General features: G+C 65.7%; 117 protein-coding genes and 2 tRNA genes (1 of these 119 running past the window's edge). 56 read left to right on the top strand and 63 right to left on the bottom strand.

The annotated features are described in order from the left end of the window. A protein-coding gene (locus tag QOL62_RS09975; RefSeq protein WP_103728014.1) for a sensor histidine kinase crosses the window boundary here: on the top strand, positions 1–1,327 show its 3' portion. The gene continues 122 nt to the left of window position 1, outside the view; 1,327 of the gene's 1,449 nt are visible here — the last part of the coding sequence; its start codon lies beyond the left edge, outside the window; the stop codon is at positions 1,325–1,327. A gap of 14 nt (positions 1,328–1,341) precedes the next feature. Here the strand turns inward: QOL62_RS09975 and QOL62_RS09970 are convergent, their stop codons facing one another. Next, positions 1,342–3,996 (bottom strand): M1 family metallopeptidase, encoded by a 2,655-nt coding sequence (locus tag QOL62_RS09970; protein WP_283406116.1) that lies wholly within the window; start codon positions 3,994–3,996, stop codon positions 1,342–1,344. Between the two features lie 262 nt (positions 3,997–4,258). Between QOL62_RS09970 and pabB the strand changes: the two genes are divergently transcribed. The 4 genes from pabB to arfB all read left to right on the top strand — a co-directional run bounded on the left by pabB (position 4,259) and on the right by arfB (position 8,423). Beyond that, complete coding sequence (gene pabB / locus QOL62_RS09965; protein WP_283406115.1) at positions 4,259–6,070, top strand: aminodeoxychorismate synthase component I; 1,812 nt, start codon at positions 4,259–4,261, stop codon at positions 6,068–6,070. A 48-nt stretch (positions 6,071–6,118) separates the two neighbouring features. Further along, on the top strand, positions 6,119–7,285 hold the full coding sequence (locus QOL62_RS09960; protein WP_283406114.1) for a pyridoxal phosphate-dependent aminotransferase: 1,167 nt from the start codon (positions 6,119–6,121) through the stop codon (positions 7,283–7,285). Between the two features lie 68 nt (positions 7,286–7,353). Beyond that, positions 7,354–8,010: an RluA family pseudouridine synthase gene (locus QOL62_RS09955; RefSeq protein ID WP_199183761.1), complete on the top strand. Its 657-nt coding sequence runs from the start codon at positions 7,354–7,356 to the stop codon at positions 8,008–8,010. Next, positions 8,007–8,423, top strand: coding sequence for an alternative ribosome rescue aminoacyl-tRNA hydrolase ArfB (arfB, locus tag QOL62_RS09950; protein ID WP_283406113.1), 417 nt, complete (start codon positions 8,007–8,009; stop codon positions 8,421–8,423). The genes QOL62_RS09955 and arfB overlap by 4 nt, the downstream gene beginning before the upstream one ends. Here arfB and QOL62_RS09945 read toward each other — a convergent pair whose 3' ends face one another. The 5 genes from QOL62_RS09945 to dksA all read right to left on the bottom strand — a co-directional run bounded on the left by QOL62_RS09945 (position 8,424) and on the right by dksA (position 11,660). Next, positions 8,424–8,636, bottom strand: coding sequence for a hypothetical protein (locus tag QOL62_RS09945; protein ID WP_103728010.1), 213 nt, complete (start codon positions 8,634–8,636; stop codon positions 8,424–8,426). Positions 8,637–8,660: 24 nt separating this feature from the next. Further along, on the bottom strand, positions 8,661–9,050 hold the full coding sequence (locus tag QOL62_RS09940) for a DUF4112 domain-containing protein (RefSeq protein ID WP_103728009.1): 390 nt from the start codon (positions 9,048–9,050) through the stop codon (positions 8,661–8,663). Positions 9,051–9,119: 69 nt separating this feature from the next. Beyond that, a complete protein-coding gene (locus tag QOL62_RS09935) occupies positions 9,120–10,604 on the bottom strand; it encodes an ABC transporter substrate-binding protein (protein ID WP_283406112.1) in 1,485 nt (494 codons plus the stop codon). A gap of 64 nt (positions 10,605–10,668) precedes the next feature. Then, the gene (locus QOL62_RS09930; protein WP_103728007.1) at positions 10,669–11,040 is read right to left on the bottom strand and encodes a PilZ domain-containing protein; all 372 of its coding nucleotides are present in this window, start codon (positions 11,038–11,040) and stop codon (positions 10,669–10,671) included. Between the two features lie 161 nt (positions 11,041–11,201). Continuing rightward, positions 11,202–11,660, bottom strand: coding sequence for an RNA polymerase-binding protein DksA (gene dksA, locus QOL62_RS09925; protein ID WP_103728006.1), 459 nt, complete (start codon positions 11,658–11,660; stop codon positions 11,202–11,204). Positions 11,661–11,973: 313 nt separating this feature from the next. On the opposite strand from dksA, the gene QOL62_RS09920 reads away from it, so the two are divergent. After that, positions 11,974–12,312, top strand: coding sequence for a hypothetical protein (locus QOL62_RS09920; protein WP_103728005.1), 339 nt, complete (start codon positions 11,974–11,976; stop codon positions 12,310–12,312). A 1-nt stretch (position 12,313) separates the two neighbouring features. Here QOL62_RS09920 and QOL62_RS09915 read toward each other — a convergent pair whose 3' ends face one another. The 5 genes from QOL62_RS09915 to QOL62_RS09895 are packed head-to-tail and all read right to left on the bottom strand — an operon-like array spanning position 12,314 to position 15,576. Continuing rightward, on the bottom strand, positions 12,314–13,480 hold the full coding sequence (locus QOL62_RS09915; RefSeq protein WP_283406111.1) for a GNAT family N-acetyltransferase: 1,167 nt from the start codon (positions 13,478–13,480) through the stop codon (positions 12,314–12,316). Then, on the bottom strand, positions 13,473–14,267 hold the full coding sequence (locus QOL62_RS09910) for a glycerophosphodiester phosphodiesterase family protein (protein WP_283406110.1): 795 nt from the start codon (positions 14,265–14,267) through the stop codon (positions 13,473–13,475). The genes QOL62_RS09915 and QOL62_RS09910 overlap by 8 nt, the downstream gene beginning before the upstream one ends. Continuing rightward, positions 14,248–14,712, bottom strand: a complete 465-nt coding sequence (locus QOL62_RS09905) for a RidA family protein (RefSeq protein ID WP_283406109.1) — start codon at positions 14,710–14,712, stop codon at positions 14,248–14,250. The genes QOL62_RS09910 and QOL62_RS09905 overlap by 20 nt, the downstream gene beginning before the upstream one ends. Continuing rightward, the gene (locus QOL62_RS09900) at positions 14,705–15,346 is read right to left on the bottom strand and encodes an HAD family hydrolase (protein ID WP_283406108.1); all 642 of its coding nucleotides are present in this window, start codon (positions 15,344–15,346) and stop codon (positions 14,705–14,707) included. The genes QOL62_RS09905 and QOL62_RS09900 overlap by 8 nt, the downstream gene beginning before the upstream one ends. Then, positions 15,343–15,576: a DUF3572 domain-containing protein gene (locus tag QOL62_RS09895; protein WP_103728000.1), complete on the bottom strand. Its 234-nt coding sequence runs from the start codon at positions 15,574–15,576 to the stop codon at positions 15,343–15,345. The genes QOL62_RS09900 and QOL62_RS09895 overlap by 4 nt, the downstream gene beginning before the upstream one ends. A gap of 103 nt (positions 15,577–15,679) precedes the next feature. On the opposite strand from QOL62_RS09895, the gene QOL62_RS09890 reads away from it, so the two are divergent. From QOL62_RS09890 to spt, 3 genes are all read left to right on the top strand, one after another. Next, positions 15,680–16,042, top strand: a complete 363-nt coding sequence (locus QOL62_RS09890; protein WP_103727999.1) for a response regulator — start codon at positions 15,680–15,682, stop codon at positions 16,040–16,042. A 177-nt stretch (positions 16,043–16,219) separates the two neighbouring features. Further along, positions 16,220–16,459: an acyl carrier protein gene (locus QOL62_RS09885; protein WP_283406107.1), complete on the top strand. Its 240-nt coding sequence runs from the start codon at positions 16,220–16,222 to the stop codon at positions 16,457–16,459. A 7-nt stretch (positions 16,460–16,466) separates the two neighbouring features. Next, positions 16,467–17,732, top strand: a complete 1,266-nt coding sequence (gene spt / locus QOL62_RS09880; protein ID WP_199183760.1) for a serine palmitoyltransferase — start codon at positions 16,467–16,469, stop codon at positions 17,730–17,732. Between the two features lie 39 nt (positions 17,733–17,771). On the opposite strand, the gene QOL62_RS09875 is transcribed toward spt, so the two are convergent. From QOL62_RS09875 to QOL62_RS09850, 6 genes are all read right to left on the bottom strand, one after another. Then, positions 17,772–18,320: an NADPH-dependent FMN reductase gene (locus QOL62_RS09875; protein WP_283406106.1), complete on the bottom strand. Its 549-nt coding sequence runs from the start codon at positions 18,318–18,320 to the stop codon at positions 17,772–17,774. Positions 18,321–18,397: 77 nt separating this feature from the next. Beyond that, on the bottom strand, positions 18,398–18,703 hold the full coding sequence (locus tag QOL62_RS09870) for an usg protein (protein ID WP_103727996.1): 306 nt from the start codon (positions 18,701–18,703) through the stop codon (positions 18,398–18,400). 121 nt (positions 18,704–18,824) lie between these two features. Beyond that, positions 18,825–19,340: a nuclear transport factor 2 family protein gene (locus tag QOL62_RS09865; protein ID WP_283406105.1), complete on the bottom strand. Its 516-nt coding sequence runs from the start codon at positions 19,338–19,340 to the stop codon at positions 18,825–18,827. Between the two features lie 3 nt (positions 19,341–19,343). Continuing rightward, positions 19,344–20,210 (bottom strand): alpha/beta fold hydrolase, encoded by an 867-nt coding sequence (locus QOL62_RS09860; protein WP_283406104.1) that lies wholly within the window; start codon positions 20,208–20,210, stop codon positions 19,344–19,346. 4 nt (positions 20,211–20,214) lie between these two features. Further along, positions 20,215–21,174, bottom strand: coding sequence for a TauD/TfdA dioxygenase family protein (locus tag QOL62_RS09855; protein WP_283406103.1), 960 nt, complete (start codon positions 21,172–21,174; stop codon positions 20,215–20,217). A 67-nt stretch (positions 21,175–21,241) separates the two neighbouring features. After that, positions 21,242–21,880 carry a YqaA family protein gene (locus QOL62_RS09850; RefSeq protein ID WP_103727992.1) on the bottom strand — a complete coding sequence of 213 codons (639 nt, stop codon included), beginning with the start codon at positions 21,878–21,880 and terminating at the stop codon, positions 21,242–21,244. Positions 21,881–22,004: 124 nt separating this feature from the next. Between QOL62_RS09850 and QOL62_RS09845 the strand changes: the two genes are divergently transcribed. The 19 genes from QOL62_RS09845 to QOL62_RS09755 all read left to right on the top strand — a co-directional run bounded on the left by QOL62_RS09845 (position 22,005) and on the right by QOL62_RS09755 (position 37,122). Continuing rightward, positions 22,005–22,556, top strand: coding sequence for a hypothetical protein (locus QOL62_RS09845; RefSeq protein WP_283406102.1), 552 nt, complete (start codon positions 22,005–22,007; stop codon positions 22,554–22,556). Beyond that, complete coding sequence (locus QOL62_RS09840; protein WP_283406101.1) at positions 22,543–23,868, top strand: DNA-packaging protein; 1,326 nt, start codon at positions 22,543–22,545, stop codon at positions 23,866–23,868. The genes QOL62_RS09845 and QOL62_RS09840 overlap by 14 nt, the downstream gene beginning before the upstream one ends. 72 nt (positions 23,869–23,940) lie before the next feature. Further along, positions 23,941–25,083 (top strand): phage portal protein, encoded by a 1,143-nt coding sequence (locus QOL62_RS09835; RefSeq protein ID WP_283406100.1) that lies wholly within the window; start codon positions 23,941–23,943, stop codon positions 25,081–25,083. Positions 25,084–25,098: 15 nt separating this feature from the next. After that, positions 25,099–25,407, top strand: coding sequence for a DUF6127 family protein (locus QOL62_RS09830; RefSeq protein WP_283406099.1), 309 nt, complete (start codon positions 25,099–25,101; stop codon positions 25,405–25,407). Continuing rightward, a complete protein-coding gene (locus QOL62_RS09825) occupies positions 25,407–25,796 on the top strand; it encodes an HK97 family phage prohead protease (RefSeq protein ID WP_103728568.1) in 390 nt (129 codons plus the stop codon). The genes QOL62_RS09830 and QOL62_RS09825 overlap by 1 nt, the downstream gene beginning before the upstream one ends. Positions 25,797–25,835: 39 nt before the next feature. Next, positions 25,836–26,966, top strand: coding sequence for a phage major capsid protein (locus tag QOL62_RS09820; protein ID WP_283406098.1), 1,131 nt, complete (start codon positions 25,836–25,838; stop codon positions 26,964–26,966). 70 nt (positions 26,967–27,036) lie between these two features. Beyond that, a complete protein-coding gene (locus tag QOL62_RS09815) occupies positions 27,037–27,585 on the top strand; it encodes a head-tail connector protein (RefSeq protein WP_283406097.1) in 549 nt (182 codons plus the stop codon). Beyond that, positions 27,582–27,743: a hypothetical protein gene (locus tag QOL62_RS09810; RefSeq protein ID WP_158250613.1), complete on the top strand. Its 162-nt coding sequence runs from the start codon at positions 27,582–27,584 to the stop codon at positions 27,741–27,743. The genes QOL62_RS09815 and QOL62_RS09810 overlap by 4 nt, the downstream gene beginning before the upstream one ends. Positions 27,744–27,746: 3 nt before the next feature. Then, the gene (locus QOL62_RS09805; protein WP_283406096.1) at positions 27,747–28,136 is read left to right on the top strand and encodes a DUF3168 domain-containing protein; all 390 of its coding nucleotides are present in this window, start codon (positions 27,747–27,749) and stop codon (positions 28,134–28,136) included. Between the two features lie 61 nt (positions 28,137–28,197). After that, positions 28,198–28,605 (top strand): phage major tail protein, TP901-1 family, encoded by a 408-nt coding sequence (locus QOL62_RS09800; RefSeq protein WP_283406095.1) that lies wholly within the window; start codon positions 28,198–28,200, stop codon positions 28,603–28,605. Next, positions 28,602–28,907, top strand: coding sequence for a gene transfer agent family protein (locus tag QOL62_RS09795; protein WP_103727983.1), 306 nt, complete (start codon positions 28,602–28,604; stop codon positions 28,905–28,907). The genes QOL62_RS09800 and QOL62_RS09795 overlap by 4 nt, the downstream gene beginning before the upstream one ends. Further along, positions 28,904–29,089 carry a phage tail assembly chaperone gene (locus tag QOL62_RS09790; protein ID WP_283406094.1) on the top strand — a complete coding sequence of 62 codons (186 nt, stop codon included), beginning with the start codon at positions 28,904–28,906 and terminating at the stop codon, positions 29,087–29,089. Before QOL62_RS09795 ends, QOL62_RS09790 begins: the two co-directional genes overlap by 4 nt. Then, positions 29,082–29,657: a tail tape measure protein gene (locus QOL62_RS09785; protein WP_283406093.1), complete on the top strand. Its 576-nt coding sequence runs from the start codon at positions 29,082–29,084 to the stop codon at positions 29,655–29,657. Before QOL62_RS09790 ends, QOL62_RS09785 begins: the two co-directional genes overlap by 8 nt. A gap of 10 nt (positions 29,658–29,667) precedes the next feature. Beyond that, entirely contained in the window at positions 29,668–32,016 is a 2,349-nt protein-coding gene (locus QOL62_RS09780; RefSeq protein ID WP_283406092.1) for a DUF2460 domain-containing protein, read from the top strand. Further along, positions 32,013–32,834 carry a DUF2163 domain-containing protein gene (locus QOL62_RS09775; RefSeq protein WP_283406091.1) on the top strand — a complete coding sequence of 274 codons (822 nt, stop codon included), beginning with the start codon at positions 32,013–32,015 and terminating at the stop codon, positions 32,832–32,834. Before QOL62_RS09780 ends, QOL62_RS09775 begins: the two co-directional genes overlap by 4 nt. Beyond that, positions 32,831–33,253 (top strand): hypothetical protein, encoded by a 423-nt coding sequence (locus tag QOL62_RS09770; RefSeq protein ID WP_283406090.1) that lies wholly within the window; start codon positions 32,831–32,833, stop codon positions 33,251–33,253. Before QOL62_RS09775 ends, QOL62_RS09770 begins: the two co-directional genes overlap by 4 nt. A gap of 1 nt (position 33,254) precedes the next feature. Continuing rightward, positions 33,255–35,438 (top strand): phage tail protein, encoded by a 2,184-nt coding sequence (locus QOL62_RS09765; protein ID WP_283406089.1) that lies wholly within the window; start codon positions 33,255–33,257, stop codon positions 35,436–35,438. Between the two features lie 20 nt (positions 35,439–35,458). Then, positions 35,459–35,914 carry a DUF2793 domain-containing protein gene (locus QOL62_RS09760; RefSeq protein ID WP_283406088.1) on the top strand — a complete coding sequence of 152 codons (456 nt, stop codon included), beginning with the start codon at positions 35,459–35,461 and terminating at the stop codon, positions 35,912–35,914. Between the two features lie 188 nt (positions 35,915–36,102). Beyond that, positions 36,103–37,122, top strand: a complete 1,020-nt coding sequence (locus QOL62_RS09755; RefSeq protein ID WP_283406087.1) for an OmpA family protein — start codon at positions 36,103–36,105, stop codon at positions 37,120–37,122. Between the two features lie 130 nt (positions 37,123–37,252). Here the strand turns inward: QOL62_RS09755 and queC are convergent, their stop codons facing one another. From queC to QOL62_RS09725, 6 genes are all read right to left on the bottom strand, one after another. Further along, positions 37,253–37,960 (bottom strand): 7-cyano-7-deazaguanine synthase QueC, encoded by a 708-nt coding sequence (gene queC / locus QOL62_RS09750; RefSeq protein ID WP_283406086.1) that lies wholly within the window; start codon positions 37,958–37,960, stop codon positions 37,253–37,255. Between the two features lie 39 nt (positions 37,961–37,999). Continuing rightward, on the bottom strand, positions 38,000–38,458 hold the full coding sequence (locus QOL62_RS09745; RefSeq protein WP_283406085.1) for a hypothetical protein: 459 nt from the start codon (positions 38,456–38,458) through the stop codon (positions 38,000–38,002). Beyond that, positions 38,458–39,366 carry an Hsp33 family molecular chaperone HslO gene (hslO, locus tag QOL62_RS09740; RefSeq protein ID WP_283406084.1) on the bottom strand — a complete coding sequence of 303 codons (909 nt, stop codon included), beginning with the start codon at positions 39,364–39,366 and terminating at the stop codon, positions 38,458–38,460. Before hslO ends, QOL62_RS09745 begins: the two co-directional genes overlap by 1 nt. Next, complete coding sequence (gene argF / locus QOL62_RS09735; protein WP_283406083.1) at positions 39,363–40,289, bottom strand: ornithine carbamoyltransferase; 927 nt, start codon at positions 40,287–40,289, stop codon at positions 39,363–39,365. Before argF ends, hslO begins: the two co-directional genes overlap by 4 nt. Then, entirely contained in the window at positions 40,289–41,479 is a 1,191-nt protein-coding gene (locus tag QOL62_RS09730) for an aspartate aminotransferase family protein (RefSeq protein WP_283406082.1), read from the bottom strand. The genes argF and QOL62_RS09730 overlap by 1 nt, the downstream gene beginning before the upstream one ends. A gap of 134 nt (positions 41,480–41,613) precedes the next feature. Further along, positions 41,614–42,366: a cold-shock protein gene (locus tag QOL62_RS09725; protein WP_103728565.1), complete on the bottom strand. Its 753-nt coding sequence runs from the start codon at positions 42,364–42,366 to the stop codon at positions 41,614–41,616. 285 nt (positions 42,367–42,651) lie between these two features. Here QOL62_RS09725 and QOL62_RS09720 point away from each other — a divergent pair, with 285 nt between their 5' ends. After that, the gene (locus QOL62_RS09720) at positions 42,652–43,077 is read left to right on the top strand and encodes a protein tyrosine phosphatase family protein (protein ID WP_283406245.1); all 426 of its coding nucleotides are present in this window, start codon (positions 42,652–42,654) and stop codon (positions 43,075–43,077) included. A 262-nt stretch (positions 43,078–43,339) separates the two neighbouring features. Here the strand turns inward: QOL62_RS09720 and QOL62_RS09715 are convergent, their stop codons facing one another. The 12 genes from QOL62_RS09715 to QOL62_RS09660 form a co-directional block, all read right to left on the bottom strand. Further along, the gene (locus QOL62_RS09715) at positions 43,340–44,656 is read right to left on the bottom strand and encodes an ammonium transporter (protein ID WP_283406244.1); all 1,317 of its coding nucleotides are present in this window, start codon (positions 44,654–44,656) and stop codon (positions 43,340–43,342) included. Between the two features lie 14 nt (positions 44,657–44,670). After that, positions 44,671–45,009, bottom strand: coding sequence for a P-II family nitrogen regulator (locus tag QOL62_RS09710; protein WP_007687500.1), 339 nt, complete (start codon positions 45,007–45,009; stop codon positions 44,671–44,673). 161 nt (positions 45,010–45,170) lie between these two features. Then, on the bottom strand, positions 45,171–45,875 hold the full coding sequence (locus QOL62_RS09705; RefSeq protein ID WP_103727970.1) for an endonuclease/exonuclease/phosphatase family protein: 705 nt from the start codon (positions 45,873–45,875) through the stop codon (positions 45,171–45,173). A 79-nt stretch (positions 45,876–45,954) separates the two neighbouring features. Next, positions 45,955–47,490: a peptide chain release factor 3 gene (locus QOL62_RS09700; RefSeq protein ID WP_283406081.1), complete on the bottom strand. Its 1,536-nt coding sequence runs from the start codon at positions 47,488–47,490 to the stop codon at positions 45,955–45,957. 66 nt (positions 47,491–47,556) lie between these two features. Continuing rightward, on the bottom strand, positions 47,557–48,306 hold the full coding sequence (locus QOL62_RS09695; protein ID WP_283406080.1) for an SDR family NAD(P)-dependent oxidoreductase: 750 nt from the start codon (positions 48,304–48,306) through the stop codon (positions 47,557–47,559). Between the two features lie 11 nt (positions 48,307–48,317). Continuing rightward, positions 48,318–49,208 carry an aldose 1-epimerase family protein gene (locus QOL62_RS09690; RefSeq protein ID WP_283406079.1) on the bottom strand — a complete coding sequence of 297 codons (891 nt, stop codon included), beginning with the start codon at positions 49,206–49,208 and terminating at the stop codon, positions 48,318–48,320. 19 nt (positions 49,209–49,227) lie between these two features. Further along, the gene (pheT, locus tag QOL62_RS09685; RefSeq protein WP_283406078.1) at positions 49,228–51,636 is read right to left on the bottom strand and encodes a phenylalanine--tRNA ligase subunit beta; all 2,409 of its coding nucleotides are present in this window, start codon (positions 51,634–51,636) and stop codon (positions 49,228–49,230) included. Between the two features lie 19 nt (positions 51,637–51,655). Further along, complete coding sequence (pheS, locus tag QOL62_RS09680; RefSeq protein ID WP_283406077.1) at positions 51,656–52,753, bottom strand: phenylalanine--tRNA ligase subunit alpha; 1,098 nt, start codon at positions 52,751–52,753, stop codon at positions 51,656–51,658. A 204-nt stretch (positions 52,754–52,957) separates the two neighbouring features. Further along, positions 52,958–53,320, bottom strand: coding sequence for a 50S ribosomal protein L20 (rplT, locus tag QOL62_RS09675; RefSeq protein ID WP_103727964.1), 363 nt, complete (start codon positions 53,318–53,320; stop codon positions 52,958–52,960). A gap of 13 nt (positions 53,321–53,333) precedes the next feature. After that, positions 53,334–53,537, bottom strand: coding sequence for a 50S ribosomal protein L35 (gene rpmI / locus QOL62_RS09670; protein ID WP_008829613.1), 204 nt, complete (start codon positions 53,535–53,537; stop codon positions 53,334–53,336). Positions 53,538–53,660: 123 nt separating this feature from the next. Next, positions 53,661–54,083, bottom strand: a complete 423-nt coding sequence (locus QOL62_RS09665) for a gamma-glutamylcyclotransferase family protein (protein ID WP_283406076.1) — start codon at positions 54,081–54,083, stop codon at positions 53,661–53,663. A 1-nt stretch (position 54,084) separates the two neighbouring features. After that, positions 54,085–54,873, bottom strand: coding sequence for an inositol monophosphatase family protein (locus QOL62_RS09660; RefSeq protein WP_283406243.1), 789 nt, complete (start codon positions 54,871–54,873; stop codon positions 54,085–54,087). Positions 54,874–55,037: 164 nt separating this feature from the next. On the opposite strand from QOL62_RS09660, the gene QOL62_RS09655 reads away from it, so the two are divergent. After that, positions 55,038–55,982, top strand: coding sequence for a helix-turn-helix domain-containing protein (locus QOL62_RS09655; RefSeq protein ID WP_283406075.1), 945 nt, complete (start codon positions 55,038–55,040; stop codon positions 55,980–55,982). A gap of 13 nt (positions 55,983–55,995) precedes the next feature. On the opposite strand, the gene QOL62_RS09650 is transcribed toward QOL62_RS09655, so the two are convergent. Beyond that, positions 55,996–56,931: a ribose-phosphate pyrophosphokinase gene (locus QOL62_RS09650; RefSeq protein ID WP_103727961.1), complete on the bottom strand. Its 936-nt coding sequence runs from the start codon at positions 56,929–56,931 to the stop codon at positions 55,996–55,998. A gap of 183 nt (positions 56,932–57,114) precedes the next feature. Continuing rightward, a complete protein-coding gene (gene glpX / locus QOL62_RS09645; RefSeq protein ID WP_103727960.1) occupies positions 57,115–58,095 on the bottom strand; it encodes a class II fructose-bisphosphatase in 981 nt (326 codons plus the stop codon). Positions 58,096–58,266: 171 nt separating this feature from the next. Between glpX and QOL62_RS09640 the strand changes: the two genes are divergently transcribed. After that, positions 58,267–58,614, top strand: coding sequence for a hypothetical protein (locus QOL62_RS09640; RefSeq protein ID WP_103727959.1), 348 nt, complete (start codon positions 58,267–58,269; stop codon positions 58,612–58,614). A 34-nt stretch (positions 58,615–58,648) separates the two neighbouring features. Here the strand turns inward: QOL62_RS09640 and QOL62_RS09635 are convergent, their stop codons facing one another. Beyond that, positions 58,649–59,956, bottom strand: coding sequence for a homoserine dehydrogenase (locus QOL62_RS09635; RefSeq protein WP_283406074.1), 1,308 nt, complete (start codon positions 59,954–59,956; stop codon positions 58,649–58,651). 89 nt (positions 59,957–60,045) lie between these two features. Next, positions 60,046–60,891 carry a hypothetical protein gene (locus QOL62_RS09630; protein ID WP_103727957.1) on the bottom strand — a complete coding sequence of 282 codons (846 nt, stop codon included), beginning with the start codon at positions 60,889–60,891 and terminating at the stop codon, positions 60,046–60,048. A 366-nt stretch (positions 60,892–61,257) separates the two neighbouring features. Between QOL62_RS09630 and QOL62_RS09625 the strand changes: the two genes are divergently transcribed. The 4 genes from QOL62_RS09625 (at position 61,258) to QOL62_RS09610 (ending at position 63,893) form a co-directional block, all read left to right on the top strand. Continuing rightward, positions 61,258–61,923, top strand: coding sequence for an energy transducer TonB (locus QOL62_RS09625; protein WP_103727956.1), 666 nt, complete (start codon positions 61,258–61,260; stop codon positions 61,921–61,923). A gap of 68 nt (positions 61,924–61,991) precedes the next feature. Then, entirely contained in the window at positions 61,992–62,759 is a 768-nt protein-coding gene (locus QOL62_RS09620) for a MotA/TolQ/ExbB proton channel family protein (RefSeq protein ID WP_283406073.1), read from the top strand. 141 nt (positions 62,760–62,900) lie between these two features. Continuing rightward, the gene (locus tag QOL62_RS09615; protein ID WP_199183758.1) at positions 62,901–63,434 is read left to right on the top strand and encodes an ExbD/TolR family protein; all 534 of its coding nucleotides are present in this window, start codon (positions 62,901–62,903) and stop codon (positions 63,432–63,434) included. A 24-nt stretch (positions 63,435–63,458) separates the two neighbouring features. Continuing rightward, positions 63,459–63,893 carry an ExbD/TolR family protein gene (locus QOL62_RS09610; protein WP_103727953.1) on the top strand — a complete coding sequence of 145 codons (435 nt, stop codon included), beginning with the start codon at positions 63,459–63,461 and terminating at the stop codon, positions 63,891–63,893. Between the two features lie 72 nt (positions 63,894–63,965). On the opposite strand, the gene QOL62_RS09605 is transcribed toward QOL62_RS09610, so the two are convergent. From QOL62_RS09605 to QOL62_RS09590, 4 genes are all read right to left on the bottom strand, one after another. Continuing rightward, positions 63,966–66,461, bottom strand: coding sequence for a ligase-associated DNA damage response DEXH box helicase (locus QOL62_RS09605; protein ID WP_283406072.1), 2,496 nt, complete (start codon positions 66,459–66,461; stop codon positions 63,966–63,968). A gap of 69 nt (positions 66,462–66,530) precedes the next feature. Next, entirely contained in the window at positions 66,531–67,922 is a 1,392-nt protein-coding gene (gene pgmG, locus QOL62_RS09600; RefSeq protein ID WP_283406071.1) for a phosphoglucomutase/phosphomannomutase PgmG, read from the bottom strand. An 83-nt stretch (positions 67,923–68,005) separates the two neighbouring features. Beyond that, positions 68,006–68,290, bottom strand: a complete 285-nt coding sequence (locus QOL62_RS09595) for a J domain-containing protein (protein WP_103727951.1) — start codon at positions 68,288–68,290, stop codon at positions 68,006–68,008. A 9-nt stretch (positions 68,291–68,299) separates the two neighbouring features. Beyond that, positions 68,300–69,112, bottom strand: a complete 813-nt coding sequence (locus tag QOL62_RS09590) for a division plane positioning ATPase MipZ (RefSeq protein WP_103728561.1) — start codon at positions 69,110–69,112, stop codon at positions 68,300–68,302. Positions 69,113–69,279: 167 nt separating this feature from the next. Between QOL62_RS09590 and panC the strand changes: the two genes are divergently transcribed. From panC to QOL62_RS09575, 3 genes are all read left to right on the top strand, one after another. After that, positions 69,280–70,143 carry a pantoate--beta-alanine ligase gene (gene panC, locus QOL62_RS09585; protein ID WP_103727950.1) on the top strand — a complete coding sequence of 288 codons (864 nt, stop codon included), beginning with the start codon at positions 69,280–69,282 and terminating at the stop codon, positions 70,141–70,143. A gap of 193 nt (positions 70,144–70,336) precedes the next feature. Continuing rightward, entirely contained in the window at positions 70,337–71,104 is a 768-nt protein-coding gene (locus tag QOL62_RS09580) for a LuxR C-terminal-related transcriptional regulator (protein WP_283406070.1), read from the top strand. Positions 71,105–71,322: 218 nt separating this feature from the next. Beyond that, complete coding sequence (locus QOL62_RS09575) at positions 71,323–71,556, top strand: response regulator transcription factor (protein WP_103727948.1); 234 nt, start codon at positions 71,323–71,325, stop codon at positions 71,554–71,556. Positions 71,557–71,810: 254 nt separating this feature from the next. Here QOL62_RS09575 and QOL62_RS09570 read toward each other — a convergent pair. Continuing rightward, positions 71,811–71,884: transfer RNA gene (locus tag QOL62_RS09570), tRNA-Gly, on the bottom strand. A 358-nt stretch (positions 71,885–72,242) separates the two neighbouring features. Between QOL62_RS09570 and QOL62_RS09565 the strand changes: the two genes are divergently transcribed. Then, positions 72,243–73,547, top strand: coding sequence for a malonyl-CoA decarboxylase (locus QOL62_RS09565; RefSeq protein ID WP_283406069.1), 1,305 nt, complete (start codon positions 72,243–72,245; stop codon positions 73,545–73,547). 18 nt (positions 73,548–73,565) lie between these two features. On the opposite strand, the gene QOL62_RS09560 is transcribed toward QOL62_RS09565, so the two are convergent. From QOL62_RS09560 to pepN, 6 genes are all read right to left on the bottom strand, one after another. Further along, positions 73,566–74,099, bottom strand: coding sequence for an adenine phosphoribosyltransferase (locus tag QOL62_RS09560; protein ID WP_283406068.1), 534 nt, complete (start codon positions 74,097–74,099; stop codon positions 73,566–73,568). Positions 74,100–74,187: 88 nt separating this feature from the next. Next, positions 74,188–75,027 (bottom strand): cytochrome c1, encoded by an 840-nt coding sequence (locus QOL62_RS09555; RefSeq protein ID WP_283406067.1) that lies wholly within the window; start codon positions 75,025–75,027, stop codon positions 74,188–74,190. Between the two features lie 28 nt (positions 75,028–75,055). After that, positions 75,056–76,384 (bottom strand): cytochrome b, encoded by a 1,329-nt coding sequence (locus QOL62_RS09550; protein ID WP_103727945.1) that lies wholly within the window; start codon positions 76,382–76,384, stop codon positions 75,056–75,058. Between the two features lie 23 nt (positions 76,385–76,407). Continuing rightward, positions 76,408–76,941 carry a ubiquinol-cytochrome c reductase iron-sulfur subunit gene (gene petA, locus QOL62_RS09545; protein ID WP_103727944.1) on the bottom strand — a complete coding sequence of 178 codons (534 nt, stop codon included), beginning with the start codon at positions 76,939–76,941 and terminating at the stop codon, positions 76,408–76,410. Between the two features lie 269 nt (positions 76,942–77,210). Further along, positions 77,211–77,987 carry a peptidoglycan editing factor PgeF gene (gene pgeF, locus QOL62_RS09540; RefSeq protein ID WP_283406066.1) on the bottom strand — a complete coding sequence of 259 codons (777 nt, stop codon included), beginning with the start codon at positions 77,985–77,987 and terminating at the stop codon, positions 77,211–77,213. Beyond that, positions 77,980–80,622, bottom strand: coding sequence for an aminopeptidase N (gene pepN, locus QOL62_RS09535; RefSeq protein ID WP_283406065.1), 2,643 nt, complete (start codon positions 80,620–80,622; stop codon positions 77,980–77,982). Before pepN ends, pgeF begins: the two co-directional genes overlap by 8 nt. Positions 80,623–80,723: 101 nt before the next feature. On the opposite strand from pepN, the gene QOL62_RS09530 reads away from it, so the two are divergent. Beyond that, complete coding sequence (locus tag QOL62_RS09530; RefSeq protein ID WP_283406064.1) at positions 80,724–81,569, top strand: Rossmann-fold NAD(P)-binding domain-containing protein; 846 nt, start codon at positions 80,724–80,726, stop codon at positions 81,567–81,569. Here the strand turns inward: QOL62_RS09530 and QOL62_RS09525 are convergent. Both QOL62_RS09525 and QOL62_RS09520 read right to left on the bottom strand, forming a co-directional pair. Beyond that, complete coding sequence (locus QOL62_RS09525; protein WP_283406063.1) at positions 81,479–82,396, bottom strand: DMT family transporter; 918 nt, start codon at positions 82,394–82,396, stop codon at positions 81,479–81,481. The genes QOL62_RS09530 and QOL62_RS09525 overlap by 91 nt on opposite strands. Then, positions 82,393–83,388, bottom strand: a complete 996-nt coding sequence (locus QOL62_RS09520) for a threonine aldolase family protein (RefSeq protein ID WP_283406062.1) — start codon at positions 83,386–83,388, stop codon at positions 82,393–82,395. Before QOL62_RS09520 ends, QOL62_RS09525 begins: the two co-directional genes overlap by 4 nt. A gap of 60 nt (positions 83,389–83,448) precedes the next feature. Here QOL62_RS09520 and QOL62_RS09515 point away from each other — a divergent pair, with 60 nt between their 5' ends. After that, entirely contained in the window at positions 83,449–83,739 is a 291-nt protein-coding gene (locus tag QOL62_RS09515; protein ID WP_103727940.1) for a GNAT family N-acetyltransferase, read from the top strand. A 30-nt stretch (positions 83,740–83,769) separates the two neighbouring features. On the opposite strand, the gene QOL62_RS09510 is transcribed toward QOL62_RS09515, so the two are convergent. Both QOL62_RS09510 and QOL62_RS09505 read right to left on the bottom strand, forming a co-directional pair. Continuing rightward, the gene (locus QOL62_RS09510; protein ID WP_283406061.1) at positions 83,770–84,984 is read right to left on the bottom strand and encodes a M20 metallopeptidase family protein; all 1,215 of its coding nucleotides are present in this window, start codon (positions 84,982–84,984) and stop codon (positions 83,770–83,772) included. Between the two features lie 40 nt (positions 84,985–85,024). After that, entirely contained in the window at positions 85,025–86,392 is a 1,368-nt protein-coding gene (locus QOL62_RS09505) for a lipopolysaccharide biosynthesis protein (protein ID WP_103727938.1), read from the bottom strand. A 166-nt stretch (positions 86,393–86,558) separates the two neighbouring features. Between QOL62_RS09505 and QOL62_RS09500 the strand changes: the two genes are divergently transcribed. Next, positions 86,559–87,314: a phosphocholine cytidylyltransferase family protein gene (locus tag QOL62_RS09500; protein WP_283406060.1), complete on the top strand. Its 756-nt coding sequence runs from the start codon at positions 86,559–86,561 to the stop codon at positions 87,312–87,314. A 30-nt stretch (positions 87,315–87,344) separates the two neighbouring features. Here the strand turns inward: QOL62_RS09500 and QOL62_RS09495 are convergent, their stop codons facing one another. Both QOL62_RS09495 and QOL62_RS09490 read right to left on the bottom strand, forming a co-directional pair. Further along, a complete protein-coding gene (locus QOL62_RS09495) occupies positions 87,345–87,773 on the bottom strand; it encodes an HIT family protein (RefSeq protein WP_283406059.1) in 429 nt (142 codons plus the stop codon). A gap of 4 nt (positions 87,774–87,777) precedes the next feature. Next, complete coding sequence (locus tag QOL62_RS09490; RefSeq protein WP_283406058.1) at positions 87,778–88,914, bottom strand: CDP-alcohol phosphatidyltransferase family protein; 1,137 nt, start codon at positions 88,912–88,914, stop codon at positions 87,778–87,780. A 157-nt stretch (positions 88,915–89,071) separates the two neighbouring features. Here QOL62_RS09490 and QOL62_RS09485 point away from each other — a divergent pair, with 157 nt between their 5' ends. From QOL62_RS09485 to QOL62_RS09475, 3 genes are read left to right on the top strand one after another with little or no spacing between them, the layout of a single operon-like run. Beyond that, the gene (locus QOL62_RS09485) at positions 89,072–90,115 is read left to right on the top strand and encodes a diacylglycerol/lipid kinase family protein (protein WP_283406057.1); all 1,044 of its coding nucleotides are present in this window, start codon (positions 89,072–89,074) and stop codon (positions 90,113–90,115) included. Positions 90,116–90,168: 53 nt separating this feature from the next. Continuing rightward, a complete protein-coding gene (locus QOL62_RS09480) occupies positions 90,169–91,074 on the top strand; it encodes a hypothetical protein (protein WP_283406056.1) in 906 nt (301 codons plus the stop codon). Then, a complete protein-coding gene (locus tag QOL62_RS09475; RefSeq protein ID WP_283406055.1) occupies positions 91,071–91,853 on the top strand; it encodes a nucleotidyltransferase family protein in 783 nt (260 codons plus the stop codon). The genes QOL62_RS09480 and QOL62_RS09475 overlap by 4 nt, the downstream gene beginning before the upstream one ends. 8 nt (positions 91,854–91,861) lie before the next feature. Here the strand turns inward: QOL62_RS09475 and QOL62_RS09470 are convergent, their stop codons facing one another. Beyond that, entirely contained in the window at positions 91,862–92,380 is a 519-nt protein-coding gene (locus tag QOL62_RS09470) for a DUF2141 domain-containing protein (protein WP_283406054.1), read from the bottom strand. A gap of 268 nt (positions 92,381–92,648) precedes the next feature. Between QOL62_RS09470 and rpe the strand changes: the two genes are divergently transcribed. From rpe to dxs, 7 genes are all read left to right on the top strand, one after another. Further along, positions 92,649–93,317 (top strand): ribulose-phosphate 3-epimerase, encoded by a 669-nt coding sequence (gene rpe / locus QOL62_RS09465; RefSeq protein WP_103727932.1) that lies wholly within the window; start codon positions 92,649–92,651, stop codon positions 93,315–93,317. Between the two features lie 92 nt (positions 93,318–93,409). Beyond that, positions 93,410–95,233, top strand: coding sequence for a heparinase II/III family protein (locus QOL62_RS09460; RefSeq protein WP_369825689.1), 1,824 nt, complete (start codon positions 93,410–93,412; stop codon positions 95,231–95,233). Between the two features lie 110 nt (positions 95,234–95,343). After that, complete coding sequence (gene purH / locus QOL62_RS09455) at positions 95,344–96,936, top strand: bifunctional phosphoribosylaminoimidazolecarboxamide formyltransferase/IMP cyclohydrolase (protein WP_283406053.1); 1,593 nt, start codon at positions 95,344–95,346, stop codon at positions 96,934–96,936. 34 nt (positions 96,937–96,970) lie between these two features. After that, a complete protein-coding gene (locus tag QOL62_RS09450) occupies positions 96,971–97,171 on the top strand; it encodes a hypothetical protein (RefSeq protein WP_103727929.1) in 201 nt (66 codons plus the stop codon). Positions 97,172–97,341: 170 nt separating this feature from the next. Then, positions 97,342–97,491, top strand: coding sequence for a hypothetical protein (locus QOL62_RS09445; RefSeq protein WP_199183757.1), 150 nt, complete (start codon positions 97,342–97,344; stop codon positions 97,489–97,491). A 47-nt stretch (positions 97,492–97,538) separates the two neighbouring features. Further along, a complete protein-coding gene (locus QOL62_RS09440) occupies positions 97,539–98,000 on the top strand; it encodes a Fur family transcriptional regulator (RefSeq protein ID WP_103727928.1) in 462 nt (153 codons plus the stop codon). Positions 98,001–98,184: 184 nt separating this feature from the next. Continuing rightward, positions 98,185–100,107, top strand: a complete 1,923-nt coding sequence (gene dxs, locus QOL62_RS09435) for a 1-deoxy-D-xylulose-5-phosphate synthase (RefSeq protein ID WP_283406052.1) — start codon at positions 98,185–98,187, stop codon at positions 100,105–100,107. Between the two features lie 97 nt (positions 100,108–100,204). Here dxs and QOL62_RS09430 read toward each other — a convergent pair whose 3' ends face one another. Genes QOL62_RS09430 through QOL62_RS09420 form a run of 3 tightly spaced genes read right to left on the bottom strand, consistent with a single transcriptional unit; the run spans position 100,205 to position 104,607 of the window. Further along, complete coding sequence (locus QOL62_RS09430) at positions 100,205–101,500, bottom strand: amidohydrolase family protein (RefSeq protein WP_283406051.1); 1,296 nt, start codon at positions 101,498–101,500, stop codon at positions 100,205–100,207. Next, positions 101,497–102,891: an amidohydrolase gene (locus QOL62_RS09425; RefSeq protein ID WP_379501963.1), complete on the bottom strand. Its 1,395-nt coding sequence runs from the start codon at positions 102,889–102,891 to the stop codon at positions 101,497–101,499. Before QOL62_RS09425 ends, QOL62_RS09430 begins: the two co-directional genes overlap by 4 nt. Positions 102,892–102,951: 60 nt before the next feature. Then, positions 102,952–104,607, bottom strand: coding sequence for a peptide MFS transporter (locus tag QOL62_RS09420; protein WP_103727924.1), 1,656 nt, complete (start codon positions 104,605–104,607; stop codon positions 102,952–102,954). A gap of 305 nt (positions 104,608–104,912) precedes the next feature. Here QOL62_RS09420 and QOL62_RS09415 point away from each other — a divergent pair, with 305 nt between their 5' ends. From QOL62_RS09415 to QOL62_RS09405, 3 genes are all read left to right on the top strand, one after another. After that, the gene (locus QOL62_RS09415) at positions 104,913–105,200 is read left to right on the top strand and encodes an integration host factor subunit beta (RefSeq protein WP_283406241.1); all 288 of its coding nucleotides are present in this window, start codon (positions 104,913–104,915) and stop codon (positions 105,198–105,200) included. Between the two features lie 67 nt (positions 105,201–105,267). Further along, positions 105,268–105,352 (top strand) — tRNA-Leu (locus QOL62_RS09410). Between the two features lie 151 nt (positions 105,353–105,503). Continuing rightward, the gene (locus QOL62_RS09405) at positions 105,504–106,118 is read left to right on the top strand and encodes a PilZ domain-containing protein (protein WP_283406050.1); all 615 of its coding nucleotides are present in this window, start codon (positions 105,504–105,506) and stop codon (positions 106,116–106,118) included. On the opposite strand, the gene QOL62_RS09400 is transcribed toward QOL62_RS09405, so the two are convergent. Together QOL62_RS09400 and QOL62_RS09395 are read right to left on the bottom strand one after the other, a co-directional pair. Next, complete coding sequence (locus tag QOL62_RS09400; protein WP_283406049.1) at positions 106,115–107,320, bottom strand: ABC transporter permease; 1,206 nt, start codon at positions 107,318–107,320, stop codon at positions 106,115–106,117. The genes QOL62_RS09405 and QOL62_RS09400 overlap by 4 nt on opposite strands. Further along, the gene (locus tag QOL62_RS09395) at positions 107,317–108,309 is read right to left on the bottom strand and encodes an ABC transporter ATP-binding protein (RefSeq protein WP_283406048.1); all 993 of its coding nucleotides are present in this window, start codon (positions 108,307–108,309) and stop codon (positions 107,317–107,319) included. Before QOL62_RS09395 ends, QOL62_RS09400 begins: the two co-directional genes overlap by 4 nt. Between QOL62_RS09395 and queG the strand changes: the two genes are divergently transcribed. Next, on the top strand, positions 108,308–109,468 hold the full coding sequence (queG, locus tag QOL62_RS09390; RefSeq protein WP_283406047.1) for a tRNA epoxyqueuosine(34) reductase QueG: 1,161 nt from the start codon (positions 108,308–108,310) through the stop codon (positions 109,466–109,468). The two genes, QOL62_RS09395 and queG, sit on opposite strands and share 2 nt — an antisense overlap. On the opposite strand, the gene QOL62_RS09385 is transcribed toward queG, so the two are convergent. Then, a partial coding sequence (locus tag QOL62_RS09385; RefSeq protein ID WP_283406046.1) for an oxidoreductase C-terminal domain-containing protein occupies positions 109,452–109,805 on the bottom strand: 354 nt, incomplete at its 5' end. The genes queG and QOL62_RS09385 overlap by 17 nt on opposite strands.

The raw sequence follows: 109,805 nt of genomic DNA, 5'->3' as shown, positions 1-109,805 counted from the left end.
GCGGGAGGGCTATCAGTCCGGGATGACGAACTCCGTCGCCTTCCGGCTGATCGCCGAGACGCGCGGCCGAGGAGCGCTTGGCCGGATGCTTCGCGAAGGAGGCGACCGCGACCGTACGCCTTTCGCCGGCCCACCGCTCAGGGGATTTCCGCTGGAGTTCAGCGCCCACTCCCCCTTGCGCCCAGGCGAGACGCAGGATGCGGACATCGCCAAGCGGCTTGAGCGCATCTTTGCCGAACAGGACTTTCCCGCATCCCAGATCGTTGCGGCCCACCGCGTGGTCGGACGGGACGCTTTTTCCCGCGCCCATATCGAGATGCGTGCGCAGAACGGCCGCATCTCTCCGTCCGAGGCGGACGAGATCATGGCGGGGCACCTTCTTGTCGTCGGAGTCAAGCAGCCCGGCAAGGCCAACTGGATGATCGCCCGCGTCCGCAGCCCTGAAGCTTTTGGAGGGATGATCCGCACGCTGGTGATCCAGACCCTGATCATCTACCTGGTCCTGGTTGGCGCGGTCGCCCTGATCCTGCGGCGGATGACGCGCCCGCTTGCGGCGCTCACCCGCCGGGTGGAGCAATTCGCCGTAGCGCCCGGTTCCGCCGGGCAGCTGGCGCCGGCCGGCCCCGAAGACATGCAACGCCTCATCGTCGCACACAACGCCATGGAAGCGCGGATCGTCGCGATGCTTGACGAGAAGGACGTGATGCTCGGCGCCATCGGCCATGATCTGAAGACACCGCTGGCAGCCCTGCGCGTGCGCATCGAATCGGTGGAGGACGACGCAGAGCGCGGGCGGATGGCGCACACGATCGAGGACATCGTACGCACGCTGGACGACATCCTCTCGCTCGCCCGGGTCGGACGCCCGAGCGATCCGCGCGAACGCACGGAACTCTCCGCCCTCGTCGCTTCCGTGGTGGAGGAGTACGAGGACATGGGTGAGCCGGTGGAACTGGCCGACACCCAGCGGATCGTGCTGGAGTTGCGGCCCACCTGGCTGCGTCGTGCGCTGCGCAACCTCATCGACAATGCCATCCGCTATGGAAGCCAGGCGCGCGTGCAGCTTGAGCGGCACGGCGAGCGCGCGGTGATCCGCATCGACGATGACGGGCCCGGCATCCCAGACGACGAGATCGACGCGATGACGAACCCGTTCACACGCGGCGATCCCTCCCGCAACAAGGCCACCGGCGGGGCCGGGCTGGGCCTCGCCCTCGCACGTGCCATCGCGGACCAGCACGGCGGTGCGCTGGTGCTGGCCAACCGCCTCTCGCCCGCCGGAGAGGTCGAGGGGCTGACGGTAAGGCTGGAACTTCCGCTGGCCTGAAGCGCCTCCTTGGTTTAGCGCAGGGCGGCGAACTCCTCGTCGATGCGGCTGCCCATCATGTCGTCCAGAAGGCCGCAGTTGCGAACGCGCTCCACTGCGCGCTCCAGTTCCAGTACGCCGGGCGTCCCCGCGAAGGCCGGGCCGAAGTCCCGGGCGATCCTTTCGGCCCACGGGACCGAGCAGAACCGCCCCAGCATCTGGGGAAGACGGGTCGAAAACGCTTGCGCATCCGCCGCGTCCAACAGCGGCTTCACATTCCGCAAAGCCCAGTCGTACCCATATTCGCGACTGGCGCTGCGGGCCATGACGCCATCCAGGATGTCGCGCCGTTCGCCTTCGCGCAGGCGCGGATCCTTCAGCTCCAGCAGCCAGGCCGCCATTTTCGGGAAGCCTGTCCTCGCCACCGCCGCCAGTGCAGCGGGACGGAACACCGGGTCTTCCGAGGCAAGCGCCTGATCGAGCAGCTTTCTCACCGCCTCAGCGTCCCGTTCGTAGAGGTAGAGGTCGAAAGCGTGATCGAACCAGGTCGGATCCAGCGCGGCGCGGTCTCCCGCCAGGTAAGCCACCGCCGCGTCTTCGAGCAAACGGCGCAAGGCGCGTCCCCCGCGTGCGCCGACAAGCGCGTTGACCACCTGCACCCGCCGCTGCGCTCGTGAGGCTGGCTCGCGCGCGTAGACGCCGAAGCGCGGATCGAAGCCATACTCCTTCAGGAAAGGGCCATAGAGCCGGTCCCGCAGTTGACGGAACCCCCGCCGCCCCTGCGCACCCACGATGTTCTCCCGCACCAGACGCGACATCGCCTTGTCGGGAGCATCCGCTGCATGAGGGTCGTCATGGCGGATAAGCTTTCGCTGCAATGCCGCCATTTCGTTGATGGTGCCCCGGCCTGCACGGATCGATGCATAGAGCGAATCCACCAGCGCCAGCGCTTCGCCTCCGGGCAGGCCATCAGCCGTCGCAATGAGGCTCTTCCAGTGCCCTGCGGTAAGTTCGAAACGGTAGTAGCCCGTCCCCCCGGCGTTCGGGAACACCTCGCCCTCTCCCGGAAGCTCGAAGGTTTGCGTACGCTGGTCCAGGATGAAACACCGGCGCACGGCACCGCGCCGGAGGCACAGCGGTATCGTCCAGAGCGTCTCCGGCGGCGCCACACCTGCAGTGGTATAGGGCAGCTGCGTCACCGTCACGCGCTGCCGGTCCCGCCGCAGGGCGAGCAGAGGCACCCCCTTCTGTTCGACGAAGCTGCGCAGGGCGGGAACGAGCTTCGGGTTGCCTGCCACTTGGGCGAGAGCGAAGAAGAAATCCTCGCTCGTCGCAGTTCCGCCGCGATGCGCCGCGAGGTAATGGCGCACGCCTTCACGGAACCTGTCCTCTCCCAGCCACGCGGCCACCATGCCCACGACGTGCCCGCCCTTGCCGTACGTCATGGCGTCGAAAGCCGTCTTGATGCGGCGGCTGTCGTCGATCGGCTGGCGAACCGGCCTGCCCGCGATCAGCGAATCGGTCTCCATCGCCTCATACCCCGCCGCGAGCGCGTCTCCCGCGATCCCCAGATCCGGCCGCCAGGCGTCCGCGATGCGGTAGCCGATCCAGTTGGCGAAGCTTTCATTCAGCCAGAGGTCGTCCCACCACTCGGGAGTGACGAGGTTCCCGAACCACTGGTGTCCCAGTTCATGCGCCACGACGCGGCCGAATGCGCGCTGCTGCGCGACCGGCGCTTCGTTGTCGAGCACCAGAAGATCGTCCCGGTAAAGCGCCGCCCCCGCGTTCTCCATGGCGCCGGAGTGAATTGGCGTCGTCACCTGGTCCATCTTCGCGAAGGGAAAGGCTTCGCCGAAGTAGTCCTCCAGCAGCGCCGTGATCGCCCTTGAGCCCTCCAGCGCGAAGGACAGGCGGTTCCGGTTCGGTGCGGTGGAAACGATCCGCAGCGGAAGGGCATCCGGGTGCCGCGCCCGCGGCGGCACCTCACCGCTGGCGGAGACGAAAGGTCCTGCCATCACGGCCACGAGGTACGTGGGCAGCGGCACTGTCGGCGCAAAGCGATGGACGAGCAGCCCGCCCTCGCGTGTCGGCTCTCCCTGCTCAGGCGCATTCCCGATTGCGGTGATGCCGTCGGGCGTACGGAGGGTGAGCGTGAAGGGCGTCTTGAACCCCGGCTGGTCGAAGCCGGGAAAGGCCGCACGCGCATCGACAGCCTGGAACTGGCTCCACGCATACCATGCCCCGTCCACCTGCACGCGGAACAGGCCCGCCGGTTCGTCCGCGAAGGGCGCGTCGTAATCGAAGACCAGCGTCACCGCGCCCGGCCCAAGAGCCCGGGCGAACTCAGCCCTGGCAAGGCCCACCGGATCAAGCTGCACCCAGCGGCCGTCCACCGCTTCCCCCGTGCTGTGGGCCGTCAGGCGGCTGACCCGAAGTCCCCGCCCGTGGAGATAGAGGGAAGCCGTTTCGCGGGCTAGGACGAGGTCGATCTCGACATGGCCGGAGAAGCGCGGGCGCGACGGATCAACCGTAAGGTCAAGCCGATAAGCAGTGGGCACGGCGGCATCATCCAGCCGCCCCAGCGGAAGGGTATCGGCCCGCGTGTGGGACGCCGCGCCGAACAGGGCCAGAACGGCTGCAAACAGCGCCGCGAAAGGCGCCCATCCACGTCGGCCTGCCTTTCCCCTCACCCGCGCATCCAGCCCCCGCTGCAATGAGTTGACGGCCCGCTAGCGTAGCCGGCGTGGGGGGCGCAGGCACTCGCCCCGGCTCGTGCCGGAGGGGTTCCGCGCAGCCGAAGGCATTCCTCGCTCATCCCGGTGTCTCGTTTGCTTGTTCTACCAGGGTGTACGGGCATCGCCCCCGATTGCAACATGGGGCGCATCTGGCGCACAAGGCGCTGCAGAGGAGTTTTGCCAGCCGCCATGACTGCGGCTAAGGGCCGCGCCTACCATGGTCCACCCTTTCGTCCTTCTTGATGACGCCCGTTCCGAGGGCGCGGTCGATGCGCGCCTGTACCGGGCCTTGCGCGAAACCGTCGTGGCGATGCGCGCCAGCGAGGTTCTGCCGGCGCTGGAGCGTCTTCAGGCACTCTCGAAAGCGGGCCTGCATCTGGCGGGGTACATGACGTACGAAGCGGGACTCGCGCTGGAACCACGGCTTGCCCCCCTGCTCGTCGAGACCGGCCGTCCGCTGCTGTGGTTCGGCGCTTTCGACGGCTACGAGACGATACCCGCGCCGGAGGTGCCCCATTGGCTTCGCGCCACCGCCGGCCCAACCCCGCCCGCCATAGGCCCGCTCGAGCCTCAGGTGAGCACCGGCGAGTATGCGCGGCGGTTTGCGGCCATTCGTGATGCGATCGAAGCGGGAGACATCTACCAGGCCAACCTCACATTCCCGCTCGAAGGGCCTTGGAGCGGCGACCCTCTTGCGCTTTATGCCGCCCTGCGTCCTCGCGCCGCCGCCGGCTATGGCGCCGTCATCCACGACGGCGCCCGGTGGCATCTCAGTTTCTCCCCGGAACTGTTCTTCACCCTCCACGGCCGCAATGTCGAGGTTCGCCCGATGAAGGGCACACGTCCGCGGGGGCGCAACGAGGCTGAGGATGCCGCGCTGCGTGCCGACCTTGCCGCCAGCGTGAAAGACCGGGCCGAGAACCTGATGATCCTTGACCTCATGCGCAACGATCTCTCGCGCCTTGCGGTCCCGGGAAGCGTACGCGTGGAAGCGCCCTTTGCCGTCGAGAGCTATCCGACGGTGCACCAGATGGTCTCCACCGTCCATGCCCGGCTTCCGCAGGATCATGGCGCCGTCGACCTCCTTCGCGCGCTTTTTCCCTGCGGATCCATCACCGGCGCGCCCAAGATCCGCGCGATGGAACTGATCGCGCAGGTGGAGAGCGCACCGCGCGAAGCCTACTGCGGCAGCATCGGTTATCTCGAACCCTCTGGCGATGCCGCCTTCAATGTGGCAATTCGCACCTTGCGTCTCGATTGCAGCGGCCGCGCGGTCCTAGGGGTTGGATCGGCCGTAGTCGCGGATTCGCAAGCGCTTCCCGAATGGCGGGAGTGTCTGGTCAAAGGGGGTTTCGTGCGAGAGTCGGAAGTGCGGGTTGCCGGAGCAGCGGCCTCTGTGGCCGCATCGCCCGCCAGCTTCGATCTGATCGAGACGATGCGATTCACGCCAGAGGACGGCATCGCGCTGCTGGAACTGCATCTGGAGCGAATCGCCGCAAGCGCGGCCGCGCTGGGCTTCGGCTTCGACCGTCATGGCGTGCGCAATGCCATCCAGGCGCTGTGCTTCGATGCGGACGCTGCCTCCAGGCTGCGGCTCGTGGTCGGCCGCAGCGGCGCGTTCTCGCTGGAACTGGCCGCCCTGCCCCCCGCTCTGCCTGTCCCCGCCATCGTCGCGGCCCTGCGCCTGCCGGTCGACAGCGGCGACTGGCGGCTGCGCCACAAGACGACCGACCGCGGCTTCTACGAAAAGGGTCTCGAAGTCGCGCGCGCCAACGGTGCCGACGAGGCCATCATGCTGCGGGACGATGGCCTCGTCACCGAAGGCTGCTTCACCAGCATCTTCGTCGAGCGAGGCGGCAAGCTGCTGACTCCTCCTGCCGCACTTGGCCTGCTGCCGGGCATCCTTCGGCGGTCGCTGCTGGACAGCGGCCGCGCCGAGGAAGCGAACCTCACGCTGGACGATCTGAGCGCCGGTTTCCTCATCGGCAATGCCGTGCGCGGCCTGTTGCCTGCGCGTCTGCTCGACTAAAGTGGCCGATCTCGCATTTTCAGCGATCCTGATCTAAGACTCCCGGCGATGCACATCTCAATCGCTCTCTCCCGCATCGCTCCATCGCAGACCACCGCGATGACCGATCGCGCCACGCAGCTTCGCGAAGCGGGGCGGGACATCATCTCGCTGTCGGTTGGGGAACCGGATTTCGCGACCCCGCCGCATGTCCTCGAAGCCGCCAAGGCTGCACTGGACAGCGGGGAGACGCGCTACACGCCGGTGGGTGGCACCTCGCGCCTCAAGCAGGCTGCCGCGCTGCACTTCGGCCGGGACCTCGGCATTGCGGTGTCGCCTTCGCAGGTCACCGTCAGCGCCGGCGGCAAGCAGGCGATCTTCCACGCAATGGCGGCCACCGTCAGCGAGGGGGACGAAGTGATCGTGCCCTCCCCCTGGTGGGTCAGCTATCCTGAAATCGTGCGCTTCGCCGGTGGCAAGGTGGTTCCGCTGCGCACCCACGCGAAGGATTCCTACCGGTTCACGCCGGCCGATCTCGAAGCGCAGATCGGTCCGCGCACGCTGTGGCTCATGCTCAACAGCCCCGGCAATCCGACAGGGGCCTGCCTGCCGGCGGAAACCTTGCTGGGCATTGGCGAAGTGCTGCGGCACCACCCGCGCGTCATGATCCTGTCGGACGACATCTACGCCCCGATCAATTATACCGGCGGCGCCCACGCGACGCTGGCCAACCTGTGCCCGGATCTTGCCGATCGCATCCTGACTATCTCCGGTGTCTCCAAGAGCCACGCAATGACCGGCTTTCGCATCGGAGTCGCGGCGGGGCCAGAATGGCTCATCACCGCAATGGAACGGCTGCAGTCGCACTCGTCAGGCAATCCCTGCTCGATCAGCCAGGCCGCCGCGGTCGCCGCCTTCGAAGGTCCGCAGGAATTCCTCGTGGACTGGTGCGAGCGCTTCCGCGCCCGGCGCGACCTCGTCGTTTCGTCGATCAACGCCATACCCGGCCTTTCCACCCCCTCTCCGGACGGCGCCTTCTACTGCATGGTCGATGCCACGCCCCTGATGGAGCGGTTCGAAGACGATACGAAGCTGGCGCTTCACCTCCTCGACCATGGCGTCGCGGTCGTCCCCGCCTCGGCATTCTGCGGCCGGGACGGCTTTCGCATCAGCTTCGCGGCGGACGAGGCGCGGCTTGTCGAGGCCTGCCGGCGGATCGCCGGGGCCGTGGCCTGATATTCCCGGCGGCATCGCGTCGACGGTGCCGCGACCTGCTCCCGAAGGGGGCAACGAAAGAAAGAATCATGGAACTCGAAATTCTCTTCGAAGACGGCGAAGCGCTCGTCATCGACAAGCCCGCCGGCCTGCCGCTCGATCAGCCGCGCGCCGGTGGACCAAGCCTCGAAGATCGGCTGGACGAGCTGAAGCTCGGCTTCCAACGTCAGCCTTTCCCCGTCCATCGCCTTGACCGCGACACGTCCGGATGCCTCCTTCTGGCCCGCAACCCAAAGGCGCTCAAGCGCTTCGCCGCCGCTTTCGAGGAGCGCACGGTCGAGAAGCGCTACCTCGGCATCGTCGCAGGTGAACTGAACGAAGAGGAGGGCACGATCGCCCTAAACCTCTCCAAAGTCAGCACGGCAAAGGACGGTTGGCGCATGATCCCTGCGCGCAAGGGCAAGCCGGCCGTCACGCACTGGCGAAAGCTGGACGCGCGCGGCGGACTGACGCTGGTGGAGTTCCGCCCCGAGACGGGCCGGACACATCAGATCCGCGTGCACGCCGCCTCCGGGCTCGGCTTTCCGCTCCTGGGCGATCCCGTCTACGGGTCCAGGAGCGGAGCCGGCCGCACGATGCTTCATGCGGCAGGTCTGACCGTTCCGCGCGGCGGCGAAAAGCCTCCGATCGTCGCCGTCAGCCCGATGCCTGCCGATTTCCGCGCCCTTGGCTTCACGGATGAATGAGCGCGGTCGATGACATAGTGGAGCGCGCCCAGGCTCTCGCAAGCGAGAGCTTCATCGCCTCCACCGGGCCGGGCGGGCAGAACGTCAACAAGGTGGCCACGGCCGTGCAGCTCCGTGTCGACATCTACGCTCTGCGTCTGGTGCCGCCGGTCTTCGCCCGGGTCAGGGAATTGGCCGGGAGCCGCATGACGGCGCGCGGCGAGCTGATTCTCACCGCCCGCCGCTTCCGGACTCAGGAAGCCAACCGGGCGGACGCGCGCGAACGGCTGGCAGAGCTTCTGGTGGAGGCGCACAAGCTTCCGGAAAAGCGAGCCAAGAGCCGTCTCAACCGTGTCGGCAAGGAGCAGCGGCTCAAGGGCAAGAAGCTGCGCGGCTCCGTCAAGGCCGGCCGCGGCAAAGTCAGCTTCGACTGATCAGTCCGCCGCCTCCGCCGGCGTGGGGGCAGAAAGCGTGGCATCTTCTGTCGGCGGCCGGCGTGCATCGAGGATAGCCGCCGCCTCGTCGAGTGCGCGGGCTTCTCCGACCGTGACGCCGCCGGGGCCGGGCGCCGTGTCCGACTGCGAACAGGCTCCCAGTGCAAGCAAGGGCAGGGCAAGCAGGGGAAGGGCAAGGCTGACTGGTCTCATGATCCTGCCGTAGCCCAGTCGCGATCAGGCGTCGATGACCCGGGTATGCGGGTGATGCTTGTCCAGATGCTTGCGGATGATCTTTAAGTTGCGGCTGTTGGACCGGAACACGAAGTCGAACAGATCGCCCGCGATCGGTATAGCACCCACCAGACTGTCGAACCCGACATTGGCGCTCATGCGTGCCAGTTGCCACTTCGACATGCCCAGATTGCGCGCCTCCCAAACCAGGTAGAGGCCCAGTGCCGCGGCAATCAGGTCGCCCGCCACGGGCACGAGGCCCACGACCGCGTCGAGCCCTACCTGCCGGCGGATGCCCGGCACGGTAAACGCCCGCTCCAGCACCCGCTCAAGCATCTCGATACGACGCCGCACCGATGCCGGGTCGTTCCCTATCGGAAGTTCATGCTCCATGCGCCGGGCAGGCTGCGGTCCTATCGCCACTCTCAGGCCTTTTCTTGACGCGGCTCGGCGCCGCATCTTCTACTTGGGGAGCCAGGCGAGCGGCATCAAGGGATGCCAGCCCCACTGGTTGGGAGAGAAGCCGGACACGGTGCCGCGAACCAGCGACCAGCGGATGGGCGTGCCGAACGGTATGAAGACATTCGCGCCCGCGAGCTCTGCTTCCGCTTCGGTCAGCATCGCGGCGCGTTCGGCCGAGGAGACGGCGACGGCAGCATCGGCCACGCGCGCATCGGCTTCGGGAGAGCAGATTCCCCGTCGCGCCCGGCAGGACAGGCGGTTCAGGAACCAGGCCGCGCGGGGGTAGCGTGCCACATCGTCGATGAGGAGCAGATCAGCCCCTTCCTGCGCCTCCGCTCTGTCGAGACCAACGCCGATCGCCGCGAAATTGCTGGAGAGGCGCTCGAACAGCACCGACGATCCGCCTCCGTCCGGAAGCCAGATCGTCAGGCGCGGGCGGCTGGCTTCGGCGCCATTGCTCGCGATCCAGTCGCGCACACGGGCCGCGGCCACGGCCCGGCGTTCCTCGATGGTCTGTCCTGACCACCGCTCCCCGATGGTGCCGAGGTCACCGTCCAGGCTCGGCGACACGATGCGCGTGGTCGGCACCCAGCCGCCAACCCCGAAGGGCGCGATGAGGGCGTCCCGGTCGACCGTCATGGCCAGCGCTTCCCGATTGGCGGCTTGCGAAAGGAAGCCCTGCTCGTTCATCACCCGCAGCCCGAACAGGCCGATCACGGGGTCAAGCTGGATAGTGCCGCGCAGGATGCCGACGGAGCGGGTCAGAAGGAAATCCTGAATCCGTCCACCCAGCACAAGATCGACACTGCCCTCGTTGAACGCGGCAACCGCATCCTCTCCGCGCAAGCGGCGCAGCTCGATGCGTCGGGTGCGCTCCGCCCAGCGGTCGATCGCCGGCATGCCCAGTTGTACAGGGTCAATGGCGGTCAGCAGCGTCCGGTCACCCGCGCGCGCAGCGATCATTGGCCCGGTGCCTTCCCCCTTGTGGCGCAGGCCCAGCTCCGGCTGGGCAAGCAGCTGGAGCAGGTAAGGCATGGGCCGGGCAAGCCGGATCTCGATCACGCGCCCGGCGGTGGCACGTACATCGTCCAGACCGGCAAGGTCCATCGCCAAAGGCGTTCCCTTGACCGCCTGAAGGGCGGCACGGAAGGCGCGCCGTGCGCTTTCGGCCGTGATTGGCTCACCGTTGGCCCAGGTGCCGTCGCGCAGCCGGAAGATATAGCTCTGGCCGTCGTCCGTCACGATCCAGCGGTCCGCCAGGGCCGGGATGACGCGGCCTGCGTCGTCGAATGCCACCAGCCCTTCGACGGTGGAGGCGTGGACCAGCAGCCCTCCAGTCGATGACAGGTCATCGCCGGATAGCACGCCCCTTTCGTCGCCGAGAACCGCCACGCCAAAGGCGGAATTGTCGGAGCCGCTGCAGGACGCGAGCATGAGACCGGCCATGACAGCCAGGACCCGGTAGACGGGGCGCTTGAACACCATGGCTAGGGACTAGTCGATTTCATCTGTCTCGCAAATGAAACCACAGCCTTTTGGTTGCAGATCCTCAGATCTTGCGCAGAGCCGATTTGTCTGTGGTGGGCTCAGGCGTGGAGATGCGCATGTAGTAATCCAGCGAGGATTCGGGCGTACGGGCGATGGGCTCACGTGCAAGGCGCGGATCGATGTCGTCGCGGAACGCCACGCCGAAGCGATTGTCCTGCACCCAGGCCACAGTGCCCTCGACCCAGCCGATATTGCGGATGTTGACTCGCACGACGGTTCCGCGCGCGACGCGCACGTTACCCTCGCCCATCATGCCTCCGGCCGAGAGATTCCGAACCTTGATACGGAACTCGCCCTCGATACCCTCGACACGCAGATCAGCCAGCAAAAACAGGCTGTCCCGTGCGATCTGCCGATTTTCAGCTTCGTTCATGCGCTTTGGTCCGGGCGTTCAGGGCAGCACCTCCATGTGCCGCCGATGCAGGCAAATTACCGTGCCTGGGCCAGGATTTCTAGCGAACATTGGCGAATAAAGGGTTAACGCGACGGCTTCGAGCATAGGCGAAGCCGCGCGTCCCTGAAACTTCCGCCGGTTCAGTCGTCCCGAGACACCTTCTCGCGGCGCTCATGCGCTTCCTGCGCCTCAACCGTCATGGTTGCGATCGGGCGAGCTTCGAGACGGCCCAGGCCGATCGGTTCGCCGGTCACTTCGCAGTACCCGTACTCGCCTTCCTCGATGCGGCGCAGGGCCGAATCGATCTTGGCGATCAGCTTGCGCTGACGGTCACGCGTACGAAGTTCGATGCCCCAGTCCGTCTCGCTGGAGGCACGGTCGTTCAGGTCAGGTTCGCGCAGAGGCCCGTCCTGCAACTGCTGCAGGGTTCCTGCAGAGGCGTCGAGGATGGAGCGCTTCCACGCAAGCAGCAGCTTACGGAAATACTCCTGCTGCGCCTCGTTCATGTATTCTTCGTTAGGTTCGGAAATATAGGCGCCGCCAATTGCGCGTTTCGCCTTTGCGAGTACATCAATTTCGTCAGCTAGGGCCGTTGCCATCCAGAGAACTCCGCAGTGCCTCCTCGGATCGCCAACGCCCTGCAGTCCCGGATTTTTCCGATAACCGTAACGATCCGCGGGTTGTGCCGCGCCTATAAGTCGACGTCACCTTGCGCACAAGCGGTTAAGCGAGGGAGAGGCAAGAAACTTGCCTGAGCACAGCAGTGGTGACTTGAAGTTAATACGACCACGTTCAGGTCAGCTAACGGCATTAACCATATCTTGACCCGCGCGACGCAGTTTCATCTGCAGAACGCAAACGGACTTCCTGTCCCCCGTTCCGGGACGAGGTCGCAGCCGGGGGAGAATTGGAATGGAAGCAACGAAGATAGACGGGCGGCTGGCTACATGCGCGACTGGGCAGGATCTGGACACGGCCGACATGATCATCGCGCAAGCGCTGGCCGCGGCAGCGGCAGGCGACGCCTCCGGCTATTTTGACCTCGGTGTCGCGTACTCCACCGGCAGCCCCGCCCTCGCCTGCGATTTCATCGAAGCGCACAAGTGGTTCAATCTTGCGGCCGTAGGCGGGCATGAGGACGCCGCGTCGTGCCGCGCGCAAGTGGCGGAGGACATGACCGCGCGCGAAATCGCCGAAGCGCAGCGCCGGGCCCGGCAGTGGCTCGGCGCGACGATCCGATGCGCCGCCTGACCTAGCGGTCGACCGGTCCGGGCGCAGGCGCCTCCGCCTTGCGAAAAGGCGTCCTGCCGTCGAGCCATATCTGATCCCGCGCGATGCCCGCGCGCTCCTGCGCGAGGTAATCGGCTATGGCGGCGCGCAGGCCATCGTGCACGATGTAGTGCGCGGAGACGGTGCGTACCGGCTCGTAGCCCCGGGCGAGCTTATGCCCGCCCTGGGCCCCCGCTTCCACGCGATTCAGCCCCAGACGAATGGCCGCATCGATGGCCTGATAATAGCACAGTTCGAAGTGCAGGAAGGGCTTGTCGATCCGGGCGCCCCAGTAGCGGCCGTAGAGCGCATCCCGCCCAATGAAGTTCAAAGCGCCCGCCACCGCCTCGCCCGCGCTGAAGGCGAGGACCATCAGCATGCGGTCCGCCATCGCCTCCCCCAGGAGGCTGAACGCCTGGCGGGTAAGATAGGGCCGGCCCCACTTGCGCGCGCCCGTGTCCTGATAGAATTCCCAGAAGGCGTCCCAATGTTCCTCGCGGATCTCCGTGCCAATCAGCGCGCGAATCTCCACGTCCTCCTGCGCCCTGGCGCGTTCCTTGCGCAGGTCCTTGCGCTTGCGGGAAGAAAGGACGCCGAGGAAATCGTCAAAGCTGGCGTAGCCGCGGTTCTCCCAATGGAACTGGATATCCTCGCGCAGGAGCCATCCCGCCCGCTCGAAGATCGGCACTTGTGCAGGCTCGATGAAAGTGGCGTGAGCGGAGGAAAGACCGTTGTCCCGGCAGAGCGTCTCGGCCGCACGCAGCAGGGGAACGGCAAGTTCTGGGTCCTGCGTCAGCACGCGCGGGCCGGTAGCGGGAGTGAAGGGAACCGCGATCTGCAGTTTGGGATAGTACGACCCACCCGCCCGGTGCCATGCATCGGCCCAGGCATGATCGAAGACATACTCGCCCTGAGAATGGTCCTTCAGGTAAGCCGGCAGCGCGGCTACCGGTCCTCCGCCGGGACGGTCGACGACGATCGGCAGGGGCGTCCAGCCACTGCGCCCGCCAACGCTTCCCGACCGTTCCAGAGCGCTGAGGAAGGCATGGCTGACAAAGGGATTGCCGCCATCGGTCAGCGCATCCCAATCTGCCGCCGGCAGATCGCCGACAGCGCCAAGGACACGGGCGGTGAAGCTGCCGTCATTCACGGTCGGCCGGTGCTCCCGTCCTTGCCTTCCCCACGGTGCCTTCGAAGATCGCGGCATCCGCGAAGGCTTCGACCCGCGCATCGTCCTCGGCATCGCGGACCGTCCAGGTGGCGACCGGCACACCACGGCGACGCTGCGCACCGGCGAAGCGGCTCGGCAGGTCACGCACGTCGTAAGCAAGGAAATCCGGCCGGCAATGCCATAGGGCGAGATGGCGGCGGATTGCTCCCGAAACGCCCCTGGCATCGCTTTCGGAAACGACCAGCCCACGCACCGTGTGCGGCGAGTGGCGCCAGTACCAGCGCGAGACGCGCGGGTCGAAGCTCATCACGGCGTGGGGTCCCATGTACCCTTCAAGGACTCGGCGGACCGCCAGGCACAGCGCGGCGACGCGTGAGCCACGCTCCGACTTGATCTCGATGAGAACGGGCACCTGCCCGGCGACTTGGGCAAGCACCTGCCGCAAAGTCGGGATCGTCTCGGCGCTGCCGGTAAGCGCGATCGCTCCAAGCTGGGCGGCGCTTCTCCGGGCGACCGGGCCGGTTTCGGCGGTCAGGCGCTCAAGCCCGTCATCGTGAAACACCACCGGCTGGCCGTCGCTGGAGCGTTGCACGTCCAGTTCGATCCCGTGCCCCGCCTGTATCGCGCGTGCAAATGCCGCGCGGGAATTCTCTGGCACCCCGGCCCCGTGCAGGCCGCGGTGCGCATAGTCCTGCGCACCGAGCCACGCGACCTTGCGCGGATCGGGCGCAGGCGAAAGCCAGCGATCAAGCAGGGCGAACGGCAACGATGGCGTCCACTTCCACCGCGGCACCCAGTGGCAGGACAGGCACGCCGACGGCGCTGCGCGCGTGCTTTCCGGCATCGCCGAACACCGCCACCATCAGCTCCGAAGCGCCGTTGATCACCTTGGGCTGGTCTGTGAAGGCTCCCGTCGAGTTGACGAAACCGCCCAGCTTCACGATCCGCTCGATCCGGTCGAGCGAGCCAAGGGCAGCCTTGAGCTGCGCCAGGATCATAAGCCCGCACGCCTGCGCCGCTTCAGTGCCCTGCTCCAGCGTAACGTCTTCGCCGAGGCGGCCGGTAACAAGCTGCCCGTCGACGAACGGCAACTGACCGGACACGTGAGCAAGGCCTGCGGCCTCCACCACGGGCACATAAGCCGCCACCGGGGCGGCGGCTTGCGGCAAAGTCAGGCCGAGTTCGGCAAGGCGGGCTTCGATCTTACTCATGAATGTCCTCTTCTTCGCGCATGAGGCTGTCGAGCAGCCAGGGAAGTGCGCTGTTCCAGTCGTCTATACGGGCGTGGGCATGGCCCAGTTGCAGGGCGCACGCGATGTTGGGGGCAATCTGGGGCTCACCGCAGAGATGTAGGCGCCGCACATGCGGCGAGACTTCGAACACCGAGCCATGATGCTGGGACAGGTCGTCGATGAACACGGCCCGGTTGGGCTTGTATTCGTCGAGGATTGCCTGAAGCGCGGGGCCTTTCGGCCCCTGATTGGTGAAAACCCGCAGGGGCATACCGTGGCCGAGGAGCTGCGCTTCCCGAGCTTCGCGCCGAAAGTCGAGCAGGTTGGTGAGCACCACAACGTCCGCATGCTCGCGAATGGCTGCAATCGCATCCACGGCTCCTTCGATCGGCGTCTGCCGGTGCATCTGGGTGTCGAAAAAGCGGTTGAGCAGCTGCCACATCTCCGCCTGCTCGAGCGGCTCATCACTGCCGACCCGGCGCATCGAGCGGAAGAACTCGCCGTTTGCTAGGTCGAACTGCACGCCCTCGTCTTCGGAGAGCCAGTCGCGGAAGTGCTTGATCATGTGCAGCAGCACTTCGTCGCAATCCGTGATGAGCAGCGGCCGCGTCATGCGCCGAGCCTTGCGCGCGCGGCCACCAGAGCCTCGGGCTTGATGCCCAGCGCATCCGCTGCGGCCAGCAGGTCCGGCTCGTGCGAAGCCAGGAAGTCCAGCACGGCGGTCAGCGTGCCGCGCTCCATGAGCGAGGCGCGCAGTTCATCGGGCGTCAGCCCGGTGAGCGAGAGGAAGCGGTCGGCGCGGCTCTGTTCCGCCAGCACCCAGCCCAGGGCGCTGAGCGCCAGGGCCTGCGGATCCGATGGGGATGACGTCTCTCGAAGAATTGTCAGTCTCTCTCATGTGGAATAGACGGGGGTTCAATACCCCAGATGGTCATCAGGGCGTCGAATGGCAAAGCGAATCCTCGTTGTCGAGGACAACGATCTTAACCGGAAGCTGTTTTGCGACGTGCTCCGCAGTCAAGGGTACGCGGTGGAGCCGTGCGCCGATGGTCTGGACGCCCTGGAACGGGCGCGCCAGTTCGTGCCCAATCTCATCATCATGGACATCCAGCTCCCCAACGTCTCGGGGCTGGACCTGATCGAGACGGCTAAGAAGGATCCCGTCCTGCGTGCCATTCCGGTGCTGGCCGTGACCGCCTACGCCGGCAAGGGCGACGAGGAGCGTATCCGGGAAGCTGGAGCGGAAGGCTATCTGGCGAAACCGGTTTCGATTGGTCCTTTCATGCAGGCGGTCCGGGCGCTGCTGTAAGCCGACGGCGGCGACAGCCGGCATCTCGCGTTCTGCCGCTCGGCGGCGACCGGAAAGACACAGGACGCAAACGTAGCGCATCTCAAGCCATTCCCGCCTTGACATGATACACCTGCGCCGCTTTTGCGCCGCAATTCGCGGCGAGAGAGCCGCCCGACGCTTTCGGAGTTAAGACCCATGGACCGCGCAGAGACCTCGGCCCGCATCGCCGCGCTGATCGAACCCTTCAACAAGAAGGGCATCGCCATCGACGACACCACCCGCTTCACCGACGACCTGGAATTCGACAGCCTGACCGTGATGGACTTCGTCGCCGCCATCGAGGACGAGTTCGACATCATCATCTCGATGAACGCGCAGGCCGAGATCGAGACCTACGGCCAGCTTGTCGACGCCGTGGTCAAGCTTCAGGGTTGAGCGCACGATGACCGAGGCCGTTAGCCAGCCCGACCAGCCGCAGACCGTAGAGGGCGGCGACATGACCGGGGACCGCGATCTGTTCAGCAAGTTCGACCCGCTCATCAAGATGCGCTCGGACCTGCTCTCCACCGGTGTGACCGATCCGTTCGGCCTCGTTATGGAGCGCGTGATCTCTCCGACCGTCGCCATGTGCAACGGGCGCGAGACGATCCTGCTGGGCACGTACAACTACATGGGCATGACCTTCGACCCCGACGTGATCGCGGCGGGCAAGCAGGCGCTCGACGATTTCGGCGCCGGCACCACCGGCAGCCGTGTGCTGAACGGCACGTACGCAGGCCACAAGGCGGTCGAGGAAGCGCTATGCGACTTCTACGGCATGAAGCACGCCATGGTGTTCTCGACCGGCTACCAGGCCAACCTCGGGATCATATCGACCATTGCCGGCAAGGGCGATTACATCGTCCTCGACATCGACAGCCACGCCTCGATCTGGGACGGCTGCAAGATGGGTGACGCCGAGGTCGTGCCGTTCAAGCACAACGACATAGAAGCGATGGAAAAGCGCCTGAAGCGCATTCCCGAAGGCGCGGGCAAGCTGGTCGTGCTCGAAGGCGTTTACTCGATGCTGGGCGACATCGCCCCGCTGAAGGAAATGATCGCCGTCGCAAAGAAGTACGGCGCCATGGTGCTGGTGGACGAGGCGCACTCCATGGGCTTCATCGGCCCCAACGGACGCGGCGTGGCCGAGGAGCAGGGCTGCCTCGACGATGTCGACTTCGTGATCGGCACGTTTTCGAAGTCAGTCGGCACCGTCGGCGGTTTCTGTGTCTCGAACCACCCCAAGTTCGAAATCATGCGTCTGGTCTGCCGTCCCTACGTTTTCACCGCCAGCCTGCCGCCGAGCGTCGTCGCCACCGCCACGACCTCGATTCGCAAGCTGATGACGGCCAGCGAGAAGCGCGCGCACCTCTGGGATAGCTCGCGCACGCTGCACAAGGGGCTGACGGACGCAGGTTTCCAGCTCGGCACGACCGAACCGCAGAGCGCGATCATCTCGGTCATCATGCCCGATCTGGAGCGCGGCGCGATGATGTGGGAAGCGCTGCTGCGGGAGGGCCTTTACGTGAATCTCGCCCGCCCGCCGGCAACGCCCGCGAACATGACCCTGCTGCGTTGCTCGCTCTGCGCCGAACATTCGGCCGAGCAGGTGCAGCAGATCATCGGCATGTTCACCCGCGCCGGCGAGGCCGTGGGTATCCTGGGCTGAGGACGAACCTTCCCCCGCCCCCGAGGCGGGGGAAACGGCTCAGACCGAATGAAGATCTACGTAGTCCAAAAAGGCCTGCATCCAGCCGTTCAGAAACTCGGACGACTGGGCGCCCACCGTGCCATCGTCATTGAGAAGGCCATCCTTCCACTGCAGGAACGCCTCGGGCGCACCGAGCGTCGGCATGTCGAGATAGGCCAGGATGTTGCGCAGGTGCTGCTGCGCCAGAGCCGTGCCGATGGCCCCGATCGACACGCCGGTGATACCCGCCGGTTTCCCGGCCCAGGCGCTCTGTCCATAGGGCCGCGAGGCATGGTCCAGCGCGTTCTTGAGCACGCCGGGAATTGACCGGTTGTACTCCGGCGTGACGAACAGGACACCGTCCGAGCCGGACACCAGCGCCTTCAGCGCCATGACGGGTTCCGCCTGATCGTCATCGTCATCCTGGTTGTAGAGCGGCAAAGCCCCGATTTGGGCGAAGGTGAAGTCGTGGCCCTGTGCAGCCGGCAGCCGTGTCAGGGCTTCGGCCAGTCGGCGGTTGTACGATCCTTCGCGCAGGCTGCCGATAATGATGGCGATCTTTGACATGGCTTCTCCTCGTCGCGGTGCCGTTCCGTCGCGGTCTCCGGGTACAGACCGCCGAGCACCGCGACGGTTCCTGTCCATCAGTGGATAGAGATGATCCCGTCCACCGCCTGCCACTCCTGCGGGCCGATCAGCTTCCTGTGCGCGACGCGGACGGAATGCAGCGGTCCTTCGATCTCTCGCGTCCAGTAGTCCAGGAAGTCGCGCAGCACCGGGAAACGTGGAGCCACATCGTACTGCTGGAAGGCGAAGAGCTGGAGGAAGCTGGGATGATCCGGCAGGAAGTAGTGGATTTCGACGGTCGTCAGACCGTACCCCTCCAACTGCCTCAGGAAATCTGCAGAAGCGCGGAAATCCGACGATGCTCGAACAGAACGACCAGCCATAGCCCTCCTTCCGGCGCCGCCACCTTGCGGCGCAGCGTGAGGAGGATGACACAGACCGAACGGCAGTCAAGTGACCGCAACAGCTACGGATTCACCGGGCGAACGGATGAAGCGATGGGGCCTAGCGTGGTCGACGGGGCAGCGGCGGGCGATGATAGCTGACATCGCTGCGGTCCCGTCGCGCCTGTGAAGGCTCGTCAGCGGAATACGGGCTGGCCGGTGCATGCGCCGCCTTCGGCACATCGTAGGTTCCCTCCACGATGGTAACGCGGTTGGCGATGCGCCATTCGCCGTCCCGCCTGCAGAAGTGATCGACATACCTGCCGGTGGACATGAAGTTCGGTCCCTCAGCCGTGACCCCTGAAAAATGATAGTAGGTCTCGCAGAAGGCCTCGTCGCCCTGAAGATCGCAGACGTGATTGAGGATGGCGTGCTGCGTCGTCTCGAACATCAGCGTCGTGCCATCGGCCCAGGCGATGAAATCGTCCGGTGAGCCGACGAAGTGCCCGTGATCCTCTATCGCATCGTCCCAGTAGCAGGAGCGGACCAGTTCGTTGTCGAGCCGGTCCAGCCCCCGGGCATAACGCAGCAGCACCTGATGGATGGTGTAACGGTCGGCAAGTTCGGCAAGGTCCATCGGTCAGGCCTTCAACCAGTCCAGCAGCAGGGGGGCCAGGAGCGGCCATCGTTCGAAACGTCCGCGACGGTTCGCGGGATCGACCGGGAAGGTCGAGACGCAGTTCCATTCCTGGTCGCCCCATGGCGGCTCCACCAGCGTGGAGTTTGGCAGGAGGCGATGGACCCATTCCGAGGTTTCGCGTGTGTGAGCCATGTCGCTCTTGCCCGAACGGAAGGTCAGGACCGGCATCGTCAGCCGCGCAAAGTCCTGCGCAGTCATCCCTGGCACGGGCGATTCGTCGGAATAGGCGAAAGCTTTGCCCCACCGCTGCATGGTCGCGATGTATGCGTCAGGGTCCTGAGCCATAAGGATGCTGCGAATCCGCGGATTGCGGGCGATCTGATCGGCCCAGCTCGGAAGCTGGACGACCGCCTCCATGCCGCCCTTGCTCGCCGCAGCGATCTGGTCCCCGCAGTAGAACCACGCCAGCCCCGCAAGACCGACGGGGCCGCCGCTAATCCACCAGATGGCGATCTGGCGCACGTTCGCAGGCTGGCGGGCAGCCGCCATGAGAGTGATGCGGGACCCTGCCGACCCTCCCACCAGTGTGACATTTCGAAAGCTCAGGGCGTCGATCAGCCCAACCAGCGCCTCGCAGTTCATCACCGACTCGCTCGGCGCCGTGAACGCGATATCCGAGGCCCCGCATCCCGGCCTGTCCCACAGGAGGACGCGGTAGCCGCCTTCCGCCAGTTTCGCCCCAAGTTCCGGGACACCTGCGGTGTCGCGCGGGTAGCGACCGCCCGGTGTCAACACCAGCGGCGGCCCACCTTCGTCTCCGATCAGTTCATAGTCGATCGCAAGGCCGTTCACATCGATCTTTGGCATCCGCTCAGACCATCGCGTCCGCCGCCATCGCCGCACCGGGTGCAGTCTCCCAACGGCCCAGCCGGTAGTCCCCGCTGATCGTTGTGCGGTACATCAGCCGCTCCTCCTCCGGGTTGTTCCCGGACACGCAGTGGAGCATGCGCAGGTTGTCCCAGATCACCATATCGGCGGGCCGCCACTTGTGGTGATAGGAACACAGGGTGCCGAGCCGGTTGATCTCCTGGCACACCTCCTCCAGCAGCGCATCCCCTTCCGGTGTCTCGTTGCCCAAGATGCCCTGCGCCATATACGGGGAAACGTGGAGGACCTTTTCCCCTGTCGACCGGGTCCAGACCGCAGGATGAATTGCGCGCGGCATGGCTGCGACCTGCTCGGCGAAACCGGCGGGCATCGGCTTGGGCTCGATCATGCGATACTGTTCGGGACGGCCGAACTTCAGCTGGTCGAACTGTGTTTCCAGACGATAGACGATCTGCGCCCTCTCGATCCGGTCCCGCAACCGGGCGGGGAAGGCTTCGTACAGGGCCACCCCGTCCAAAAAGCCGGTGATGCCGCCTTCCTCAACCCGTTCTACCGACCGCAGAACTCCCGCGCGGTTCAGTTCGTCGTTGTAGCAGTGATCGAAGTGCCACGGCAGCCAATGCGACACCTGCCGCCCGTCCACCTCCACGACGCCGCGGCCGCGCTGGCTTCGGATTTCTATGACACCGGGCATGCGGTTCGAATCGACGCGGCTGACGCCCTTGACCGGGTGTTCCTTCAACGGTCCGAAGCAGCTTGAGATGGCCAGCTGCATCTCGTCCGTCTGTTCGACGTCCTCAAAAACGATCATGCCGTGCTTGACGAAAAGCGCGTCGATGTCGTCCCGGACGGCCTTGTGCTGCAGTTGGCCAAGAGTCAGTCCGCCAATGCGCAGGCCGAACGGAAGATTGTCCTGCAACGGACGTGTGGTGAATGACGACACTGCCTCGACTCTCCCAATCGCTCTTCGGGAGAGAAGCTAGATCGAGCGCCCCGCCGGGGCCAAGCGCTCAAGCGGTTTTTGCCGCCACAGCCGAGGCGCACTTCTCGCTGGTCTCCTCCGCCCCGCCGCCGAGGAACGCCAGAGCGAGGAAACCGGCGACCACGGCAACCGCGAAGGCCGCCGTGACCTTGCCCAGATGCTTGTCGATCACCGCCTTGATCGGTGCGCCGAACAAACGGAACAGCACACCCACGATCATGAAGCTGATCGAGCGTGACACAAGCGAGGCCCCCAGGAACACCATGAGGTTCATGCCAATGAACCCGGCGGTGATCGTCAGGAGCTTGAACGGGATAGGGGTGGCGCCCTTCACGATGATGATCTCCGCGCCATAATCGCGCAGGTAGCACGCGGCCTTGGGGAAGCTGTCCGCCAGCCCCAGCGCGCGCAGCATGGCTTCACCGAACGCCTCGTAGGCGAAGTGGCCGATCGCGTAGCCCAGCAGCCCGCCGACGACGGACGCCAGCGTGGCGATCAGGCTGAAGCGCAGCGCCTTCTTCGGCTCGGCCAGGCACATGAGGCCCAGCAGCGGATGCGGCGGCACCGGGAAGAAGCTCGCCTCCATGAAGGCGAAGATCGCCAGCCACCACTCGGCGTGGCGGTGCGCCGCCTTGGCCATAGTCCATTCGTAGAGGCGGCGCAGCATCTTCAAGAATCCCCCGGGTGTGATCGCGCCCTGCCTAGAGGGGCGGCGGAAGACGGACAAGAGGCAGAGCCTAACCAATAAGGTTATTTTTGCTTGACAACAGCACGCCAGAACGGTACATATCGTGAACATTGCAGCACCGGCCGGGTTCCCCCGGCTGATCTCGCCTCCCCAATCTTCTGGAACGGAACAGCTCATGGCGGACAAGAGCCCTCCTCGCCGGCGTGCGCCTGCGGGCCATACCGACGCGCCTGCCCGAAGCTGGCGCCGCATCTTCCTCGCCGAACTGGCTGCAACCTCCAACGTGGCGGCTTCGGCTCGCACCGCCGGGATCAGCACCACCCGCGTCTACGAGGTGCGCCGCAGCGATCCCGTGTTCTACCGGGAATGGCAGGAGGCGCTCTGCGAAGGGTACGACCTTCTGGAGATGAACCTCCTCCACCGTCTCCGCGAGGGCGAGATCAAGCCGGCCGCCGGGGCGAAGCGGGGAACCCGCGTCTTCGACAACGCCACGGCCCTGCGCCTCCTCGTCGCGCATCGGGAAAGCGCCACTCGCCAGCGGGCGGTGATCGAAAACCGCAATTCAGAAGCGATCAACGCCAAGATCGAGAAGATCAAGCAACGCCGCCTCGCCGCGCCGGCGGAGACGGAGGCGCCCTCGCATGCAGATCAGTGATCAGCTCGCGACTCTGGAGGCGCTGCCGCTGGAAGAACGCCGGGCCGAACTGCGCAAGTTCAGCGACAAGGAGCAGGAGGAGCTTGAGACTCATTGGCGGCTCTGGGCGCGCGCGGAGCAGCTTGCCCCGGCAGGGGACTGGCGAACCTGGCTCATCATGGCGGGCCGGGGATTCGGCAAGACGCGAGCGGGCGCCGAATGGGTGCGCACCATTGCGGACGCCGATCCGGCGGCGCGCATCGCTCTTGTTGGGGCAACACTGCCCGAAGTGCGCGCCGTCATGGTGGAGGGCGAAAGCGGCCTTCTGTCGGTCTGCCCGCGCCGCCACCGCCCGCGTTTCGAGCCTTCGCTGCGCCGGCTGGTCTGGCCCAATGGCGCGCAGGCGGTGCTGTACTCCGCCCAGGAGCCCGAAGCCCTTCGCGGCCCGCAGCACAGCCACGCCTGGTGCGACGAGATCGCCAAGTGGGACAATGCCTCGGGAAGGGCCACGGGGGCCTGGGACAATCTGCTGCTTGGCCTGCGGCTTGGCGAACGCCAGCGCGCCCTTGCGACGACCACACCGCGCGCGGTGCCGCTCGTTCAGCGCCTGCTCGGAATGCCGCAGGAAGAAGTGGCGATCACACGCGGCCGGACGGAGGACAACCGCGCGAATCTGCCCGCGCAGTTCCTTACCGACATGCGCCGCAGCTTCGGCCGCTCGGTGCTCGGAAGACAGGAACTCGACGGCGAACTGATCGCCGATATCGAGGGTGCTCTGTGGACGCGGTCGCTGATTGAGGCCTGCCGGAACGAGCGCACACCGGATCTGGTGCGCGTCGTCGTCGGGGTCGATCCGCCGGCATCCTCTCACGGTGACGCTTGCGGCATCGTCGTGGCGGGGCTCTCGCAGGACGGCTCGGCCCATATCCTTGCCGATGCCTCGGTGAAGAAGGCGGGGCCGGAACGCTGGGCGCGCGCCGTCGCCGTCACGGCCGAAGCCTGGAACGCCGAGCGGGTGGTCGCCGAAGCCAACCAGGGCGGCGCCATGGTGGGCTCGGTCCTTCGCGCGGCGCAGCTTTCGCTGCCGCTGCGTCTGGTCCACGCCAGCCGCGGCAAGGCGGCCCGGGCCGAGCCTGTCGCTGCCTTGTACGAAGCCGGGCGCGTGCATCACGCCGGCACATTTCCCGCGCTGGAGGATGAGCTTTGCGGGCTCGTCGCCGGCGGCGCCTATCAAGGGCCGGGACGGTCCCCGGACAGGGCGGACGCACTGGTCTGGGCCTTGACCGAACTGCTGCTGGGCAGGGCGGCGGAGCCGCGTGTCCGGGTGACTTGACATAAAGACAGCGGAGCACCCGCGAAGCAGCGCCTTCTCCCCTGATAGTCCAGATCTCGAAAGGAACCTGCCGTGTCCTTCATCGCCTCTCTTGCCGCCGCCTTCAAGGGTGGGAGTTCCCGCGTGCCCCTTGCCCGTGGCGCCGCCTCGCCGTGGCTGTTTGCCCAGAACACGGGTTTTGCGCAAAGCGGCCGTGCGCCGTTCGACTACGGTCAGGCTGTACGCCGGGCCTATCTGGAAAACCCGGTGGCGCAGCGTGCGGTCCGCCTCGTCGCCGAAGGCATTGCGGGCGCTCCTCTGAAGCCGGTCGAGCCCCGGCTGGCGGCGCTCATCGCTGAGACCAGCGCGGGCCAGTCCCAACTGGAAACGCTCGCCTCTCACCTTCTGCTGCACGGCAACGCCTACGTGCAGGTCATGAAGGACGCGCGCGGCGTCCCTGTCGAGCTGTTCGCGCTGCGACCCGAGCGCGTGAGCGTGGTGGCCGGGGACGACGGCTGGCCCGCCGCTTATGCCTACGACGTCGCAGGGCGCCGCCTGTCGCTTCCGCTGCTGGATGAAGATGCATCCGCAAACGTGATCCACATCCGCCACTTCCACCCCGGCGATGACCACTACGGCGCCGGGTGCCTGTGCGCTGCGGACGAAGCGATCGCCACGCACAACGCCGCCTCGGCCTGGAACCGGCAGCTGCTGGAGAACGCGGCGCGTCCGTCCGGTGCGCTGGTCTACGACAGTGGAGACGGCGCGGCCCTCACGACCGATCAGTTCGATCGGCTCAAGGCGGAATTGTCCACGGCCTACGCCGGAACCGCCAACGCGGGACGGCCGATGCTGCTGGAAGGCGGCCTCTCCTGGCAGGCGATGGCGATGACCCCGGCGGACATGGACTTCGCGACGCTCAAGGCTGCGGCCGCCCGGGACATCGCGCTCGCCTTCGGTGTTCCGCCCATGCTGCTCGGCCTGCCGGGAGACGCCACCTACAACAACTACAGGGAAGCGAACCGCGCTCTCTGGCGTCTGACCCTGCTGCCTCTCGCCGGGAAGATCCTTTGCGCTCTGGGCGAGGCGCTCACCCCGTGGTTTCCCGAGGCGACCCTCGCCATTGACCTCGACCGCGTCCCTGCCCTTGCGGAAGACCGCGAGCGGCTCTGGGCGCAGGTCAGTGCCGCCGATTTCCTCGACAGCGCGGAAAAGCGTGCCCTTCTCGGCCTCTAGATCGGAGAACAAATCATGAACTCCAATGATATGCTTGCCGGGCTTCTTGCCCAGGCGACGGCGGAAGGCGGAACCCTCGTCACTTTGCGGGCCATCGTCGAGGAGGCGAGCGAACTCGGCGCGCGGCGCATGCTCGCTCGGATCGGGCTTGACGATGCAACAGCGCCGCAGGACGTGAGCGAGTTGCGCGAACTGCTCCAGGCCTGGCGCGACGCGAAGTCCACCGCACGCCGAACGGTGTTCAGCTGGATCGTGCGCGGCGCACTGGCTCTGCTGCTGCTTGGGCTGACCGTGCGGCTCGGCACGACGGAGCTGCTGCGATGATGCGCCTGGCCGGTTACGCCGCGCTGTTCGGCACGCCGGACGCCGGCCGCGACGTCATCCGCCCCGGCGCATTCGCCCGCTCGCTGGCGGAGCGGGGCGAGCCCCTGCCGCTGTTCTGGCAGCACCGCGCGGACCTTCGCATCGGCTGGATCGAGACCGCCGCTGAAGATGCACGCGGGCTGCGGGTCGTCGCCACCGTCGACAACCCGTCCGGCGCGGCGGGACTGGCGCTGAAGCGCGGCGCGGTGACCGGCCTCTCCTTCGGCTACCGCGCACGCGCCGCCCGGAAGTCCCCGCACGGACGCGAGTTGCTCGACCTCGACCTCTTCGAGGTCAGCCTCGTGACGCACCCGATGCAGCATGGCGCCCGCGTGCACCTGATCGCCTGATCCACTTCCTTTTCCCCACCAACGAAAGGTGAATGCTCCATGGAATCCCCATCTTCCGTAGAGGCTCTCGACGCGTCCTTCGACCTTGTCGCCCGCCAGGATGCCACCGACGCTGCCGTCACCGCCCTGCGCGGCGATGTCGACGACGTCAAAGCCCGGCTGGACCGCGTCTCGCGCGCAGCGGCCCGCCCGCTGATCGAAGGCGCGCCAAGCCTGGAGGTCAAGAGCTTCGTGCAGGGCTACCTGCGGGCCGGCCGCGAGACCGAACTCAAATCGCTTTCGGGCACGGTCGCCGCCGAGGGCGGGTACTGCGTTCCACGTGAAATCGACGCGCTCATCTCGGCACGGCTGAAGAATATCAGCCCCATCCGCGCGATCACACAGGTCGTGCAGACCGGTTCGGCCGGCTACCGCAAGCTGATCACGACCGGCGGCACCGCCTCGGGCTGGGTGAGCGAAACCGCTGTCCGCCCGGAAACGGCCACTCCGGTCTTCGCCGAAATCGCGCCGCCGTCCGGTGAGCTCTACGCCAACCCGGCGGCCAGCCAGGCGATGCTCGACGACGCTGCGTTCGACATCGAATCCTGGTTGGCGGATGAAATCGCCATGGAGTTCGCACGGGCCGAGGGTGCTGCGTTCGTCAGCGGCACCGGCACGAACCAGCCGCGCGGCTTCCTTACCGGCACCACCAGCGCCGCAGTGGATGGGACGCGCGCCTTCGGAACCCTGCAGCATGTCCTTTCGGGCAACGCCACCGGCTTTGATACCTCACCCGAACTGAAGCTGATCGACCTCGTGCATTCCTTGAAGGCCGGGCACCGTCAGGGGGCGAGCTGGGTGATGAACTCGAAAACCCTGGCTCAGGTCCGCAAGCTGAAGGCCGCGGACGGGTCGTTCCTGTGGCAGCCGGGGCTCATGGAAGGCCAGCCGAATCGCCTGCTCGGCTATCCGGTGGTCGAGGCCGAGGACATGCCGGACATCGCGGCCAACGCCCTGCCCATCGCCTTCGGCAACTTCCGCGCCGGGTATCTCATCGCGGAACGCACCGCGACGGCGATCCTGCGCGATCCGTTCACCAACAAGCCCTTCGTCCATTTCTACGCGACGAAGCGGATCGGCGGGCAGGTTCTCGATTCCGACGCCATCAAGCTGCTGCGCATCTCCGCCTGATCGGTCGACCGCCCGCGCCGCCACGGGCGCGGGCGCACCGTCCACCCCGTAGTTCAGATCGGAGACACTCATGAAGCGGGTCATCCTCACCCCGGCCGCGCTGCCATCCTCGGCGCTAGCCGAACTCAAGCAGTGGCTCGGCATCACCTCCGCAGTCGACGATGCGCCGCTCACCGCGCTGCTCACGGCCGCGCTTGACGTCTGCGAGGCCTTCACCGGCGCCCTGCCCCTGGAGGCTGAGTGCGAGGAGGCGCTTCCGGTCTGCGCAGGCTGGCATCACTTGGCCACGCCGCCCGTGCACGCCGTCGCATCGGTGATGAGCGTCGCTGCCGATGGCACGCGAACACCCCTTCTTCCGGGCGCGTGGGAAACCGACCTTCTTGCCGACGGTTCAGGCCGGATTCGCCTGTCCGCACCCGTGGAAGGCACGCGCGCGGTGGTCCGTTTCACAGCCGGTCTCGCCCCTGAGTGGGGCAGGCTTCCCGAAGGCCTGCGCCATGGCATCGTGCGCCTCGCCGCTCACCAGCATCGTGCGCGGGACGGTGACGGAGCGGCTCCGCTGCCGCCTGCATCTGTCGCGGCGCTGTGGCGCCCCTGGCGGCGGATGCGGCTCGCATGAAAGCCGCCACCGACTTCGAAGCCCTTGCCCGGCGCCTGACGGTGCGTGCCGCCGCCGCTGCGACCGCGCGCGTCACCGCCCTGCGCCTCGTGCGGCAGCAGGATGAACGTCACTGGCGCCGGGCGAACCTGCTCTGGCCGCTTTTCGGAAGAGGATAGCTCATGGAAATCGCCCTGCGCGCCGCCCTTGTCGCCTGGCTTGCCGCCGACCCCTTCCTTGCTGGAAACCTCAACGCCATCGTGGAGGAGGCGCCGTCCCGGACAAGCCTGCCCTGGCTTGCCCTTGCCTCCAGCGCGAGCGTGGACTGGAGCTGCACGTCCGCAAGGGGCCGGGAAGTGCGCCTCGCCCTCGAACTCCACTGCCGGGGCGACGCTCCGCCCGCCGCAGGCGATCTCGTCTCCCTGATCGAGGCGCGGATCGAGAGCCTTCCCCGGGACCAGACCTCCTTTCGGATCGTCACCATCCAGTTCCTGTGGGCCCGCGCCGAGCAGCGCCCGCAGAACCGCCGTGCGATGCTGCTCGAATACCGGTTTCGCCTTCTCGCCGCCTGAACGGGAACGGCGTCTCCATCCTCCTCGCCGCTTTCCTCTCTCACCCGAAAGGACTTGATCCATGCCTGCACAAAAAGGCAGCGCCTTCCTTCTCAAGATTTCCGATGGCGCATCGCCCGCCGGTTACCATACCGTTGCGGGGCTGCGGACCACTCAGATGTCCGTCACCGGCGATGCGGTCGTCGTCACCTCCAAGGAAAGCGGCGGCTGGCGCGAACTGCTGTCAGGCGCGGGCGTCCGCTCCGTGTCCGTCAGCGCGGCCGGCATCTTCCTTGGCAGCGCGGCCGAAGCGCAGGTGCGTGCCAACGCCCTTTCGGGACTTCTGGACGACTACGAACTCAGCTTCGAGGACGGTGAGCGGCTGCGCGGCCGGTTCCTGGTCCAGCGGCTCGACTACGCAGGTGATTTCAACGGGGAGCGCAACTACACGCTCCAGCTGGAAAGCTCCGGCAAGGTGGTGCCGGCATGACCGCCAACCCGCTGCGAGGCGAAGCCTGCCTCACCGTCGCCGGAGCGCAGCGGCAGTTGCGCCCAAGCTTCTCCGCACTGGTTGCCGCAGAGGAGGAACTTGGCCCGCTGTTCGCGCTGGTGGAGCGCGCCGGATCGGGCGAACTGCGCCTCAATGAGATGGCCGCCCTGTTCTGGCACTGCCTGGCGGAGCGCGGCATCACCCGCGAAGCCGTTGGCGACGCGGTCATTGCCCAGGGACTTGCCGCCTGCGCGGCGCCGCTGCGGGTGCTTCTCTCCCAGATCCTCAAGGGAACGCCGTGAACTTCGCGGCGCGCGCACTCGCCCTGTGCGGGCTTGCCGCCCGATCGCTCGGCTGGCGGCCACAGGAGTTCTGGTCCGCCACCCCCGCCGAATTGGCCGCGTCGCTCGGCCTGCTCGCACCTGAAACTCCCGGCATGAATCGGGATGCCCTGCACACGCTGATGGAGCGCGATCATGGATGACGAGATGGACAGCCTCCTTGTCGAGGTGCGCGCCGGAACCGAAGGCTTTGCGCGCGACATCGCGCAGATGCGCGGCGCCGTGGACCGCGATCTCGTCTCCGGTTTCGCCCGGGCGGGCGACGCGCTGGAGCGCGGCCTTGCCGGGGCGATCCGGAAAGGCAACCTCGGCTTCGACGATCTGAAGCGCACCGCCGTCTCCGTGCTCGATGCGATCGCGGCAGAGGCGGCGCGGACACTCGCGTCGGGACTGGCCGGCTCCGCGACCGGCAGCACCGGCACCGGCATCGACCTGGCCTCCATCCTTGCCGGCGCGCTGGACCTGCGTGGTCTTCCCGGCCGCGCCACCGGCGGCAATGTCTCGCCGGGCCGGGGTTACCTGGTCGGCGAAAGGGGGCCGGAGCTGTTCGTGCCCACGTCGGCAGGCCGGATCGAAGCGGGCGCCGCCCCCCGCCGAGACGTGCGCGTGGCGATCAACCTGTCCGCCCCGCGCGGGTCGGACACGCCGCAGTCCCTGCAGCGCTCGTCCCGCCAGATCGCGAGCGCCATCCGCCGCGCCCTTTCCAACTGAGGAGACTCCGATGGCATTCTGGCTTGCAGAGGCCCGGGAAGGGCAGGCTTCGAACTGGATCATGCGCTTCGATCCGCGCTTCTGGACGGTGAACTTTCCGCGCCCGATGGTGGCGACGGTGATCTCCACGGCGCCGGACGCCTTGCGGGTGGAAGCCTCTTTCCTGCGGCGGGCTGATCTTGGCGGCCTCGTCTGGGACAGCGTCGACAGGCTCGACCATCCCCTCCTCGCTTACAGGGCAGACCGGGACTATACCGACACCACCCTTACCTTCCGCTGGCGCTCGCAGGGGCTGATACCGCTTGACGGCATCAACGGACCTACCCTCACCATCGAGGGCCGCGCGGAGAACGGTGAGGCGCGCACTTGGTACGTACGCCTCTGGAACTACGCCGTCGGAACGAACGAGGACGCCTTCGTCTCGATCGACTTCTCGGCGCTGGACGGCGGCTACAGCCTTCCCTCCGATGCCGATCGCGTGTGGCCCGGCGCGATCGAGCGCATGTTCCTCTCCTTCGCGCCTCCCGATTACGACGGCGCCAGTCCCGACCCTCTGCCACAGGAGAGGGAAGGCTGGTTCGAGATGAGCGGGATTGTCGCGGACGGCGCACGCGCCATGCTTGACATCGGGGATGTCGTGATGCCCGCCAACGGCCTTGCCGTCGCCACGGGCTATGACGACCTGGGCGTGCAGACGCCTGCACGGCTCATTCGCGGCATCCGCCAGCTCGGGTATCGCGGGTCGGTCGTCCATTACGTGGGGATGAGCCACTTTTTCCGTCTCGCGGCCGTGGAAAACGCTTTTCTGGCCGGCGCCGATGGTGCCACGCTCAACCAGCCGACGATCGCCTGGCACCTCGCCTTCTTTGCCGAGTGCCAGGCGGCGGGGCTGAGGCCGATGGCGTCCCTGTCTTATGAATTGCTCGACCAGCATTGCCCCGAAGCATGGAAGCAGCGCGATCTTGACGGCAACCCGGCGCTCACCGGCTGGGAGCCGCCGTCCACGATCCTTTCCCCGGCCAATGGCCCGGCAATGGGCTGGCTGCAGGCTGTAGCCGCTGACTTCGCGCAGCTGATGGCCGAAGCACAGGCGCCGGTCCGCTTTCAGGTCGGCGAACCCTGGTGGTGGACCTTCGCCGACGGCCGGATCTGCCTTTACGACGCCGCAGCCAAAGCAGCCTTCGGCGGCAACCCGTCTGCCATACTGGACATGCGGGCGCCCCTCTCGCCGGCACAAACGGCGCTGCTGGATCAGGCAGGCGCGTTGCTTGCCGCTTCCACGGCGGATGTGATCCGCGCCGTCCGTGCCGCCGTTGCGCCTCGGCCGGTCGAAGCGCTGGCGCTGGTGTTCACGCCCACCCTGCTGGCGCCTGACATGCCGGAGCTGAAGCGGGCCAACCTGCCGCTTGGCTGGGCCGCGCCCGCGTTCGACCGCCTGCAGGTGGAGGATTACGACTGGCTCACCGCCGGGGCCGACGCCAGCCGACGGCGCGCTCATGCCGAGGTCGATGCAAGGCTGGGCTACCCGCCCGAGGAGCAGGATTACCTGGCCGGTTTCGTCCTCCGCCCCGAGCAGCGCGACCAATGGCGCCAGATCGATGCAGGCATCGACGAGGCGCTTGGTCGGGCGCACCACGAAGTCGTCGTCTGGGCGCTGCCTCAGATCACACGTGACGGCTACGTCCGCCTTCCTCAACCCCGATGCCAGGTCTCAGGAGCTGACCCGATGCAGGCCTTCGACGACGTGCCCTACCCGCTCGCGCTTGGACGCGACGCAGCAGTGGTGACCGAATTTTCCACGACCGTCGCCGTCACCGCCTCCGGCTTCGAGCGGCGCAACAGCCTGTGGTCGAACGCGCGGCTACGCTTCGATGTCGGCCCCGGCGTGCGGTCCGAAGCGGAATTGGGCGCTCTGATCGCCTTCTTCCGCGCCCGCAGGGGTCCGGCACGGGGCTTTCGCCTGCGCGACCCGAGCGATTTCAGCTCCAGCGGCATGACCGGAGCGCCCGGCCCCCACGATCAGGAGCTTGGCCGGGGCGACGGCCTGACAGGCCGTTTCGCTCTGGTGAAACGGTACGGTGGCGGCGCGTCGGCGCAGGTCCGGCGCATCACCCGCCCCGACGCGGCATCCCTCACCATCTCGGTCGATGGTGCGCCGCAGGTCGACAACTGGCGGCTGGAGGAGGGCGGCATCGTCCGGTTCGATGAAGCACCCCCGCCCGGAAGCGTTGTGCGCGCGGGCTTCCTCTTCGACGTGCCGGTCCGTTTCGCCGAAGACAGGCTGGAGATCTCCAGCGCCGCCTTTGCGGCCGGCGAAGCGCCCAGCGTCCCGCTGGTCGAAATTCGGGAGGCGCCGTGATGCGCACGTGGTTCGCCGAAGAGCTTGAAACCGCAGCGACCTTCTGGCGAGTGCTGCGCCGCGACGGTATCGCCGTCGGCTTCACTTCTCACGACCGCGACCTGTGGTTCGACGGCATCCTTCACCGCGCCTCGCCGGGCATGGTGCCGAGCTCCATCCGCAAGTGCGCCGACCTCGAACCCGACAGCGCGGAGGTTCGCGGTGCGCTGACGCACGAGACGATCGATGGCGCCGATCTCGTCGCCGGACGGTTCGACGGTGCGCAGGTGCGAATCGGCCTGGTGGATTGGGAAAGCCTTGAGCGGCTTACGCTTTACGAGGGAACACTCGGCACTATCACGCAGGAGGACGGCCTCTTCAGCGCCGATCTCGTTTCCCGCAAGGCCGAGCTCTGGCGCGACCTGACGCCCCGCACCAGCCCGTCCTGCCGCGCCTCCTTCTGCGGCCCCGGGTGCAATCTCAACCCACAGAAGCACACCCGCGAGCTTGCTGTTGCGGGAGTGGATGCAAGCTCAAACACCGTCCGCTTCAGCCCGCACCTGGATGGATCCTCCTACGCTGGCGGCACCCTGCGCTGGCTCGACGGACCGCAAGCAGGGCTGTCGGCCGGCGTCATGAACGCCGACGAGGCGAATGGCCTGGTGCTCGACCTGCCGGTCGATGACACTGTCACCAGCGGAACACGCGTGCTCCTGCAGGAAGGCTGCGACCGCACGCTCGACACCTGCGCCGTGCGCTTTCACAACGCAGTGAACTTCCGTGGCGAACCGTTTCTTCCCGGCAACGACATGCTCACACGATATCCGGTGCCGGCATGACGAGGGGCGAAGACCTGGCGACGGCGGCGCTTTCCCTGATCGGCATACCCTTCAGGCTTCACGGCCGGAACCCCGAGATCGGGCTGGACTGCCTCGGCGTAGTGGCAGCGGCGCTTGAGCGAACCGGCCGACCCGCCGCTCCACTGCTGCCCAACGGCTACACCCTGCGCAGCACCATCGATCCCGACTTCGACAGCCTGGCCCGGTCTCTGGGCGTGGCCGCATCCACCACCGTGACCGCGGCCGGGGACATTTTGGCGGCGCGCCCTTCCCCGTGCCAGCTGCACTTCGGCATCGCGGTGTCTGCGACCCAATGGGTCCATGCCCACAGCGGTCTGCGCAAGGTCGTGCTCTGCCCCGTTCCACCTGAATGGCCGTGCGCCGGACGATGGCGCTTCTCCCCTGAGCCAAGGAGCTGACATGGCGACACTTGTATTTGGAAGTCTCGGCTCGCTCATGGGCGGGCCGGTTGGCGGGACCATCGGCTCGCTCATGGGGCAGCAGGTGGATACCGCGCTGTTCGGCTCCACGCGCCGCCAGGGGCCGCGGCTCAAGGACACAGCCTTCACCACCTCAAGCTACGGCCAGCCCCTGCCCAGGCATTTTGGACGCGTGCGCACGGCGGGCTCGGTGATCTGGGCCACCGATCTGGTGGAGCGCAGCGAGGTGCAGGGTGGAGGAAAGGGAAGCCCCGCCGTCTCAACTTTCCGCTATTCAGCGAATTTCGCGATCGCGCTCGCCAGCCGACCTATCCAGGCAATCGGCCGGATCTGGGCAGACGGGCAACTCCTGCGCGGTGCCGGCGGTGACCTGAAGTGCGGTGGCACCATGCGCGTCCATACCGGAGCGGGGAACCAGCCGCCGGATCCGCTGATTGTCGCGGCGGAAGGTGCGGATCGATGCCCCGCCTATCGCGGGCTCGCCTATGTGGTGTTCGAGGAACTCGACTTGTCGGGCTTCTACAACCGGATCCCGGCCCTCACCTTTGAAGTCATCGCAGACGCGGACTTCACCCTACAGGATATGCTCGGAGGTGCGGAAAGCCCGATCGACGCCGCGATCCCGCTCCCCGGCGTGCTCGGCTACACCAGCGAGAGCTCTCCCGCCGACGATCTTCAGGCGTTCGGCCAGCTTATCCCACTGGAGATAGATGCGGGCAGCGCCCTCGTCATCGCGCGTCAGCGCACGCAGGCGAGCGTACTTCCTCTTCCCGAAGCGGCCATCGCAACCGGCGACGGAGACTTCGGAGCAACAAGCGGCTTCACCCGCCGCCGCGGGTTGCCTGCGGCCAACCGGCCCGGCATCCTGCGCTACTATGAGCTTGAGAGGGACTACCAGGCCAGCCTTCAGAGGGCGAGCGGACCGGCGTCGTCATCCGAACCGGCTGCCATCGAACTCCCAGCCACCCTCGAAGCCGCCACTGCCCGCACCCTGATCGAGAAGGCGTCCCGCAGGATCGACTGGACGCGTGACCGGGTGGCGTGGCGGAGTTGCGGACTGGATCCTGACCTGTCGCCGGGGGCATTGGTCGCAGTCCCGGGCGTTGCCGGCCACTGGCGGGTCAGGGAGTGGGAATGGCGTGACAGCGGCGTGGAACTGAGCCTTGAGCGCTCACTGCCCGCCGGGGCCGACGCCAGACCGAACCTTGCCTCGGACCCGGGGCGGAGCAATCCGGCTCCGGATCTGCCCGCCCCCGCGACGCGGCTTGTCGCCTTCGAGGTTCCTCTGGAACCCACGGCGAAGTTCGATGCGCCGCGTATCTTCGCTGCGGTGTCCGCCGCCGGTGAAGGCTGGTCAGGCGCAGCGCTCTACGCAGACACAGGGGACGGGGCCATGTTGCCGGTGGGACCCAGCGGGCGGAGACGGGCCGTCATCGGTGACACTCTCACGATCCTGCCGGCCGCCACTCCGCTCCTGCTGGACCGGGCCTCCGAACTCGACGTCCTGCTGCTCGATCCGACGATGCAACTGGTGAGCGTCGATCCGCTGCCCTTGGCGCAAGGCCACAACCGCGCGCTTGTCGGCGAGGAAATCGTGCAGTTCGCCAGCGCGCGTCCGCTCGGAGGCGGCCGCTGGCGCTTGTCCAATTTCGTGCGCGGCTGCGCGGGAACGGAGAGCGCATTGCACGCGCACCAGCCGGGTGAGCCCTTCGTCCTGCTGGGCCCGGGTCTCGTTCCAATCGCCTCCGAGACGGTCGGCACCGATCCGGAACGACGCATCCTTGCTCTGGGACGGGGCGATCACGAGCCTGTCTCCAGCCCCGTCCATCTGTCCGGCCTTTCATTGCGGCCGCTGGCGCCTGTCCATCCACGCCGGATGCAAGCGGACGACGGTGCCACGGTGTTCACCTGGACGCGGCGGGCGCGTGGCGAATGGTTCTGGCGTGACGGCGTCGATGTGCCCCTGACCGAACAGGCCGAACGCTATCTCGTCCTGCTGGGCTCTGTGGAAGCGCCTCTGGCGACCTGGGCCACGGCAGAGCCGCGCATCACCTTCGCTCCGGGAATGCTGACGACTTTCCCGTCGGACATGCCGCTTCATGTCCGCCAGTCGGGCACTCACGCCCTCTCGCCACCGCTCCTGCTGGGACGAGTGACGCCATAGATCGATCGGAGACCAGACCCGTGCCCGAACACACCTTTGACAGCATGACACCCCGGTTTGCCCTGCCTCTCCTTTATTCCGGGCAGGCGCAGAAGGAGATCTTCGTCAACGAATCCCTCTTGCTGGCCGACACCCTCCTGCATTGCACGGTGCGTGGCGAAATTGCCGCACCTCCGGAAAATTGCGAAGACGGGGAAACCTGGCTTGTGGCACCGGCAGCAACCGGGGCGTGGTCAGGGCGCGATGGCGCCATAGCCATGAAAAACGGCCATTCCTGGACCTTTATCACGCCCCGAGACGGCCTGCGCGTCCTGGACCTGACCCGGGGTGCAACGCTGTTGTATCTGGGGCACTGGAGAAAAGCTTCTGTGCCCGTGGAACCACTTGGAGGGACGAGTGTTGATGGGGAGGCCCGGACCGCGATCAATGATCTGGTCGCGGCGCTGCAGGCCTTGGGTATTCTGCCCTCGGCTTGATGGGTGCAAGACACAGGGGTTTTTGGGGTGTTGCAGTTTCAATTTCCAGAAGGCGCAACAACTTCTCGCCCGATAACGAGCGCGGCAATTATGCAACAGTCGCGTTTAATGTGCGCTTGCACACGCAAGGCCGAGGGGGTAGACACTCTCGAACTCGGTGGCTCCAAATCTCTTAGTAGGGGAAACGTATGAGGAAACTCGTCATTGGATTGGCCATGGCATCTGCTGCCATCGCCACTCCCGCGCTGGCGCGCGACAATTCGTGGTATCTTGAACTCGGCTTCGGCGGCATGATCGTCGAAGATGCGGACGTTGACGTCGGTCCCGTCGACAACGCCGCAACGGTCGACTTCAAGAAGGGCTTCGATGGCGGCGCCACTCTTGGTTACGACTTCGGCGCTTTCCGTCTGGAAACCGAAGCCAGCTACCGTCAGGCCGATATCAAGAACAGCGGCGGTGACGACGCGAGCAACCTGTCGTTCATGGTGAACGGTCTGCTCGACTTCGGTCCGGACGATGGCCTTCAGGGCTTCATCGGCGGTGGTGCGGGCGTGGGTCGCGTCCATGTCGACGGCATCGATGACTCCGACACCGGCTTCGCTTGGCAGGCAATCGCGGGCATCCGCGCGCCGCTCAGCGCCAACTGGGACGCTGGCCTGAAGTACCGCTTCATGAACGTGTCGAACGTTGACCTCGTCAGCGCTGCCGGCGAAGACATCAGCACCCGCTGGCGTTCGCACTCGCTGCTCGGCACCCTGACCTACAACTTCGGTGGTGAAGAAGCGGCTCCGCCGCCGCCCCCGCCGCCGCCGCCCCCGCCGCCCCCGCCGCCCCCGCCGCCCCCGCCGGCTCCGGTCTGCAACAAGGGCCCGTACATCGTGTTCTTCGACTGGGATAAGTCGGACATCACGCCGGAAGCGTCGACCATCCTCGACAGCGCCATCAGCGCCTACGCAAACTGCGATAGCGTGCCGATCATGCTGGCAGGCTACACCGACCGTTCGGGTACGGTCACGTACAACCTGGGCCTCTCGGAGCGTCGTAACGCTTCGGTCCGCGCGTACCTGACCGGCCGCGGCATCCCCGATGCCTCGATCTCGAGCCAGGCCTTCGGTGAAGCTAACCCGCGCGTCCCGACTGCGGACGGCGTGCGTGAGCTGCAGAACCGCCGCGTCGAAATCACTTACGGTCCGGGTTCGGGCATGTAAGCGAACCGGCAACGGTAAAGATTGGGGGTCGGAGCAATCCGGCCCCCTTTTCTTTTGCCCGCAGCGGCCAAGAAAAATGGCCCGGAAAGCCAATGCTTCCGGGCCCGATCGGCTAAGTACCTTGTCGTGTTTACGCCGCGTAAGGCGCGGAATCGATCAGGCCGGCGTCGGCAAACCCAGCCCTGCGCAAGCGGCAGCTATCGCAGAGCCCGCAGGCCTTGTTCCCGGGCTGGGGATCATAGCACGACCAGCTCATGCCCGGGTCAAGGCCCAGGCGGGCCGTCTCACGGGCGATGTCCGCCTTGCCCATGAACTGCAGGGGGGCATGTATCCGCAGCTTCTGCCCTTCCGCGCCGACCTTGGTCGCCAAGCCGGCGATGTTCTCAAACGCGGCGATGAATTCGGGACGGCAATCCGGATAACCGGAATAGTCGAGGGCGTTGACGCCGATAAAGATGTCGGCAGCCCCGATCGCCTCGGCCCAGGCCAGCGTGAGGGACAGAAACACGAGATTGCGGGCCGGCACGTAAGTGACCGGAACTTCGGCTCCCACGCCATCCTTGGGCACGGCGATGTCATCGGTAAGAGCCGAGCCGCCGAACCTTCGAAGATCCAGCGGTAAGACCACGTGGCGCTCCGCACCCACGAACCGTGCGATCTTGGCGGCAGCGTCCAGTTCGCACCTGTGGCGCTGGTTGTAGTCGATCGTCAGGGCGTTGACTGCGAAACCCTTCTCACGCGCGATGCCGGCGCAGACCATGGAATCGAGTCCGCCCGAAAGCAGCACTACGGCCGGCTTCGACCCGGCTGGCGGAGGGAAAGATGTGTGTTCCTGCATGACTGTCCCGCTACGCCTCCTGCAGCGGCACGACAATCCTCAACTGCGGCAGTTGCCTGTCTGGCGAGCCTCGGCCGAGAACGCGAACGGGACGCCGCGCGATATCCCCTGGCTGTCTATTTGAATCAGCCGGTTCGTTTCGCGCCGCACCTGCGTACGTCCATAGCCGTTGCCCCGGCAGGTGTACTGCACCGTCACCTGATCGGCCTTGTCTTCGATGACGACCCTTCTGCAGGCCATTCCCGGGTGGCGGAGCTGGATCAGGCCATGGCCGCCTTCAACGCACAAGTTGTGTACCCCGCCGCCACGTTCGCGCATCTCCCAGTTGCCGTCCTGCAACTCATCGAGCATGTGCAGGGCCGGGCGTTGGCCATGCGCCGCACCGGCGATGGCCGCGCACGCGCCAAGGCTCAGAGCCGAAAGAATGATCTTTGTTCTCATTCCACCGTTTCCTGCTTCACGCGGCTGCAATACCCGCCGGTGGCGGCGTTCGTTCATCAAACCCGTATGCGCAGAATCTTCGAACAGAACGCACAGTCCACCGGTATCGACCCGTCCTCGTCCCTCAGCTCGGCAAGCTGGTCCTCCGGGAAGCGGGACAGGATCGATAGATAGTGATCGACGGTGCAACGGCAACCGCGCTGAAGCAGCTGAAGTGGCTCGACACGCACTTCGTTTTCTTCATGGAAAAGGCGCCAGACCAGTTGTTCCAGACTGAGCACCGGGTCCACAAGTTCGGCCTCCTGAACCGTGCCGGCCAGTATGGCCACATGTTCCCAGTCCGGGTGCTGCTCCTTGGCGTGAAGCCGCTCGCGGCCTTCCTCTCCATCGGGAAGATGCTGGACGAGGATGCCGCCGGCGGTGCAACGCGGCCCGTTCGAACGCACGGCTACGCGGATCAGCGTCGGGATCTGCTCGGACTGGGCGAAGTACGCCTCGCAAGCCTGGGCGAACGAAGCGCCTTCCAGCGGCACAACGCCCTGGTAACGGTCGTTGGTGGCCGCGAGATCGAAGGTGATCGCAAGATACCCCTTGCCGAAGATCGTCTCCAGCGAGCAGCCCTCCTCCAGCGCGCCCACCTTGTCGGGATCGTGGCGCAGATAGCCGCGCACTTCGCCGTTGCGATAGTCGCAGACGAGCAGGTCCACCACGCCACCTTCCGCCTGCGCCTGTATGGTAAGCTGCGCCTGGTCGTCCTTCAGCAACGACCCCATGAGCGCTGTCAGGACGAGGGCTTCTGCCAGCACATGCTTGACCACCTTGGGATAGTCATGCGCCGACAGCACTGTTTCCAGCACGGGCCCAAGCCGCACGATGCGTCCGCGTGCATGCCGGTCAGGCACGCTGAAGGCCAGCACCCGGTCGAAACCGGTATCATCAGTGCGCAGAAGATCGTCCCCGTTCACAGCTTGCCCAATGCCCAAAGCAGAACCGACTTCTGGGCATGAATGCGATTCTCCGCCTCATCCCAGACAGCCGACTGCGGTCCATCCATCACCTCGTCGGTGACTTCCTCGTTGCGGTGCGCGGGAAGGCAGTGGAGGAACGTCGCCCCCGGGGCTGCCGCCGCCATCAGGGCCGCATTGACCTGGTAAGGCTGCATGGCGGCCACGTGCTGTTCCCCACCGGCCTGGCCCATAGACACCCACGTGTCGGTGACCACGACCTGCGCCCCGGAAACGGCCTCGGCCGGATCCTGGCTGAGGACCACCTCGCCGCCCGCAGCGCGCGCGCGTTCGATGAAGCCGGCGTCGGGCTCGTAACCCTTGGGCCCGCCGATGCGGATCGTGAACTTCATCAGACCGGCGGCTTCGATCAGCGAGTTGACGACGTTGTTGCCGTCACCCAGCCAGGCAAGCTGCAGCCCCGGCAGCGCATGCCCGCGCTCCACGACCGTCAGGAGGTCTGCCACGATCTGGCAGGGATGCGACAGGTCGGTCAGCCCATTGATGACCGGCACGTCCGCATAGCGGGCAAGTTCCTCGACCTTCGCATGGTCGTCGGTGCGGATCATGATCGCGTCGACCATGCGGCTGAGAACGCGTGCGGTGTCGGCAATACTTTCTCCACGGCCGATCTGCGTATTTCCCGCTTCCATGATCAGCGCCGAGCCGCCGAGCTGGCGCATGGCCATGTCGAAAGACACCCGCGTACGGGTGGAGTTCTTCTCGAAGATCATGGCAAGCACGTGCCCGGCAAGCGGAGCGTCCACATCCGGGCGCCCCTTGGGCCAGGCCGCGCGGGCCGCCTTGCGGTCGATCGCGTCGTTGATCATGGCTGCGATCGTGTCGCCGCCGGCATCGGAGAGGCTCAGGAAGTCCTTGGCCATCAGGCAGCCTCCTCGGGCTGGTAGCTTGCGGCCGCTGCCGACAGCTTCTGCATGAATTCGTCGATGTGGCTGTCGTCAATGACGAGCGGCGGCAAGATGCGCACCACGTTGTCTCCGGCCGAAACCGTCAGCAGACCGTGCTGGTCGCGCATGTGGGCGACGAACGCACGCGGCTCTACCTTCATCTTGAGACCGATGAACAGGCCTCGGCCGCGCACCAGTTCGAACAGGTCGGGATAGTTTCCGATGAACTGCTCCAGCCGCGCCTTCAGGCGCTCCCCCTTTGCCCGTACCTCGGCGAGGAAGGCGTCGTTCGGGATCACGTCCAGGACGGCGCCGACCGCCGCCATGGCGAACGGATTGCCCCCATAGGTCGACCCGTGCGTGCCGGCGGTCATGCCGCGCGCCGCTTTTTCGGTCGCAAGACAAGCGCCGACCGGGAAGCCGCCGCCAATGCCCTTCGCGGTCGCCATGATGTCCGGCGTGATGCCGTACTGCTCGTAGGCGTAGAACGTCCCAGCACGGCCCACGCCGCTCTGCACTTCGTCCAGGATCAGCATGAGGTCGAACTCGTCGCAGAGCGCGCGCAGGCCTTGCATAAACTCGTCCGTCGCGATCCGTATGCCGCCCTCTCCCTGGATCGGTTCCACCAGGAAGCCTGCCGTGTTAGGCCCGATCGCCGCCCGAGCCGCTTCAAGGTCATTGAAGTCCACGTACTTGAAGCCGGGAAGCAGCGGGAGGAAGCCCTTGTGCATCTTCTCCTGGCTGGAAGCACTGATCGTGGCGAGCGTGCGGCCGTGGAAAGCGTTATTGAACGTGATCAGTTCGAACTTCTGGTCGTTGCCTGCGGACTGGTGATAGGCCCGGGCGGTCTTGATCGCGCATTCCACCGCTTCTGCGCCGGAGTTCGTGAAGAACACCGTGTCTGCAAAGGTCAGGTCGACCAGGCGCTTGGCCACGGCTTCGCCTTGCGGGCTGCCGTAGAGGTTCGACACGTGCATCAGCGTGCCAGCCTGCTTCTGGATGGCTTCCACCAGCGCCGGGTGCGAATGACCGAGGGCATTCACGGCGATGCCACTGGCGAAGTCAAGGAATCGACGGCCGTCCTCGCTGATAAGATGGCAGTGCTCGCCGCGAACGGGCCGCACGCCGCACCGGGGATATACGGGCATCAGCGGGGTAATGGACATGTCGGTAATCCTTGAAGAAATCGTGGTCCTGAAGATCGCAAACGACAAATGGCGGCCCCATACGGACCGCCATCTGCGCGCATTTAGACTGTTGCAGCCCCCCGGTCAAACCGCCGGGGGTCGTGCTGGCAGGATCAATCCTGGCGCGGCACCAGATTGACCGCCGAGTACTTGCCTCGTCGATCGACCTCGATGTCGAATTCCACGCGATCGCCTTCGTTGAGGCCGGACATGCCCGAACGCTCAACCGCGCTGATGTGCACGAAAGCGTCCGGCTGGCCGTCATCACGCGTGATGAAGCCAAAGCCCTTCATGGAGTTGAAGAACTTGACCGTGCCGGTGGCCTTCTCGCCGGTGAGCTGGCGCTGCGGCGCCGGTTCACGCTTGGCGACGGGGATCACGTCACCCACGACCGAAAGGTCGGTAGCCGAGATCTTGCCGCCGCGATCGACGAGCTGGAATTCGAGCTGCTGCCCTTCAGCCAAGCCTTCGAGGCCGGCGCGTTCGACCGAGCTGATGTGCACGAACACATCGTCGCCACCTTCGTCGCGCTGGATGAAGCCGAAGCCCTTGGCTGCGTTGAAGAACTTCACGACGCCACGGCCTTGTCCGACAACCTGGGCAGGCATCCCGCCGCCGCGCTGGCCGCCGCCGAAGCCGCCACCACCGCCGCCGCCGAAGCCGCCGCCACGGGAACCGCCGCCGAAGCCGCCGCCGCCGCCGCCGCCACCGCCGAAGCGGTCACCGCCGCCGAAGCGATCGCCGCCACCGCCGAAGCGGTCACCGCCGCCGAAACGATCCTGTCCAGCGAAGAAAGGATCGAACTCGTCCTCTCCGAACCGCTGCTTGTCGCGTCCCCTTCCGCGACGACCTCTGTCAAAACCCATGTCTACGAACGTACCTTCGCTGCGCCCCTCAAGCATTCGCCAGGCGCGTGGACGATCCGCGCCAAACGTCAGGAGAACAGCCGAGCACAAGCCCGGCCCTTTCCTGCGATCATCACTCTTACACGAGTCTGAACGCTATGGCGAACGGAAATGCGCGTCGTTCCGGGGCAATTACGACGAATCTGGCTATTTTTGGGTACGAAACGGCTTGCCTGTTGAGGGCGAAGGGTCTTCATGCGGGCATCAGGCCGGCGATGCGCCGCAGTTACCGGGAGAATGCGCAAGATGTTCCGCCAGATTACCGAGACGGTCTATGCCAGCCCGCAGATCGATACTGACGCCGTGGCACAGGCGAAGGCGCTTGGTATCGTACGCATCATCAACAATCGGCCCGAAGGCGAAAGCGATGACCAGACGCCAGGCGACGTGATCGAGACGGCCGCCCGGGCCGCAGGTATCGACTATGTCGCCATTCCCGTGTCTCACGCCGGGTTCAGCCAGGCGCAGGTCGACGCGATGGGAGAGGCTCTCGACACGGACGGTCCGGTGCTGGCCTATTGCCGCTCCGGTACGCGCTCTACGCTGCTGTGGGCCCTCGCCCGCGCCAAGGCTGGCGATAATCCCGCCGTCATCGCCTCGAAGGCCGCTGGCGCGGGCTACGATGTCAGTCCGGTACGGCAACTGATCGACATGCTTTCCGCCGGGCGCTGACTCGAGGGGCGCGTGCCCTCACCTCTTCGCTGAAGACCTGAGGCCGGAGTGCTCTTTCCCGGGCGCTTCGTCGCGCGTCGCGCTGACCTGCCGGCCCGCCCTCCTCCGCTCTCCGCCTACGCGCCCGCCGGGACCGACGCACAAAAAAGGGCCGGAGCGCTTGGCCCCGGCCATCAAGGTTGTGTTCGCAGGAGGAACATCGGTTGGCGACGACGGGTGGGAGGAGAGGAGGAAGTACCCGCCGCCGCCAAACTGGAGAAACTTAGTTGTAAGCGCGCTCCCCGTGCTCGCCGATGTCGAGGCCGTCTGCCTCCACTTCGGGGCTGACACGAAGACCCGTCACTGCCTTGGCGATGAACATCGCGATGACCGTGCCGACGACCGAGAGGACGATGGTGGCAACGACGGCGGCGATCTGGGTTCCGACCTGAGAGCCGATCGAGAAGTCTGCGCCCCCGGGTCCGCCCAGCGAAGGAGCATAGACAATGCCGGTGCCGATGGCGCCGACGATGCCGCCGACACCATGGATGCCGAAGGCGTCGAGCGAGTCGTCATAGCCAAGGGCGGGCTTCACCTTGGAAACGAAGATGAAGCAGACGATCGAAGCCACAGCGCCAAGGACGATCGCACCGAAGGGGCCCGAGTTGCCGGCTGCGGGAGTGACGGCAACAAGGCCGGCAATGATGCCCGAGCAGTAACCCAGCGCCGAACCCTTGTGGCCCGAAAACTTCTCGGCAAGCATCCAGAACAGAGCAGCCGAAGCGGTTGCGGTAAAGGTGTTGATCATGGCCAGCGCCGCCGAACCATTCGCTTCCAGCGCCGAACCGGCGTTGAAACCGAACCAGCCCACCCACAGGAGACCGGTGCCCACGAACGTCAGCGTAAGCGAGTGCGGAGCCATCGGCTCGGCCGGGTAGCCTTTGCGCTTGCCGAGGATCAGGGCCGCGACGAGCGCCGAGACGCCGGCGTTGATGTGAACTACGGTGCCGCCGGCGAAGTCCAGGGCGCCCATCACGAAGAACACCCCGCGCGCTTCCCAGACCATGTGCGCGATCGGGTAGTAGACGATCAGAAGCCAGACGACGGCAAAGGTCATCACGGCTGAGAACTTCATGCGCTCGACCACCGAGCCGAGGACCAGTGCGATTGTGATCGCGGAGAAGGTCATCTGGAAGCAGACGAAAATCAGTTCCGAAATGACGACGCCGTCCGTGAAGGTGGCGGCAGTCGCGTCCGGCGTAACACCGGCGAGGAAGAACTTGCCCCAGCTGATGAACTGGTTGCCTTCAGGGCCAAAAGCGAGGCCATAGCCCACCATCACCCACATCAGCATGGCCAGCGCGGTGACGCCGCCGATCTGAGTCATCGTCGAGAGCATGTTCTTGGAGCGGGTGAGGCCGCCGTAGAACAGTGCCAGCCCCGGCAGGATCATCATCAGCACGAGCAGCGTGGAAACCATCATCCAGGCGTTGTTGCCCGGTTCGGGCACCGGCGCGGCAGCGCCCTGCGCCCAGGCTGCGGTGGAGGCGGCGAGCGACGAAAGCGTCGCTGCAATGCCGCCGAAAAACTTGCGGTTCATCATGAAAGCCCCCCTCAGAGCGCGGTATCGCCTGCCTCGCCGGTGCGGATGCGCACGGCGGAAGCGAGGTCCAGGACGAAGATCTTGCCATCACCGATGGCCTCTGTGCTTGCGACCTGCTGGATCGTTTCCACGATCTTGGGCGCAAGATCGTCAGGTGCTGCAACCTCGATCTTCACCTTTGGCAGCATGTTGGTCGAGTACTCGGCTCCGCGGTAGATTTCGGTCTGCCCCTTCTGGCGACCGAAGCCCTTTACTTCCGAGACGGTCATGCCGGCGACGCCGATGGCCCCCAGCGCCTCCCGCACTTCGTCCAGCTTGAAGGGCTTGATGATGGCGATGATGAACTTCATGCCGATCCCCTGTTAGCCACCGGCCCCAGCGCCGGCTAATCAGGATTAAGCAAGCACCGTGCCAAATGGGCATAGAGGAGGAACTGGCGAAGCCAGGTGCAGCCTTGGCTGCAAAAAGCCTTCGTCAGGCGATCAAAGCCGCCTGTTCTAGAGGCAGTTGCCTAATTTTTAGGCAGGCTGAGCGCGGCGACGACTGGAAGATGGTCTGAGCCGACGGCCGCCAGCGGACTGTGATGGACGTGCGTGTCCTCCACCGCCCAGTCGGGTGAGACGACGATCCTGTCCAGCATGGCAAGCGGGCGGCGCGACGGGAAGCTGCGGCCCGGCGCAAGGACACGCCACTGGCCGCCGAACTCCCGGAGCGAGCCGCCGCGCTGCGCCCACTCGTTGAGGTCGCCCATGATGACTGTGGGCACGCGCGCTTCGCAATGCTCGCAATGGGAGAGGATGGAACGGATCTGGAGGCGCCTGCGAAGCCCCGACAGATCAAGATGCATGCCGACGATGCGCAGCCGCCGGCCTTCCACCACCAGGTCGGCGCGAACGGCACCGCGCGGTTCGAGCACCGGCAGGGGCACCGGCGAGGCTTCCACCAGGTCGATGCCCCTGCGCACGAGGATGGCGTTGCCATGCCATCCCAGACTGTCCGGCTTCATCGACATCGGAACCGGCTCGTAGTCTGTCGCCCCGTGGATCGCGTCCAGCGGCAGCACCGCCATACGGCGACCGTAGCGCCGGTCCACTTCCTGCAAGGCCACGACGTCGGCGTCGATCTCCTTCAGCACTGTAAGGATACGTTCGGGATCCCGACGCCGGTCCAGCCCGACGGCCTTGTGGATGTTGTAACTGGCGAACTTGAGGAGCAATGCATGGTTCCGCTGATTTGGCCTTGAGTGACAAGCACCTGGGGAGCCGTCAGGTTCCGTGAGAGCGTCTGGCGATCCCTCAGCGCTCCTTTGTGGCGCTGAAGGTCAGGTCCGGGTTGCGCTCCTGCTGATAGCTGACGTCCCATGCCGAACGTGCCATGAACACCGGATCTCCGTCCCGGTCCCTTGCCAGGTTCATCTTGTTGAACTCCGCAAAGTCACGCAGTGCCTTATCATCGCCCTTGAGCCAGCGGGCGGTGTCGAACGGCGATCCCTCGAGCACGGCTTCCACCTTGTACTCGGCTTCGAGGCGGCTGATGAGCACGTCGAGCTGAAGCTGACCCACGACGCCGACGATCCACTGCGATCCGATCTCCGGATAGAACACCTGGATCACGCCTTCTTCTGACAGGTCGTCCAGCGCCTTCCTGAGCTGCTTGGTCTTGGTCGGGTCCTTCAGCGCCACGCGGCGCAGGATTTCCGGCGCGAAGTTCGGCAGGCCAACGAAGCGCACGTCGTTGCGCTCCGACAGCGTGTCACCCACGCGCAACGTGCCATGATTGGGAATACCGATGATATCGCCCGGCTCCGCGTTATCCGCGATCTCGCGATCCTGCGCGAAGAAGAGGATCGGCGAATGAACGGCGATCGGTTTGCCCAGCCCGGACGGCGTAAGCTTCATGCCGCGCCTGAACGTGCCGGACACCAGCCGCATGAAGGCGATGCGGTCCCGGTGCATGGGATCCATGTTCGCCTGCACCTTGAAGATGAAGCCGGTGACTTCCTTGTTCGAAGGCTCAATCGGGCCCTGATCGGACGGCTGCGGGCGGGGCGGGGGCGCATAACGCGCGATGGCGTCGATCAGCTCAGCAATGCCGAAATTCTTGAGTGCCGAGCCGAAGTAGACCGGCGTCAGGTCCCCGCCGCGATACGCCTCGACGTCGAACTCGGGATAGCCTGCCTGGGCCAGCTCCAATTCTTCCGCCACCGCTTCGGGCAGGGTTGCGCCCTCCTCCACCTTGCCGAGGAACTCCTTCGAGGGGCCTTCCGGCCGGCTGATGCGGCCGGAGGCGATGTCGAGGATACCCTCGAACTGGCCACCCATACCGACCGGCCAGGACATCGGGCACACGTCGAGCGCCAGCATGTCGGCCACTTCGTCCAGGAGGTCGAAGCAGGCGCGGCCTTCGCGGTCGACCTTGTTGATGAAGGTGATGATCGGCACCGAGCGGAGACGGCACACTTCGAACAGTTTGCGGGTCTGGGGCTCGATGCCCTTCGCCGCGTCGATCACCATGATCGCCGAATCGACGGCCGTCAGGGTCCGGTAGGTGTCCTCCGAGAAATCCTCGTGGCCCGGCGTGTCGAGCAGGTTGAAGGTGATACCGTCGCGCTCGAACGTCATGACCGAGCTGGTCACCGAGATGCCGCGCTGCTGCTCGATCTTCATCCAGTCCGAACGCGCGCGCCGCGCCGCCCCGCGTGCCTTTACCTGGCCGGCAAGATGAATCGCACCGCCCTGAAGCAGCAGCTTCTCCGTCAGCGTGGTCTTACCGGCGTCAGGGTGGGAAATGATCGCGAAAGTGCGCCGGGACGGGTGGGCAGAGGTTGTCATCCGCGCGCTTTAGTTTGCCGGCGGGCAGAAGGAAAGTCCGACGTCTGCCCCTTTCGGCAAGCCGGGTCAGCCTTCGCGCGCGACCTGGAAGCCCGCGAAAGACTGATTGACCGGCATCAGTTCCAGCGTGTTGATGTTGATGTGAGGCGGCAGCGAAGCGACCCAGAGCACGGTTTCAGCGATGTCATCGCCGGTCATCGGGTTTACGCCCGCGTAAAGCCGGTCCGATGCGTCCTGATCGCCGCCGTTGCGCACGACGGTGAATTCCGTTTCCACCATGCCGGGCTCGATCGAGGTGACCCGCACGCCGGTGCCGGACAGGTCGGATCGCAGGCCAAGGGCCAGCTGGCGCACGAAAGCCTTGGTGCCGCCGTACACGTTGCCGCCCGTGTAAGGATACGTCGCCGCCACGGACGACAGCATCACGATCGCTCCCTTGCGCTCTATCAGGCCAGGCAGAAGCCGGTGCGTGATCGAAGCCAGCGCAGTGACGTTGGTGTCGATCATCGTCTTCCAGTCCGCCAGTTCGGACTGCTGCGCGGGGGCCGCACCGCGCGCCAGTCCGGCGTTGTTGACCAAACAGTCGATCGCTGAGAATTCCGCCGGCAGAGCATCAAGCGCCGCGTCACGCGCCGCCTCGTCGCGAACATCGAAGACGGCGGCATGGAAGCGGTCGCCTCTCAACTCCGCACCAAGGGCGGCAAGCCTGTCAGCCCGGCGGCCGGTGCCGACGACGCGCCAGCCCGCCTTCACGAAAGCACGAGCGCAGGCTTCGCCGATGCCGGACGTGGCGCCGGTTACGAGAACGGTTTTCATGGCGGGCTCCTTCAATCGGCGGGCAGGACTTTAACGTCCATGCGAAAGCTGCGCACCTCGGACGGCGGCAGGATGACGATGCCGGGCTTTTCGCGGAAATCCTCGGCGAAGCCAAGAGGGTCCGCCATGCCCTGCCACGGCTCTATGCACAGGTAGGCCGCGCCCGGCTTCTGCCAGATGCCCAGCATCGGCGTGTCGGGGAAGGCGATCGCGAGCTGGCTTGATCCGGGAGCGCCGAATGTCAGGCTGCGGCTGGAAAGGCGATCCCAGATGAGGGCGTCGTCCTTGAAGTGCGCTTCGTCCGGCTGCAGCAGGTGGCCTTCGACCGGAGTGGCGAGAGGTTCCGGGAGAACCAGACCTGTTGCCCGATCCAGACGGCGGATCGGTTGAGGCTCGGGACAGTCGAACGCGATGGCATGGTCGCCCTTCGCGGCGCCTCCGGGAAGCGGCCAGGCGAAGGCCGGGTGAAAACCGAAGCTGAAGGGCATCGGCTCAAGCCCCGTGTTCGTGATGCGGGCTTCCATGCACAGGCTGGAGCCTTCGATCCGCAAGAGCATCTCCAGCGCAAAGGCAAACGGGTAAACCGCACGCGTCTCCTCCGTATCCGTCAGCCGGAACATGGCGTGGCCTAGGTCGGCCTCCACGACCGCAAAGGAGGAATGCCGTGCGAAGCCATGCTTGGGCAGCACGTACTCTCGCCCGTCCAGACGGTAGCGATTGTTGTTCACTGCGCCAACGATCGGGAACAGCAAGGGCGCGTGCCCGGTCCAGAACGCCGGGTCCGCATCCGTCATGTACTCACGGCCGAGCCTGTCCGTGAGCGACCACAGCTCCGCCCCGATCGGGTTGATCCGGGCGGTGAGATCGCCGGAGGTGATGGTTACGAAATTCCCGTCAGTCACCGGCGATCTCCCTTGTCCGTTACCCGCGCAGGACCGCACCCAGCTTTGCGGCAGCGGTCGTTACCTTCTCGCTGATCGCCTTCAGGTCATCGTCCTTGTAGCTCTTCTCGAGCGGCTGAAGGGTGACCTCCAGCGCGAGGGACTTCTGGCCTTCAGGAACGCCCTGCCCGCGGAAATCATCAAACAGGCGAACCGCGACGATGTTCGCCTTGTCCGCGCCCTGGACCACGCGGACCAGGTCGCCGGAGGGCAAGTGCGCGGGCACGAGGAAGGCATAGTCCCGCGTCACCGCCTGCAACGGCGGAGGCGCATAGGAGACGCGCGCGAAGCTGGCTGCGCCCTTGCGCGCCGGAATGGCGTCGAGGAACACTTCCGCCAGCGCAACCGGACCGTCCACGTCGAACTGCTTCGCAACCTTGGGGTGCAGCATGCCGAAGCGGGCGAGCACTGTCTTGGGGCCGAGACGCAGCGTAGCCGACTGGCCCGGGTGAAACTGCGGACCCGCCTCACCCATCACCTGAAGCTTCTCCACCGGCGCGCCGGCTTCCGCCAGCAGGGCGAGGACTTCAGCCTTTGCGTCGTAGGCGTCGAACGCCGTCGCCTTCCCGGTCGCCCAGCCGCGCGGGGCCTTCTCGCCCGCGAGCACAAGGCTTACCGTGAGGCGTTCGTCGCTGATGCCGGCGGCACCGCGAAGGTAGCGGCGACCGAGTTCGAAGAGGCGCAGCGATGCCGCACCGCGATCGAGGTTGCGCTTCGCCGCCATCAGCAGGCCCGGCAGCAGCGAGGGGCGCATGGCCTTCATGTCCTCGCTGATGGGATTGGCAAGAACCCAGAGCGGCCCCTCGGCAAAGGCCTGCGCTGCGGGTTCCGGCAGGAACGACCAGGTGACCGCTTCCTGCATCCCGCGGGCCGCCGCTGCCCGCCGCACGCGCCGCTCCAGCGTCTGGGCAGGCGTGGCGGTCGGCTTGGCGACACCATCGGCGCGCGGCAGCGGCACGCTGGCTACCTTGTCGAGGCCGTGGATGCGTACCACCTCCTCCACGATATCCGGGCCGCCGTCGATGTCGGGACGCCAGCCCGGAACTGTAACGGCCCAGCTCTGATCCCACTCCGCCTCCTCGCCCACGACCGCGAAGCCGAGGCTCTCCAGGATGCGCTTCTGTTCGGCCGGTGCGACCTTCACACCGCCGAGCTTCTCCACCAGCGAAGGCGTGAAGTTGACGATCTTCGGCGTGCCCGGCGCGGCACCGGCGCGAACGATCTCGGACGCCTCGCCACCGCAGAGGTGCTGGATGAGCTTCGTGAGGTGAGCGAGACCGGCTTCGAGGAAGTTGGGGTCGATGCCCCGTTCGAACCGGCCCCGCGCATCGGACGTCAGGTTCAGCTTGCGACCCGTCTTCGCGATACGCTCGGGGTCGAAGTACGCGATCTCAAGGAGAATGTCGGCGGTCGCGTCTCCGCAGCCCGAGTGCTCCCCGCCCATGATGCCCGCGATGTCGTGTACGCCGGACTGATCCGCGATCACGGTCATCTCGGCATCGAGCGTGTAGGTCTTCTCGTTCAGCGCCACGACCGTCTCGCCCTCAGCCGCGCGGCGTGCGACGACCGCGCCGTTCAGCTTGGCAAGATCGTAGGCGTGAGCCGGGCGCCCGTAGGCGAGCATGATGTAATTGGTGGCATCCACCAGCGCCGAGATCGGACGCTGGCCTGCTGCCTTCAGTCGATCCTGGAGCCACTGCGGAGACGGCCCGTTCTTCACGCCCTTGATGACGCGGCCATAGAAGGCGGGGCACCCTTCGGTGTCCTCGATGCGGATCTCGACCGGGCACGGGAAGCTGCCGGGGATATCCAATGCCTCGATCGGCTTCAGCGTCCCGACGCCGGCCGCAGCCAGATCGCGTGCGATGCCGTAGACGCCCATGCAGTCGGGACGGTTTGGCGTGATCGCGACGTCGATGACCGGATCGGCGCCGTGGTACTCCGCGAAGGACGTGCCGATAGGCGCGTCTTCGGGAAGTTCGATGATGCCATCGTGATCTTCACCCAGTTCCAGTTCGCGGGTGGAGCACATCATGCCATTGGATTCGACGCCGCGAATGGCCGACTTCTTGAGGACGAGGCCATTGGCGGGCACGGTCGCGCCCGGAAGGCCCAGGACGCCGACAAGGCCCGCCCGCGCGTTGGGGGCGCCGCAGACAACCTGCAGCGGGGCTCCTTCGCCGGTATCCACGGTGAGGACCTGCAGCTTGTCCGCGTCCGGATGCCGGGCGGCCGTCAGCACCTTGGCCACCCGGAAACCGGCGAGCTTCTCGGCCGGATCCTCGATGCCTTCGACTTCAAGCCCGATGGCGTTGAGCTTGGCTGCGATCTCCTCGATCGTCGCGTCCGTGTCCAGGTACTGCTTCAGCCAGGAAAGCGAAAATTTCATCGTGTAATATCCTTCCCGCTCAAGCCGGCGTGCCGACGCCGCCCGAAAGGGTCGGCACGTCGAGGGCGGAGAAACCGTAGTGGGAGAGCCAGCGCACGTCGCCGTCGAAGAAGGCGCGCAGATCGTCCATGCCGTACTTCAGCATGGCGAGGCGATCGACGCCGATGCCGAAGGCGAAACCCTGCCATTCGTCCGGGTCGATGCCACCCGCCGCGATGACGTGGCGATTGACCATGCCGGAACCCAGGACTTCCATCCAGGCGTGGCCCGGTGCGTCGCCCGATCCGCCGACCACGCGGCGGCCGCCCTGATTGGCGTAGCCGACATCGACCTCGACCGAAGGCTCGGTGAAGGGGAAGTAGCTCGGACGCAGGCGCAGAACGATGTCGTCCCGCTCGAAGAACGCCTTGAGGAAGGCCTCGAGCGTCCACTTCAGGTGGCCCAGGTGAATGCCCTTGTCGATGACCAGCCCTTCGATCTGATGGAACATCGGCGTGTGCGTCGCGTCGCTATCCGAGCGGTAGACGCGGCCCGGCGCAACGATGCGCAGCGGTGCGCCCTGGCTCAGCATCGTGCGGACCTGAACCGGCGAGGTGTGCGTGCGCAGCAGCATCTCTCGGCCGGCGTCGTTCCTGTCAGGGAAGTAGAAGGTGTCGTGCATCGCGCGCGCCGGATGGCTTTCCGGCATGTTGAGCGCGGTGAAGTTGTGCCAGTCGTCCTCGATTTCCGGCCCGGTCGCCACGGCAAAGCCGAGGTCGGCGAAGACTTCCGCCAATTCGTCCATCACTTGCGAGATCGGGTGCACCACCCCGCGAGGAGCGGGAGGAGCCGGGAGCGAAAGGTCGATCGTTTCCGAGGCAAGGCGCGCGTCCAGCGCGGCCGTTTCCAGCACGTCCTTGCGGCTGGCCAATGCCTCGGTCACGCTTTCGCGCAGGGCGTGGATCTTGGGTCCTTCCACCTTGCGCTCTTCCGGATCGAGCTTGCCCAGCGTCTTGAGAAGACCCGAAATCGAGCCTTGCTTGCCGAGAAATTCGACGCGCAGGGCTTCCAGCGTATCGAGATCATCGGCGCCCGCGATGCGGGATAGCGCCTCCTGGCCGGTTGCTGCGTAGTCCACTGGTCGTCTGCCTGCCTGATGGTTTGAGTTGGTCGTGCTGGCGCTCCTTAGGCAGAAGGGCCGTCGACCGCAATCTATGAGCCCCCTGCCGGAGGCGAGCGTTCCACGTGGAGCTTTCTGCTCTGAACGCAAAAGGGGCGTGGAAGCAACCGCTCCACGCCCCTCTCGAAATCGCTTGTGAAGCGTCCGCTTCGCAGCCGCGGATTACTCCGCCGGCAGCGCCGCCTTGGCCTGAGCGATGACAGCGCTGAACACGCCGCCTTCGTTCATGGCGAGGTCCGCCATCGCCTTGCGGTCCAGTTCGATCCCGGCGAGCTTCACGCCGTGGATGAACTGCGAGTAGGTCAGGCCTTCAGCGCGGACTGCCGCGTTGATGCGCTGGATCCACAGGGCGCGGAAGGTCCGCTTCTTGATCTTGCGGTCACGGTACGCGTACTGGCCGGCCTTTTCGACGGCCTGACGGGCAACGCGGATCGTGTTCTTGCGACGGCCACGGAAACCCTTGGCCTGTTCCAGAATACGCTTGTGCTTGGCGCGGGTGGTGACACCCCTCTTAATACGGCTCATCGGTCAGTACTCCTCAGTTGAGCCCGTAGGGCGCCCACTTCTTGATCACCTTGGCATCGGCGTCAGAAATGACTTCCGTGCCGCGGTTCTGGCGGATGTACTTGCCGTTGTGGCTCATGAGGCGGTGGCGCTTGCCGGCAACGCCGTGCTTCACCTTGCCGGTCGCGGTGAGCTTGAAGCGCTTCTTCACGCCGCTCTTGGTCTTCAGCTTGGGCATTTTCGTCTCCTTGGTCGGGACACGTCCCGCCGGCCATGGCAGCCCTTTTCGCCAGGCCGACCCGCGAATCTCCCGAAAGGCAGACTCGACCGTGTCGATTGAAGGACGCGCCCTTAGGGGCAGTTACGCCCGAAGGCAAGCAGTCTGCGAAAAGACCGGCAGGCGGTGCCGCCTCAACCAGTCGAGAAAGTCCCCGCATGGGATACGCAAGGCTCCCCTCGGCGGTGCGCCTCGCCATAGATAAGCCTGCGCGGCAACCAGCCGTCCGGCCGCCGTTCGTACCCGCACGGTTTCCCGCCGGTACTCCCGACCCTCGTAGCGGTCGAGCCGCGCCTGGTCTCCGGCACTCAAAGCGAGGTCGCACAGCCGCCCGGAGACCCGGCCCTGCCCCCGCACGAGGGCAGGAAACCAGCCGCCGTCGTGCGCGATACCATGGAGGCGCCCCGCCGCATACGCGGGTTCCGCAAGAGCCAGCCGCGCCCCGATCCATGCCGCCATCGGCGTGGCTGCATCGGGCTGAAGCGTGCCGTAGAGAAAGAGGCGCAAGTCAGTCGTGGTGATGGCAGGCCATAGCCTCGATCACATCTTCGAGACGAGCCGGATCTCCCATCGCCAGGACCTCTCCGGTCGAACCGGCGTTAAGCGGCTCCCCGTTCCAGTCGCACATGGTGCCGCCCGCCCCTTCGACGATCGGCACCAGCGCCGCCCAGTCGTGGAGCTTGAGCCCGGCCTCGCAGATGAGGTCAAGGTGACCGCTGGCGAGAAGGCCGTAATTGTAGCAGTCCCCCCCCATCATCATGCGCTTGTGGTCCGTTTTGGCCGCAAGCGTCATGAAATGGTCGCCCTGATGGTCGTCGAAATACTGCGGGCCGGTGGTCGCGAGCATGGCATCGGACAAGGTGCGGCAGGGGCGGGTACGCACCTCCCGTCCGTTGAAGGTCGTCGCACGCCCGCTCGCTCCGACCCACCGCTCCTTCAGAATGGGCTGGTCTATGATTCCCAGAACCGGCCAGCCGTCCACGAGCAGTGCGATCAGGGTGCCGAAGATCGGTCGCCCGGCGATGAAGGATACCGTGCCATCGATGGGATCAAGAACCCAGGTGCGGTTGGACGACCCCTCTTCGGTGCCGAACTCCTCACCGATGATCGTATCGCGACCGGCCTCGGCTTTGAGGATGCGGCGCATGGCTTCCTCCGCCGCACGATCCGCAACGGTCACCGGCGAGGCATCCATCTTCCTATCGGCGGAAATGCCGGAACGAAAATGCGGGCGAATCGCGTCACCCGCCGCGTCGGCAAGGCGCAGTGCGAGGGCGATATCCTGTTCGATCTTCATCGTCTCGCTCTGCCCTGTGGCGCGCGAAGCGGTCAAGTTCCTTGCGACAGCCGGGCCTGCAACCCCGATCATCCTGACATTTGTTAACACATCCGGATTTTCGTCCATTGCCGACCTTCTGAGCCCGGCGTATCGGCAATAAGGGGCATTAATTCAGGGTTAATATGCAGCGTAAATTTCGCCCTGCGGTCGATCCGATGGTCAAATCGCGCGAGGGCAAGACACGGGATGGGCAGCCCATGTCCTACAACCGCAGCCCGGCCGCCGACCTGGTTCCGTGGCTGGCGCGCTTCCACGTGTCGAGCATGTCCATGCCGGACGGCCATGTGCTTTCGTGCGGTCTGCTCAACGAAGCGGCCACGGTGCGCATTTTCCTGAGCGGAGAGTGGACGGTACACACCGCCGATGGCCCGGCCCTCCTCAGGAACGGCGCCTTCTACTTCGGACCGAACTCCCGTCATATGCCGGTGACGGTCAGCGGCAGCTTCGTCAGCGTAGGGTTCGCGCTCCGGCCGGGCACCGGCACGGCGCTGAAGCTCCCGCACGTCGGCGACTACGTCGACCGGGTGGTCCCCACGGACGTCCTGAATGCGCCCTCCGCCGACTTCGTCGCGGCGATCGATCCCGCCGCCCCGCCGGAGCAATGGCTTCAGGGAATAGAGGAAGTCACCCGCCGCCAGGTGAAGGACCGGGGTGGCGGCCGGCCCGATCCCGTCACCGCCGCCTTCGAAGCGATCAGCTTCAGCAATCCGGGTCTGTCGATCAAGGAGGCGGCGGCGGGCTGCGGGGTGGATCGCCGCAAGCTCGAACGCGTGATCAGCCGCGACTTCGGGATGCCGCCCAAACAGGTGCTGCGCCGGGCACGGGCGCTTGACATGGCCAGCTACCTGCGCGGCGTCGCCGACGCGGCCGAAGGCGAGGAGATGGCTCTTCGCTATTACGACGAGAGCCACCTGATACACGAATTCACGAACTTGTTCGGTATATCGCCGCGACAGTTCATAGCACGGCCCCAGCCCATCCTCACGCTGTCGCTCGAAGCGCGGCAGGCGCGGCGTCTGGAAATGCTGAACCGGCTGACCCCGGGCGGAATCCGCCCTTGGGAATAGCCGGTTCACGGCCTCAGTCGAACAGGCTCGACACCGAGCTTTCGTCGGCGATGCGGCGGATCGCTTCGCCGACCAGCGGGGCAATGGTGAGGATGCGGATCTTGTCGGAAGCCTTGGCGGCCTCGGTTGCCTGGATCGAATCGGTGATGACCAGTTCCTTGAGAGCCGAACTCGTCACGCGGCTCACCGCAGCACCCGAGAGGACGCCGTGCGTGATGTAGGCCGTCACGCTGACGGCGCCGGCATCCATCAGGGCCTGCGCCGCATTGCACAGGGTTCCGCCCGAATCGATGATATCGTCGATCAGAATGCAGGCGCGGCCCTTCACGTCGCCGATGATGTTCATAACCTCGGACTGGCCCGGACGGTCGCGACGCTTGTCGACGATCGACAGCGGCGCGTTGTCGAGGCGCTTCGCAAGAGCGCGGGCGCGCACCACGCCGCCGACGTCGGGCGATACCACCATCAGCGACTGGTCGCCGTATCGCGCCTGGATGTCCGCCGCCATGACCGGCGCGGCAAACAGGTTGTCGGTCGGGATATCGAAGAAGCCCTGGATCTGTCCCGCGTGCAGGTCGACCGAAAGAACGCGGTCGGCACCTGCCTCTGTGATCAGGTTGGAGACCAGCTTGGCCGAGATCGGCGTGCGCGGGCCGGGCTTGCGGTCCTGCCGGGCATAGCCGAAGTAGGGAACTACCGCCGTGATGCGCTTGGCCGAGGCGCGACGCAGCGCGTCGATGCAGATCAGCAGTTCCATCAGGTTGTCGTTCGCGGGATAGCTCGTCGGCTGAACGACGAAGACGTCCTCGCCACGCACGTTCTCGTGAATTTCGACGAAGATCTCCTCGTCAGCGAAGCGGCGGACGCTGGCGTCGGTCAGCGGCAGTTCGAGATACGCTGCGATCGCACGCGCGAGCGGCAGGTTGCTGTTGCCGGACATGATCTTCATTTTGGCGAATCCCCGTGACGTTTCCTGGCGGTCTGTCGTTGGGACCGGCCCTGTAGCCTGGAGAGCCGGGAATGCAAGAGAGCGGGCCCTCTTTTCGCTGGTCGAGACCCACGCCCCCAACGAAAAAGGCCGGCCTCGACATCGTCGAAACCGGCCTTTTCGGATCCTTCGGGGAGCCGCCGATCAGATGCGGTGTTCGCCCTTGATCCAGCGGACGGTGCCCGAGCTTGCGCGCATGACGACGCTTTCCGTCGTCATGACGCCGCCCTTGCGGCGCTTCACGCCATCCAGCAGCGAACCGCTCGTGACGCCGGTCGCCGCGAAGATGCAGTCGCCCTTGGCGAGATCTTCGAGCTTGTAGACCTTGTCGAGGTCGGTGATGCCCCACTTGTGCGCACGGGCGCGTTCGTCGTCGTTGCGGAAGAGCAGGCGGCCGTTGAACTGTCCACCCACGCAGCGCAGCGCAGCGGCGGCAAGCACGCCTTCGGGAGCGCCGCCCGATCCCATGTAGAGATCGATCGTCGTGTCCTCGTCCGTGACGGCGATGACACCCGCGACGTCGCCGTCACCGATCAGTACCACGCCGCAACCCAGCGAACGCAGTTCAGCGATGAGTGCCTCATGGCGCGGACGGTCCAGCACACAGACGTTGATGTCCGAGGGCTTCACGCCCTTGGCGGCCGCTACCGCCTCGACGTTCTGCGTAGGCGTCTTGTTGAGGTCGATGATGCCGTCCGGATAACCCGGGCCAACCGCGATCTTGTCCATGTAGACGTCGGGCGCATTCAGGAGCCCGCCTTCCTCCGCGGCGGCGAGCACCGCCAGGGAGTTGGGTCCGGCTTTCGCCGTGATCGTCGTGCCTTCCAGCGGATCGAGAGCGATGTCGATCTTCGGGCCCTTTCCAGGAGCACCGCCGACCTTCTCACCGATGAAGAGCATCGGCGCTTCGTCCCGCTCACCCTCGCCGATCACGACGGTGCCGTCGATGTAGAGGCCATCAAAGGCCTTGCGCATCGCTTCGACTGCGGCATGATCGGCTGCCTTCTCGTCGCCGCGGCCGATGAGATTGGACGCGGCGATGGCGGCGGCTTCGGTGACGCGCACCATCTCAAGAACCAGGACGCGATCGAGTACGTGACTTGCAGGGGTATTGTTTTCGGGCATGTTCACTCCGGATTAATCCAGGGAGGAAGGGTTTTAACCGCTTAGACAGAGGATTTTGAATTGTCGAGAAGCTGGATATACCTTTTCGCACTCGCAATAGCGGCCCCCGTCCCGGCGATTGCTCAACAAGCCCCGCCCGCTTCGGAAAGCGACCGGGCAATCGCTGAAAAGATGCTGGGGACCGGCGGACGAATTACGCGCGATACTTCGCGCAACGCCTGCCTGCGCACTGTCCGGCAGGGTGAGATCGTGGTCTGCGCGCCTGAAACGGACACGTACAGGGTCCCCTCCACAAGCGATGACGATCCCACCGGTGCCGGGGCCGACGACGGGCGCCTGCGCACACCGGACGTTTCCGGCAACGGCATCTTCAAGGGCAAGCCGACAATGGCCGGCCTTTGCGTGATCCCGCCATGTCCGCCAGAGCAGCCTTACATCATCGACCTGTCGACGATACCTGAGGCACCTGCCGGCTCCGACGCGGACCGGATCGCGAAAGGAGAGCTTCGCGCCCGCTGATCGTGCGGCGGGCCGCCGTCCGGAGGAGCCTGCCTCAGGCGCCGATTATTTGCATGACCAGCGGCTGCGCGGCCAGGCTTTCGGAGCCGTCGAGGATCCGCATGGCCTCGGTCACCGCACTTTCCGGCCCGGGGTGCGTGACAACGGCAAGGATCACTTCGCCATCCTGGTCGGGATCGCCCTTCTGGATCAGGCTTTCGATCGATACGCCCGCATCACGCATGGCAGCGGTGATATCGGCCAGCACGCCCGGGCGGTCGGGCACGGTGAAGCGGATGTACGAGCTGCCGACACGGTGGCCGGTCTCTGCCGGCTCCATGACTTCCAGTTCACGCGCCGGCATCGAGAACGCCGCGCTCTTTTCCCCGCGCGCGATGTCGATGATGTCCGCCACGACCGCGCTTGCGGTCGGCCCGTCGCCTGCGCCCGCACCCTGGAACAGCAGGCGTCCCATGAAGTTGCCCTCGGCCACGACGGCGTTGGTCGCGCCGTCGACATGGGCGAGCGGATGGTCGAAGGGAACGAGGTGCGGGCGGACGCGCTGGAAAAGGCGCGGAGATCCGCAGGTCATGTCCACCCCGGCCATGCCGAGCAGACGGATGACGTAGCCGAGCGACCGTGCCTGCTCGATATCGGCCGCCTTGACCCGGCTGATGCCCATCGTCTCGACCGCATCGAAGCGCAGCTCCGATCCGAACGCTATGGCCGCGAGGATGGACAGCTTGTGTGCCGCGTCGATGCCTTCGATATCGAAGGTGGGATCGGCTTCCGCATAGCCCAGGCGCTGCGCCTCGGCGAGAACGTCCGCGAAGTCAGCCCCTGTGTCCTCCATGGTGGAGAGGATGTAATTGCAGGTGCCGTTGAGAATGCCGTAGACCCGATCGATGGCATTGGCCGCCGCCCCTTCGCTCAGGCCCTTGATGACCGGGATACCGCCCGCCACCGCGGCTTCGAACTTCAAGGCCACACCCATCGCCTCGGCTGCGGAGGCAAGCTCCAGCCCGTGATGCGCGATCATCGCCTTGTTCGCGGTCACCAGGCTCTTGCCGCCGGCGATGGTGTTGCGCGCCAATGCCAGCGCCGGACCATCGGAACCGCCCACCATCTCCACGACGACGTCCACATCCCCGCGAGAGGCCAGCGCCGCCGTATCATCGACCCAGTCGTAGGCGGAAAGGTCGACCCCGCGATCCTTCGAACGGTCCCGCGCGCTGACCGCAGCGATGCGGATCGGCCGGCGGGCGCGGCGGGCGATCAGCTCCGCATTGGTCTCGATGAGACGGACGACGCCAGTGCCGACTGTACCCAGTCCGGCAAGCGCGATATTCAGCGGTTCGGCCATGCTAGCTCCTTGTTCGGAGCGGCCACTAAGGCAGGCGGATCGTAATTTCCAGCAAGAACCGGCCTGCCCAGGCTTCGATGCGTGGCTGTTTATTTCAAATTGCGCATGCAGGGCGCGAGCTGCGCCACGACCAGACGATAGTCGGAGAGCGCCTGCTGCCGTTCCGCGAAGGTGCCGGACTGAGTCACGTCAGCGGGAGGATTGCGAGGAAGGAAGCACGCGAGCCGGTACCATTCCAGCGTTTCGGGTGCGGGCGGCCGCCCCACCGCCGCAACCAGTTCGGAAAACGACGCGCCCCAGACGGGGGGCTGCCCCTGCTCATGGCTGACGGTGATGGATGCGGCGGAGTTGTCGTGCGTCTTCAGGAAGATCTGCGTCTCTCCCTGTCCCGCCAGCGTTCCCGGCACGAAGAGGAGTTCACGCACACCGGTGATCCTGGCGGGCGCGTCCGGCGCGACGAGCGCCTCAAGCACGGAGCGCAGCCGCGCCTCGCGCGCGGGCGTCCACAGGAGTTGCGCCCTGGGGCGGACAAGCTGCAGCTCTCCCGGCCTCCCCGGCACGGCACGCGCGAAAAGCAGCACATCCTCCTTCTTGAGCTTGGGCGCCTTCCCTTTGGCGTCCAGCGGAAGATCGACCAGGTAGCGGATGGACTCGCCAAGCGGGCTGCGGCCCATCAGGAGCGTCCGGGTCTGCGCCTCTACATAGAACCGGCCATGGCCCGGCGTAAGCCCGGGCGCCCGCTGGTCCTCGATGCGCGTCGTCGAAGCGACCTGCGCCCGCACGACCAGACCGGCCGATTCGGCAAGCCCCGCAATATCGGCATAAGCCAGTTCGTTCGTCGTCCCCGGGGTGGCCTGACCGCTCGCCGCAAGCGGCGCCAGCATCAGGCAGGCACCTGCGAAGGCTGCGGCAAGTGGGCGCAGTTTCAATGACATGACCGGTGATCTCCGTGGTAAAGGGCGCGGGTATAACCGCTTGGTGAAGCCATTTCAAAAAGGCACTGGATCAAATTCTCCCGAGGGGGCATGAATCGCGCGTTAACTCCGCGCAGGCTGATAAGGCGTTGCGCGGGGTCGGCTTCAGGGTTAAGACCCCGACAAATTTGGGGTGAAAATAACAAAAACCCCTCGGTTCGCCTCCCGTTTCTTGTTGTTCACGGACAGGTAGACTGTTAGCCGTCAGGGTGGGTAATTTGGAGTTTCGTCATGGGGTCCCCCTTCCGGGTGGGAAACCATGGGCGCCCTTGGGCATGTGTTTCAGGCACCTCTGTCCGGGGCTTGGTAATGGAGTGATGCGTCTGAATGGCTTACGCTGACCAGCAGATGAGCGGTAGCAAGGTTACCGCTCTTGTCATTGTCGCCTTGATCCATGTCTTCGTCGGCTATGCGCTCGTCACCGGCTTGGCCTATGAGGCGGCGAAGAAGGTCATCAACAAGGTGACCACCGTGGATATCAAGGAAGAGAAACCGAAGGAGGAAGAGCCACCGCCGCCTCCGCCGGAACAGCCCGATACGCCGCCGCCGCCCATCGTGGCGCCGCCGCCGCCGATCAATATCGCCCCGGCCCCGCCGCCGGTGCAAACCGTGATCACCCCGCCGCCGGCGCCGCCGGTGGTTATCCAGACCGCGGCTCCCCCGCCGCCGCCGCCGGCACCGCCGCCGGGACCGTCCAAGGCTCGTGGCGTCAAGCCGAAGGGCCAGGCGAGCTGGGCAGGTCGCATCCAGGCGAACTACCCGACCCGCGCCGCTCGCGAAGAACGTGAAGGCCGCGTCGGCGTTCGCGTCACCGTGGGTGCGGACGGAAGGGTCAGCGCGTGCTCGGTGTCGAGCTCGAGCGGCAGCCCCGATCTGGACGAGGCAGCGTGCGACGGTATGCAGCGCTATGCGCGCTTCGACCCCGCCCTGGACGACGGCGGGAACCCGGTTTCGTCCTCGTACTCGACCGCGATCGTCTACAAGCTCAACTAATCTCCAAGGGGTCGGCCCCGACAGCGGCTCCCGACCACAACCTGCATTCTTCTTGAGAGGTAACTCGCATGCTTATCGTTGACATCCTTGCCGCTGCCGGCGAAGCCGCGCCGCAGAACAAGTTCGGCTTCAAGGAAGCACTCGAACAGGGCGGTTTCATCGCTTACGCGACCGTCATCATCCTGGGCATCATGTCGTTCGGTTCGTTCTACATTCTGTTCACCAAGTGGTTCGAACAGTCGAAGATCCTGCGCCAGTTCAACGCCATCCGCACCAACTTCTGGCGCGCCCCTACCCTGCGCGAAGGCGCTGCCAAGCTCGAGAAGAACAGCGCATGGCGTCAGCTCGTCGAAGACGGCCTCGCCGCTGAAGACCAGCACGCCAAGATGACGGACTCGCTCGAGGCCCACGACTGGCTGCACGGGTCGCTCGCTCGCTCGGAGCAGACCATCAACGCACGCCTTGCTTCGGGCCTGCCGTTCCTCGCCACCGTCGGTGCGACCTCGCCGTTCATCGGTCTGTTCGGTACCGTCGTCGGCATCTACCGCGCTCTGATCGCCATCGGTCTCGCGGGTTCGGCTTCGATCGACAAGGTCGCCGGTCCGGTCGGTGAAGCTCTCATCATGACCGCGCTGGGTCTGCTCGTCGCCGTTCCGGCCGTGCTTGCCTACAACTACCTGCAGGCTCGCAACAAGCGTATCGCCGAACTGCTGACCGGCTTCTCGAACGACGTTCTCGCGAACATCAACTCGAAGGGTGCCGTGAAGCCCGCCATCGCTTCGGCGAAGGCTGCTCCGGCTCCGGCCAAGCCGGCTGCCGCTCCGGCCAAGCCGTAAGAGCACGGGGACCAATGCGGATCGGTTACTGCTCTTTCAGCGGATCGGTCCGCCCCCGTCGGGGTCAGGTAAAGGCGACGGCAGGAAGCATGCGAATGGCCGTCGCCGGCCCCCAGGCAACGCAAGGATTAGGATAAGACTATGGCGATATCCACGGGCGGAGGCGGTGCAGAGACACCGATGTCCGACATCAACACGACGCCGCTCGTCGACGTCATGCTGGTGCTGCTCATCATCTTCCTGATCGCGGTTCCCGTCGCGATCCAGACGATCGAGAAGCTGCGCATCCCCGTCATCGAAGCCGTCGAATCGAAGGACAAGGTCGAAAACCTGCTCCTCACCGTTTCGACAACGGATGCCTCCGGCAAGAGCGCCGGCGAGCCGGGCTTCCAGGGTGCGAACCGCGGCGGTGAATGCCGCATCTACATCAACAATGTGACGCCGGTGACTTCCGAGGAACTGCGCGACCAGGCCTTCAAGCGTCTTGACGCAATCGTGAAGCGCGAAGGTGGTCCGCAGGCTCTGATGACGAACCCGGATCTCATCCCGCAGGTCCACATCCGCGGTGACGTCGAAGCGCCCTGGCGCTGCGTGGCCGGTGCGATCTACAACGTCCAGATTTCGGGCTACCCGACGGTTGGCTTCATCACCAACCCGATCGACCCGAACGGCTGACGCGCGGAACAGGAGTAACATCTCATGGCAATGTCAGGCGGCAAGGACGATGGTTCGCCGATGATGGAGATGAACACGACGCCGTTGATCGACGTCATGCTCTGCCTCCTCATCATGTTCATCATGTCCATTCCGGTTGCGACGCACTCGATCGATATCGATCTGCCCGTAGCCACCCCTCCGACGGACACGCCTCCGCCGATCGATCCGGTCAAGAACAAGATCGTGCTGACTCAGGACAGCAAGATCATGTGGAACGGCACTCAGATCGACCAGGCAAGGCTGATCCAGACCCTGCAGGCGACCACCCGCATGAACCCCGAGCCGGAACTGCAGTTCCAGCCTGAGCCGGAAGCCAGCTATGAGCTGTCGGCGCAGGTGCTCCAGGTCATCAAGGGCTCCGCCGTTACGAAGTTCGGCTTCGTGGGCAACGAACAGTTCGCGACCTTCGGCAAGTAAGCCGAAGTTGGCAGACTGGTCCGAGAGGACACCTGAAAGGGGCGGAACTTTCCGCCCCTTTTTCTTTGCGCCTCAGTCTTCCCCGCGTTCCCGATCTTCCGGCAGCGCATCCACGCGCATCGCGACCGAGGCCAGGCTCTCCGCCTCCAGCAGCAGGTCATCGTCGGCCGCGCCCGATGGCAGGCGCTCGCGGCCCACCATCGAAAGCGCGGGAACGGCTAGCGGGCTGATGCGGTCCAGCCAGACATGATCCACTTCCCGTGCCGCGCGATCGAGCACGTCGCCCACTCGCCCGATGTCGGTCATGCGGGCGCGGGCATCGGCCCAGGCCGCCTGGATCAGAAGGTGATCCGGCTCGTATTTGCGCAGGACGTCGTAGATGAGGTCGGTCGAGAAGGTGACCTGCCGCCCCGACTTGCGCTTGCCCGGCTGCTGCCGCTCGACGAGGCCCGATATCACCGCCACCTCCCGGAAGGCGCGGCGCAGCAGGTACGACTGCTGGATCCAGTCGACGAATTCATGCGTGAGGATGTCCGGCGAGAGCAGCGAGGCTGGATCCCCCACCGGTTTCAGGCCCCATACGATGAGAGTGTAGTCCGTGGCCACGAATCCGAGTGGCCCCAGCCCCCGATCTTCCATCCGGCGGGTGATCAGCATGCCAAGCGACTGATTCGCGTTCCAGCCTTCGAAGGTGTAGTAGCTCGTGTAGCACAGGCCCTGGTGCGGAAAGCTTTCCACCAACAACCGTCCGGGCGCCGGCAGGTGTGAGCGCCAGCCCTGAACCTCCAGCCACTCCCGCACGTCGTCGGGAAACCGCGCCCATCCCGCCTGATCGCAGAGCATGGCCCGCACGCGATCGGCAAGGTGCGTTGAGATCGGCATGCGTTGCCCCATGTAGCTGGGTATCGTGGCCGAGCGGTTCGCGGCCCGCACGATGAGGTCGAGATCCTTGAGCGCCTCGACTTCAAGGTCCATGCCCGCAAAGCGAAACGTGTCGCCGGGACCGAGGCTGGCGCCGAAACCCTCCTCCACCCGGCCAAGCGACCGCCCGTTGCGGAACCGCACGTCGAGCATCTCGGCATCGACGATGATGCCCGCGTTCAGGCGATGGCGGGCCGCATGTTCGGGATGCGCCAGCCGCCAAGTCCCATCCCGTTCACGCACGATGCGACGAAACCGGTCGTAGGAGCGTAGCGCATATCCGCCGGTCGCCACGAACTCGAGCACGCGCGCGAAGACCGCCTCGTCCACCCAGGCATAGGACAGCGAGGAGCGGACCTCGGCCAGCAAGGCCTCTTCCCGAAACGGCCCGGCGCAAGCGGCTCCCATGACATGCTGCGCCAGCACGTCCAGGCCCCCCGGCCTGAAGGGATCGCCGTCCCGCTGCCCCTCGCGGACGGCCTGCTGCGCGGCGAACGCCTCCAGGAATTCGAAGCGGTTGCCCGGCACCAGGATCGCCTTGCTCGGCTGGTCCAGCCGGTGGTTGGCGCGACCGATCCTCTGCAGCAGGCGCGAAGAGCCCTTTGGGGCACCCATCTGCACCACAAGGTCGATATCGCCCCAGTCGATGCCAAGATCGAGGCTCGCCGTGCAGACGAGAGCCCGGAGTTTGCCGTCGGCCATGGCCGCTTCGACCTTCCGCCGCGCTTCCCGCGAAAGGGAACCATGATGGATCCCGATCGGAAGGTTTCCTTCGTTCGCGTCCCATAACTGCTGGAAAATGTACTCGGCGAGGAAGCGGGTGTTGGTGAAGACCAACGTTGTGCGATGCGCCCGGATCTGCTCGATCAGCTGCGGGATTGCCCATGTCGCCGCGTGCCCGCTCCAAGGAATGCGTTCCTCGCGCGGGAGCAGTATCTCCACCTGCGGGTCGGCGCCGGGCTCCCCCTCCACCAGTTCGACGCTGTCGATCTCCCCCCACGGAGCGAGCCATCCTCGGTACTCGTCCGGATCGGCAAGCGTAGCGGAGAGCGCCGCGCGCTGCAGGGTCGGGCTGATCGCCTGCAAGCGCGACAAGGACAGGGCGAGCAGATCGCCGCGCTTGCCCGTGGCGAAGGCGTGAACCTCGTCTATGACGACATGTCTCAGCCCTCTGAAGAGCTCGGGCGCTTCAGGGTAGCTGAGGAGCAGCGACAGCGACTCGGGCGTGGTCAGAAGTACGTGAGGCGGCCGCGCCCGCTGCCGCGCCTTGCGGTCGGACGGCGTATCCCCACTGCGTGTCTCCACGCGAATCGGCAGCTTCATCTCCTCGATGGGTGCGAGCAGGTTGCGCTGCACGTCCGTCGCCAGAGCCTTTAGCGGCGAGACGTAGAGCGTGTGCAGACCCTCAGGCAAAGCGCCCCCGGCCAGTCTCGACGGGCAGAACGCGGCAAGCGTGGGCAGGAAGCCGGACAGCGTCTTGCCGGCGCCCGTGTCGGCGACCAGCAGGGCGTGTCCGCCTCGGTCGGCCGCTTCCAGCATCTCGCGCTGGTGGCGCCGTATCCGCCACCCCCTCCGGTCGAACCAGTCGGCTATTTCAGGCGGCACCAGGCCGGGCGCGGTGTTCAGCGGAGGCATCGGGACGAGCATATCGGAACGGATAAGGAAAAGCACCGAAAGCCTTACGGTTTCCGGCCTCACACGCATCGCGCCGGGCGGCTACGTTCTTGAAACTCCCGACATGCGCAACTGCTCGTCGATTACCGCGACGAGGCGCCCTAGGCCCTCTTCGGTGGCACTTTCCGCGCGCGCAGTCAAAGCTGCCTGAGTGTTGGAGGCTCGCAGCAACCACCAGCCGTCCGGAGTGTCGACCCGCACGCCGTCAATGGCGTTCACCTGCGCGTTCGAAGCCGCGAGCCGGGCCCGCACCTCTTCCACGACCGGGAATTTCCGCTCCTCCGCTACGGGGAAGCGGAGCTCGGGCGTGTTCACCACGGCCGGCGCGGCATCGTGAATTTCGCTCGCCCGCGCCCCATCGCGCACGAGACCGGCGATCAGCCGGATCGCTGCATAGATGCCGTCGTCGAACCCGAACCAGTCGTCGGCAAAGAAGAAGTGGCCGCTTGTCTCGCCGCCAAGGACAGCCCCCGTGGCTTTCATCCGCGCCTTGATGTGGGAATGGCCCGAGGGCGCCATCTCCGCCTTCCCGCCGAGCCGGTGGACCGTATCGAACACCGATGACGATGCCTTCACATCAGCGACGACGCGCCCGCCCGGCTTGCGGCTCAGAACATCACGAGCGAAGGCTATGAGCAGGCGGTCGGCGTTGAGGATACGGCCACTGGCGTCGATCACGCCCAGCCGGTCCGCGTCGCCGTCGAAGGCGACGCCGAGGTCAAGGCCATTGCTCCTCACCCGCTGCCGCAGGTCCAGCAGGTTGGCTTCTATCGTCGGATCGGGGTGGTGGTTCGGAAACCGGCCATCCACCCCTGTATGGAGAAGATGATGCTCGCCAGGCAGCAGCGCCGCCAGACGCTCAATCACCGGTCCGGCTGCGCCGTTGCCCGTGTCCCAGGCCATGCGCAGAGACGACAGCCGCTCCGCGTCCACTCCTTCCAGTTCCTGCATCAGCCGCGAAACGTAGGCCGGCAGGATGTCGCGTTCTTCCACCTTCCCCGGCGCGGCCGGCATGTCCCAGTCCCCAGCAGCCGCCATGATGCCGAGGCGGGCGATGTCTCGGCCAAAGAAAGGAGCGCCGCCCACAACGAGCTTGAAGCCGTTGTGATCGCGGGGGTTGTGGCTGCCGGTGACTTGGATGCCGGCCTGCACCGTGCCGATCGTCGCCTCCGCGAAATAGAGCATGGGAGTGGCGGCGAGCCCGATGCGCACCACCTCGATGCCGGTGCGCACGAGACCGTCGACCAAGGCGGCTTCCAGGGCGGGGGAACTCAGCCGTCCGTCGCGCCCAACGACGACGCTGCATCCACCGCTGCGCCACAGATGCGTGCCGAAGGTACGCCCCAGAGCAAAGGCATCCGCCTCGACCAGCGTTTCGCCGAACACACCACGGATGTCGTAAGCGCGCAGCACTTCGGCGCTGAACTCATGCATCGCGCGCTCCCGCGCGTTTGCCAGGCTCCACTTTGTGCCTGCCGCCGATCACCCTCCCCTGCAGCCCCGGCGCAGGCAGCGGCTCAGCCATCCGATGGCAGCTGGGAGAGCAGCAGGTCCCGCGCCGCGTTGGCTTCGTGAACCTGCTCGGATGAACCGCCCCTGTCGGGATGGACCTGCGCTACCCGGCGGCGGTGCGCTTCCAGAATGCGGCGCCTGTCCACATCGCCGTCGATGCCGAGAAGGGCGCGCGCGCGGGCCGCTTCGAACGAGGGCGGCGCAGCCTTGCGCATCTGCCAGGGCCAGCGTCCCGCGACCATGCGCCAGACCACGCAACCCAGCGCCAGAAGCCACAGCAGCTTGATCATCGCCGCGCGTCAGCCTGCATCCGCCAGCGCCGGCTCAGACCCGGGCCGGCTGGGCATCGGCAGGTTCAGGCCGGCCACCAGCCCGCGCAGTTCCTGCCGCGCAACCAGGTGGCTCGTACCCAGATCCCCCAGGTGTCCCTTGTCGAGGAGGGTGAGGCCGGAGGGAAACAGCTCACGGAAAATGACGCGTTCGGAAAGGCCCGCCGCCACCCGGAAGCCGGCCCGCTTCGACAACTCCTTCAGCGCTCCGTCGATACGCCGCATGTTGCGTGCTTCAACGTGCTGCACGCGGTTGCGCACCACCACCCAATCCAGTTCCCGCCGTCCTTCGTTGATGGTCTTTAGGCCCCGCTTCTTGCGAGCCTCCCACATGACCTCCGCATAGAAGGACAGGCGCTTCACCTTGAAGGTTTCGCTTTCCACCTGGCCGAGAAGATCGAAATCAACGAAGCTGTCGTTCAGCGGAGTCACGAGCGTATCAGCCGTGGTCGCAACATGGCGGGCGAACGGATCGTCGCGGCCCGGCGTGTCGAATACAAGAAAATCGTACCCTTCCGCGATCTGCTCGGCCAGTTCGTCCAGCTCATTCACGTCATCGCCGTCGTATACGGCGAAGCGCGCACCCGGCAGCGCGATGTCGCGGCTGCGTTCCGTCTCGATGCGGTTTTCGAGATAGCGGAACAAGGTACGCTGGCGGTGGTCAAGGTCGATGCACGCCACATTGGCGCCCTGGTACGCCAGCGCGATGGCGACGTGGACGGCCGTGGTGGACTTGCCGGTGCCACCCTTTTCGTTGGCGAAGACGATGCGATGCGCTGTCACGTGACCGTATTCCTGCTCGCGGACCGGTAACCCGGCCGACTGTTCCCTGTCCACCGGACAGCCGAGCCGCACCGGTAGGTTCAAATCCATTGCCCCCGTAGGCGCGCCGGGGCTATGGGCCCGTGCGACTTTCGGTCGCGCGCATCATACCGGAGCAGCGAAGCCCAATGCAAATCCTCCATGCCCTTGATCCACTGCGCAATGCTGTCAACGCTCTTCGCGGCAGGGGGACGGTCGCTCTCGTCCCGACCATGGGCGCTTTGCATGAAGGGCACCTGACTCTCGTTCGACAAGCGCGTCAGCAGGCCGAAAGCGTGGTGGTATCGATCTTCGTGAACCCGCTGCAGTTCGGCGCGAACGAGGATCTCGACGCCTACCCCCGGCAGTTGGCGCGCGATTCAGCCCTGCTTGAAGCCGAAGGCGTCGACATCCTCTGGGCCCCCACGGTCGACGCCATGTACCCGGCGGGCTTCGCCACCAGCGTTTCGGTGGCGGGTGTCAGCGAAGGCCTCTGCGGCGCGGCCCGGCCCGGTCACTTCGACGGCGTGGCGACCGTGGTATGCAAGCTGTTCAACCAGGTCCTGCCGGACGTTGCCCTCTTCGGTGAGAAGGACTGGCAGCAGCTTGCCGTCATCCGACGCATGGCGCGCGACCTCGATCTCAGCCGCCCTTGCGCGAGCGCCATCCTCGGCGTGCCCACGGTGCGCGAAAGTGACGGGCTGGCGATGTCGTCACGGAACGCGTACCTTTCAGCCGAGGACCGCGCGCGCGCCGTAGCCTTGCCGCGCGCCATGAAGACGGCCGTCGCGGCGATCGAACAGGGTGCCGTCGTGGCCGAAGTGCTGGCGCAACTGAGGGAGGACATAGTGGCGGGCGGGTTCCTGTCCATCGACTATGCGGAACTGCGCGATGCCGATGATCTGACCGCGCTTTCCGCTCCTGGCGGTAATCCGATGCGCCTGATCGTGGCTGCGCGGATCGGCTCCACCCGACTGATCGACAACATGCCGGTTTCACCGCCGGCGCACTGACGAAGCTCCATCAAAAGGGCTCCTCCGCGCGGGTGAAACCGCGGGGTCTCCTATCCGGAATAGATCGGCCTGTGTCTTGAAGGGCGATTGGCGGGTGCCCGGCATCCTGCCAGATTGCGGGAATGATAGAGCAAGAACAACCTCTTAGTGCCGTCTTGGCGACAGCCTGCCTCCATAGCTGGCTCTAGACGCGATGCACGGCTCCCTGTCCCTCGCAATCCACAATTCCATCCTTAGGGAGGGTCTTCGGCGAATCTTCATCGACGCGGGTTTCGAAGTGCTTCACTCCACCGCCCGGATGGACGATCTGGAGCCTCGGCACCTGGGACAAGGCAGACAGCACACCCTGGTCATCGAACGCGACCTCCTGCCCGAAGAAGCCCGCGCCGCTGTCGCCCGGCTTCAGCGCGCCCACCCTTCCCTGCGCATTGTCGTCCTGACGCAGGCGTTCGACTTCGACGAGATGATCACGCTCTACTCGGCCGGTGCCTACGCCTACTTCCCGCAGGATGTGCCTTACCTCTCCCTTGTCGCGGTGCTGCAGATGGTCGCCAACGGCCAGAAGGTCGCCCCGCCGCAGGTGATCGACTTCCTTGTCAGCATGCCCGCTGCCGCGCGCCCCGAGAAGGCCGCATCGCAATTGGCCCGGCTGAACCTCAGGGATCGCGAACGGCTCGTCCTCCTTCATCTTGCCAACGGATTGTCGAACAAGGCGATTTCGCGGGAGATCAGAATCAGCGAGGCCGCGGTAAAGGCGGGGGTGAAAGCCATACTGCGCAAGCTCGGCGTTTCGAATCGAACGCAGGCTGCTGTCATCGCACGGGAGCTCGCCGCCGCCTCTGGGCTGGGCTCTTCTGAAGAAAGCGAATCACCCAGGGCCGATTCGCAGCCCCCCACACCCGAAACGCCAATGGCCTCGATGGAGAGGCGTCGCACCATGCTGGACCTCGGTCGGCCTTGATGTGAGGGGCGCGACGGGTCCCTCTGCTCGTTTTTGCCGCTGTTTCATCCAATTGGATGCGTCTGCCTAATTTTTGCAATCCCATTTTAGCACTATGGCAATGGCCTTCGGGCTGAAGAGCTAAGTATAACTCCGAAATATTGCGTGACTCTCCTGAGAGTCGATGCGACACATGGTTTATGGGGTTAACTTACTTCATTTGTGTCTAGGGGGTTTCTATGGAACGAATGTCTGGAAGTGAAAACGTCCAACTTACTTCGCGTGAATTGGACGTTTTGCAGTACGTAGCGATGGGCAGATCGGCTAAGGAAACTGCAATTGAACTCAACATCGCGCCCTGTACAGTAGAACGGCACGTGGAGAACGTGCGGCTGAAGACCCGGACACGCAATCGCGCACACATGATCGCCTACGTCATTCGCGAAGGCCTTCTGACGGAAAGAAGCAACTGATCCAGCGCCAGCGCTGACGAAGGACATACGTCGTCCCGCACGACGCAAAAGGGACAGAGCAAAGCCCACTCCCCTTCGGGTCGATTACCTAAACAAAGACGCCGTTCGCGGCGCTGCATCTGCCAGCGAGCAGAACGCCCGGCCATAGTGGCAGATATGGCTGCCGCTCTCACCCGCAGTCTGGTCACCCCGACCGGGGATCGCGAACCGACTCTGTCGAAAGCCGCAATCCGTGCGGAGATCTGTGCAAGGGCTGGAGCGGGTAGCGGGAATCGAACCCGCATAACTAGCTTGGAAGGCTAGGGCTTTACCACTAAGCTATACCCGCTCATTGAGCCTGGAGACGCAGCGGGTGGCAACCGTCATGCCGCGTCGTGACGTGCGCTTGCCACGGTCTGGGCGGTTTCGTCAACGCCTCTCTTGCACGAGCCGTGGGAAATATGCCGTGACAGGGATCGCTGCGGCGAATACTCCTGTGCAACTGATTGATTCATGGGATTTATCCTGAAGTCATGACCACCTTGCTGCAACTCTCCACCGACCTTGGTTGTTCTCCGGATGCCGGAGCGATGATAGCCTCGGGCTCCCAAGGCAGCGCACGAAGCGAGGTGACGATGAACACGGCACGGCAACAGGCTCCTGGCGAAGCAGCCGCAGCACGGCGGCGCACCCCCCTGGATATCCTGATGAACTCCGGCCTCGGCAAGCTGCTGCGGGGCATCGGCATAGCTCCGCGCCAGGACAGCGGCGAAAGCCTGCTCGACCTCGCCGACGCCCTGCTCTCCTTGCGAGGTCGCGCCTCGGGGCCGGCGCTGGCTTCGGCCTTCTTCGACCTGTACGAAGCCAGCGATGTGGCCGCGCGGCAGGAGTTCCTCGCCAAGATCCATGATCGTCATCCGGCCGACGGCAAGGCGATCGACAAGGCCATAGCCAAGTGGCAGGAAAAGCGGGACGACGCATCCGCGCTTGCTCTCAATCAGGCAAGTGAGTCTGTCAGCCGCAGGCTCATCAACCAACTCAACCTGGCGCCCCAAGGCACGCGCCGCCTGATCGACATGCGGGAGGACCTGCTGGCCGTTCCCAAAGGCGCTGCGACGGAAGGTCTCGCCGCCCTGGACCGAGAGTTGGAATGTGCCTTCATCGCCTGGTTCAACGCCGGGTTTCTCGAACTCCGGCGCATCGGCTGGGACAGTTCCGCTGAACTGCTGGAACGGATCATCCAATACGAGGCCGTTCACCAGATCCAGGGTTGGGAGGACCTGCGGCGCCGTGTGGAGCCGGCGGATCGGCGCTGCTACGGGTTCTTTCATCCGCAGATGCCCGAGGACCCGCTCATCTTCGTCGAAGTTGCGTTGACGGCAGAAGTGCCCGGTTCGATCCACGCCATCATCTCCGAGGAACGCGAAGGCATCCGTCCGAGCGAGGCGAACTGCGCCATCTTCTACTCGATCAGCAACTGTCAGGTCGGCCTCAAGGGTATTCCCTTCGGCAACCACCTCATCAAGCGGGTCGTAGGGCTCCTCAAGAAGGAATTGCCTCACCTCAGGACCTTCGCCACGCTCTCACCCGTCCCCGGGTTCGCGAAGTGGCTGGCCAAGGAACAAGGGAAGGATGCCGATGGCAGCGCCACGGCGCCGGGCGCGTCAGACCTTCGCCGGCTGGCGGCGCGTTACCTGTGCGAGGCGAAGGGCAAGGGTAACCAGCCTCTCGACCCGGTGGCGCGTTTCCACCTCGGGAACGGGGCGCGGCTGGAAGCTATTCACGCCAACGCTGACCTGTCCGCAAACGGCCAGAAGCAGTCCCATGGCGTCATGGTAAACTATCTCTACGAACTGTCTGACATCGAGGCCAACTTCTTCGCCCTGACGGAACTGGGTACCGTCGCCGCCTCCAAGGGCGTCCAGAGCCTGCTGGACGAGCCAGAGGGAGGAAACCGCAAGGCGAATGGAAAGAAGGCGAAGAGCAAGAGCAAGGACGCTCTGGCTGCATGAGCCCCGCTTCAGCGGGCATCAGTCCTCAAATTTCAGCAATGCGGCCGCAGGAACACCGATTTGCCGCAGTCGGTCCGCACCGCCGAGCGCCGGAAGATCGATGGCGAACAGCGAGAGCACCACGTTGCCGCCGGCACGACGCAGCAGTTCCACGGCCGCGAGGGCGGTGCCGCCGGTCGCTATGAGATCGTCAACCAGCACGAGCCTGCTGCCGTCCTCAACGGCGCCGGGGTCGACCTCAAGCGTGTCGGTGCCATATTCCAGTGCGTAGTCGATCGCGAGCACCGGCACGGGCAGCTTCCCGGGCTTACGAACGGGGATGAAAGGCAGCTCCAGCCGCGCGGCGAGTGCCGCACCGAAGATGAACCCCCGCGCTTCGATGCCGGCAATCGCCTGCCCGCCGGCTTCCTTGGTATAGGCCGCCAGGTGATCGATCGCAGCTGAAAAGCCGGCGCCATGGCCAATCAGCGTCGTGATGTCCCGGAACAGGATCCCCGGCTTCGGAAAATCGGGAATGGAGCGTACCAGTTGGCGCAGTTCATCCAGCGTCACGTGCTTTTCTCCGATAAGGAAACGCAAGGTGCCCCGCCATCGCAGGATGGCGGGGCACCAGAGATATCACAGGGCTGACTGAATGCGCTCAGTGCTTCTTGCTGGCCCAGACATTGCGGTAGGACATATAACCCAGCACCGTCGCGAAGAGCAGGAAAAGCACGACGACGAGGCCGGTCTGGTTGCGCTTCTCGAGCTTTGGTTCGGCCGTCCAGACGAGGAAGGCGGCTACGTCCTTGGCCATCTGGTTGACCGTTGGCTTGGGGTTGCCGGGGCCGTACTCGACCTGCCCGTCTCCCGTCAGCGGCGGGGCCATCGCCAGATTGAGGTTGGCGAAGTACGGGTTGTAATGAAGGCCGTTCGGGGTCTTGGAATCCGGGAACCTCTTCAGGAGCTCCGCCGGCTGCGCCTGATATCCCGTCAGCAGCGAGTAGACGTAGGCGCTGCCATTGTGGCGGGCCTTGGTCATGAGCGAGAGATCCGGCGGGATCGCGTTGTTGTTCGCGGCCCGTGCGGCAATGTCGTTCGCGAAGGGCTTGGGGAAGTAGTCCGTCGGCATGCCGGGGCGGGTGTTTGCCTCACCCGTGTTCGGATCCGTGCCCGGAACCTGGAAGCCGGCCGCGATGGCCTTCACCTGACCTTCGGAGTAGCCGAGCTGGCCGAGATCGCGGAACGCGACGTGGCTCAGCGAGTGGCAGGCCGAACAGACTTCCTTGTAGATCTGGAAGCCACGCTGGAGCTGCTGCTTGTCGAACTTGCCGAAGGGCCCGTCGCTGGCGAGGTGCAGCGCCTTGGGGTGCTCGTGGAACTCGTGCTCGGCCGTCGGGACCGCGGGCTCGGTGATCGCCGTGTAGGCGCCCTTTCCGAAGGACCACGCGAGGGCGACCGTGAAGAACAGCCCGACGAGGATCGAGAGAATGCGTGCCATGTCTTTCGTCTTTCGCTCTAGCTGTTGATCACGCGCCGTTCACGGCGGCATCGCCATGTACGGCTTCCGTCGCGCCGTGGGCGGGGCGGAGCTGCGATCCCTCATCTGCGCCCAGCACGGATTCCGTGATGGAATACGGCAGCGGCAGCGGCTTCTCGATTGCCGAGACAATCGGGATGATGATGAGGAAGTGGGCGAAGTAGTACAGCGAGGCCAGCTGGCTGAGCATCACGTAGGGCTCTTCGGCAGGAGCGCCGCCGCAGTAGAACAGCACTGCCATCGCCGGGATGAGGCCGAACAGGAAGAACTTCTTGTAGAGCGGACGGTAATTGCCCGATCGTACCGGCGACTTGTCGAGCCAGGGGAGGAAGAACCACACCAGGATGGCGCCGAACATGGCGAGGACGCCCATCAGCTTGGCCGGAATGAAGAAGAAGTCCTGCGTGAAGGCGCGAAGGATCGCGTAGAACGGCCAGAAGTACCATTCGGGCACGATGTGCGCCGGCGTGCTCATGGGGTTGGCCGGAATGTAGTTGTCCGGGTGACCCAGGGTGTTCGGAAGGTAGAACACCATGATCGAGAACAGGATCGCGAACACGCCGATGAACCAGCCGTCCTTCGCCACGAAGTACGGGTAGAACGGCACCGTGTCGCTGCTGCTTTTCACCTCAACGCCGGTCGGGTTGGAAGACCCCGGGATGTGAAGCGCCCAGATGTGCAGGATCACGACGCCCAGGATCACGAAAGGCAGCAGGTAGTGCAGCGAGAAGAAGCGGTTGAGTGCCGCGTTGTCCGGTGCGAAGCCACCCAGCAGCCACTGCTGCAGCGGCTCGCCCACGAAGGGGATGGCGCCGAACAGGCCGGTGATCACCTTCGCGCCCCAGAAGCTCATCTGGCCCCAGGGAAGAACGTAGCCCATGAAAGCGGTGGCCATCATCAGCAGGAAGATGACGACGCCCAGCAGCCACACCATTTCACGCGGCGCCTTGTACGAACCGTAGAAGAAGCCGCGGAAGATGTGGATGTAGATGACGACGAAGAAGGCCGAGGCGCCGTTTGCGTGCGCATAGCGCATCAGCCAGCCCCAGTTCACATCACGTACGGTCTGTTCGATCGTGTCGAACGCCACGGCTGTGTTGGCTGCATAGTGCATGGCCATGACAATGCCGGTGACGATCTGGATGATGAGGCAGAGCCCCGCAAGGAACCCGAAGTTCCACATGTAGTTGAGGTTGCGCGGCACCTCGTAGCCGCCGCCCACCGCGTTGTACACGAGGCGGGGGATAGGCAGCTTTTCGTCCACCCACTTCATGAAGGGATGGCTGGGGGTATATTCCTGTGCCCAGGGAAAGCTCATGTCAGTGATCCTCTCTCTAGGGCTCAGCCGATCTTGACGACAGTGTCGGAAGTGAACGCGTACTCCGGAACCTCGAGGTTCGTGGGCGCGGGTCCCTTGCGGATGCGGGCGGCGGTATCATAGGACGAGCCGTGGCAGGGGCAGAAATAGCCGCCGAACTCGCCCTTGACCTCACCCTCGCCGGCGCCGAGCGGCACGCAGCCGAGGTGAGTGCAGACGCCCATGGTGATGAGCCAGTTCTCCTTGCCCTCCTTGGTCCGCTCCGCCAGCGTCTGGGGATCACGAAGGGACGAGGCGTCGACCGCGTTGGCTTCCTCGATCTCCTTGGGCGTCAGGTTGCGCACAAAGACGGGCTGCTTGCGGAAGATCGCCTTGATGGCCTGGCCGGGCTGGATCGCGGAAATGTCGACTTCGGTGGAGGAAGCCGCCAGAACGTCCGCCGATGCCGACATCTGGCTTACGAGCGGGATGACGATCCCGACGCCAGCGACACCCGCGGCGCTAACTGCGGCGATGTTGATGAAATCGCGCCGCCTTACGCCCTCTGTTTCTGCCATGTTTGCCCTTGCCTTGCTTTCGACAACCCACACTGCCGGGGGACCGACAGGAGGCCATCAGACCAACGGTATCCTGGTATCCCCCTTGACGGTTCGAAGCCCGGGCAAAGCCCGCTCCTCTCCCGACTTTGCGGGCCTGATATACGTGAAACCCGGCCGTGCCAACCGTGTTTTTGGTGAAGGCAAGCCACTGTAATGGCACTGATCAACTTGGACTCTACTGTCGCAGTACGACGCCGACTTGCCCGCGACTTCCCGTTCTGGCGTTCCTAAAGGTCAGGAAGACCGATCAGCGAGATCTGCCTGCCATAGGCTTCCTCCCCCCGATGCGTGGCGCGGCGGAACGAATAGAACCGGTCCGGCTGGCTGTACGTGTCAAGCCCCAGCCCTTCACAGTGGCCGAGACCGGCCGCATGCAGCCGCGCCAGAACATAACCCTGCAAATCGAACAGGTAATGCTCCGTTCGTCCCGCCTTGAAAAAGGCTGCATTCCCCAGGTCAGCTTCAAGAAACCGCTGGCAAAAAGCCTCATCCACTTCGTAGGACGACTGGGCTATACAAGGCCCTACCGCCGCGACGATACCTTTACGGGCGGCGCCCAGTGCTTCCATTGCGGCGATCGTCGCGTCGGTCACGCCCTCTACCGCACCCCGCCAGCCTGCGTGGGCGGCGCCGATGACGCCGGCCTCGCGGTCGGCGAGGAGGACAGGAGCGCAGTCGGCCGTGAGGATGCCGAGCACGGCACCGGGCTGGTTCGTGACGATGGCATCGGCCCTCGGCCTCTCGTCCTCCGGCCAGGGCGCGCCCGCCAGGGTCACGCAGTCTGCCGAATGGACCTGGTAGACAGTCGAGAGGCGCCCACCGGGGAGAACGGCCTCGACCGCGATCGCACGGTTGCGCTCGACCACGGCAGGATCCTCCCCCGAGCCGCGGCCGACGTTCAGCCCGGCCACCATGCCTTTGCTCACCCCTCCGCGGCGACCGAGGAAGCCGTGCGGCAGCCCTTCGAGAAGGTGCGCGCGGTTGACTTCGACTGCCTCAGCCAAGGGACTTGGATACCTGTTCACGCACATCGCGCGAAAGGCCCGGAAGAGCCGCGATGCGTTCCAGTTCCTCGCGCATGATCCCGGCCCGCCCGGGCTCGACGCGGCGCCACCGGCCAAGCGCCGGCACGAAGCGTGCCGCCGTCTGCGCATTGATCGGGTCCAGACGGCGGATGAGATCGCCGATCATCCGATACCCGGCGCCGCTCTCGTGATGGAAGGCGTTGGGGTTGGTCGTGGCGGTCATGTAGAGCGCCCGCACGCGATTGGGATTGGTGATCGTGAAATCGGGCCGTTGGGCAAGGACAGCGATATGATCGAGGACGTTGGGCACGAGAGCACCGGCCTGGAGCGAGAACCACTTGTCTACAACCAGCGCGTTCTGCCCGTAGCGCGCGCGGAAGTCCGCCAAGGCCTGCTCGCGCTCCGGCCCTTCGAGATCGACGAGCACCTTCAGGGCGCCCTGGCGGTCCGTCATGTTGTCGGCCGCGTTGTACTGGGCAAAGGCGCGCCGCCCGCCTTCGGCCGGATCTCCCGCGGCGATGAGCACGAGCGCCTGCGTCTTGATCTTGCGCTTGCCCCGCGCGGCGGCATCGCGTGAGTAGGGCACCGCCAGGGCGCGATCGTGCAGGGCCTTGAGGGGTTCCGCGAGGTGAGCGCCCAGCCACCGCTTGAGCGCCTGCCGCTCCTTGTGGACGGCGCCCGGATCGGAGACCGGGAACTGCTCGGCCAGATAGGCCTCGGACGGCAGGATCATCAGCTCGCCCCGCATGAGGTCATCGAGGGCGGGGTCCTCGATAACCGAACCGAGCGCCTGGCTGATGGCCGCACGTCCCGCTTCGCGCGCACGTTCGTCAAGAGTGCCGCTGATGGCCGCAACGAGGTGCTGCACCACAAGCTGCTGAAGCGCCTCGTAACGGGCGAATGGGTCGTCGTCATGTGCGGCCAGGAACACGAGGTCATCCGTCGCGCGCGGGTACTGAATGGCGACCGGAGCGGAAAAGCCGCGGTTTATCGACAGCACGGGCGGGGCCGGGAAGCCGTCGAACGTGAAGGTGTCACGCTCCTTGTCCAACACGATGAGCTTTTCGCCCCCATGCCTGCCGGTGTGGCGATCGAACAGGGCAAGGCGCAGCGGGATCGGCATCGGCTGCTTGTCGGGCTGGCCCGGGGTTGGCGGCACGGTCTGCGAGAGCGCCAGCACCGCCTGCTCCCCTTGCTGTGTCAGCTCCACCGCGACCTGCGGCGTGCCAGCCTGCGAATACCACAGCCGGAACTGCGTGAGATCGAGCCCGGTGCCGTCCTCCATCGCCTTGATGAAGTCCTCGCAGGTGGCCGCCTCGCCGTCATGCCGTTCGAAGTAGAGATCGGTACCCTTCCGGAAACGCTCCTCACCGGCCATGGTCCGCATCATGCGGATCACCTCGGCGCCCTTGTTGTAGATCGTCGTGGTGTAGAAGTTGCTGATCTCCTGGTAGGTGTCCGGTCTGATGGGGTGTGCCAGAGGCCCGGAATCCTCGGAGAACTGGGCGCCGCGAAGGACACGCACATCCTCGATGCGCTTGACGGCGGCGCTGCCCATGTCCGCGCTGAACATCTGGTCGCGCAGAACCGTGAAGCCTTCCTTGAGACTGAGCTGGAACCAGTCCCGGCATGTCACGCGGTTGCCCGACCAGTTGTGGAAGTACTCGTGCCCGATCACGCCCTCCACCGCATCGTAATCGGCGTCGGTGGCGGTTTCGGGGTCTGCAAGGACGTAGCGGGTATTGAAGACGTTGAGGCCCTTGTTCTCCATCGCGCCCATGTTGAAGTCGGAGACGGCGACGATGTTGAACAGGTCGAGGTCGTACTCGCGGCCGAAGACCTTCTCGTCCCACTTCATCGAGTTGATGAGCGATTGCATTGCATGTTCGGTACGGGCTTCGTCACCGGGCCGGACCCAGATGTTGAGATCCACCTTGCGCCCACTCATGGTCTCGAACGTCGCGTGGTTAGCCACCAGGTCTCCGGCCACCAGTGCGAAGAGGTAGCCGGGCTTGGGCCAGGGATCGTGCCATTCGGCCCAGTGCATGCCGTTCTCGCCAGGTCCGCTCGCCATGCAGTTGCCGTTGGCGAGGAGGATCGGGAACTCCGCTTTGTTCCCGCTCATGCGCACCGTGTAGGTGGAGAGCACGTCGGGCCGGTCCGGGAAGAAGGTGATGCGGCGGAAACCTTCCGCCTCGCACTGGGTGCAGAGCATGCCGTTCGACGCGTAAAGGCCCATCAGCTGGCTATTGGCGGCGGGGTTGAGAGCGGTTTCGATCTCCACCACATGCCGTTCCCCGCTCAGTTCCACCAGCAGGTCAGGCCCGTCCAGCCGCCAGTCGTTGACGTCGTGCCCGTCCACCCGGACGGCGAGGGGCGCGATCTGGTCGCCGTTGAGGCGCAACGTCGTCCCGCCCTTCCCGGCGGTGTTGCGCATGACCGAAAGACGCGCGGTGACATGCGTCGCATCAAGGCCCAGCTTGAAGTCGAGAGCGACTTCGGGGATCAGCCAGGCTGGCGGCACGTAATCCTCACGGCGGATCACAGGTGGTGGGGCGATCCCTGCGAGAGCGGCGTCATCGGTGGGTTCGGCGGGTCTGCTGGCGATGTCCATCCCCGTTACTTAGAGGCTCGACGGACGATTGCCAGCGGGAGCCGCTCAGGTTTTCCCTGTTCCGGCTCGACGTCCGTCAGCCGAAGAGCTACCGCTGAGGCATGCCTCGCCTGTTCATCTTCGGTCTCGGCTATGCCGCCGGCTTCGTCGCACGGCTGTTCGAAGCCCAGGGCTGGGAAGTTATCTCCACCGGCAAGGACGGCACCCTGTCGTTCGATGATGAAAGCAGCGTACGCCTCGCGCTCGCCGATACGGACCACGTCCTGTCCTCCGTTCCACCGGGCCGGGAGGGGCGCGGTGAGCCGCTTGATCCCGTGCTCGAGGCTTATGGGGCGCAGCTGGACGGCAAGCCGCTTTCCTATCTCTCGTCGACCGGCGTCTATGGCGACACGGGCGGCGCGTGGGTCGACGAGAGCGCGCCTGTCGGCACCGGCCGCCGCGCGGCGCGTGCTGAAGCGGACGCCATGTGGCTCGCGCGCGAAGCAAGGGTGTACCGGCTTCCCGGCATCTACGGCCCCGGTCGATCGGTACTGGACCGGGTGAAGGAGGGCCGCGCGCACAGGATCGCGCTTCCCGGGCAAGTCTTCAGCCGCGTCCATGTCGATGACATCGCAGCCGGTGTCTGGCGTGGCATCGGCGCACCGGGCGACGCGTACAATCTTGCCGACGATCTCCCCTGCTCACAGAACCGTGTGGTGGAGGAAGCATGCCGGCTGCTGCGAATCGCTCCGCCACCGCTGCAATCCGTCGACGCCGCCGGCCTCTCACCGATGGCCCGCGCGTTCTACTCCGAGAACCGACGCGTGGCCAACGGCAGGGCGCGGCGGGTGCTGGGATGGCGCCCCGTGTTCCCCACTTACGTCGAGGGCTTGCGGGCGCTCAACGCCACGACCAGCCCGGCCATCGCCAGCAGCGCGCCGCCGATGGCGAGTGGGGACCAGCGGTAACCCTCGACGAGAGTGGAGATGACCATCGCCACCACGACGACCACCACCCCGTTGTAGGCCGCCCGTCCGGCGCCGAGCTGGCGGATGAGGTTGTAGTAGAGCGGGAAGGTTACGACCGAACCGAAGATCGCGAGATAGGCGGTGCCCAGCCAGTACGCTGCGCTTGTCGGCAACACGGGCGGACCGGAGGTGACGAGGCCAAGGGCGGCGTTGCACAGCGTGCCGTAGAGCATCGACCAGGCGAGAAGGCTCACCATGGGCACACGGCGCCCCACCTCGTTGGCCTGTATGACGTTCGAAATCGACGCGCACAGCATCGCGATCAGGGCAAAGGCCACGCCCAGTACGACCTTGCCGCCCGCCGGTGCGACACGCGATTCGTGCAGCAGCAGAAGGCCGATGCCGAGGATCGCAATGGTGCTGCCCAGTGCGAAGCGCGGCTGGATGGGCTGCTTGAGCAGCAGCCGCGCCAGCACGGCATTGGGCACCAGCAGGAGCGCGATCATCAGCGCGACGATGCCCGATGTCAGGTGCAGCTCTGCCCGGTAGACGAAGTTGTAATTGCCGCAGAACTGCGTCAGGCCGACAAGGAAGGCCAGCCCGTGCCCGCTGCGGCCAAGGCTGAGCGGCTTGCGCATGGCCATGGCCACGACGAACATCGCGGGCGTGGCCAGCGCAAAGCGCCAGGTCACGGACCAGCTTGCCGGAACATCCCCGATCTGCCCGGTGATTACCCACCAGGTCGAGCCCCAGATCAGGGCGACCAGCAGGAACGGCAGGGCCACGGCCGGGCGCAGCATCGACGGCGAATCCGTGTGCGTGCTCATAGTCCGGCAAGTGCCCGCGACAGGGCGCTGACATGCTCGTCCCGCGCGTCCCACGCGGTGACGAGCCGTGCCGCATCGGCTCCCCAGTCGTAGAAGGCGAAGCCTTGCGCCCGCAGCGCCTCGCGCTCGGCGGCCGTGCAGGCGAAGAAGACCTCGTTTGCCTCTACGGGATGCAGCAGGCGCTCGGGCGCGGCGGCGGCCAGCACAGCGGCGGCTGCATTGGCGACGCGCGCGTTTTCCAGCCACAGGTCGCCTTCGATCATGGCGAGGATCTGCGCGGCGAGAAAACGGCCTTTCGACTGCAGGTGCCCGGCCCGTTTGCGGCGATAGCGGACGGCCTTCGCCGCCTCGCCATCGAAGAACACGATCGCTTCAGCGCCGAGGCCGCCGTTCTTGACGAAGCCGAAGCTCAGCGCATCGATATCACCGGCCGCTTCCGAGGCAGAGCAGCCGAGATGAGCCACGGCGTTGGCGAACCGTGCACCGTCCATGTGAAAACCGAGACCTCGGCCCCGGGCGAAGGCGGCGATGGCGGCGACTTCCTCCGGTCGATAGACGCAGCCATATTCGCTCGCCTGGGTAATCGAGATGGCGTGCGGCTGGACCTGGTGAACATCGTCGCGAATCGGATCGACCACGGCAGCGAGCGTCCGCGGCGTGACCTTGGCGTCGTCACCGTCGGCCAGCAGCAGCTTCGCACCATGGAGATAGAACCCCGGAGCCCCCGCCTCATCCATCTCGATGTGCGCTTCCCGGTGGCAGACCACCGCACCGTGCGGCGCCACCAGCGCCGAAAGCGCAAGGCAATTGGCTGCGGTGCCCGTGGCGACCCAGAGCACGGCGCATTCGCGCCCGAACAGGGCGGAGAAGGTCTCGTCCAGATGCCGGCTCAGACGGTCGCCATCGTAAGGCGCGTCGGCGGCATCAGCGGCCATCATGGCTTTCCACACGGCCGGATGAACGGCGGCGGCATTGTCGGAGGTGAACTGCATGTCCATATGCCCTGAAAGCCCGCGCGAACCGCGTCAAGCATCAACGAGGAGAACCGCATCATGGTCGGCGTAACCATCACCAGGCATGAGACCGGCGCAACCGGCGAGTACCACGCGCACATCGCCGACAGCGATCATATCGGGCGGCTCACCTGGTCCGAACGCAACGGAGTGCGCTATGCCGAGCATACCCTCGTACCGCCGCCGATCGGGGGCCGGGGCGTGGCGATGCGGCTGGTCGAGGCGATGGTGGCCGATGCGCGGGAGAACGACTTCCGGATCGCTCCCGTGTGCAGCTACGTGGAGGTGGCGTTCCGGCGTCATCCCGAATGGTCCGACGTCCGCGCCTGAAAGGGCGCTGACGGGCGCCCGAACGCCTCGTCAGTTCCATCCGCTCTGCAGGAAGCGGCTCGCCAGTCCTGCAAGGAATGCGGAGCCGCGCGGCAGGACGCGCTCGTCGATCATCATCTTCGTCGAGTGGATGCCGCAGCACTGGCGCCAGTCCGCGCCTTCCTGGCTCGCCCCGAGGAAGAACATGGCGCCCGGCACTTTCTCAAGCACATAGGCGAAATCCTCCGCCCCCATGATGGGATCGGCGAGACGCAGGAACGCCTCGCCTTCCAGGACCTCGCCGGCAACCTGCTCACCGAAGTCCACCGCCCGGGGATCGCACAGGGTGACGGGAAAGCCCTGCATGATCTCCGTTTCGGCCGTCAGCCCGTGAGCACCTGCGATACCGGCGGCCAGAAGCTGCAGTTCGTCCCGGAGACGTGAGCGGTTGAGCGGCGACAGGGTGCGCATGGTGCCAGTGAGATGCGCGCTGTCGGGTATCACGTTGTGCGCGGTGCCCGCCTCGATCTTCGCGATGGTGACGACAACGGGATCGAATACGCTGAAGCGTCTGGCCACCATCGTCTGGATGGCGCCCACGATCTCGCACGCGACCGGCACGGGATCGCGCGTGTCATGCGGCATCGATGCATGCCCTCCGCGGCCGGTAACCGTGATCCGGATCTGGTCCGCAGCGGCCATCAATGGCCCCGCCCGGCCGGTGACCACGCCATGCGGCGCGTTCGGCATGATGTGCAGCGCGAAAGCGGCGTCAGGCAGCGGCCGCGCGGCACTCTCGCCGCCCAGCAGACCATCTTCCAGCATGAACCGGGCGCCGTGGTAACCTTCCTCGCCCGGTTGGAACATGAAGCGGACCTCGCCGGCGATGTCCGGCGCCCGCGCCGCCAGAAGCTCCGCGGCGCCCACCAGCATGGCAACGTGCGTGTCGTGCCCGCAGGCGTGCATCAGGCCCGGCACCTTGGATGCGAAATCGAGCCCCGTCTCCTCCGGCATCGGCAGCGCATCCATGTCGCCGCGCAGGAGGACGCAGCGACCGCTTCCCCGACCGCCCTTCAGCGTGGCGACAAGGCCTGTCGTGGAGGGGCCCTCCGCCCATTCGAGGGGAAGATGGTCAAGTGCGGCCCGGATCTTGTCCCGCGTTCGGGGGGTATGCAGCCCGATCTCGGGCTCGGCATGAATCGCCCGCCGGAGCGCGACGATACGGTCGGACAGGGCGGCGGCATCAGCTGCAAGGGAGACGGTCATTCCGTCATGATAGCCATGGCCGTCCCCCTGTCGAGCCGGGTCACTCGGCCGGAGGCAAATCCCCCTCGTCGGCGAGGCCGACCGAAATCCTGCCTGCCTCCACCTGCTTGAGCGTGCGCCAGGCCATGATGCCCATCGCAAGGTAGGACACGGCCCCGGCCACGGCCACGGCCCAGGCCGCGCCGCTCGGCCCGATGGGGATGAACTGCCACAGGCCCACGCCCAGCGCCGCGAGCGCGATGAGCCGCGCGACGAGCGAATGGCGTGCCCGCCCGGTTGAATGCAGCACCGGCTCGAAGGCGACGCTTGCGAGATCGAAGCTTGCGGCGATGGCCAGCGGGATCAGGATCGAGCTACCGCTTTCGAAGTCATCGCCGCCGATCATGGCGAGCAGCGTCTCGCCTGCAAGCATGGCGATCACCACCACCACGACCCCCGCAGCCCCTGCGATCATGCTGGTCTGCATGGCCAGCTTGCGGAACTCTTCGGCCTTGGAAGCAACGCGCACGCGGGCGACTTCAGCATAAACGGAGCGGGTGAGCAGAGTGGAAAGCTTGCTGAGCGCCTGCGAGATCTGGGAGGCGAGGCGGTAAAGGCCCGCAGCCCGCGTCCCCACCCAGCCGCCGACAACCAGCAACGGCCCGTTCTTCATCGCGGCATCGATGGTCGACCCGCCGTAGGTGATGAGGAAGAAGCGCGTCACGCCCGGGTTCTCGTGGATCGCCTGGCGCCATTTCGCGAGGTTGGAGAACCGCAGCGCATCGGGGGCCAGCCGCCGGGCCATGATCCAGTAGAGGATGGCCTCGAGAATATCGATCAGCGCCCAGGCTGCGAGGAACCGCCCGACGCTCGGTCCAGTCAGCCAGATCACCAGCGCGGCAAGAAGCCGGCCACTCGGCACGATCGCCTCTACGTAGACGGCCATGTCGAAGCGGTTGAGCGCCCGCACCAGCCCGGTAGGCGCCGAAACCAGCGCCCATAGCGAACCGACGCAGTACCAGAAGGCGATGTCCACGAAGTCGGGGTTGAGATCGAGGACATGGGCGAAGCCATAGATCAGCACTGCCGCAAGGACGCTGCCCAGCACGGCGCCCAGCGCGTCCAGCATGCCGCACAGCATGCCCAGCCGGCCGAACTTGCCCCATTCCCCATTGTGAACGTGCTCCGACCCGTAGCGCACCACGACGCGCCAGGTCTGAAAGCTCGCAAGCGCGGTCAGCGCCTGCGCGGTGCCGAAGATGAGCGAAAAGTGGCCGAAATCCTTCAGGCCCAGCGTTCGCGTCAGGATGGCAAGATATGCGAGACCACAGATTGCACCGAAGCCCTTGCCGCCGAGCAGCCAGGCCGTGTTCTGGAGAATCCGCCTCAACGGAGATGCGTTCTCCTGGCGGTTACGTTTGGCGGACATTGGCTCGCATTTGAACGAGGGTGCTCTCAGTTGCAAGTGTGTCCCTTGCCGTTTGTGCCTGTGCTCTTGTGCCTAACGCGCGCACGCTCACCCGCAGCGCGCTTTCCCTTTCGGCGCGCAGAGGGTAAGCGCGCGCTTCCCTATCTCTCCACAACGAAGCCGGATCATGATCGAACACGCCATACTTCTCAGCGCCGGGCAGGGCTCGCGCCTTCTGCCCCTGACGGCCGAGCGTCCCAAGTGCATGATCGACTTTTCCGGCCGATCGCTGATCGAATGGCAGATCGAGATGCTGGCCCGCGGCGGCGTGAAGCGGATCGACGTCGTCACCGGCTTCATGACCGACATGCTCGAAGAGCACCTCAACGCCATTCACGATCCGCGCGTGGAGATCACCGTCAGGTTCAACCCGTTCTTCAAGGTCGCGGACAATCTCGGTTCATGCTGGATCGCGCGTGAAGCCATGCGCGGGGATTTCCTGATCCTCAACGGCGACACGCTGGTGTCCGAAGACATCGTGCAGGTCGTCCAGCAGGGCGCCACCGGTCCTGACGGCAAGCCCTGGCCGATCACCGTGACGGTGGACGTGAAGGCGGAGGGCTACGACAGCGACGACATGAAGGTGGAACGCACGTCCGCCGGCCGCCTCATTCATATCGGCAAGACGCTGACCGCCGCGCAGTCGAATGCCGAATCAATCGGCTTTCTCGCCTTCCGGGGCGAAGGGGCAGACCTGTTCCGGGAGACCGTCCGCCAGGCGATGCGCACGCCCGAGGGCGTACAGCACTGGTACCTGAAGGTGATCGATTCCATTGCGCCCTCCGAAAAGGTGGGCACGGTTTCGATCGAGGGGCTGGACTGGGCCGAAGTCGACTTTCTCAACGACATCGAAATCGCCACCAGACTGACCGACACGTGGTGATCGGACGCCCCGGCAAAGCCGGGGCGCTTCTCAAGCGAAGTGGCCTTTCAGCCAGGCGACCAGCGCTTCGAGATCCGCATCGTCGGGCGTAACCGCCTGCCCCAGGTCCGGGACTTTCGGCCAGCCATGGTCGGTGAAGGTACGCCCGTTCCACTCCCGTGTGCCCTCGTAACGGGGAATGACGTGGAAATGGACGTGCGGGTCCACCATCATCAGCATCAGGTAATTGAGCCTGGCGTAACCCACCGCAAGGCCGAGAGCGCGCTCGATGGCGGTCGTGGCAGCCTTCAACTCGGCGTGCGCTTCAGCCGGCAGATCACCGAACGCCGTTGCCTCGCTGCGCGCCGCGAGCACGAGGGAGCCCAGCGTCGGCTGCGCCGGGCGGGCCAGAACCACCCAATGCGGGAATTCGGCAACCGCCGTTTGCGGCCAGCCGAACTTTTCCCAGGTTGCGTTCATCGCCTCAGCCCTCCGCCAGCCAGGAGCGGATCATACCGCCCCGGGCGCGCACGATCCAGGCCTGGACCAGCCGTACTGCATGGATGAGGCAGGAGATGACGGTCCACCACGCGACGGCGATCAGCCCCAGGTCCGGGCGCGAGAACACCATCGCGATGAACAGGATCACCATGTTCGGGTTACGCCGTGCCGTGATGAGGCGGAAGCGGCTGTCGAATCGGCGCCAGACGTGGATGTGCATCGCACCGTTCTGACGCATGAAAATGCCCTCGATCAGGCGCTGCACGACATAACCGCCCTGGATTGCGCCCTGCACCCACCAGAACGTCGCGGTGTCGTAGGCCAGCCCCCAGGCGCCGAGGCCGGTGGCCCAGAACCACCACCAGAACGGAGGGTGGACAAGATCCATGCCGTGATCGAACACGTTGCCCCAGGCCGAAGACGTGATGGTACAGCGCGCCAGCTTGCCGTCCACCGTGTCCAGAACCATGAACACCAGCCCCGTCGCCATGCCGGCCCAGTAGTGGCCGTAAGCGAACAGCACGGTCGCCACCACGCAGAACACGGCCCCTACGGTCGTCACCATGTTGGGCGTCACGCCAAGCCTTGCGCAGATGCGCGTCAGCACCAGCGCCCATTCCGGCCAGAGGTATTTGGTCAGGAGGTCAGTGACGCCTTTATAGGCGCCGAAGTAGCTGGCTCGCTCGATCGGCCGCAGCGTATCGGGCGTCAGCGCCATGAGAAAGGGCGTCTCGCGCTTCCTGAGCTGCTTGTTCTCGATCGTCGGCCCGTCCTCGAAGGCGATGAGCTCCATGCCCGCGCGGTCCTCCAGCGGAACATCGCGGGCCATGGCCTCGGCGATGCGTGCGGTCTGACCGCCATCCGCCGTATGGGCGAGAGCAGGCACGCCGCCCAGGGTCAACACCGTCCCGGGCCGCTCCACGATGTTAGCGAACCAGGCCGGATCCCAGGCGAACCTGGCGTTCGACAGCACCGCCGCGCCCGAAGGGACATCTTCTGTCGGCCTCATGCCGGCCGCGCGGGCTATCCGGCCGACCCGCTGCGCGGGCGAAAGGCCCCAGAGTTTCACAGGATTAGCGCCGATCGTGACGACCGGCAGCACGTTCATATCTTGCTTCATGAATGGGGATTAGAAGCAAGCAGGCGCGCTGACAATCGCCCTGCGCCGGTGCGGGTCTGCACTCGGGCAAGACCCGTCCCGGACCGCAACATAAGTGTAACTTAAATGTGTCACGCCCTATTTGAGGGTGATTTTCCGGACGAGCGACACTAAATGAGTGACCGTGCACGGACACATTCACTCCTTCGAAACGCTGCCGATCTTCGGTGAGCTTGGTAGCCGGGATAATTCCCGCCCTTCCCGCCCTTCCCGTCGCGCCGTTCCGCTGGTGGGTATCGTCCGCAATCCGCGCAGTCATCGCAACAAGGGCGTCTCCCCGGAGATGGCGGACTGTTCCAACATCCTTACCCAGACGCCCCGCACGCGGCAGGAACTGCACTATACCCTGGCCGAGTTCGCGCGGCGTGGCATAGACTATCTCGTGGTGGACGGCGGCGACGGCACCGTGCGCGACGTGCTGTCCGCCGGCGCCGACATCTTCCGCGATGACTGGCCCACCTTCATCGTCCTCCCCAAGGGAAAGACGAACGCGCTGGCCGTTGATCTCGGCCTGCCGAATCACTGGTCCCTGAGCGAAGCCCTTCACGCGGCCAATGGAGGCAAGACCATCTGGCGCCGCCCTTTGCGTATCTCCCCCGCCGATGGATCAACCCAGTGCGTGCAGGGATTCATCCTTGGCACCGGCGCGTTCACCATCGCGACCGAAGCCGGCCAGGAAGCGCACAGGCGCGGCGCATTCAACAGCTTCGCGGTCGGCCTCACCATCCTGTGGGGTGTGATCCAGACGCTGTTCGGCGGCGCCCGCAACGCCTGGCGTGCCTGCGTCCCCACGCGCATCAGCGATCCACACAGCGGCGCCCGCCTGCCCTACCACGGGGACGGCAGTGCGGACGAACGCTACCTCACGATCGCGACCACTTTCGAACGGTTTCCCTTGGGCGCAAGGCCGTTCGGACGTTCGCCCGCGCCGGGCCTGAAGCTTGCCGTCATTGATTCGCCGATCCGCTGGCTGGTGGCGCTGCTGCCTGCCATGATGTTCGGCTTCAATCTGCCCGTCCTGAGCCGCAAGGGCGCGCAGCGCTTCAGCGCAAGAATGGTGGAGATGGACATCGGCGGCCCCTTCATCCTCGATGGCGAGGCGTTCCCGGCCGGTCGCTACATCGTCGAGGAAGGCCCGCAGCTTAGCTTCGTGGTTCCCTGACACGCTCGCCAGAAGGCTTGTAAATGGCCCGGGCCTGTTCGACTTACGCGCGCATGACTGACACGCCTCTTCTCGAAGATCGGATAGCGGCCGCCCTCACCCGTGAGGTCATGCCTGAAGTTCACGCCTTCGCCGAGCGGCTCGGCAACCATGCCGGGGCTCTCGGCGTGGTGTTCTACGGCTCGAACCTGCGTACGGGCTCCCTCGAGGGCGTGCTCGACTTCTATGTGCTGCTTCCCGGTGCGCAGGTAGAGCGGGTGTGGCCGCGGGTCAGCTACCACGAATGGTCCTGCAACGGCGTCCCCCTTCGCGCCAAGGTGGCGACGATGGCGCTGGAGACCTTCCGCTCGGCTGCTGCCGGCGAACGTCTCGACACGACCATCTGGGCCCGGTTCGTGCAGCCAAGCGCCCTTGCCTGGCAGCGCGACGCAGCCGCGGCAGAAGGGATCGCCGCAGCGGTTGCGGGCGCGGCACGCACGGCGGCGCGGCTGGCGGTTGCGCTGGGCCCCGCCTCCGGAACCGCAGAGGATTACTGGCGCGCCTTGTTCCGGGCCACTTACGCCGCCGAGTTCCGTGTCGAGAAAGCCGGCCGGGAGGATTCGATCCTGGCCGTGAACCGCGCGCACTTCGACGGGCTGCTGCCGCTGGCCCTGGAGAGCGCGGGGATACCCTTCACAACCTCGGGACCGACGCTCCATCCGCAGCTTTCAACCGGCCAGCGCGCCCGCACTCTTGCATGGTGGGCCCGGCGCCGGCGTCTCGGGAAGCCTTACAACGTGCTGCGGCTCCTCAAGGCTTCCACCACCTTCGAAGGCGCAGCCCGTTATGCCGCCTGGAAGATCGAGCGGCATACCGGCGTGCCCGTCACCATCACTCCCTGGCGGGAACGGCATCCCGTCCTTGCCGCGCCCGGCGTGCTCTGGCACGTCTGGCGGCGCAAAAAGGCAGGTGCACCATGAACCTTTCTCCCGCTGCAGCCGCTCTGGTGCTGGCCGGCTCCCGGCCCGGCGCTCCCGATCCGGTCGCACAGGCCGAAGGCGTCTCGCACAAGGCGCTTGTCGAGATCGCCGGGCGCCCCATGCTCGCCCACGTGGTAGCTGCCCTGCGCGGTGCCGGTATCGAAAGGGTGGCCGTTTCGGCCAGTGACAGGGAGGTGCGCGATCTGGCGCTGCGGCTCGGTTGCGAGGTTCTTGCCACGGGCTCGGGCCCAAGCGCGAGCGTCGCCATCGCCCTCGATGCGCTGGGAGCGCCGCTCCTGGTGACGACCAGCGACCATGCGCTACTGAAGGCCGAGTGGGTCCGCGACTTCATCGCCGATGCGCCGCAGGAAGCGGATGTGGCGGTCCTTCTTGCCGACAGGGCCGCGATCGAGGCCGCCATGCCGGGCAGCCGGCGCACCTATCTGCGCTTAGCGGATGGTCACTGGTCCGGCTGCAACCTCTTCCTGCTCGCTACGGCGCGGGCCGGTCTTGCCATCGACACGTGGAAGACGGTGGAGGCGGACCGGAAACGCCCGTGGCGCATCGCCGCGCGGCTGGGGCCGGGCATGCTGCTCGGCTACGCGCTTGGCCGGCTTCCGCTGTCGGGAGCCATCGGACGCCTGGGCCGCAGGATCGGCGTGTCTGCAAGCCTTGTCGCGGCCCGGGAGGGGCTTGCCGCCGTCGACGTCGACAAACCGGCAGACCTTGCGGACGCCCGCACCATCCTCGAACGACGGCGGGCAACCGCGAAGGCCTGAACGGCTGCTTACATGTACTTCATCTGGATGCGGATGGACTTGACGCCGTTTCCGACCGGAACGCCCACCTTGGTGTAGCTGGGCTTCCCGAGATTGAAGATGCTGATCGAGGGGTTGTTGGACATGGCACCGCCATCGGTCCGGATATCCGTGCTGCCGTTGCCGTTGACGTCATGGCGGACGGCAATGCCATAAGTGCCGGCAGCGGGGACAGGCACGCAGAAGGTCATCGTGCCGGCACGGGCGGGAGCCTCGACACGGGCAAGCCACTTGCCCTTGGCTAGCCACTCCCCTGCCGTCGCGCGATAGGACTGCACGCGAATCTTTCCGGTCGACGCCTTGATCCCGTCCACCGTGACTAAAAGGGCGGAGCCCCGGTCGGAATGGCAACGCTGCAGGTCATTGCGAATCTCGTTGCGGTACTGCGCCAGCGCAGGCGTCGGACCCAAGAGGCCGGCTATGGCTACCAGGGCAAGCGCCGAAGGTAGCCGCCGCAGCGGAGTAGTCCTGAAATCAGTCTTCGTCATCTCTATCCTGTTCGCGTGGATCCCGGCCGCCCAGCAGACGGTCACGACATGTGCAACCTTTGTCTTGGCTTCTAGTGCCCGAGTTGCCGTGAACACGCTCTGAACCCACTGTTTCGTCGAAGGAAAGCCTCGGCTCGGCGCATCATGGTCGCTTTTGCCCTTCCGTCCGCGATCGTGCAGGATCGCGTGTGGAAAAGGCGTGCAGACGGCTTGTCGGCCCGAGACGGGGTGGCGTATCCCGGGGAAAAGGAGCGTTGGTCACACAGCCATGACAGTCCCCCTGATATCCCCCTCCATCCTCTCCGCCGACTTCGCCCGGCTCGGTGAAGAAGTCCGCGCCATCGACGAGGCCGGAGCCGACTGGATTCACATCGACGTCATGGACGGCCATTTCGTGCCAAACATCACGATCGGACCGGCTGTCGTGAAGGCCCTGCGGCCGCACAGCACCAAGCCCTTCGACGTCCACCTCATGATCTCCCCTGTGGACGCCTACCTGGAAGCTTTCGCGGATGCCGGCGCGGACTACATCACGGTCCACCCTGAAGCAGGGCCGCACGTGCACCGCACGGTGCAGACCATCCGCAACCTCGGCAAGAAGGCCGGCATTTCGCTGAACCCTGCAACCCCGGCCAAGATGCTCGACTACCTGATCGACGAGATCGACCTCGTCCTCATCATGAGCGTCAATCCGGGCTTCGGCGGGCAGAGCTTCATCACCAGCCAGCTGCGCAAGATCGAAGCCGTGCGCAAGATGATCGAGAAGTCGGGTCGGGACATCCGCCTCGAAGTCGATGGCGGCGTCGATGCGCGCACGGCCCCGCTATGCGTGGACGCCGGTGCCGACGTGCTGGTGGCCGGTTCGGCAACCTTCAAGGGCGGCCCGGCGCACTATGCCGCCAACATTCGCACCCTGAAGGGCCTCGACCAGCCGTGACGCTCCGCACCCACCCGCAGCCTGCGACATGGAACCCGGATGCAGCCGGAGCAATTCCTCCGTCACAGGCTGGAGGGGAGGGTGCGACGGACATGGCAGAGATGGCGCTAGGCGAGCGCGGAGCACGTGTTCCTGCTTCACAGGGCTTCGTTCCCGCGATGGAGCGTGTCCAACCCGGTCATGTGGAACCGGGCCGGGCCCTGGCGCTGGTGGATTTCTCCTCTCCCGACGTCGGCATGGGTGATCGCCTGCTGCGCATGGCCTATCGCCTGGGCGTGCCAGGCGCGATGCTGTCCGGATCCATGGGTGCGAAGGGGCGAACGCGGCTCCTGGCCACGGTCAATAACACCCTCCCCGGCAACCGCTTGGCCGGCACCGCCGTTCGCGCCGGGCATTTCCTCGTCCACGGCGCCAAGACGCCGATCGCGCAGATCGACTTTGCCGGCATCGCCCGCATGACGCCCCCGCTCGAGAAGGTGGTTCACTCCTTCTCATGGCTTACGGATCTCGAGGCCTGCGCTCCACGGGAACAGGGCGCTCCTGTCGCAGAGCGCATCCTGGGCGCGTGGCTGCAGGCAAATCCAAAACCTGCCCCAAAACCCGGAAAAGCCCCGGCGTGGAGCGTCGGCAACACCGGCACACGCCTGGCGAACTGGCTTGCTCATGCTCCGCTGATCCTTTCCGGCGAGAAGGCGCTGCGCCTGCGGACGCTGGCACACATCTCCGCGACCGCCCGCTGGCTGGACCGCCATGTGACGAACGCGGAGGATGGGCTGGCCGAGGTGGCCGGCTGGGTGGGCATTGTCGCGGCCGGACTGCTCCTGCCCGATGGACGGGCGCGGCGCCTCTATGGAGAAGCCGGGCTGATCCGGGCTCTGGGCGAACTGATGGGCGACGATGGCGGCGTGCTTTCGCGTAGCCCGCTGGCCCAGATGGAAGCGATTGCGCTGCTGATCCGCCTGCGCAACTGCTATCACGCCACGCGCCGCGACGCTCCACCGGCGGTGGAGCGCGTGCTGGAACTGCTGGTCCCCCCTCTCCTCGCCCTCACGCACGGGGATGGCGGGCTGGGCTCGTGGCAGGGTGGCTGGGCGGTCGACAGCGTGGACGTCGAAGCCCTCATCCACGCGAGCGGAGTACGCGCTCGCCCGCTGCGCGACGTGCGGCAGTGGGGATATCAGCGGGTGTCGGCGAACAAGTCGATCCTGCAGTTCGACACCGCGCCGCCGCCGATGCCTTCGCAGGCGCGTTTCGGCTGCGCTTCGACGCTCGCGTTCGAATTGTCGCACGGCCCGCACCGGCTGGTGGTGAACTGCGGCGGTGCAGCGAGCGGCGGGGGCCTGGTGCCCGTGCGCCTCGAACAGGGGCTGCGCGCTACCGCGGCCCACTCGACGCTGATCCTGGACGATGCGAATTCCACCGCCGTCCTCATCAACGGCATGATCGGCTCGGGCGTTACCGAAGTCGCCGTCGATCGCAAGACGCTGCGACAGGAAACCGGCGCCAACGCCACGCGGCTCGAAGCCAGCCATAACGGCTATGCCTCGCGGTATGGCCTCACGCACCAGCGAATCCTTCTGCTGCGCGACGACGGCACGGAGCTGCGCGGCGAGGATCTCCTGCTGCCCACCGGGAAAAAGGCGAAGCGTGGCAAGGTCGGCTTCGCCATCCGCTTCCACCTGGGTCCGGAGGTCGATGTGAATCTCAGCGCCGATGGACGCGGCGCAGGGCTGTCGCTCCCCGATGGGAGCCACTGGCAGTTCCGTTCGACGAGCGAGGACGGCGAAATCACTGTCGAAGACTCGCTGTGGGTCGATGGGCAAGGCCGACCGCAGGCCACACAGCAGATCGTGATGCAGGGCATGGTCTCGCGCGGCGGCGGAACCTTCGGCTGGCTCATCAAGAAAATGAACTGAGCCGCACACGGCGTCCCGCCATTCGGACAAAGCGCCGCCCGGCCCTTGCCCCCTTCTCCCGCCCGTCCTAATGGCCCGCCCAACGAGACATGCTCCAAGGAAGCCCGCTCATGACCGACGCCGTCCAGATCCGCCGTGCCCTCCTCTCGGTATCAGACAAGACGGGGCTCGCCGAACTCGGCAAGGTCCTGAGCGCGCGGGGCGTCGAACTCGTATCCACCGGCGGCACGGCCAAGGCCCTGCGCGATGCGGGACTGACGGTTAAGGATATCTCCGAGATCACCGGCTTTCCCGAGATGATGGACGGCCGCGTGAAGACGCTGCACCCGATGGTCCACGGCGGCCTGCTCGCTGTCCGCGACAATCCCGAACACGCCGCCGCCATGGCAGAGCACGCGATCGGCGGCATCGATCTCGTGGTGGTCAATCTCTACCCCTTCGAAGCGACCGTCGCGAAGGGCGCCGAGCGGGACGAGATCATCGAGAACATCGACATCGGCGGCCCGTCCATGGTTCGCTCGGCCGCCAAGAACCACGCCTACGTCACCATCGTCACGGACCCGAAGGACTATCCGGGCCTTCTCTCCGAACTGGAAACGACGAACGGCTGCACCACGCCGGGCTTTCGCAAGCTGATGGCGGCGCGCGCCTTCGCCCAGACGGCGGCATACGATTCGATGATCTCGCAGTGGTTCGCCTTCTCCGACCAGGGCCTCGAGTTCCCCGAAATGCTCAGCATCAACGGCCGCCTCGCCACGGAACTGCGCTACGGCGAGAACCCGCACCAGAAGGCCGCGCTCTATACGCCCGTCGGGCCTTTCACCGAGGGCCTGGCACAGGCGGAGCAGGTGCAGGGCAAGGAGTTGTCCTACAACAACTACAACGACGCCGACGCCGCCTTTGAACTCGCGGCCGAGTTCAAGGGCCAGAAGCCGGCCGTCGTGATCGTCAAGCATGCCAATCCCTGCGGCGTCGCACAGGCCGATTCGCTCCTCGACGCCTGGAACGGCGCGCTGGCCTGCGACGACGTCTCCGCCTTCGGCGGCATCGTCGCGGTCAACCAGACGCTCGACGGCCCGACCGCCGAGGCGATCTGCAAGATCTTCACCGAAGTGGTCGTCGCGCCGGACGCCGATGAGGACGCCCGTGAATTCTTCGCCCGCAAGAAGAATCTGCGCCTGCTGCTCACCGGCGAACTGCCCGACCCGCGTCGCGGTGGCCTCACCGTACGTCCGATCACCGGCGGCCTGCTCGTACAGGGCCGCGACAATGGCGCCATCGGCTTTGACGACCTCACGGTCGTGACCAAGCGCGCGCCGACGGATCGCGAACTTGCCGACTGCCTCTTCGCCTGGACCGTCGCCCGCCACGTGAAGTCGAACGCGATCGTCTACGCGAAGGATGGCGTGACGGCAGGCATCGGCGCCGGCCAGATGAACCGGCGCGATTCCTCGCGCATCGCCGCGATGAAGGCTGCCGAAGCCGCCGAGAAGTTCGGTTGGGATGCCCCTCGAACAGTGGGCTCCGCCGTCGCCTCCGACGCCTTCTTCCCGTTCGCGGACGGCCTCCTTGCCGCCGCCGAGGCAGGCGCCACCGCCGTTATCCAGCCAGGCGGCTCAATCCGCGACGACGAGGTCATCGCAGCCGCCGATGAGGCGGGCCTCGCGATGGTCTTCACGGGAATGCGGCACTTCAAGCACTGATGGTCGCAGGTCCGCCAGACGTGTTGCCGCGGCCATGAGTGTCACCGAAATCGGACCTCTCGTTGTCGCCGGCTTCATGGTGGGCCTCATGCTTGCCGCCGTGCTCCTGCGGCTCGGCAAGCTGCGGAGCCCCGGCAGCGCCCTTTCCGCAGCGGCCCTGCCCTTTGGATGCGCCGCTCTGCCGGTCCTGCTCCTCGTTGCCTTCTCCGTGCTGGCGACGGCGTCCTTCGGGTAAGGTTGCCTCAAAGAACTGCCGTTCATCGCAAAAGGGGCGCGTTTCGTCGACGATGGAGGGGTGGGAGGCCGCCGTTCACTGGACGGCAAGCCGTCCCCCCCCAAAGGGGCTCTCGCGCAAACCACCGGCATGGTGCCGGTTCGCACAGGACACATCGAAAGCCGAGCATCATGGGACTCTTCAAGGCCGACTTCTACCGCTACTTCGCTTTCGGCTTTGCCGGTGGCGCGCTACTGGTGCTCGGCACGCTGGGTCTGGGCAACATGTCGCCGCTTTCGAACGATCTGCTTCCGCCGGCGCAGGCCGCCCAGGCGGAGTAATCGCGCCGCCGATTGCGCAGGTGCGCCGAAAGGCCCATATCGGCCCCATGTCGGGTCATCATACACATCATGAACACTCAGGGGACAACCTCGTAGAGGCGGCCCGCCGTGCGCTCGTCGATGCGGGCGAGCAATGGACGGACATGCGTTCCGACGTCTTTTCCGCCCTGATGGAGATGGACCGCCCCGCCTCCGCCTATGACCTGGCGGAGAAGGTGTCGGCCCTTCGGGGCAAGCGCGTGGCGCCGAACAGCGTCTACCGCATCCTTGATCTCTTCGTGCGCACCAATCTTGCTCGCCGCGTGGAAAGCGCGAACGCCTATGTGGCGAACAGCCATCCGGGGTGCCAGCACGACTGCATCTTCCTGATCTGCGACAGCTGCGGCCAAGCCGTGCATATCGACGACGACAAGCTCACCGGCGCTCTCATCGCCGCAGCCCGGACCGCCGGGTTTGCCGACGTGAGGCCGGTGGTTGAGCTGCGGGGCATCTGCGCGCAGTGCAGCTGACACCCCTTCGCTCCCTGGGGAACAACGCCCCCTGACAACGGAGCGATCCTGCCGAGGATCGCACCGCAAGGGGAACGATCGTTGCAGTCCGACCGTTCCTGCTGCACACAGGTCCCCAAGGCGGCGGCGATATTCTCCAAGCCGTCAATCGACACGTACAGCTCAAGGGTGTAAGGGCCCGACGATGAACGCCAACCCGGCCACGCCTTTGCTCGACACGGTTTCGACCCCCGACGATCTGCGCAAGCTCAAGCCTTCGCAGCTCCGCCAGCTGGCGGATGAACTACGCAGCGAAATGATCTCGGCTGTGGGCCAGACAGGCGGTCACCTGGGCTCCGGCCTTGGTGTGGTCGAACTGACGGTGGCGATCCATTACGTCTTCGATACGCCGGTCGACCGGTTGATCTGGGACGTGGGGCATCAGGCCTATCCGCACAAGATCCTTACGGGACGGCGCGACCGGATCCGCACGTTGCGTCAGGGCGGTGGGCTGTCCGGCTTCACCAAGCGTTCGGAAAGCGAATACGACCCGTTCGGAACGGCGCACAGTTCGACCTCGATCTCCGCCGCGCTGGGCTTTGCGATCGGCAGCAAGATCAAGCGTGAGCCGGGGCGCGGCATCGCCGTGATCGGCGATGGCGCGATGAGCGCGGGCATGGCCTACGAAGCCATGAACAATGCTCGCGAGGCAGGCAACCGCCTGATCGTGATCCTCAACGACAACGACATGTCGATCGCCCCGCCCGTCGGTGGCCTTTCGGCCTATCTCGCCCGTCTCGTCTCCTCCGGCCGTTTCCTCGGCCTGCGCGAGCTCGCCCGCAAGTTCGCCCGCCGCCTCCCGCGCCCGCTTCACCAGGCCGCCAAGAAGACGGATGAGTTCGCCCGGGGCATGGCGATGGGGGGCACGTTGTTCGAGGAACTGGGCTTCTACTACGTCGGCCCGATCGACGGTCACGATCTGGAGGCGCTCGTTCCCGTTCTGGAAAACGTGCGCGACGCCGGCGAGGGGCCGATCCTCGTCCATGTCGTGACCCAGAAGGGCAAGGGCTACGCACCGGCCGAGAACGCGGCCGACAAGTACCACGGCGTCCAGAAGTTCGACGTGATTACCGGCGAGCAGGCCAAGGCACCGGCAGGACCGCCGAGCTACACCGGCGTCTTTGCCAAGGCACTTGTCGCCGAGGCCGAACGGGATCCCGCCATCTGCGCGATCACGGCGGCCATGCCCACGGGCACCGGCCTCGACAAGTTCGCCCAGATGTTCCCCGAACGCAGCTTCGACGTCGGCATCGCCGAACAGCACGCGGTAACCTTTGCGGCCGGTCTCGCGGCGCAGGGCATGCGCCCTTTCTGCGCGATCTACTCCACGTTCCTCCAGCGCGCCTTCGACCAGGTCGTTCACGACGTGGCGATCCAGAACCTTCCCGTTCGCTTCGCCATCGACCGCGCCGGCCTTGTCGGCGCGGACGGAGCGACGCACGCGGGTTCGTTCGACATCACTTATCTCGCCACTCTGCCGAACCTTGTGGTCATGGCGGCGGCGGACGAGGCCGAACTCGTCCATATGGTCCACACGGCAGCCAAGTATGACGCCGGGCCGATCGCCTTCCGCTACCCACGCGGCAATGGCGTGGGCGTGGACATGCCGAAGACGCCCCAGCTGCTGGAGATTGGCAAGGGCCGCATCGTGCGCGAAGGCACGAAGGTTGCGCTGCTCTCGCTCGGCACCCGCCTTGGCGAAGCGCTCAAGGCGGCGGATCATCTCGAAGCCAAGGGCCTTTCCACCACGGTGGCGGATCTTCGATTCGCCAAACCGCTCGATACGGATCTCATCCGCAAGCTCATGCTGAGCCACGAAGTGGTGGTCACCATCGAGGAAGGGGCGATCGGCGGTCTCGGCGCGCACGTGCTCACCATGGCCAGCGACGAGGGATTGACGGATGCGGGCCTCAAGATCCGCACGATGCGCCTGCCCGACATCTTCCAGGATCAGGACAAGCCCGAAGCGCAGTACGACGAGGCAGGCCTCAATGCGCCTCAGATCGTTGACACGGTGCTGAAGGCGCTGCGTCACAACAGCGCCGGTGTGAGCGAAGCGCGCGCCTGACAGCGCCGTGAGGCGCGCAGCGGCGGCTTCTCACCCCCTGCTCCCCACGCGTGTCGGCAGAAAGCTGCAGGGGGTCTGAGCCCCCTGCATCCCTTCCTTACCAGTCGTACGCCTTGGGCAGGTAGGCTTCGTCCAGATCCCGGTATCGGGCGCGCAGGCGGCTCTGGCGACTGTTGGCGGGCTGCCTGACACCATCGATCCACACCTCCACCGGAGCGGAAGCCAGCTCCAGCGGATCGCCGTCCCACAGCACGACGTCCCCGACCGCACCCGGCGCAAGAACGCCTGCCTTGCCGCCGAGACCGCTGATCTCGGCCGGGACGGACGTTATCGCGGCCAGTGCCTCACCCCAGCTGAGACCGACGGCGCCCGGCATCTTCGTCAGTGCCACGAGGTTGCCCGCCTGTTGCGGAGCATAGCGCGGCTGGTTGTGCCCGGAGAACATGCCGATCGCGACCTTCACGCCTGCTTTCTTCATGCGCCCGGTGTTGGACATCGTGGCTGCCAACGATTCGAAATTGGCCGGCAGATCGCGCATCGGCATCGTCACGACCGGTACCCCGGCCGCGGCAATCTCGGGAGCGACGAGCCAGCCTTCGGTTGCGCCCACGATAACGAGGTTGAGCTTCGGGAACTCGGTCTTGAGTGCGAGGACACTGCGGATGTCCGCGGCGCGTTCCACACCCACGTAGAGCGGCTGGGTGCCGTCCAGAACCGGGGCCAGGGCCGCCGCGTCCGCACGTGTCAGGAGCACATCGCTTTGCCGCTGCGCCGTGCCGCCAAGACGTGCGGCTTCGGTTGCTTCGCGCAGGGCGTTGCGCAGCGCCGTATAGGCCGCCACGCGGCTGCCGCCGGCAAGGCGCCCCCCGGCCTCGCCCAGTTCCACGTACTGGAAGGCGCGGGGCCGGGTGAGGATCTGTGGATCGGTGCCCAGGTCGATCACCGCACCCTGTCCGGCGAAGATCGACTTGCCATGCACGGGAGCAACGGTGGCGCGGGTCACGCCGCCTTCGCGGCTGACGGCGATATGCTCGCTGGCGGGATTGAGCGCGGGAGCCACGTCCAGCGCGGCGTTGAATGGCGACGCGTCGGCCGAGGTGTCGTTGCTCTCGTCCAGAGCTTCGATGTCCCAGAGGCCAAGGTCGGTCACGGCGGAGAACAGGCCGGGGGTCACCCACTTGCCGGTGCCGTCCACCGTCTCGATGCCGGCGGGGACGGCAATCCCGGCGCCAGCGGCAACGACCCTTCCGCCGCGCACCACAACGGTGCCGTTGTGGAGAGGTTCTGCGCCATCGCCGATCGCGACGGTGGCGTTGGTAATGGCGAAATCCTGCGCGAGGACCGGCGCGGGAGCGGCGGCAAGCAGGGCTGCCAGAAGCAGGCGGCGGCTCATTTCACGTCTCCTTCACCAGGCTGTCCAAGTTCGAAATCGCTGACCGGCTTGCGCTTGGGATCGGCCGCATCGTACATCAGCGCGCCGTCCATCCAGACCTTGTCCGGACGCGAATAGACCGACAGCGGATTCCCGTTCCAAAGCACCACGTCGGCCATCTTTCCGTCTTCAAGGCTACCGGTCTTCTCGCCGATGCCCATCGCCTTCGCCGCGTTGTAGGTGAACCAGCCGACGACCTGTGCATCGGGAATGTCGATGCCGATGCGCCTGCCCGCCGCCTGGGCGCGGGACGCGGCCTGATTGAGCCGCTGGATACCGTTTTCGTCGTCTGAGTGAATCACCACGCAGGCGCCCTGGTTGGCCAGCAGAGCCGCGTTTTCAGGGATGCCGTCGTAGGCTTCCATCTTGAAGCCGTACCAGTCCGCCCAGATCGCCGAGCAGACATCGTTCGCCTTCAGAAGATCGCCGATCTTGTACGCCTCGACCGCGTGGTGGAACGCCGTGACCTTGTAGCCGAACTCCTTGGCCATATCGAGGACCTGCGCCATCTCGTCGGCCCGGTAGCAGTGGTTCTGGACGAGGATCTCGCCCTTCAGGACACCCTCGAGCGTGTCCTTGCCGAGGTTACGTTCGGCGTGGTCACCGTTCATATACTTCTGCGCGTCGATCCACGTCTGGCGATTGACCGCGAAATTGCCCATGCGGGTGGAGGGTTCCTGTCCCTTGCCGCCGTAGACACGCTTCGGATTCTCACCGCAGGCCATCTTGAGCGAGTAAGGCGCGCCGGGAAACTTCATGCCCTGAACGGTGCGGCTCGGCACGTTGCGCAGGGTCACCGCGCGACCGCCCATCAGGTTGGCCGACCCCGGAAGGATCTGCAGGGTCGTGACGCCGCCGTTCACCAGCGCCCGGCTGAAGCCCGGGTCCTGCGGCCAGACCGAATGCTCCGCCCATACGTGCGGCGTGACGGGCTTCGTCATCTCGTTCCCGTCCGACAGCGCATCGATCGCAGGGCTGGGATAGACCCCAAGATGCGAATGGATGTCGATGACACCTGGCGTCACGAACTTGCCCGCCGCGTCGACGCGATCGTACCCGTCCGGCACGGCAAGATCCGCCCCGCCGACAGCCACGACCTTGCCGTCCCTGAAAAGTACCACACCATTGTCGATCCGGCCTCCGCGGCCGTCATAGACCACTGCACCCACCAGGGCGGTGGGTCGGCCGGGATAGGGCTTGTACGTCGAGGCGTACGGCGCTTCGGCAGACGCCGCCTTGCGGTCCTTCTTCCTGGCGTCAGCCGGCTGTGCCGTGAGTGCCAGCGTTGCTCCAAGCATGAGGCTGCACGTCAGCCCCCGGCCCAGTCCTTGCTTCCTAGGCGATACCCTCATCGATGAATTCCCCTGTTCTAAAAAAAGAACGGCCCGGGATCGCTCCCGGGCCGCTCTGGATCACTTTGTCCTGGTCGTCGGGTGAACGCCCGCCTCCTGGGCTTCGAGTCCGACGGTGGACCGCCCTTCCAGATCGTCGTCGCTCACGCGGTCATCCAGCGTGTCGAGGTGCATCCAGCGCCGCACGATAGGCGACACCGCCAGCACCACGACGCCAGCGGCAACGGTGACCCAGCCGATCTTGCTGTAGATCGACAGCGTCACGGCCTTGTCCATGATCCCGCTCTCACCACCTGTGGCTTCGCCGATCTTGCCCGCCACGAAGTTGCCCACTGCGGTCATGTAGAACCATGCGCCCATGATAAAGCTGCCGAGATGCAGCGGCGACAGCCGCGTCATGGCCGAAAGCCCCACCGGGGAGAGACACAGTTCGCCTGTCGTGTGCAGCATGTAGATAAGGAACACGAAGATGACCGGCGTCAGCGCGGCGGGATCGCCCGATCCTGCGCCCCACGAAAAGACGAGGAAGCCCAGTCCCACTTGTGCGAGCGCCAGCGCGAACTTGGCCGGCGCACTCGGCTCCAGGCCCTTCTTGCCCAGCCATGCCCACAGGCCCGCGAAGAGGGGGCCGAAGAGCACGATGTAGATGGGATTAATCGACTGGAACAGGCTGGTCGGCACGCCGCCGCGATCCACGAACTTGTCCGTGTAGAGGCTGAGGCTGCCGCCCGCCTGTTCGAACAGGCCCCAGAACAGCGGGTTGAGGGCGATCAGGAACAGGATCGCGAACATGCGCTCACGCGGTTCCTTGGGCAGCTTGAACGCTTCGTAAAGCGTGTAGAGCAGCATCGCGATGCCTGAGATCACCAGCAGGGTCTGGATGACGTCGACGTACTGGATCAGGAACCAGATCACCGCAACCGACGCCGCACCGACGCCGTAAAGAACGAATTCGTGGTTCCGGCTCAGAACCTTGGGCGGCTCGCCCTTGCCCCTGAGCGCCGGCTTGCCGACGACGAATATGACGAGGCCCAGAACCATGCCGATGCCTGCCAGGCCGAAGCCCCACGACCAGCCAATCGTCTCGCCCAGGTAGCCGACCAGGATCGTGCCCAGTGCCGCGCCCGTGTTCACGCCCATGTAGAAGATCGTGTACGCGGCATCACGGCGCGTATCGGTCATCTTGTAGAGCTGCCCGACGATCACCGAGATGTTCGCTTTCAGGAAGCCGGAGCCCACGATGATGAGCGCCAGCGCGAGCCAGAACACGTCGATCGCCGGATCCGCCTGCTTCACGGCCGGATCGGTCACGCCCTGAAGGCCTTCGTACGCCATGAACAGGTGGCCCAGCGCCAGCACCAGTCCGCCGAACAGGACGGCCTTGCGCTGCCCCAGCCAACGGTCGGCGAGATAGCCGCCAAGGACCGGAGTGATGTAGACCAGGCTGGTGTAGGCTCCATAGATCAGGTTCGATGAGCCGTCCGAAAACAGCCAGAACTTGGTGAGATAGAGGATCAACAACGCCCGCATGCCATAGTAGGAGAAGCGCTCCCACATTTCGGCGTAGAAGAGGACGAAGAGACCACGGGGATGCCCCACGAACTCCTCGCTCTTGCGCGTCGCGATCACGCCGCCAATGGCGAGCACGGCGAAGAGGAACACGGCGCCGATCGCGGCGATCCAGTCCCCTTCATTCCAAAGTGCAATATCCTTCATGGTGCTGGTGCCTTCGCGCCCTGTCTTGTCTGATTATAAGATGCGGCCAACCGGCCGCGTATGAAAGCGATCGACGTTAGCGCGCAATGCGACGGTGTAAATGGCAGGAGCGTGTCCGCAGACGGTGTTTTGACCCAGCAGATACTGACTTTCCCGCAGGTGGTGCGAAGGCATTGCGCGAAGTGGCGCCCGGTGGCATTTTCCAGCGCGGTCGGGGAGAGGCCACGAAATATCTGTTTAAGCGCGCGGAAGGAAAAAATTTCCTTCGCGCATTTTTTCAAGATTCTATTGCCGGGAAAACAGCGATGATCAGGTCGGAATTGCTACAGATTCTCGCCAAAGAGAACCCCGAACTGCGCGCCGAGGATGTCGAGCGCGCCGTCGACACGTTCTTCGAGGAAATCAGTCGCCGCCTCGCGGACGGCGGCCGCGTGGAGCTGCGCGGCTTCGGTGCGTTCTCGACGCGGCAGCGGGACGGCCGAAAGGGTCGCAACCCCCGCACTGGGGAAAGTGTCGAAGTGCCGGAAAAGCGAGTACCTTACTTCAAGCCCGGCAAGGAGATGCGCGTTCGCCTGAACGACAGCGCCGAGTAGCGCCCCTTTCAAGGATCATTGCACCGCCGCCCCGGCGCAGGTAGAGGCGGCTTTCCGGTCGCTGTGTGCGGGCGTGGCGGAATGGTAGACGCTGCGGACTTAAAATCCGCTTGGGTATCCCAGTGCGGGTTCGAGTCCCGCCGCCCGCACCAGACCGATGCGGCCAGTACTTGCCGCCGGGCGCGCAGTTGAATTACATAAATGATCTCATTTACAATTGCGCACCAAGAAAAAGAAATAGATGGTGTCCTGACGCAAGACGTTCGTGTGAAGGCGGCGCGTCCAGGATGAGGCACTACTGACATGATTTCACCCGAAAGCCTGTCCCCAAGGCCCCAGACCTATGAGGAGCAGCGCGCCAGCCCGCGTTTTGCTCTGCTGCTGCGGGCTGCGAAGCTCATCGGGAACTACGGTGAATACCTATCCATCGTGCGCGACGTTTCGGAAACGGGCGTAAGGCTGCGGCTCTTCCACTCTCTCGCGGCTGAACGGCGGCTCTACCTTGAAAGCGTGGCCGGCCATCGCCTCGGCGTGGAAAAGGTGTGGGAGAATGCCGGTGAAGCCGGCTTCCGCTTCGACGCTCCAATCGACGTCCAGCGGTTCATCGCCGAAGCTGGCCCTTACCCCAAGCGCCCCATCCGCATCAAAGTCACGGAAGAGGCCTGCATCGTCGTCAACGGCGAAAAGTCCGCGGCTCACGTTCGCGATATCTCCCGGCAGGGCGCCTGCATCGAGACAAACCGTCACCTGGCAATCGGACAGCATCTGCGCATCGAAGGAGTCGTGCTCCCCGAATTCGAAGCGACGGTCTGCTGGCGAAAGCACCCGGACTATGGCCTGGTCTTCCGCCAACTGATGAGCCTTGAGGAACTGGCCGTCTGCGCCTTCAAGATGCAGCCGGACGTGCCCTTCGTCTAGGCACGGGCGCGCCGCCACCAGGGGCGGCCGCCACCCTGCGGACCGGATTTCATCGCCCGCTTGCGGAACAGTGTTGCTCCGCCCTTCACCAGCAGAAAGACCCATAGCGTCTGCCAGGCCAGGGCGGCAACGTGGGGTAGGAGCGCCGGCTCCTGCGCTGCCCGCGCCAGCATGGCGAAAGGCGAACTGAACGGCAGTACCGCGGCCAGTATCTCCACAGGGCTGCCCGGCTGAGTCATGGCGTAGGTGGCGAAGAAGAACAGCATGAGCTGCATCATCGTCACCGGCATGGACAGCGTCTGAACCTCGCGCACCGTGTTCGCCAGCGACCCGATCGACAGGAACACGGACCCCAGCAGCAGGTAGGCCATTGCGAAGTAGACGACGCCAAGGCCGACGAGCATGGGCCAGCCCACGGCAGGTTCCGGCAACGGAAGCGTCGCGCTGGCGGCCATCAGCACCGGAGCGCCCACCGCCGCCCAGACCGCGATGCCGACCAGCGAAACACCCAGCATCGCAAACAGCTTGCCGAAGAAGACCGATTCCATGGGAATGGCCGCCGCCAGCACCTCTATGATCTTGTTCCCCTTCTCCTCGACCAGGTTCGACAGAACCATGCCTGCAAGCATCATCGTAAGGAGGAAAAGCAGCGTCTGCGCCCCTTGCGCCGTCTTCAGGCGGGACCGCCGATCGGTCGGCCGCGCGTCTCCCTTCGGCTCAAGCCGGACACGGGGCCAGGAACGGAGCGAATCCTCCCGCGCCTGAGCGGCGATCATTGCCACGTCGCCGCTCCACCCCTCGATCTGGGCGGAAGGGCCCGAGAGCACGGGCGCCGCCGGGCTGCCGGACAGGACCGCGCCGGCGCCGCCGCGCGTTGCCGAGGCCTCGTCCGCCGCCACCGCGAGGCGAGGCAACCCCTCCCCCAGGCGATCGGCCAAAGCATCTCGCGCCTGGACCATCGCACGGGCGTCCCCCTCCTGCATGACCACGGCAATGCTCGGCCCCGCGCCGCTCTCCGCAACTCGGTTGCCGACACTCCCGGCAAGAACGCCCACGATCACTGGAAACAGCGGGCCGAGGAGGAAGAAGAAAAACGTGCGCGAGAACAGGATTGCGGTGAAGTCCCGCCGCGCGACGACCCAGGCAGCCGCCAGCATCGACAGGCGGCCGCGATGCGCAGCAATCGGCGAATCAGGAGTCATCGGTGGGGTTCCTCGGGCTTCTCGTCCTTGAGTGCGCGTGCCGCAGCCTCTCCCGCGATCGCGACGAAGGCGTCGTGCAATCCCGCGCGCTCGATCGACAGTGACAGGATGCCGGCCTCTCCCGCGATCAGCGCCCGCAAAAGCGGTTCGATGCCGCCTTCGGGCAGGGTGAAATGCCAGAACCGGCCGTCCCGCCGCGCGTCCGGCGGCAGGGCTGAACGCCAGGCGCCGTCCTGCGCCCTCGTCTCGAGCCTGACCTGCGCAGGGATCCAGTCCCTCGCCTCGTCAACAGGACCTGCGAAGGGCACTCGCCCTCCGGCGATGATGGCCACTTCGTCGCACAGGCGCTCGGCATGGGCGATGACGTGAGTGGAGAAGATCACCGTCGTCCCTTCCGCCGCGAGCCCGCGCATCATGGCTTCCAACTTCCCCTGGTTCAGAGCGTCCAGTCCGGAAAACGGCTCATCGAAGATGACCAGACGAGGCCGGTGCACGATCGTGCCCAGTATCTGCACCTGCTGCGCCATGCCCTTCGACAATTGCCGGATCTGCCGGTCCGCAGCGTACCCGAGGCCATGACGTTCCAGCAATTCGCCTGCCCGCCTGCGCCCCTCCTGCAACGGCAGGCCCCGCAACGCGCCAAGGAAGGCGATGGCGTCCGTGGCCTTCATAGAAGGATAGAGCCCTCTCTCTTCGGGCAAGTAGCCGATGGCGTGAGCCACATCGTGTGGCCGTTCGGCGCCGAGTATCCGGCGGTAGCCCGAATCGGGCTCTATGATGCCCAGCAGCATCCGCAGGGTCGTGGTCTTGCCGGCACCGTTAGGCCCAAGGATGCCGTAGACAGAGCCCTGGGGCACCGAAAGATCGACACCGTCAACGGCGGTGGTACGGTCGAACCGCTTCACCAGCGCGCGCGCTTCGATCGCGATCGGGCGTTCGTCGCTTCGCGCATTGCCGGTCAACCCGGGATCTCCTACTTGCGCATCCATGAGGCCCTCTGGCTCCAGTTCCTATGACGACGATGATGCAGACCGGGTTAAGGACGGGATAACCGCTTTCAGCCAGTCTGTAGAGGATCAAGCGCGCGCGCTCGGTTTTTGTGCCTTTGGAATTACATCCGCAAGGCCTGACCCGGCTCGTACCGCGCGCCTTGACCAGTGGCTTGCCGAAGGCATGCACGGGACGATGACCTGGATGGAGGAGCGCGCGCATCACCGCCGCAGCCCTGAAGGGCTCTGGCCCGAGGCGCGCAGCGTGATCGCTCTCGGCATGAGCTATGCCCCCGCCAGCGACCCGCTGCGCCTGGCTGACGAGAATGGCATCGGCCGCATTTCAACCTACGCGCAGGGCGCCGATTACCACGATACCGTCAAGAAGGCGCTGAAGCATCTCGCGCGCTGGATCGTGTCGGAGGGCGAGCGGCAGGGCCTGGGCCCGGTTGGCGTGAAGGTCTTCACCGACACCGCGCCCGTGATGGAGAAGCCGCTTGCTGCCGCTGCCGGGCTGGGGTGGCAGGGCAAGCACACCAATATGGTGAGCCGGGAGCACGGCTCGTGGCTGTTCCTGGGCGAGATCTACACCACGCTGGACCTGCCGCCGTCCCCGCCGGGTCGGGACCGTTGCGGCTCGTGCCGCGCCTGCCAGGACGCCTGCCCGACCGACGCCTTCCCTGCGCCTTATCGGCTCGATGCCCGCCGCTGCGTCAGCTACCTGACCATCGAACACAAGGGCCCGGTGCCCGAAGACCTGCGCGAAGGGCTGGGAAACCGCATCTATGGCTGCGACGACTGTCTGGCGGTGTGCCCGTGGAACAAGTTCGCCGCCACGGCGCGCCGGATGAAGGCGTTCCTCCCACGCGCCGAGCTGACCGCACCTGACCTCGCCGATCTTCTGACGCTGGACGACACCGGCTTTCGCGCCTTGTTCTCAGGCAGCCCCATCAAGCGGATCGGGCGCGACAGGTTTGTCAGGAATTGTCTTTACGCCGCCGGCAACAGCGGCCGTTCAGCGCTGCTTGGGCAGGTCGAGGCCCTGCTGGGTGACCCGGATCCGGGGGTTGCCGACGCGGCGCGCTGGGCCTGCGACCGTCTGCGCTCCTCCCCACCGTCAGCGGACGATGGGGAGGCCAGGGTCAGACGAGTTCCTTGAGCGGAGTGGCCGCGTCGGCCAGGCGCTCAAGGTCAGGCCGCGCGCCCGCTTCGACGAGCTTGCGGCCCTGGACGTAATCCTTGACCATGTTCACGCAGTCCAGCGCCAGCACCTTGCCGTCCCTGAGGTAGACCACCGAGAAGCTGCGCGCGCTCACGTCGCCGCGGACGACAGTCTGGTCGAAGCCCATGTTGATGCCGGCGGTCTGCAGGCGCAGGTCATACTGGTTCGACCAGAACCACGGGAACGCCTTGTACGGCTTCTCGTCGCCGCAGATGCCCTTCGCCACACAGGTCGCCATGTCGTTGGCGTTCTGCACCGATTCCACCCGCATCAC

Origin of the sequence: Novosphingobium panipatense (assembly GCF_900182875.1) — a bacterium.
In the GTDB taxonomy this organism is placed as follows: Bacteria; Pseudomonadota; Alphaproteobacteria; order Sphingomonadales; family Sphingomonadaceae; genus Novosphingobium; species Novosphingobium panipatense.
This window is presented reverse-complemented; position numbering and strand designations above follow the sequence as displayed.

What these genes read in the sequence shown, in the direction of transcription:
- pabB (WP_283406115.1), top strand. Translation starts at nt 4,259, where the DNA reads ATGGTCCACCCTTTCGTCCTTCTTGATGACGCCCGTTCCGAGGGCGCG.
- QOL62_RS09960 (WP_283406114.1), top strand. Translation starts at nt 6,119, where the DNA reads ATGCACATCTCAATCGCTCTCTCCCGCATCGCTCCATCGCAGACCACC.
- QOL62_RS09955 (WP_199183761.1), top strand. Translation starts at nt 7,354, where the DNA reads ATGGAACTCGAAATTCTCTTCGAAGACGGCGAAGCGCTCGTCATCGAC.
- arfB (WP_283406113.1), top strand. Translation starts at nt 8,007, where the DNA reads ATGAGCGCGGTCGATGACATAGTGGAGCGCGCCCAGGCTCTCGCAAGC.
- QOL62_RS09945 (WP_103728010.1), bottom strand. Translation starts at nt 8,636, where the DNA reads ATGAGACCAGTCAGCCTTGCCCTTCCCCTGCTTGCCCTGCCCTTGCTT.
- QOL62_RS09940 (WP_103728009.1), bottom strand. Translation starts at nt 9,050, where the DNA reads ATGGAGCATGAACTTCCGATAGGGAACGACCCGGCATCGGTGCGGCGT.
- QOL62_RS09935 (WP_283406112.1), bottom strand. Translation starts at nt 10,604, where the DNA reads ATGGTGTTCAAGCGCCCCGTCTACCGGGTCCTGGCTGTCATGGCCGGT.
- QOL62_RS09930 (WP_103728007.1), bottom strand. Translation starts at nt 11,040, where the DNA reads ATGAACGAAGCTGAAAATCGGCAGATCGCACGGGACAGCCTGTTTTTG.
- dksA (WP_103728006.1), bottom strand. Translation starts at nt 11,660, where the DNA reads ATGGCAACGGCCCTAGCTGACGAAATTGATGTACTCGCAAAGGCGAAA.
- QOL62_RS09920 (WP_103728005.1), top strand. Translation starts at nt 11,974, where the DNA reads ATGGAAGCAACGAAGATAGACGGGCGGCTGGCTACATGCGCGACTGGG.
- QOL62_RS09905 (WP_283406109.1), bottom strand. Translation starts at nt 14,712, where the DNA reads ATGAGTAAGATCGAAGCCCGCCTTGCCGAACTCGGCCTGACTTTGCCG.
- QOL62_RS09900 (WP_283406108.1), bottom strand. Translation starts at nt 15,346, where the DNA reads ATGACGCGGCCGCTGCTCATCACGGATTGCGACGAAGTGCTGCTGCAC.
- QOL62_RS09890 (WP_103727999.1), top strand. Translation starts at nt 15,680, where the DNA reads ATGGCAAAGCGAATCCTCGTTGTCGAGGACAACGATCTTAACCGGAAG.
- QOL62_RS09885 (WP_283406107.1), top strand. Translation starts at nt 16,220, where the DNA reads ATGGACCGCGCAGAGACCTCGGCCCGCATCGCCGCGCTGATCGAACCC.
- spt (WP_199183760.1), top strand. Translation starts at nt 16,467, where the DNA reads ATGACCGAGGCCGTTAGCCAGCCCGACCAGCCGCAGACCGTAGAGGGC.
- QOL62_RS09875 (WP_283406106.1), bottom strand. Translation starts at nt 18,320, where the DNA reads ATGTCAAAGATCGCCATCATTATCGGCAGCCTGCGCGAAGGATCGTAC.
- QOL62_RS09870 (WP_103727996.1), bottom strand. Translation starts at nt 18,703, where the DNA reads ATGGCTGGTCGTTCTGTTCGAGCATCGTCGGATTTCCGCGCTTCTGCA.
- QOL62_RS09865 (WP_283406105.1), bottom strand. Translation starts at nt 19,340, where the DNA reads ATGGACCTTGCCGAACTTGCCGACCGTTACACCATCCATCAGGTGCTG.
- QOL62_RS09860 (WP_283406104.1), bottom strand. Translation starts at nt 20,210, where the DNA reads ATGCCAAAGATCGATGTGAACGGCCTTGCGATCGACTATGAACTGATC.
- QOL62_RS09850 (WP_103727992.1), bottom strand. Translation starts at nt 21,880, where the DNA reads ATGCTGCGCCGCCTCTACGAATGGACTATGGCCAAGGCGGCGCACCGC.
- QOL62_RS09840 (WP_283406101.1), top strand. Translation starts at nt 22,543, where the DNA reads ATGCAGATCAGTGATCAGCTCGCGACTCTGGAGGCGCTGCCGCTGGAA.
- QOL62_RS09830 (WP_283406099.1), top strand. Translation starts at nt 25,099, where the DNA reads ATGAACTCCAATGATATGCTTGCCGGGCTTCTTGCCCAGGCGACGGCG.
- QOL62_RS09825 (WP_103728568.1), top strand. Translation starts at nt 25,407, where the DNA reads ATGCGCCTGGCCGGTTACGCCGCGCTGTTCGGCACGCCGGACGCCGGC.
- QOL62_RS09820 (WP_283406098.1), top strand. Translation starts at nt 25,836, where the DNA reads ATGGAATCCCCATCTTCCGTAGAGGCTCTCGACGCGTCCTTCGACCTT.
- QOL62_RS09815 (WP_283406097.1), top strand. Translation starts at nt 27,037, where the DNA reads ATGAAGCGGGTCATCCTCACCCCGGCCGCGCTGCCATCCTCGGCGCTA.
- QOL62_RS09810 (WP_158250613.1), top strand. Translation starts at nt 27,582, where the DNA reads ATGAAAGCCGCCACCGACTTCGAAGCCCTTGCCCGGCGCCTGACGGTG.
- QOL62_RS09805 (WP_283406096.1), top strand. Translation starts at nt 27,747, where the DNA reads ATGGAAATCGCCCTGCGCGCCGCCCTTGTCGCCTGGCTTGCCGCCGAC.
- QOL62_RS09800 (WP_283406095.1), top strand. Translation starts at nt 28,198, where the DNA reads ATGCCTGCACAAAAAGGCAGCGCCTTCCTTCTCAAGATTTCCGATGGC.
- QOL62_RS09795 (WP_103727983.1), top strand. Translation starts at nt 28,602, where the DNA reads ATGACCGCCAACCCGCTGCGAGGCGAAGCCTGCCTCACCGTCGCCGGA.
- QOL62_RS09785 (WP_283406093.1), top strand. Translation starts at nt 29,082, where the DNA reads ATGGATGACGAGATGGACAGCCTCCTTGTCGAGGTGCGCGCCGGAACC.
- QOL62_RS09780 (WP_283406092.1), top strand. Translation starts at nt 29,668, where the DNA reads ATGGCATTCTGGCTTGCAGAGGCCCGGGAAGGGCAGGCTTCGAACTGG.
- QOL62_RS09770 (WP_283406090.1), top strand. Translation starts at nt 32,831, where the DNA reads ATGACGAGGGGCGAAGACCTGGCGACGGCGGCGCTTTCCCTGATCGGC.
- QOL62_RS09765 (WP_283406089.1), top strand. Translation starts at nt 33,255, where the DNA reads ATGGCGACACTTGTATTTGGAAGTCTCGGCTCGCTCATGGGCGGGCCG.
- QOL62_RS09755 (WP_283406087.1), top strand. Translation starts at nt 36,103, where the DNA reads ATGAGGAAACTCGTCATTGGATTGGCCATGGCATCTGCTGCCATCGCC.
- queC (WP_283406086.1), bottom strand. Translation starts at nt 37,960, where the DNA reads ATGCAGGAACACACATCTTTCCCTCCGCCAGCCGGGTCGAAGCCGGCC.
- QOL62_RS09745 (WP_283406085.1), bottom strand. Translation starts at nt 38,458, where the DNA reads ATGAACGAACGCCGCCACCGGCGGGTATTGCAGCCGCGTGAAGCAGGA.
- argF (WP_283406083.1), bottom strand. Translation starts at nt 40,289, where the DNA reads ATGGCCAAGGACTTCCTGAGCCTCTCCGATGCCGGCGGCGACACGATC.
- QOL62_RS09730 (WP_283406082.1), bottom strand. Translation starts at nt 41,479, where the DNA reads ATGTCCATTACCCCGCTGATGCCCGTATATCCCCGGTGCGGCGTGCGG.
- QOL62_RS09725 (WP_103728565.1), bottom strand. Translation starts at nt 42,366, where the DNA reads ATGGGTTTTGACAGAGGTCGTCGCGGAAGGGGACGCGACAAGCAGCGG.
- QOL62_RS09720 (WP_283406245.1), top strand. Translation starts at nt 42,652, where the DNA reads ATGTTCCGCCAGATTACCGAGACGGTCTATGCCAGCCCGCAGATCGAT.
- QOL62_RS09715 (WP_283406244.1), bottom strand. Translation starts at nt 44,656, where the DNA reads ATGAACCGCAAGTTTTTCGGCGGCATTGCAGCGACGCTTTCGTCGCTC.
- QOL62_RS09710 (WP_007687500.1), bottom strand. Translation starts at nt 45,009, where the DNA reads ATGAAGTTCATCATCGCCATCATCAAGCCCTTCAAGCTGGACGAAGTG.
- QOL62_RS09700 (WP_283406081.1), bottom strand. Translation starts at nt 47,490, where the DNA reads ATGACAACCTCTGCCCACCCGTCCCGGCGCACTTTCGCGATCATTTCC.
- QOL62_RS09695 (WP_283406080.1), bottom strand. Translation starts at nt 48,306, where the DNA reads ATGAAAACCGTTCTCGTAACCGGCGCCACGTCCGGCATCGGCGAAGCC.
- pheT (WP_283406078.1), bottom strand. Translation starts at nt 51,636, where the DNA reads ATGAAATTTTCGCTTTCCTGGCTGAAGCAGTACCTGGACACGGACGCG.
- rplT (WP_103727964.1), bottom strand. Translation starts at nt 53,320, where the DNA reads ATGAGCCGTATTAAGAGGGGTGTCACCACCCGCGCCAAGCACAAGCGT.
- rpmI (WP_008829613.1), bottom strand. Translation starts at nt 53,537, where the DNA reads ATGCCCAAGCTGAAGACCAAGAGCGGCGTGAAGAAGCGCTTCAAGCTC.
- QOL62_RS09660 (WP_283406243.1), bottom strand. Translation starts at nt 54,873, where the DNA reads ATGAAGATCGAACAGGATATCGCCCTCGCACTGCGCCTTGCCGACGCG.
- QOL62_RS09655 (WP_283406075.1), top strand. Translation starts at nt 55,038, where the DNA reads ATGCAGCGTAAATTTCGCCCTGCGGTCGATCCGATGGTCAAATCGCGC.
- QOL62_RS09650 (WP_103727961.1), bottom strand. Translation starts at nt 56,931, where the DNA reads ATGAAGATCATGTCCGGCAACAGCAACCTGCCGCTCGCGCGTGCGATC.
- glpX (WP_103727960.1), bottom strand. Translation starts at nt 58,095, where the DNA reads ATGCCCGAAAACAATACCCCTGCAAGTCACGTACTCGATCGCGTCCTG.
- QOL62_RS09640 (WP_103727959.1), top strand. Translation starts at nt 58,267, where the DNA reads ATGCTGGGGACCGGCGGACGAATTACGCGCGATACTTCGCGCAACGCC.
- QOL62_RS09635 (WP_283406074.1), bottom strand. Translation starts at nt 59,956, where the DNA reads ATGGCCGAACCGCTGAATATCGCGCTTGCCGGACTGGGTACAGTCGGC.
- QOL62_RS09630 (WP_103727957.1), bottom strand. Translation starts at nt 60,891, where the DNA reads ATGTCATTGAAACTGCGCCCACTTGCCGCAGCCTTCGCAGGTGCCTGC.
- QOL62_RS09625 (WP_103727956.1), top strand. Translation starts at nt 61,258, where the DNA reads ATGGCTTACGCTGACCAGCAGATGAGCGGTAGCAAGGTTACCGCTCTT.
- QOL62_RS09620 (WP_283406073.1), top strand. Translation starts at nt 61,992, where the DNA reads ATGCTTATCGTTGACATCCTTGCCGCTGCCGGCGAAGCCGCGCCGCAG.
- QOL62_RS09615 (WP_199183758.1), top strand. Translation starts at nt 62,901, where the DNA reads ATGGCGATATCCACGGGCGGAGGCGGTGCAGAGACACCGATGTCCGAC.
- QOL62_RS09610 (WP_103727953.1), top strand. Translation starts at nt 63,459, where the DNA reads ATGGCAATGTCAGGCGGCAAGGACGATGGTTCGCCGATGATGGAGATG.
- QOL62_RS09605 (WP_283406072.1), bottom strand. Translation starts at nt 66,461, where the DNA reads ATGCTCGTCCCGATGCCTCCGCTGAACACCGCGCCCGGCCTGGTGCCG.
- pgmG (WP_283406071.1), bottom strand. Translation starts at nt 67,922, where the DNA reads ATGCATGAGTTCAGCGCCGAAGTGCTGCGCGCTTACGACATCCGTGGT.
- QOL62_RS09595 (WP_103727951.1), bottom strand. Translation starts at nt 68,290, where the DNA reads ATGATCAAGCTGCTGTGGCTTCTGGCGCTGGGTTGCGTGGTCTGGCGC.
- panC (WP_103727950.1), top strand. Translation starts at nt 69,280, where the DNA reads ATGCAAATCCTCCATGCCCTTGATCCACTGCGCAATGCTGTCAACGCT.
- QOL62_RS09580 (WP_283406070.1), top strand. Translation starts at nt 70,337, where the DNA reads ATGCACGGCTCCCTGTCCCTCGCAATCCACAATTCCATCCTTAGGGAG.
- QOL62_RS09575 (WP_103727948.1), top strand. Translation starts at nt 71,323, where the DNA reads ATGGAACGAATGTCTGGAAGTGAAAACGTCCAACTTACTTCGCGTGAA.
- QOL62_RS09565 (WP_283406069.1), top strand. Translation starts at nt 72,243, where the DNA reads ATGAACTCCGGCCTCGGCAAGCTGCTGCGGGGCATCGGCATAGCTCCG.
- QOL62_RS09555 (WP_283406067.1), bottom strand. Translation starts at nt 75,027, where the DNA reads ATGGCACGCATTCTCTCGATCCTCGTCGGGCTGTTCTTCACGGTCGCC.
- QOL62_RS09550 (WP_103727945.1), bottom strand. Translation starts at nt 76,384, where the DNA reads ATGAGCTTTCCCTGGGCACAGGAATATACCCCCAGCCATCCCTTCATG.
- petA (WP_103727944.1), bottom strand. Translation starts at nt 76,941, where the DNA reads ATGGCAGAAACAGAGGGCGTAAGGCGGCGCGATTTCATCAACATCGCC.
- pepN (WP_283406065.1), bottom strand. Translation starts at nt 80,622, where the DNA reads ATGGACATCGCCAGCAGACCCGCCGAACCCACCGATGACGCCGCTCTC.
- QOL62_RS09530 (WP_283406064.1), top strand. Translation starts at nt 80,724, where the DNA reads ATGCCTCGCCTGTTCATCTTCGGTCTCGGCTATGCCGCCGGCTTCGTC.
- QOL62_RS09525 (WP_283406063.1), bottom strand. Translation starts at nt 82,396, where the DNA reads ATGAGCACGCACACGGATTCGCCGTCGATGCTGCGCCCGGCCGTGGCC.
- QOL62_RS09520 (WP_283406062.1), bottom strand. Translation starts at nt 83,388, where the DNA reads ATGCAGTTCACCTCCGACAATGCCGCCGCCGTTCATCCGGCCGTGTGG.
- QOL62_RS09515 (WP_103727940.1), top strand. Translation starts at nt 83,449, where the DNA reads ATGGTCGGCGTAACCATCACCAGGCATGAGACCGGCGCAACCGGCGAG.
- QOL62_RS09510 (WP_283406061.1), bottom strand. Translation starts at nt 84,984, where the DNA reads ATGACCGTCTCCCTTGCAGCTGATGCCGCCGCCCTGTCCGACCGTATC.
- QOL62_RS09505 (WP_103727938.1), bottom strand. Translation starts at nt 86,392, where the DNA reads ATGTCCGCCAAACGTAACCGCCAGGAGAACGCATCTCCGTTGAGGCGG.
- QOL62_RS09500 (WP_283406060.1), top strand. Translation starts at nt 86,559, where the DNA reads ATGATCGAACACGCCATACTTCTCAGCGCCGGGCAGGGCTCGCGCCTT.
- QOL62_RS09495 (WP_283406059.1), bottom strand. Translation starts at nt 87,773, where the DNA reads ATGAACGCAACCTGGGAAAAGTTCGGCTGGCCGCAAACGGCGGTTGCC.
- QOL62_RS09490 (WP_283406058.1), bottom strand. Translation starts at nt 88,914, where the DNA reads ATGAAGCAAGATATGAACGTGCTGCCGGTCGTCACGATCGGCGCTAAT.
- QOL62_RS09480 (WP_283406056.1), top strand. Translation starts at nt 90,169, where the DNA reads ATGACTGACACGCCTCTTCTCGAAGATCGGATAGCGGCCGCCCTCACC.
- QOL62_RS09475 (WP_283406055.1), top strand. Translation starts at nt 91,071, where the DNA reads ATGAACCTTTCTCCCGCTGCAGCCGCTCTGGTGCTGGCCGGCTCCCGG.
- QOL62_RS09470 (WP_283406054.1), bottom strand. Translation starts at nt 92,380, where the DNA reads ATGACGAAGACTGATTTCAGGACTACTCCGCTGCGGCGGCTACCTTCG.
- rpe (WP_103727932.1), top strand. Translation starts at nt 92,649, where the DNA reads ATGACAGTCCCCCTGATATCCCCCTCCATCCTCTCCGCCGACTTCGCC.
- QOL62_RS09460 (WP_369825689.1), top strand. Translation starts at nt 93,410, where the DNA reads ATGGCAGAGATGGCGCTAGGCGAGCGCGGAGCACGTGTTCCTGCTTCA.
- purH (WP_283406053.1), top strand. Translation starts at nt 95,344, where the DNA reads ATGACCGACGCCGTCCAGATCCGCCGTGCCCTCCTCTCGGTATCAGAC.
- QOL62_RS09450 (WP_103727929.1), top strand. Translation starts at nt 96,971, where the DNA reads ATGAGTGTCACCGAAATCGGACCTCTCGTTGTCGCCGGCTTCATGGTG.
- QOL62_RS09445 (WP_199183757.1), top strand. Translation starts at nt 97,342, where the DNA reads ATGGGACTCTTCAAGGCCGACTTCTACCGCTACTTCGCTTTCGGCTTT.
- QOL62_RS09440 (WP_103727928.1), top strand. Translation starts at nt 97,539, where the DNA reads ATGTCGGGTCATCATACACATCATGAACACTCAGGGGACAACCTCGTA.
- dxs (WP_283406052.1), top strand. Translation starts at nt 98,185, where the DNA reads ATGAACGCCAACCCGGCCACGCCTTTGCTCGACACGGTTTCGACCCCC.
- QOL62_RS09430 (WP_283406051.1), bottom strand. Translation starts at nt 101,500, where the DNA reads ATGAGCCGCCGCCTGCTTCTGGCAGCCCTGCTTGCCGCCGCTCCCGCG.
- QOL62_RS09425 (WP_379501963.1), bottom strand. Translation starts at nt 102,891, where the DNA reads ATGAGGGTATCGCCTAGGAAGCAAGGACTGGGCCGGGGGCTGACGTGC.
- QOL62_RS09420 (WP_103727924.1), bottom strand. Translation starts at nt 104,607, where the DNA reads ATGAAGGATATTGCACTTTGGAATGAAGGGGACTGGATCGCCGCGATC.
- QOL62_RS09415 (WP_283406241.1), top strand. Translation starts at nt 104,913, where the DNA reads ATGATCAGGTCGGAATTGCTACAGATTCTCGCCAAAGAGAACCCCGAA.
- QOL62_RS09405 (WP_283406050.1), top strand. Translation starts at nt 105,504, where the DNA reads ATGATTTCACCCGAAAGCCTGTCCCCAAGGCCCCAGACCTATGAGGAG.
- QOL62_RS09400 (WP_283406049.1), bottom strand. Translation starts at nt 107,320, where the DNA reads ATGACTCCTGATTCGCCGATTGCTGCGCATCGCGGCCGCCTGTCGATG.
- queG (WP_283406047.1), top strand. Translation starts at nt 108,308, where the DNA reads ATGAGGCCCTCTGGCTCCAGTTCCTATGACGACGATGATGCAGACCGG.
- QOL62_RS09395 (WP_283406048.1), bottom strand. Translation starts at nt 108,309, where the DNA reads ATGGATGCGCAAGTAGGAGATCCCGGGTTGACCGGCAATGCGCGAAGC.